Source organism: Bacillus sp. C28GYM-DRY-1, from assembly GCF_030519405.1.
GTDB classification, from domain to species: domain Bacteria; phylum Bacillota; class Bacilli; order Bacillales; family Bacillaceae; genus Bacillus; species Bacillus spizizenii_A.
The window spans coordinates 1-115,343 of the sequence record NZ_JAUMKF010000006.1 but is presented as its reverse complement, the minus strand read 5'-3'; the positions used below and the strand labels follow the sequence as shown (position 1 = coordinate 115,343).

The 115,343-nt window shown below is 43.6% G+C and carries 125 protein-coding genes, 1 tRNA gene, 2 pseudogenes, 1 riboswitch and 3 other annotated features (1 of these 132 running past the window's edge); of the genes and pseudogenes, 14 read left to right on the top strand and 114 right to left on the bottom strand.

The window, feature by feature from the left end; genetic code table 11:
* Positions 1-1,268 carry the 5' portion of an L-aspartate oxidase gene (nadB, locus tag Q3W56_RS08225; RefSeq protein ID WP_302895120.1) on the bottom strand. Its footprint begins 328 nt before the window's first position, so 1,268 of the gene's 1,596 nt are visible here — the first part of the coding sequence; it begins with the start codon at positions 1,266-1,268; its stop codon lies beyond the left edge, outside the window.
* A gap of 102 nt (positions 1,269-1,370) precedes the next feature.
* Here nadB and Q3W56_RS08220 point away from each other — a divergent pair, with 102 nt between their 5' ends.
* Entirely contained in the window at positions 1,371-2,558 is a 1,188-nt protein-coding gene (locus Q3W56_RS08220) for an IscS subfamily cysteine desulfurase (RefSeq protein ID WP_302895119.1), read from the top strand.
* On the top strand, positions 2,518-3,060 hold the full coding sequence (locus Q3W56_RS08215) for a transcription repressor NadR (protein ID WP_302895118.1): 543 nt from the start codon (positions 2,518-2,520) through the stop codon (positions 3,058-3,060). The genes Q3W56_RS08220 and Q3W56_RS08215 overlap by 41 nt, the downstream gene beginning before the upstream one ends.
* Before the next feature lie 23 nt (positions 3,061-3,083).
* On the opposite strand, the gene pheA is transcribed toward Q3W56_RS08215, so the two are convergent.
* Genes pheA through spo0B form a run of 4 tightly spaced genes read right to left on the bottom strand, consistent with a single transcriptional unit; the run spans position 3,084 to position 6,354 of the window.
* A complete protein-coding gene (gene pheA / locus Q3W56_RS08210) occupies positions 3,084-3,938 on the bottom strand; it encodes a prephenate dehydratase (protein ID WP_019715248.1) in 855 nt (284 codons plus the stop codon).
* Positions 3,939-3,954: 16 nt separating this feature from the next.
* Positions 3,955-4,398, bottom strand: a complete 444-nt coding sequence (gene thrR, locus Q3W56_RS08205) for a transcriptional regulator ThrR (RefSeq protein ID WP_003222630.1) — start codon at positions 4,396-4,398, stop codon at positions 3,955-3,957.
* 57 nt (positions 4,399-4,455) lie between these two features.
* Positions 4,456-5,742, bottom strand: a complete 1,287-nt coding sequence (gene obgE, locus Q3W56_RS08200; RefSeq protein WP_019715249.1) for a GTPase ObgE — start codon at positions 5,740-5,742, stop codon at positions 4,456-4,458.
* Positions 5,743-5,775: 33 nt separating this feature from the next.
* On the bottom strand, positions 5,776-6,354 hold the full coding sequence (spo0B, locus tag Q3W56_RS08195) for a sporulation initiation phosphotransferase Sop0B (protein ID WP_302895117.1): 579 nt from the start codon (positions 6,352-6,354) through the stop codon (positions 5,776-5,778).
* 77 nt (positions 6,355-6,431) lie between these two features.
* On the opposite strand from spo0B, the gene Q3W56_RS08190 reads away from it, so the two are divergent.
* Entirely contained in the window at positions 6,432-6,554 is a 123-nt protein-coding gene (locus Q3W56_RS08190; protein ID WP_138921989.1) for a hypothetical protein, read from the top strand.
* 119 nt (positions 6,555-6,673) lie between these two features.
* On the opposite strand, the gene rpmA is transcribed toward Q3W56_RS08190, so the two are convergent.
* From rpmA to radC (Q3W56_RS08135), 11 genes and pseudogenes are all read right to left on the bottom strand, one after another.
* Entirely contained in the window at positions 6,674-6,958 is a 285-nt protein-coding gene (gene rpmA / locus Q3W56_RS08185; RefSeq protein WP_003222623.1) for a 50S ribosomal protein L27, read from the bottom strand.
* A 12-nt stretch (positions 6,959-6,970) separates the two neighbouring features.
* Positions 6,971-7,309, bottom strand: coding sequence for a ribosomal-processing cysteine protease Prp (locus Q3W56_RS08180; RefSeq protein ID WP_003229669.1), 339 nt, complete (start codon positions 7,307-7,309; stop codon positions 6,971-6,973).
* A gap of 2 nt (positions 7,310-7,311) precedes the next feature.
* Positions 7,312-7,620: a 50S ribosomal protein L21 gene (gene rplU, locus Q3W56_RS08175; protein WP_019715252.1), complete on the bottom strand. Its 309-nt coding sequence runs from the start codon at positions 7,618-7,620 to the stop codon at positions 7,312-7,314.
* 13 nt (positions 7,621-7,633) lie between these two features.
* Positions 7,634-7,709 (bottom strand) — a sequence feature (ribosomal protein L21 leader region).
* Between the two features lie 57 nt (positions 7,710-7,766).
* Positions 7,767-8,633 (bottom strand): stage IV sporulation intramembrane metalloprotease SpoIVFB, encoded by an 867-nt coding sequence (gene spoIVFB / locus Q3W56_RS08170; RefSeq protein ID WP_268397819.1) that lies wholly within the window; start codon positions 8,631-8,633, stop codon positions 7,767-7,769.
* The gene (spoIVFA, locus tag Q3W56_RS08165; protein WP_302895116.1) at positions 8,626-9,417 is read right to left on the bottom strand and encodes a stage IV sporulation protein SpoIVFA; all 792 of its coding nucleotides are present in this window, start codon (positions 9,415-9,417) and stop codon (positions 8,626-8,628) included. Before spoIVFA ends, spoIVFB begins: the two co-directional genes overlap by 8 nt.
* Before the next feature lie 143 nt (positions 9,418-9,560).
* Positions 9,561-10,367, bottom strand: coding sequence for a septum site-determining protein MinD (gene minD / locus Q3W56_RS08160; RefSeq protein ID WP_268397822.1), 807 nt, complete (start codon positions 10,365-10,367; stop codon positions 9,561-9,563).
* Between the two features lies 1 nt (position 10,368).
* The gene (gene minC, locus Q3W56_RS08155) at positions 10,369-11,049 is read right to left on the bottom strand and encodes a septum site-determining protein MinC (protein WP_019715256.1); all 681 of its coding nucleotides are present in this window, start codon (positions 11,047-11,049) and stop codon (positions 10,369-10,371) included.
* A 52-nt stretch (positions 11,050-11,101) separates the two neighbouring features.
* Positions 11,102-11,620 carry a rod shape-determining protein MreD gene (gene mreD / locus Q3W56_RS08150; protein ID WP_019715257.1) on the bottom strand — a complete coding sequence of 173 codons (519 nt, stop codon included), beginning with the start codon at positions 11,618-11,620 and terminating at the stop codon, positions 11,102-11,104.
* Positions 11,617-12,489 carry a rod shape-determining protein MreC gene (mreC, locus tag Q3W56_RS08145; protein ID WP_302895115.1) on the bottom strand — a complete coding sequence of 291 codons (873 nt, stop codon included), beginning with the start codon at positions 12,487-12,489 and terminating at the stop codon, positions 11,617-11,619. Before mreC ends, mreD begins: the two co-directional genes overlap by 4 nt.
* Positions 12,490-12,519: 30 nt before the next feature.
* Positions 12,520-13,533, bottom strand: coding sequence for a cell shape-determining protein MreB (gene mreB, locus Q3W56_RS08140; protein ID WP_019715259.1), 1,014 nt, complete (start codon positions 13,531-13,533; stop codon positions 12,520-12,522).
* A 91-nt stretch (positions 13,534-13,624) separates the two neighbouring features.
* Positions 13,625-13,927: pseudogene (gene radC / locus Q3W56_RS08135) on the bottom strand (RadC family protein); the annotation flags it as partial.
* A 131-nt stretch (positions 13,928-14,058) separates the two neighbouring features.
* Here radC (Q3W56_RS08135) and Q3W56_RS08130 point away from each other — a divergent pair.
* Positions 14,059-14,211 carry a hypothetical protein gene (locus Q3W56_RS08130; protein WP_042975112.1) on the top strand — a complete coding sequence of 51 codons (153 nt, stop codon included), beginning with the start codon at positions 14,059-14,061 and terminating at the stop codon, positions 14,209-14,211.
* Between the two features lie 391 nt (positions 14,212-14,602).
* Here the strand turns inward: Q3W56_RS08130 and Q3W56_RS08125 are convergent, their stop codons facing one another.
* The 44 genes from Q3W56_RS08125 to Q3W56_RS07910 all read right to left on the bottom strand — a co-directional run bounded on the left by Q3W56_RS08125 (position 14,603) and on the right by Q3W56_RS07910 (position 47,150).
* Positions 14,603-14,845, bottom strand: a complete 243-nt coding sequence (locus Q3W56_RS08125) for a helix-turn-helix domain-containing protein (protein ID WP_106044017.1) — start codon at positions 14,843-14,845, stop codon at positions 14,603-14,605.
* A gap of 446 nt (positions 14,846-15,291) precedes the next feature.
* Positions 15,292-16,266 (bottom strand): N-acetylmuramoyl-L-alanine amidase, encoded by a 975-nt coding sequence (locus Q3W56_RS08120; RefSeq protein ID WP_302895114.1) that lies wholly within the window; start codon positions 16,264-16,266, stop codon positions 15,292-15,294.
* 44 nt (positions 16,267-16,310) lie between these two features.
* Positions 16,311-16,733, bottom strand: a complete 423-nt coding sequence (locus Q3W56_RS08115) for a phage holin family protein (protein WP_302895113.1) — start codon at positions 16,731-16,733, stop codon at positions 16,311-16,313.
* A 50-nt stretch (positions 16,734-16,783) separates the two neighbouring features.
* Positions 16,784-16,984, bottom strand: coding sequence for an XkdX family protein (locus Q3W56_RS08110; protein ID WP_302895112.1), 201 nt, complete (start codon positions 16,982-16,984; stop codon positions 16,784-16,786).
* The gene (locus tag Q3W56_RS08105) at positions 16,985-17,350 is read right to left on the bottom strand and encodes a hypothetical protein (RefSeq protein WP_302894689.1); all 366 of its coding nucleotides are present in this window, start codon (positions 17,348-17,350) and stop codon (positions 16,985-16,987) included. It lies immediately after the preceding gene.
* Between the two features lie 11 nt (positions 17,351-17,361).
* Entirely contained in the window at positions 17,362-18,693 is a 1,332-nt protein-coding gene (locus Q3W56_RS08100) for a phage baseplate upper protein (RefSeq protein ID WP_302895111.1), read from the bottom strand.
* Between the two features lie 11 nt (positions 18,694-18,704).
* Positions 18,705-20,600, bottom strand: coding sequence for a phage baseplate protein (locus Q3W56_RS08095; protein WP_302895110.1), 1,896 nt, complete (start codon positions 20,598-20,600; stop codon positions 18,705-18,707).
* A 10-nt stretch (positions 20,601-20,610) separates the two neighbouring features.
* Entirely contained in the window at positions 20,611-22,476 is a 1,866-nt protein-coding gene (locus Q3W56_RS08090) for a phage tail protein (protein WP_302895152.1), read from the bottom strand.
* A gap of 22 nt (positions 22,477-22,498) precedes the next feature.
* The gene (locus Q3W56_RS08085; RefSeq protein ID WP_302895109.1) at positions 22,499-23,332 is read right to left on the bottom strand and encodes a phage tail domain-containing protein; all 834 of its coding nucleotides are present in this window, start codon (positions 23,330-23,332) and stop codon (positions 22,499-22,501) included.
* 12 nt (positions 23,333-23,344) lie between these two features.
* On the bottom strand, positions 23,345-27,121 hold the full coding sequence (locus Q3W56_RS08080) for a phage tail tape measure protein (RefSeq protein ID WP_302895108.1): 3,777 nt from the start codon (positions 27,119-27,121) through the stop codon (positions 23,345-23,347).
* Positions 27,122-27,183: 62 nt separating this feature from the next.
* Positions 27,184-27,330 carry a hypothetical protein gene (locus Q3W56_RS08075; protein ID WP_003237388.1) on the bottom strand — a complete coding sequence of 49 codons (147 nt, stop codon included), beginning with the start codon at positions 27,328-27,330 and terminating at the stop codon, positions 27,184-27,186.
* A 47-nt stretch (positions 27,331-27,377) separates the two neighbouring features.
* Positions 27,378-27,740, bottom strand: coding sequence for a phage tail assembly chaperone G (gene gpG / locus Q3W56_RS08070; protein ID WP_195727777.1), 363 nt, complete (start codon positions 27,738-27,740; stop codon positions 27,378-27,380).
* A gap of 57 nt (positions 27,741-27,797) precedes the next feature.
* Positions 27,798-28,379, bottom strand: a complete 582-nt coding sequence (locus Q3W56_RS08065; RefSeq protein ID WP_302895107.1) for a major tail protein — start codon at positions 28,377-28,379, stop codon at positions 27,798-27,800.
* Positions 28,372-28,791, bottom strand: coding sequence for a tail completion protein gp17 (gp17, locus tag Q3W56_RS08060; RefSeq protein WP_302895106.1), 420 nt, complete (start codon positions 28,789-28,791; stop codon positions 28,372-28,374). The genes Q3W56_RS08065 and gp17 overlap by 8 nt, the downstream gene beginning before the upstream one ends.
* Complete coding sequence (locus Q3W56_RS08055) at positions 28,788-29,171, bottom strand: HK97-gp10 family putative phage morphogenesis protein (RefSeq protein ID WP_302895105.1); 384 nt, start codon at positions 29,169-29,171, stop codon at positions 28,788-28,790. Before Q3W56_RS08055 ends, gp17 begins: the two co-directional genes overlap by 4 nt.
* Positions 29,171-29,497, bottom strand: coding sequence for a phage head closure protein (locus Q3W56_RS08050; RefSeq protein WP_014479873.1), 327 nt, complete (start codon positions 29,495-29,497; stop codon positions 29,171-29,173). The genes Q3W56_RS08055 and Q3W56_RS08050 overlap by 1 nt, the downstream gene beginning before the upstream one ends.
* Entirely contained in the window at positions 29,487-29,780 is a 294-nt protein-coding gene (locus Q3W56_RS08045) for a head-tail connector protein (RefSeq protein WP_014479872.1), read from the bottom strand. The genes Q3W56_RS08050 and Q3W56_RS08045 overlap by 11 nt, the downstream gene beginning before the upstream one ends.
* 54 nt (positions 29,781-29,834) lie before the next feature.
* A complete protein-coding gene (locus Q3W56_RS08040; protein WP_302895104.1) occupies positions 29,835-30,191 on the bottom strand; it encodes a collagen-like protein in 357 nt (118 codons plus the stop codon).
* 27 nt (positions 30,192-30,218) lie between these two features.
* The gene (locus tag Q3W56_RS08035; protein ID WP_302895103.1) at positions 30,219-31,421 is read right to left on the bottom strand and encodes a phage major capsid protein; all 1,203 of its coding nucleotides are present in this window, start codon (positions 31,419-31,421) and stop codon (positions 30,219-30,221) included.
* Positions 31,422-31,469: 48 nt separating this feature from the next.
* Positions 31,470-32,066, bottom strand: coding sequence for an HK97 family phage prohead protease (locus tag Q3W56_RS08030; protein ID WP_302895102.1), 597 nt, complete (start codon positions 32,064-32,066; stop codon positions 31,470-31,472).
* The gene (locus Q3W56_RS08025; protein ID WP_302895101.1) at positions 32,059-33,285 is read right to left on the bottom strand and encodes a phage portal protein; all 1,227 of its coding nucleotides are present in this window, start codon (positions 33,283-33,285) and stop codon (positions 32,059-32,061) included. Before Q3W56_RS08025 ends, Q3W56_RS08030 begins: the two co-directional genes overlap by 8 nt.
* A 4-nt stretch (positions 33,286-33,289) precedes the next feature.
* Positions 33,290-33,496: a hypothetical protein gene (locus Q3W56_RS08020; protein ID WP_085185852.1), complete on the bottom strand. Its 207-nt coding sequence runs from the start codon at positions 33,494-33,496 to the stop codon at positions 33,290-33,292.
* Between the two features lie 16 nt (positions 33,497-33,512).
* A complete protein-coding gene (locus Q3W56_RS08015; RefSeq protein WP_302895100.1) occupies positions 33,513-35,246 on the bottom strand; it encodes a terminase large subunit in 1,734 nt (577 codons plus the stop codon).
* Positions 35,236-35,721 carry a phage terminase small subunit P27 family gene (locus tag Q3W56_RS08010; protein ID WP_302895099.1) on the bottom strand — a complete coding sequence of 162 codons (486 nt, stop codon included), beginning with the start codon at positions 35,719-35,721 and terminating at the stop codon, positions 35,236-35,238. Before Q3W56_RS08010 ends, Q3W56_RS08015 begins: the two co-directional genes overlap by 11 nt.
* A 703-nt stretch (positions 35,722-36,424) precedes the next feature.
* On the bottom strand, positions 36,425-36,682 hold the full coding sequence (locus tag Q3W56_RS08005) for a hypothetical protein (RefSeq protein WP_046160700.1): 258 nt from the start codon (positions 36,680-36,682) through the stop codon (positions 36,425-36,427).
* 142 nt (positions 36,683-36,824) lie between these two features.
* Entirely contained in the window at positions 36,825-37,373 is a 549-nt protein-coding gene (locus tag Q3W56_RS08000) for a hypothetical protein (protein WP_268395723.1), read from the bottom strand.
* Between the two features lie 103 nt (positions 37,374-37,476).
* Positions 37,477-37,689, bottom strand: coding sequence for a MerR family transcriptional regulator (locus Q3W56_RS07995; protein ID WP_302895098.1), 213 nt, complete (start codon positions 37,687-37,689; stop codon positions 37,477-37,479).
* 235 nt (positions 37,690-37,924) lie between these two features.
* Positions 37,925-38,074 carry a hypothetical protein gene (locus Q3W56_RS07990; RefSeq protein WP_302895097.1) on the bottom strand — a complete coding sequence of 50 codons (150 nt, stop codon included), beginning with the start codon at positions 38,072-38,074 and terminating at the stop codon, positions 37,925-37,927.
* 450 nt (positions 38,075-38,524) lie between these two features.
* Entirely contained in the window at positions 38,525-38,938 is a 414-nt protein-coding gene (locus Q3W56_RS07985) for an ArpU family phage packaging/lysis transcriptional regulator (RefSeq protein WP_302895096.1), read from the bottom strand.
* 85 nt (positions 38,939-39,023) lie between these two features.
* Positions 39,024-39,227 (bottom strand): hypothetical protein, encoded by a 204-nt coding sequence (locus Q3W56_RS07980; RefSeq protein WP_069839645.1) that lies wholly within the window; start codon positions 39,225-39,227, stop codon positions 39,024-39,026.
* The gene (locus Q3W56_RS07975; RefSeq protein WP_302895095.1) at positions 39,224-39,601 is read right to left on the bottom strand and encodes a YopX family protein; all 378 of its coding nucleotides are present in this window, start codon (positions 39,599-39,601) and stop codon (positions 39,224-39,226) included. Before Q3W56_RS07975 ends, Q3W56_RS07980 begins: the two co-directional genes overlap by 4 nt.
* Positions 39,588-39,779, bottom strand: coding sequence for a hypothetical protein (locus Q3W56_RS07970; protein WP_046159989.1), 192 nt, complete (start codon positions 39,777-39,779; stop codon positions 39,588-39,590). Before Q3W56_RS07970 ends, Q3W56_RS07975 begins: the two co-directional genes overlap by 14 nt.
* The gene (locus Q3W56_RS07965; protein ID WP_302895094.1) at positions 39,780-40,295 is read right to left on the bottom strand and encodes a putative metallopeptidase; all 516 of its coding nucleotides are present in this window, start codon (positions 40,293-40,295) and stop codon (positions 39,780-39,782) included. It lies immediately after the preceding gene.
* 33 nt (positions 40,296-40,328) lie between these two features.
* Positions 40,329-40,868, bottom strand: a complete 540-nt coding sequence (locus Q3W56_RS07960) for an ERCC4 domain-containing protein (RefSeq protein WP_071579056.1) — start codon at positions 40,866-40,868, stop codon at positions 40,329-40,331.
* Positions 40,865-41,302, bottom strand: a complete 438-nt coding sequence (locus Q3W56_RS07955; protein WP_302895093.1) for a hypothetical protein — start codon at positions 41,300-41,302, stop codon at positions 40,865-40,867. Before Q3W56_RS07955 ends, Q3W56_RS07960 begins: the two co-directional genes overlap by 4 nt.
* Positions 41,303-41,562: 260 nt before the next feature.
* Entirely contained in the window at positions 41,563-43,980 is a 2,418-nt protein-coding gene (locus tag Q3W56_RS07950) for a phage/plasmid primase, P4 family (RefSeq protein WP_302895092.1), read from the bottom strand.
* Positions 43,981-44,040: 60 nt separating this feature from the next.
* Entirely contained in the window at positions 44,041-44,481 is a 441-nt protein-coding gene (locus Q3W56_RS07945; protein WP_060399198.1) for a DUF669 domain-containing protein, read from the bottom strand.
* A gap of 23 nt (positions 44,482-44,504) precedes the next feature.
* A complete protein-coding gene (locus Q3W56_RS07940; RefSeq protein ID WP_302895091.1) occupies positions 44,505-44,702 on the bottom strand; it encodes a hypothetical protein in 198 nt (65 codons plus the stop codon).
* The gene (locus tag Q3W56_RS07935; RefSeq protein ID WP_302895090.1) at positions 44,692-45,630 is read right to left on the bottom strand and encodes an AAA family ATPase; all 939 of its coding nucleotides are present in this window, start codon (positions 45,628-45,630) and stop codon (positions 44,692-44,694) included. Before Q3W56_RS07935 ends, Q3W56_RS07940 begins: the two co-directional genes overlap by 11 nt.
* Before the next feature lie 3 nt (positions 45,631-45,633).
* A complete protein-coding gene (locus Q3W56_RS07930) occupies positions 45,634-46,188 on the bottom strand; it encodes a host-nuclease inhibitor Gam family protein (protein WP_060399200.1) in 555 nt (184 codons plus the stop codon).
* A gap of 66 nt (positions 46,189-46,254) precedes the next feature.
* Positions 46,255-46,392: a hypothetical protein gene (locus tag Q3W56_RS07925; protein WP_195727763.1), complete on the bottom strand. Its 138-nt coding sequence runs from the start codon at positions 46,390-46,392 to the stop codon at positions 46,255-46,257.
* The gene (locus tag Q3W56_RS07920) at positions 46,382-46,657 is read right to left on the bottom strand and encodes a YqaH family protein (RefSeq protein WP_195727762.1); all 276 of its coding nucleotides are present in this window, start codon (positions 46,655-46,657) and stop codon (positions 46,382-46,384) included. Before Q3W56_RS07920 ends, Q3W56_RS07925 begins: the two co-directional genes overlap by 11 nt.
* Positions 46,654-46,809 (bottom strand): hypothetical protein, encoded by a 156-nt coding sequence (locus tag Q3W56_RS07915; RefSeq protein WP_302895089.1) that lies wholly within the window; start codon positions 46,807-46,809, stop codon positions 46,654-46,656. The genes Q3W56_RS07920 and Q3W56_RS07915 overlap by 4 nt, the downstream gene beginning before the upstream one ends.
* A gap of 68 nt (positions 46,810-46,877) precedes the next feature.
* A complete protein-coding gene (locus Q3W56_RS07910) occupies positions 46,878-47,150 on the bottom strand; it encodes a helix-turn-helix transcriptional regulator (RefSeq protein WP_095374955.1) in 273 nt (90 codons plus the stop codon).
* A gap of 268 nt (positions 47,151-47,418) precedes the next feature.
* Between Q3W56_RS07910 and Q3W56_RS07905 the strand changes: the two genes are divergently transcribed.
* From Q3W56_RS07905 to Q3W56_RS07895, 3 genes are read left to right on the top strand one after another with little or no spacing between them, the layout of a single operon-like run.
* Positions 47,419-47,853 carry a helix-turn-helix domain-containing protein gene (locus Q3W56_RS07905; RefSeq protein WP_302895088.1) on the top strand — a complete coding sequence of 145 codons (435 nt, stop codon included), beginning with the start codon at positions 47,419-47,421 and terminating at the stop codon, positions 47,851-47,853.
* A 13-nt stretch (positions 47,854-47,866) separates the two neighbouring features.
* Entirely contained in the window at positions 47,867-48,313 is a 447-nt protein-coding gene (locus tag Q3W56_RS07900; RefSeq protein ID WP_302895087.1) for an ImmA/IrrE family metallo-endopeptidase, read from the top strand.
* Positions 48,314-48,361: 48 nt separating this feature from the next.
* A complete protein-coding gene (locus Q3W56_RS07895) occupies positions 48,362-49,780 on the top strand; it encodes a recombinase family protein (protein ID WP_302895151.1) in 1,419 nt (472 codons plus the stop codon).
* Between the two features lie 12 nt (positions 49,781-49,792).
* On the opposite strand, the pseudogene radC (Q3W56_RS07890) reads toward Q3W56_RS07895, so the two are convergent.
* The 6 genes and pseudogenes from radC (Q3W56_RS07890) to valS all read right to left on the bottom strand — a co-directional run.
* Positions 49,793-50,200 (bottom strand): annotated as a pseudogene (gene radC / locus Q3W56_RS07890) (RadC family protein); the annotation flags it as partial.
* A gap of 36 nt (positions 50,201-50,236) precedes the next feature.
* A complete protein-coding gene (locus Q3W56_RS07885; RefSeq protein WP_019715261.1) occupies positions 50,237-50,806 on the bottom strand; it encodes a Maf family nucleotide pyrophosphatase in 570 nt (189 codons plus the stop codon).
* 150 nt (positions 50,807-50,956) lie between these two features.
* Positions 50,957-51,949 (bottom strand): SPOR domain-containing protein, encoded by a 993-nt coding sequence (locus tag Q3W56_RS07880; RefSeq protein WP_302895086.1) that lies wholly within the window; start codon positions 51,947-51,949, stop codon positions 50,957-50,959.
* A gap of 133 nt (positions 51,950-52,082) precedes the next feature.
* Positions 52,083-52,829 (bottom strand): prepilin peptidase, encoded by a 747-nt coding sequence (locus tag Q3W56_RS07875; RefSeq protein WP_302895085.1) that lies wholly within the window; start codon positions 52,827-52,829, stop codon positions 52,083-52,085.
* Positions 52,830-52,965: 136 nt separating this feature from the next.
* Positions 52,966-54,258, bottom strand: a complete 1,293-nt coding sequence (locus Q3W56_RS07870; protein WP_302895084.1) for a bifunctional folylpolyglutamate synthase/dihydrofolate synthase — start codon at positions 54,256-54,258, stop codon at positions 52,966-52,968.
* Between the two features lie 59 nt (positions 54,259-54,317).
* Positions 54,318-56,960, bottom strand: a complete 2,643-nt coding sequence (valS, locus tag Q3W56_RS07865; RefSeq protein WP_268397832.1) for a valine--tRNA ligase — start codon at positions 56,958-56,960, stop codon at positions 54,318-54,320.
* A gap of 60 nt (positions 56,961-57,020) precedes the next feature.
* Positions 57,021-57,243, bottom strand: a binding site (T-box leader).
* Between the two features lie 165 nt (positions 57,244-57,408).
* On the opposite strand from valS, the gene Q3W56_RS07860 reads away from it, so the two are divergent.
* Positions 57,409-57,600 carry a hypothetical protein gene (locus tag Q3W56_RS07860; protein WP_024122364.1) on the top strand — a complete coding sequence of 64 codons (192 nt, stop codon included), beginning with the start codon at positions 57,409-57,411 and terminating at the stop codon, positions 57,598-57,600.
* Positions 57,601-57,618: 18 nt separating this feature from the next.
* On the opposite strand, the gene cotN is transcribed toward Q3W56_RS07860, so the two are convergent.
* The 8 genes from cotN to hemA all read right to left on the bottom strand — a co-directional run bounded on the left by cotN (position 57,619) and on the right by hemA (position 66,994).
* Positions 57,619-58,644: a spore coat protein CotN gene (gene cotN, locus Q3W56_RS07855; RefSeq protein ID WP_302895082.1), complete on the bottom strand. Its 1,026-nt coding sequence runs from the start codon at positions 58,642-58,644 to the stop codon at positions 57,619-57,621.
* A gap of 32 nt (positions 58,645-58,676) precedes the next feature.
* Positions 58,677-60,605 (bottom strand): LysM peptidoglycan-binding domain-containing protein, encoded by a 1,929-nt coding sequence (locus Q3W56_RS07850; protein WP_302895081.1) that lies wholly within the window; start codon positions 60,603-60,605, stop codon positions 58,677-58,679.
* A 134-nt stretch (positions 60,606-60,739) separates the two neighbouring features.
* The gene (gene hemL / locus Q3W56_RS07845; RefSeq protein WP_019715269.1) at positions 60,740-62,032 is read right to left on the bottom strand and encodes a glutamate-1-semialdehyde 2,1-aminomutase; all 1,293 of its coding nucleotides are present in this window, start codon (positions 62,030-62,032) and stop codon (positions 60,740-60,742) included.
* 29 nt (positions 62,033-62,061) lie between these two features.
* Positions 62,062-63,036: a porphobilinogen synthase gene (gene hemB / locus Q3W56_RS07840; RefSeq protein WP_019715270.1), complete on the bottom strand. Its 975-nt coding sequence runs from the start codon at positions 63,034-63,036 to the stop codon at positions 62,062-62,064.
* Positions 63,033-63,821: a uroporphyrinogen-III synthase gene (gene hemD / locus Q3W56_RS07835; protein ID WP_302895080.1), complete on the bottom strand. Its 789-nt coding sequence runs from the start codon at positions 63,819-63,821 to the stop codon at positions 63,033-63,035. Before hemD ends, hemB begins: the two co-directional genes overlap by 4 nt.
* Complete coding sequence (hemC, locus tag Q3W56_RS07830) at positions 63,811-64,752, bottom strand: hydroxymethylbilane synthase (RefSeq protein WP_019715272.1); 942 nt, start codon at positions 64,750-64,752, stop codon at positions 63,811-63,813. The genes hemD and hemC overlap by 11 nt, the downstream gene beginning before the upstream one ends.
* Positions 64,753-64,788: 36 nt before the next feature.
* The gene (locus tag Q3W56_RS07825; RefSeq protein WP_019715273.1) at positions 64,789-65,619 is read right to left on the bottom strand and encodes a cytochrome c biogenesis protein; all 831 of its coding nucleotides are present in this window, start codon (positions 65,617-65,619) and stop codon (positions 64,789-64,791) included.
* 7 nt (positions 65,620-65,626) lie between these two features.
* Positions 65,627-66,994 (bottom strand): glutamyl-tRNA reductase, encoded by a 1,368-nt coding sequence (gene hemA, locus Q3W56_RS07820; RefSeq protein WP_302895079.1) that lies wholly within the window; start codon positions 66,992-66,994, stop codon positions 65,627-65,629.
* Between the two features lie 229 nt (positions 66,995-67,223).
* Here hemA and Q3W56_RS07815 point away from each other — a divergent pair, with 229 nt between their 5' ends.
* On the top strand, positions 67,224-67,721 hold the full coding sequence (locus Q3W56_RS07815; protein WP_302895078.1) for a hypothetical protein: 498 nt from the start codon (positions 67,224-67,226) through the stop codon (positions 67,719-67,721).
* A gap of 23 nt (positions 67,722-67,744) precedes the next feature.
* Here the strand turns inward: Q3W56_RS07815 and yihA are convergent, their stop codons facing one another.
* The 13 genes from yihA to ilvB form a co-directional block, all read right to left on the bottom strand.
* Positions 67,745-68,332, bottom strand: coding sequence for a ribosome biogenesis GTP-binding protein YihA/YsxC (gene yihA / locus Q3W56_RS07810; RefSeq protein ID WP_019715276.1), 588 nt, complete (start codon positions 68,330-68,332; stop codon positions 67,745-67,747).
* On the bottom strand, positions 68,329-70,653 hold the full coding sequence (lon, locus tag Q3W56_RS07805; RefSeq protein ID WP_019715277.1) for an endopeptidase La: 2,325 nt from the start codon (positions 70,651-70,653) through the stop codon (positions 68,329-68,331). Before lon ends, yihA begins: the two co-directional genes overlap by 4 nt.
* Positions 70,654-70,832: 179 nt before the next feature.
* Positions 70,833-72,491 carry an ATP-dependent protease LonB gene (lonB, locus tag Q3W56_RS07800; protein WP_302895077.1) on the bottom strand — a complete coding sequence of 553 codons (1,659 nt, stop codon included), beginning with the start codon at positions 72,489-72,491 and terminating at the stop codon, positions 70,833-70,835.
* A 155-nt stretch (positions 72,492-72,646) separates the two neighbouring features.
* Positions 72,647-73,909 (bottom strand): ATP-dependent protease ATP-binding subunit ClpX, encoded by a 1,263-nt coding sequence (gene clpX / locus Q3W56_RS07795; RefSeq protein WP_302895076.1) that lies wholly within the window; start codon positions 73,907-73,909, stop codon positions 72,647-72,649.
* 271 nt (positions 73,910-74,180) lie between these two features.
* The gene (gene tig, locus Q3W56_RS07790) at positions 74,181-75,455 is read right to left on the bottom strand and encodes a trigger factor (protein WP_268397855.1); all 1,275 of its coding nucleotides are present in this window, start codon (positions 75,453-75,455) and stop codon (positions 74,181-74,183) included.
* A gap of 227 nt (positions 75,456-75,682) precedes the next feature.
* Positions 75,683-76,687 carry a DNA damage checkpoint antagonist DdcA gene (gene ddcA, locus Q3W56_RS07785; RefSeq protein WP_302895074.1) on the bottom strand — a complete coding sequence of 335 codons (1,005 nt, stop codon included), beginning with the start codon at positions 76,685-76,687 and terminating at the stop codon, positions 75,683-75,685.
* Positions 76,688-76,804: 117 nt separating this feature from the next.
* Positions 76,805-77,404, bottom strand: coding sequence for a 3-isopropylmalate dehydratase small subunit (gene leuD / locus Q3W56_RS07780; protein ID WP_014114679.1), 600 nt, complete (start codon positions 77,402-77,404; stop codon positions 76,805-76,807).
* Between the two features lie 12 nt (positions 77,405-77,416).
* Positions 77,417-78,835, bottom strand: a complete 1,419-nt coding sequence (gene leuC, locus Q3W56_RS07775; protein WP_302895073.1) for a 3-isopropylmalate dehydratase large subunit — start codon at positions 78,833-78,835, stop codon at positions 77,417-77,419.
* Between the two features lie 49 nt (positions 78,836-78,884).
* A complete protein-coding gene (gene leuB, locus Q3W56_RS07770; protein ID WP_302895072.1) occupies positions 78,885-79,982 on the bottom strand; it encodes a 3-isopropylmalate dehydrogenase in 1,098 nt (365 codons plus the stop codon).
* 20 nt (positions 79,983-80,002) lie between these two features.
* Positions 80,003-81,559, bottom strand: a complete 1,557-nt coding sequence (locus tag Q3W56_RS07765; protein WP_302895071.1) for a 2-isopropylmalate synthase — start codon at positions 81,557-81,559, stop codon at positions 80,003-80,005.
* The gene (gene ilvC, locus Q3W56_RS07760) at positions 81,546-82,574 is read right to left on the bottom strand and encodes a ketol-acid reductoisomerase (RefSeq protein ID WP_015384289.1); all 1,029 of its coding nucleotides are present in this window, start codon (positions 82,572-82,574) and stop codon (positions 81,546-81,548) included. Before ilvC ends, Q3W56_RS07765 begins: the two co-directional genes overlap by 14 nt.
* A gap of 23 nt (positions 82,575-82,597) precedes the next feature.
* Positions 82,598-83,116 carry an acetolactate synthase small subunit gene (gene ilvN / locus Q3W56_RS07755; RefSeq protein ID WP_019715285.1) on the bottom strand — a complete coding sequence of 173 codons (519 nt, stop codon included), beginning with the start codon at positions 83,114-83,116 and terminating at the stop codon, positions 82,598-82,600.
* The gene (gene ilvB, locus Q3W56_RS07750) at positions 83,113-84,837 is read right to left on the bottom strand and encodes an acetolactate synthase large subunit (RefSeq protein WP_302895070.1); all 1,725 of its coding nucleotides are present in this window, start codon (positions 84,835-84,837) and stop codon (positions 83,113-83,115) included. Before ilvB ends, ilvN begins: the two co-directional genes overlap by 4 nt.
* Positions 84,838-84,956: 119 nt before the next feature.
* Positions 84,957-85,205: a binding site (T-box leader), on the bottom strand.
* Positions 85,206-85,651: 446 nt separating this feature from the next.
* Between ilvB and Q3W56_RS07745 the strand changes: the two genes are divergently transcribed.
* From Q3W56_RS07745 to Q3W56_RS07735, 3 genes are all read left to right on the top strand, one after another.
* Entirely contained in the window at positions 85,652-85,978 is a 327-nt protein-coding gene (locus tag Q3W56_RS07745; protein ID WP_302895069.1) for a hypothetical protein, read from the top strand.
* A gap of 190 nt (positions 85,979-86,168) precedes the next feature.
* A complete protein-coding gene (locus Q3W56_RS07740) occupies positions 86,169-86,624 on the top strand; it encodes a GNAT family N-acetyltransferase (protein ID WP_041905757.1) in 456 nt (151 codons plus the stop codon).
* A gap of 186 nt (positions 86,625-86,810) precedes the next feature.
* On the top strand, positions 86,811-87,635 hold the full coding sequence (locus Q3W56_RS07735; protein WP_302895067.1) for a YsnF/AvaK domain-containing protein: 825 nt from the start codon (positions 86,811-86,813) through the stop codon (positions 87,633-87,635).
* A 58-nt stretch (positions 87,636-87,693) separates the two neighbouring features.
* Here Q3W56_RS07735 and Q3W56_RS07730 read toward each other — a convergent pair.
* From Q3W56_RS07730 to sdhC, 12 genes are all read right to left on the bottom strand, one after another.
* A tRNA-Arg gene (locus Q3W56_RS07730) sits at positions 87,694-87,767 on the bottom strand.
* Between the two features lie 129 nt (positions 87,768-87,896).
* Entirely contained in the window at positions 87,897-88,406 is a 510-nt protein-coding gene (locus tag Q3W56_RS07725) for a metallophosphoesterase (protein ID WP_302895066.1), read from the bottom strand.
* A 15-nt stretch (positions 88,407-88,421) separates the two neighbouring features.
* Positions 88,422-89,018, bottom strand: coding sequence for an XTP/dITP diphosphatase (locus Q3W56_RS07720; RefSeq protein WP_302895065.1), 597 nt, complete (start codon positions 89,016-89,018; stop codon positions 88,422-88,424).
* Positions 89,019-89,030: 12 nt separating this feature from the next.
* Complete coding sequence (gene rph, locus Q3W56_RS07715; protein WP_268397883.1) at positions 89,031-89,768, bottom strand: ribonuclease PH; 738 nt, start codon at positions 89,766-89,768, stop codon at positions 89,031-89,033.
* Positions 89,769-89,878: 110 nt separating this feature from the next.
* Complete coding sequence (gerM, locus tag Q3W56_RS07710) at positions 89,879-90,973, bottom strand: spore germination protein GerM (protein WP_302895064.1); 1,095 nt, start codon at positions 90,971-90,973, stop codon at positions 89,879-89,881.
* A 113-nt stretch (positions 90,974-91,086) separates the two neighbouring features.
* Positions 91,087-91,905, bottom strand: coding sequence for a glutamate racemase (racE, locus tag Q3W56_RS07705; protein WP_302895063.1), 819 nt, complete (start codon positions 91,903-91,905; stop codon positions 91,087-91,089).
* Positions 91,906-91,912: 7 nt separating this feature from the next.
* Positions 91,913-92,353, bottom strand: coding sequence for a MarR family winged helix-turn-helix transcriptional regulator (locus Q3W56_RS07700; protein ID WP_302895062.1), 441 nt, complete (start codon positions 92,351-92,353; stop codon positions 91,913-91,915).
* 234 nt (positions 92,354-92,587) lie between these two features.
* Complete coding sequence (gerE, locus tag Q3W56_RS07695) at positions 92,588-92,812, bottom strand: spore germination transcription factor GerE (protein ID WP_003184172.1); 225 nt, start codon at positions 92,810-92,812, stop codon at positions 92,588-92,590.
* A 115-nt stretch (positions 92,813-92,927) separates the two neighbouring features.
* A complete protein-coding gene (locus tag Q3W56_RS07690) occupies positions 92,928-93,371 on the bottom strand; it encodes an acyl-CoA thioesterase (protein WP_302895061.1) in 444 nt (147 codons plus the stop codon).
* Positions 93,372-93,430: 59 nt separating this feature from the next.
* Positions 93,431-94,192, bottom strand: coding sequence for a succinate dehydrogenase iron-sulfur subunit (gene sdhB / locus Q3W56_RS07685; protein WP_019715296.1), 762 nt, complete (start codon positions 94,190-94,192; stop codon positions 93,431-93,433).
* A gap of 2 nt (positions 94,193-94,194) precedes the next feature.
* Positions 94,195-95,955 carry a succinate dehydrogenase flavoprotein subunit gene (gene sdhA, locus Q3W56_RS07680; protein ID WP_019715297.1) on the bottom strand — a complete coding sequence of 587 codons (1,761 nt, stop codon included), beginning with the start codon at positions 95,953-95,955 and terminating at the stop codon, positions 94,195-94,197.
* 33 nt (positions 95,956-95,988) lie between these two features.
* On the bottom strand, positions 95,989-96,597 hold the full coding sequence (gene sdhC / locus Q3W56_RS07675) for a succinate dehydrogenase cytochrome B558 (RefSeq protein WP_003222512.1): 609 nt from the start codon (positions 96,595-96,597) through the stop codon (positions 95,989-95,991).
* Between the two features lie 291 nt (positions 96,598-96,888).
* Between sdhC and Q3W56_RS07670 the strand changes: the two genes are divergently transcribed.
* Positions 96,889-97,335, top strand: coding sequence for a YslB family protein (locus Q3W56_RS07670; RefSeq protein ID WP_019715298.1), 447 nt, complete (start codon positions 96,889-96,891; stop codon positions 97,333-97,335).
* A 43-nt stretch (positions 97,336-97,378) separates the two neighbouring features.
* Here the strand turns inward: Q3W56_RS07670 and Q3W56_RS07665 are convergent, their stop codons facing one another.
* The 14 genes from Q3W56_RS07665 to zapA form a co-directional block, all read right to left on the bottom strand.
* Entirely contained in the window at positions 97,379-98,608 is a 1,230-nt protein-coding gene (locus Q3W56_RS07665; protein WP_268397889.1) for an aspartate kinase, read from the bottom strand.
* A 125-nt stretch (positions 98,609-98,733) separates the two neighbouring features.
* Positions 98,734-98,913, bottom strand: a riboswitch (Lysine riboswitch).
* 64 nt (positions 98,914-98,977) lie between these two features.
* Positions 98,978-100,750: an excinuclease ABC subunit UvrC gene (gene uvrC / locus Q3W56_RS07660; protein WP_019715300.1), complete on the bottom strand. Its 1,773-nt coding sequence runs from the start codon at positions 100,748-100,750 to the stop codon at positions 98,978-98,980.
* A 135-nt stretch (positions 100,751-100,885) separates the two neighbouring features.
* Positions 100,886-101,200, bottom strand: a complete 315-nt coding sequence (gene trxA / locus Q3W56_RS07655; protein WP_003222500.1) for a thioredoxin — start codon at positions 101,198-101,200, stop codon at positions 100,886-100,888.
* A 326-nt stretch (positions 101,201-101,526) separates the two neighbouring features.
* A complete protein-coding gene (gene abfB, locus Q3W56_RS07650) occupies positions 101,527-103,014 on the bottom strand; it encodes an alpha-L-arabinofuranosidase AbfB (RefSeq protein ID WP_302895058.1) in 1,488 nt (495 codons plus the stop codon).
* A 213-nt stretch (positions 103,015-103,227) separates the two neighbouring features.
* The gene (etfA, locus tag Q3W56_RS07645; protein WP_302895057.1) at positions 103,228-104,205 is read right to left on the bottom strand and encodes an electron transfer flavoprotein subunit alpha; all 978 of its coding nucleotides are present in this window, start codon (positions 104,203-104,205) and stop codon (positions 103,228-103,230) included.
* A 35-nt stretch (positions 104,206-104,240) separates the two neighbouring features.
* A complete protein-coding gene (gene etfB / locus Q3W56_RS07640; RefSeq protein ID WP_302895056.1) occupies positions 104,241-105,014 on the bottom strand; it encodes an electron transfer flavoprotein subunit beta in 774 nt (257 codons plus the stop codon).
* Positions 105,015-105,028: 14 nt separating this feature from the next.
* On the bottom strand, positions 105,029-105,805 hold the full coding sequence (locus tag Q3W56_RS07635) for an enoyl-CoA hydratase (protein ID WP_302895055.1): 777 nt from the start codon (positions 105,803-105,805) through the stop codon (positions 105,029-105,031).
* A 14-nt stretch (positions 105,806-105,819) separates the two neighbouring features.
* Positions 105,820-106,404 (bottom strand): fatty acid metabolism transcriptional regulator FadR, encoded by a 585-nt coding sequence (gene fadR / locus Q3W56_RS07630; RefSeq protein WP_003222489.1) that lies wholly within the window; start codon positions 106,402-106,404, stop codon positions 105,820-105,822.
* A gap of 117 nt (positions 106,405-106,521) precedes the next feature.
* Positions 106,522-108,204 (bottom strand): long-chain-fatty-acid--CoA ligase LcfA, encoded by a 1,683-nt coding sequence (lcfA, locus tag Q3W56_RS07625; protein WP_302895054.1) that lies wholly within the window; start codon positions 108,202-108,204, stop codon positions 106,522-106,524.
* Positions 108,205-108,392: 188 nt separating this feature from the next.
* Entirely contained in the window at positions 108,393-108,797 is a 405-nt protein-coding gene (locus Q3W56_RS07620) for a DUF350 domain-containing protein (RefSeq protein WP_003222485.1), read from the bottom strand.
* 14 nt (positions 108,798-108,811) lie between these two features.
* A complete protein-coding gene (locus Q3W56_RS07615; protein ID WP_302895053.1) occupies positions 108,812-111,169 on the bottom strand; it encodes an endonuclease MutS2 in 2,358 nt (785 codons plus the stop codon).
* A 20-nt stretch (positions 111,170-111,189) separates the two neighbouring features.
* Positions 111,190-112,902, bottom strand: a complete 1,713-nt coding sequence (gene polX, locus Q3W56_RS07610; RefSeq protein ID WP_302895052.1) for a DNA polymerase/3'-5' exonuclease PolX — start codon at positions 112,900-112,902, stop codon at positions 111,190-111,192.
* Between the two features lie 71 nt (positions 112,903-112,973).
* On the bottom strand, positions 112,974-113,507 hold the full coding sequence (locus tag Q3W56_RS07605; RefSeq protein WP_302895051.1) for a CvpA family protein: 534 nt from the start codon (positions 113,505-113,507) through the stop codon (positions 112,974-112,976).
* A 6-nt stretch (positions 113,508-113,513) separates the two neighbouring features.
* Positions 113,514-113,771: a cell division protein ZapA gene (zapA, locus tag Q3W56_RS07600; protein ID WP_003229534.1), complete on the bottom strand. Its 258-nt coding sequence runs from the start codon at positions 113,769-113,771 to the stop codon at positions 113,514-113,516.
* A 133-nt stretch (positions 113,772-113,904) separates the two neighbouring features.
* Here zapA and rnhC point away from each other — a divergent pair, with 133 nt between their 5' ends.
* Positions 113,905-114,846 (top strand): ribonuclease HIII, encoded by a 942-nt coding sequence (rnhC, locus tag Q3W56_RS07595; protein WP_302895050.1) that lies wholly within the window; start codon positions 113,905-113,907, stop codon positions 114,844-114,846.
* Here rnhC and Q3W56_RS07590 read toward each other — a convergent pair.
* The coding region (locus Q3W56_RS07590; RefSeq protein WP_302895049.1) for a transposase at positions 114,841-115,343 on the bottom strand (503 nt) is incomplete at its 5' end. The genes rnhC and Q3W56_RS07590 overlap by 6 nt on opposite strands.

Sequence of the window (115,343 nt, the reverse complement as noted above, 5' to 3'; positions counted from 1 at the left end):
GACATGTGGCTTGTCATTCTGCTTTGCAATTCATACACCTCTATATTCGGCACCTTGTAGACTACGCTGATGTCTGATGATGATTGATATTGCCTGTTATAAACCGGTTTTTGCATAATATGCTTTGCTGCTCTTTTTCCAAACACCAGCGCCTCCAACAAAGAATTGCTCGCAAGCCGGTTGGCTCCATGCAAACCGGTACATGCGGTCTCTCCAATCGCATAAAGCCCCGGCACTGTCGTTTCCCCCCAGCAATTAACTGAAACCCCTCCCATCAAGAAGTGCATTCCCGGAGCAACAGGTATTTTTCCACTTTGAATATCAACCCCTGCTTTATCACAAATAGCGGTGATGGTAGGGAAACGTGCTTCGAAATCAGAAATCGCACTGCAGTCGATGTAAACGCGGTTTCCTTTTGCCAGTTCTTCATGAATAACCCGTGAGACGATGTCCCTTGGAGCCAAGTCACCTAAAGGATGTCGTCCAGCCATAACGCGGCGGCCATTTTCGTCAACTAAACATCCACCTTCCCCTCTGACTGCTTCTGAAACAAGCCCATAAGAAACACCATTTTTCACAAGCAGTGTCGGGTGAAACTGGGTAAACTCTAAATCAGTTAATTCCGCTCCGGCACGGTAAGCTAAAGAAAGGCCGTCACCTGTGACAGATGAATCGTTCGTATGGTGAAGAAACAGGCTCCCGCATCCGCCAGCCGCCAGCACAACTTCATCCGCATGTCTTACCTTGATCTGCCCCTGACTGTCTTTTGTCATGACGCCGATACAGCGTCCATTTTCAACAAGCAAATCTGCCGCTGTTTCATGCTCGATTAAATCGATTTTGCTTTCGATCTGTTTCAGCAAATAATCAACAAGCAGTCTGCCTGTTGCGTCTCCGCCCGAATGAAAAATACGGTTGTATGTGTGGGCTCCTTCTCTACCAAGACAAACATCGCCTTGTTCATTGCGGTCGAATGGAAATTCACTCTCCAATAGACTTTGAATCATGTTTTTTCCATCATGTAAAACGTCTGCTGCAATTGCAAGGTCGTTATGTCCGCATCCTGCATATAACGTATCCCTCAAATGGGCTTGAATCGAGTCACCTTTCGCATAAGCCGCAGCAATGCCGCCTTGCGCATAGACAGAGTTGCTACTTTTGACACTTTTTTTAGTGATAACAGTCACTTCATATGAAGGCGGGAGAGCTGACGCTAAAGAAAGTGCCGCCGCCCCTGAACCGATGACTGCAATCGTCTTTTTAGACATATGCCACCCTCCTGTTGTTTACACCTGTCTTGACACCTATATTTACACAAGGATAAAATAAACTCAAGAGTTTTTTATGGAGAACGGATGGAGGAAGACCGGATGATTTATTTAGACTATGCAGCGACAACGCCTATTTGTAAGGAAGCCCTTAACGTATATCAGAAGCTCAGCATGGATATGTACGGAAATGCCAGCAGCCTGCATGATGCGGGTGGAAAAGCAAAGCACATACTGGAGTACTGCCGCGAAAAAATCGCCAATATTATTGGCGGAGAAGCTAGCGGCATTTATTTTACAAGCGGCGGCTCTGAATCCAATTTTCTGTCCATTCAATCATTGCTAAACGGCCTGCCAAAAACAAAAAGACATTTCATTACGACTGCCATGGAGCATCAGTCCATTCATAGCTGTGCTGCTTTTCTGGAACAGCATGGATTTGATGTAACAATCATTGAACCGGATGAATACGGGCTTATTACCGAGGAAATATTGGCTGCTCATATCCGTCCGGAAACGGGCCTGGTATCTATTCAGCATGCAAATTCTGAAACCGGAATTATTCAGCCCATTCAACGGCTGTCTTCATACCTGCACAAAAAGGGTATTCTTCTTCATTGTGACGCTGTTCAAACGTTTGGAAAGATCCCGATCAATACAGAAGATTTGGGAATAGATGCACTCTCAGTGTCCAGCCATAAAATCCACGGCCCTAAAGGAGTGGGCGCGGTCTATATTCGGCCCAATGTCCCTTGGAAACCCGTTTATCCTCTCGTCACTCACGAACATGGATTCAGAGCCGGCACCGTGAATGTCCCCGGAATCGGAGCCTTTACTGCCGCTGCGGAGCTAATCATAAGCGAAATGGATAAACAGTTATCCCGCAATAAGACATTAAGAGCCTACTTTTTAGATCAAATCAGTATTCGTTCTCTCCCTGTAACTCTTGCGGCAGACGATGCACAAACGGAATGTCTTCCGCATATTGTTGGGTGTTTTTTTCACTCATTTGAAGGACAATATGTTATGTTAGAATGTAATCGGAGTAATATTTGCATTTCAACGGGCAGTGCTTGTTCTGCTGGTTATCACGGTCCGTCTGCAACGATGAAAGCATTAAGAAAAACAGAACAAGAAGCCCTGCAATTTATCCGCATCTCTTTTGGAAGGCATACAACGGCTGAACAGCTGGATAAGTTATTACATACGTTTACAGCGCTTTGGAAACAAAAGAAAGGAGAATTCGATATTGACCGAAGAGATAAAGCTTATGGGCGCCAACAGGCGTGACCAGCTTCTTCTGTGGCTGAGGGAATCCACATCACCGCTTACAGGAGGGGAACTCGCAAAAAAAGCGAACGTGTCAAGACAGGTTATTGTACAGGACATATCGCTCTTGAAAGCGAAAAATGAACCGATTATCGCCACAAGCCAAGGATATGTATACATGGATGCAGCCGCTCAGCAGCACCAGCAGGCCGAAAGAATCATAGCTTGTCTGCACAGTCCTGAACGGACAGAAGAGGAATTGCAGCTCGTCGTGGACGAAGGCGTTACAGTAAAAGACGTAAAAATCGAGCATCCCGTATACGGGGATTTAACTGCAGCCATCCAAGTAGGCACCCGGAAGGAAGTTAGCAATTTCATTGAAAAAATCAATTCAACGAATGCCGCCTATTTATCACAGCTGACTGACGGTGTGCATCTCCACACTCTGACAGCACCCGATGAACACCGCATCGACCAAGCCTGTCAAGCACTCGAGGAAGCAGGTATTTTAATTAAAGACTAAAAAAAAGCCCTTATTGGGCTTTTTTATAATTGGTAGGACTGATATGCACCTAGAAGCTTTACTTTGCAGCCAAGAGCTTCGAGCTCCTGCATGGCACCCGGAATCAATACCTCATCAAACGCTTTCTCAATATCAATAATAAAGAAATAATGGCCTAATCCGGTTTTAGTCGGACGTGACTCAATTTTTGACAAGTTTAAGTTTCTCCACGAAAAAGCAGACAGCACTCTGTGCAGCGCCCCTGGTTCATCCTGCGGAAGCATTACCATCAGAGTCGTTTTGGGCCGTGAACTCAATTTTGAATTCACTTCAAATGAAATGTTTTCATCAGGAGACAGGATAACAAATCTCGTATGATTATCCCTATAATCCTGTATATCTCGTTTCACAATTTTTAATTCGTATGTAGAAGCTGCCATGTCATTGGCAATGACCCCGATATTCAGCTCGGGATGGTCACTGACAAATTTTGCTGCCGCCCCGGTTGAATTGGCGTATTCATATGGAACAGAAGGAAATTGATGATGGAGAAATTTATGGCATTGCGCAATCGCGTGTGAGTGCGAGTAAATTTTGTCAAGCTCTTTCCATGCACTCTCTCTCGAAGGATGGACGAGCAAGTGCTGATGAATCGGCAATGTCATTTCACCCACGATTGGCATTGGCTGTTCATGTATTAAATAGTCTATCGTTAAATTTACTGATCCTTCTAAGGCATTCTCTAAAGGAACAAAAGCGAAATCAACTTCGCCTGCAACTGCCGCATCTATACACTCCGGTATGGTTCGGTAAGCAACATGTTCGGCGCCGTTTTGAAAACAAGAACTGACTGCTAGATGTGTGAATGTAGCTGCTGGACCTAAGTAACCGACTTTCATGACGATATTCTCTCCCTTATGCACCTGAGCCTAATATTTCAACCTTTTCTACAAAGTCAAACTTCCTAAGCTTATTCATTAACGTATGAATGTCCTCTTCCATGGCAGACGTACTGATAGACAGTGTCACATTTGCTCTCCCTTGAAGCGGAATGGTCTGGTGAATGGAAAGAACGTTGCTTCCAGAATCCGCTACAGCCTGCAAAAGCTGAGATAACGCACCTGACCTATCCTCCAAATGAAAGAAAAGTGTGATAATTTGCTCTTTAACCATAGTGTAGAATGGAAAAACAGCATCTCTGTATTTATAAAACGCACTTCTGCTTAAATCAACCTTTTGAACGGCATCTGCCACTGAATCTGCTTTTTTTCGATCAAGCAGCTTTTTGACCTCCAATGTTTTTCTCATCGCATCGGGCAATACATCTTCACGGACAAGGTAAAATGTCTCCTCTTTCATTTGCATCCCCCCTTTAAAATAGAGAGCCTGACATCCAGGCTCTCCTTTCTGCCATCATTAATCAATAAATTCAAATTCGAACTCCAGGAGCCTGATAATATCTCCATCCTTGGCTCCGCGTTCTCTGAGTGCTTCATCAACACCCATTCCGCGCATTTGTCTTGCAAACCGTTTAACCGATTCATCACGTGAGAAATCAGTCATCTTGAATAACCGCTCAAGGCTGTCTCCGGAAAGCACAAATACACCGTCTGGATCGCGTGTAATGTTAAATGGCACTTCTTCATTTTCAATCGTGTACATGACACGGTTTTGTGTAAGCTCTTCCTCGTCATACAGCGGGAATTCCGGTGTCTTCTCCAGCTGATTGGCGACTTCAAACAGAAGCTCACGAAGTCCTTCTCTTGTCACCGCACTGACCGGGAATACCGGGTAATCATCCGTCAACTTGTCTTTAAAGGCTTCAAGATTTTCCGCAGCCTGCGGCATGTCCATTTTATTTGCAACGATAATTTGCGGACGTTCAGTGAGACGCAGGTTGTACTCGCTCAGCTCCTGGTTAATCGTTACATAATCCTCATACGGATCACGGCCTTCTAAGCCCGACATGTCAATGACGTGAACGATAACCCGTGTCCGTTCGATATGACGCAAAAACTGGTGGCCAAGCCCTACGCCTTGGTGTGCGCCTTCAATCAGTCCCGGTAAATCGGCCATAACAAAGCTGCGTCCGTCATCCGTTTCAACCATGCCGAGATTTGGGACAAGCGTTGTAAAGTGGTAGTCCGCAATTTTCGGTTTTGCAGATGAGACAACAGACAGTAATGTGGATTTTCCAACACTCGGGAATCCGACAAGTCCGACATCCGCAAGCACTTTTAATTCAAGAACAACGTAGCGTTCTTTTCCCGGCTCGCCGTTTTCTGAAAGCTGAGGCGCAGGATTAGCCGGTGTAGCAAAGCGGGAATTACCTCTTCCGCCTCGTCCGCCCCTTGCAATGACAGCCTGCTGTCCATGCTCTGTTAAATCAGCGATGACCTGCTTTGTATCATCGTCTGTCACAACGGTGCCCGGCGGGACTTTAATAACCATATCATCAGCATTTCGCCCGTGCTGGTTTTTGGACATGCCATGCTCGCCGCGAATCGCTTTAAAATGCTTTTTGTATCTAAAATCCATCAGGGTACGGAGACCTTCATCCACTTCAAAAACGACGTCTCCTCCCTTTCCTCCGTCACCGCCGGCAGGGCCGCCTTTTGGCACATATTTTTCACGGCGAAACGCAACCATCCCGTTGCCGCCGTCGCCGCCTTTTACATATACTTTGACCTGATCTACAAACATAATGTCCTCCGTTCTAAACCGTTAAAAACTCCGCTAGTCCAACCCAATTTCGATCAGACATTCGTGACTTGTGATCTCAAAACGCATGATATCAACGTCCTCATATCCATTCTGCCGAATATTATCAAAAACAGATGGATCGGCAAAGGCGCCGTGAAAATCAAGGTACAGAATCAGCTGTCTATCAGGATGATCCGTTTGCAGCGAAACGGTTAAATGATTTTCGCTCTCTCTGCTGACTGCTTGATCAAACAGATAAAACAGTTTTCTCATCAGTTTCGCCAGCTTTTGATCATAAGCCGACAAATCCTTGATTTCTCCAAGAACTTCATATTCAAGCGTCATATAATGGGTTTTCCAATTAAACGTTAGAAAATCAAACGCCAAATGCGGTGTTTTCAGGTTTGAGAGCTTTGATTCGTGCTTTGCGTCTATAACCATTTCATCAATCATTTCAAAGACGCGGTCATACTTCTGCAAGCTTAAGTTTCCTTTAATCAGCTGCAGCTTATTCATCCAGTCATGCCGGGAATGGCCGAGCAGATGAATCAGTTCGTTTGTTAATGCCGTGTCGCTTATATTTTCTTCTTGATTTTGTGAAACATCCTTCATTTTCGCACTCCCAATCATTTAATTTCTTATTTAGGAGTCTGTATAAGTGTGTATTATGAATTATAACAGAGAAGGCTTTGTTAGAAAAACAATTGTTTTTCCCAGAAATATCATGTTCCTTTTTTCTGACTATGGTTGATTTGCAGCCAGGCAGAACATTTTATGTATTACTGCTTGGGGAACATATCCAGTGGGTTTGAGATGTTTATTCTCATTCTTGGCGGGGTCTGCTCGCACATACTCTGCATTTCATTCTTGATGTTTACTCCGCATATTGCAAAAAAAACTCCAGTCATCATCGACCGGAGTTTTTGAATCATTATTGAGCTACAGGATATACGCTCACTTTTTTGCGGTCACGACCAAAACGTTCGAATTTAACAGTTCCGTCGATTTTCGCAAATAGAGTGTCATCTCCGCCGCGGCCCACGTTTTCACCTGGGTAAATTTTTGTTCCGCGTTGACGGTAAAGGATAGAACCGCCTGTTACGAATTGACCGTCAGCACGTTTAGCACCTAAACGTTTAGCCTCAGAGTCACGTCCGTTCTTTGTAGAACCTACTCCTTTTTTAGAAGCGAAAAACTGAAGATCTAATCTAAGCATGTAGCTCACCTCCTATATTATGTTTGTGGTCACACGCAAGTTATCTTTGTAATCCCGTTCAATTGTCTCCAGCGAAACAATCATGCCTTCAATCAGCAGCTGAGCTTTTTGACGCGCCTCCGGATCAAGAGATTCAGGAAATTCGAAGTAAAAATAACCTCCGTCCTCCCCTATATCAAGAAGCGGCTCGAAGCCTGCGAGCACAATAACGGCGTTAACGGCTCCAAACACAACGGCTGTCACTCCGGCACAAACAAGATCTTGTCCATGTTCAGCAAAATTCGCATGGCCCGTCATTTCAAAAGACAATATGCCTTTATCATGAGACCTTCTGATTGTTGCCTGAATCATGCTTACGCGTTGATTTTTTCGATCGTCACTTTAGTGTAAGGCTGACGATGACCTTGTTTTTTATGAACGTTTTTCTTTGCTTTGTATCTGAAAACAGTGATTTTTTTCGCGCGGCCTTGTTTTTCAACTTTAGCCGTTACTGTTGCGCCTTCAACTGTAGGGTTGCCGACTTTCACGTTGTCTCCGCCAACAAACAAAACGTCTTCAAAAGTAACTGTTTCACCTGCTTCAGCAGCAAGTTTTTCGATGAAAACAGTTTGGCCTTCTTCAACTTTGATTTGTTTACCGCCTGTTTTAATGATTGCGTACATTCTCTGCACCTCCTATTAGACTAAGACTCGCCAGATACCAGGGGGCTGTAAAAGCTCTTAACACCTGTACTGAGCGGTTGTAGCAATGGTGCTACATCCATAACATTAAAAAATATATCAGAATACAAGGCGTTTGTCAATCGATTTTAATAAGGAAGCAGCAACTCCTCCATGGAGGAATTCGTCCGCTTATCGGCAAAGTAAGCATGGAGCACTTCATTCTCGTCAAGCTGGCTGAGCTTTTCGCCTGATTTCTCTATAATAATCGGGTGTTTGCAGCCGCGTTTGAACTCGGCCATCACATGATAGACTTTATCCTCTGCCTTTACTGTCAACGGCAGCAGTTCTTCAAGTTCACGGTTTTTTCCGTAATACCTTTCAAGGAGAAATCTCACATGAATATAATGTCTTTGCCTGTATTCCTCAAACAAAGAAACAGCCAGAAAGACAAACAAAACCCATGCGCTGATTTGCAGAGGAATTACAAATAGAACCCAGCACCCGAGCAGCATGCAGAAGCAGAGCGACGTTTTTAAATTCAGCCGGTGAGCCTTTTGAAAAGGCAACTGCTTGGAAAACAGCAAAAACAACAGTTTTCCGCCATCAAGCGGCCAGATCGGCAGCAGATTCACAAATAAAATAGAGAGATTATAAAAGGTGAAGAGTTCAAAGGTGTGCTGATGAATCACTGAGAGTTCTGCTAGCATCCAGGCAGCAAGCTGAAGCCAGATGTGCTGAAGAGGGCCGGCAATAATCACCGCAAACTCTTCCTTTAACGGCCGATTCCCGTGTTCTTCCACTTCCACCGTTCCGCCAAACGGAAGCAAAAAAACACGCTTGATTCTCCAGGAAAAAAACACGGCCAGAGCAGCATGCCCCAGCTCATGGACCAGTACAATCAGGAGCAGACATAATAATGCTTTTATATGGCCTGTGAGCAGCCCGAGCGCGGCGATAATCCAAAGAAAAGGATGCACATGAATCTTCAAGATAAGGTCAAGCCATTTATTCAAATGAAATCACCTGAATCGGATCAATATATTTATCGCCGTCTTTCATGGCAAAATAATAGACCCCTTTATTATGATCATCAAGTTTAATTGAGCCGAGCTTTTTTCCTTTATCTACAAAATCATATAAAGCAACATCCACATCTCTAAGCTCGCCATAAATACTGTACGTATTGTCAGCATGCTGCACCTTAACTGTCAATCCCGTCTGGCTGTCTTTGCTGACTTCAACTACATAGCCTTCTTTTATGCTATCAATTGTATCGCTGCTTGTTTCAACTTTAATCCCTTCCCCGTTGTCTTGAAAATCCTGCTGCACTTTCCCGGATGCAGGCGCGACCAGGTCTTGGCCCACTTCAACCTGCTTTTCCTTATTTTTATGTTCAGGAGCCAGAAAAGCGAGCGGATTGCCAAATTTCGTTTCAAACCAATGGCTTGCTGAGGCAAATTGAAATTCAGTTTCGAGGGTTTTGGCAACAACGGGTTTTATCTGGCTGACAGGCCCAATGTTTGTTTTATAGGCTATGGCGGAAACAAGAACAAGGCAGGCCGACAGAAGACATTTCAGGATAATTGAATCTGTTTTAACCAAGGGGTGTTTTCCGTTGAATGTTGGAATGTTATCTTCATAGACCGGAAGAGTTCCGTGCTTTTCCTGGTCCGTTACCATTACCCAAGACGGGGGTTTCTGCTTTTCAGAAACCGTCTGAGAGTAACGTTTTGAGCCGGAAAGCTGTTTTCTTCTTTTCTCTAATCGTTTTCTGATTTCATCTGCTCTGTGACTCATTGCCATCATCCTTTGCATTCGTTGGGTTTGTACATCATATGTCTTGTCCATGGCAAATATTCGATTTAGTCAGGAACAAAGCAGACAAAAAAACCTGACACAGCAATTGCTTTGTCAGATTCTTCTCTTTGATTCTATCAACATTAAGACCTTACTCCAAAAAATGATTTAATCTTAGCCATCATTCCTTTGTTTTGCTCTTCAAGCAATTGTAAAGGGACCGATTCACCTAAGATGCGGCGGGCAATATTGCGATATGCGATGGAAGCGCGGTTTTTCGGGTCCATTGCAATCGGTTCGCCATGGTTTGAAGCTTTAATGACTTCATCATCGTCAGCCACGATTCCGAGCAAATCAATCGACAAATGCTGTACAATTTCGTCGATATCCATCGTGTCACCGTTTTTCATCAGGTGATTTCTGATTCTGTTTACAACGAGCCGCGGCGGTTCAATATTTTCCTCTTGCTCCAGCAGTCCTATAATACGGTCAGCATCACGAACAGCAGAGATTTCAGGCGTTGTGACCACAATCGCTTTATCAGCTCCGGAAACGGCATTTTTGTATCCTTGCTCAATTCCTGCAGGGCAGTCTATGATGACATAGTCAAATTCCTGTTTGAGCTCTTGGACCATATTTTTAATTTGTTCAGGAACAACGGCTGTCTTATCACTCGTTTGAGCAGCGGGCATTAAATAGAGCAGATCGTCGAAACGTTTGTCTTTTACGAGCGCCTGATGCATTTTGCATCTTCCCTCTACAACGTCTACAAGATCGTAAATAATTCTATTTTCAAGACCCATTACTACATCAAGGTTGCGCAGTCCTATATCAGTATCTAATAAACATACACGCTTCCCTAAAATGGCTAAGGCGGTACCGAGGTTAGCAGATGTTGTCGTTTTACCTACTCCGCCTTTTCCCGAAGTTATTACGATAGCCTCACCCAATTCACATTCCTCCCTCAAGCCTTGTTAGATCAGGTCTTAAATGAGCCAATTGTTGAAGGCGTTCAATGACCATATTTCCATCTGTATCTAAATAAGCACATTCCATTTCGTTCCCTTTTTGAATGTGGTCTGGGGAGCGATTTAACACGTGATTGATTCTCAATTGTGTCGGCAGCATTTCAGAGGCGGCGATAACCGCTTGATTATTTCCGTTGAATCCGGCGTGCGCGATTCCTTTCAGTGAGCCCAGAACAAAAATGTTCCCTCCGGCCATGACTGTTCCGCCGGGATTCACGTCACCGATCAGGAGCAAGTCGCCTTTCACCTGCAGCACTTGGCCTGAACGGACAATTTTTGAAACAGAAATAATTTCAGCTTCCTCTTTCATACGCTGTGCTTCTTTTTTAGTAATGACTTCACTGTCAATAGAATGAACAAACAAATCTTTCTTTGACGCAATCAATTCGGTCAGCTGTTCCTCTTGCTCCTTATATAAAAAGCGATTTCCCAGTTTAACATGAACGCTGATTTTCTGGCCTTTGCCATCCGTATATTGTTCGATTGACAGCATATTCTGAAGACCATCGAGAAGCTCATCAAAAGAACACGCATCATCCAGATGCAATGTTAATCCATTCTTTGTTCCTTTTATTGTTACATATTGCTGCTTTTTGGTCTTCACAATATTCACCTCAACAACATACTCATTTCGTCAAAAAAAGATAAAATCCTTTTTACTCATCTCTCAATTCTTTCTTTAGACTCATAAAAAACAATCTAAATGGCAGAACCAGAATAAGAGCGGCTACAATATTTAATAAAATTGTCGGTATAAACCGGTCAAGCACAAACCCGTTAAACGTCATGATATCTTTATGGATCAACGACTGAATGCCGAATACGTAAAATTCGAGCACGCTGACAGCGAGAACTGCTATTAATATCACCACAAATGCGTTTGTATGCAGCACTTTAAACGCTTTTGAAGCCAAATAGCATAAGCCTGCAAAACCAAACATATAAACGCCTAATAGACTTGTATAGTTCATGTCATATAGAAAACCAAAAATAAATCCGTAAATCATCGCGTGTTTTTGGTTGATGAAAGCCGACATAAATATCAAAACAAGCATCAGAAAACGCGGGGCAAGCACCTGATCATCAGTAACGAACGGAAAATGCACCAGATCCGTAAAAATGCTTTCCGCAGAAAAAACAAGCATCATAACGAAAGGGAGAAGGAAACGCTTCACGATCCTTCCTCCTCTGTATCGACAGTCGGCATATCACGGTTAACAACAATCACATTATTTAAATCGGTAAGGTCAGCAGCGGGTTTTACATACGCAACTTTCGTTAACCCATAGGAATCCGACTCGATATCAGTCACTTCACCGATTGTCAGCCCCTCTGGGAAAACACCGCCTGTGCCTGATGTTTCAATAAGATCGCCTTTTTTCACGTCTTGTTTATCCTTGCGCTCAATAATTGACATCTTAAGGCGTTTTTTGTCTCTGTCATAGCCTTCGATCAATCCGTAGCCTTTGCTGCCTTTTTTTCCGGAAATTTTTGTCGCGACTCTGTTATTGCGGTCAGTATCACTTAAAAGTTGTACAGTAGACGTAAAATTATTAAGTCCGGAACTTTTAATCTTGCCGATTAATGCGCCTTTTTCGTTTGTTACAGCCATATCTTTCGCTACATTTTGCTGTGTTCCCTTATTGATCTTGACCTGTTTCGCCCAATGATCTGGGCTTCTGGCAATGACTGTCGCTAAAATCGGCTTGTAATCTTTAATCGATTTGACATGACCAAGCTCGTCACGCAAGGATTTGTTTTCTTCTTCAAGTTCTTGAAGCTTGGCTTCATATTGTGTCTGTCCGTCAAGCTTTTCTCTCAGACGCTCGTTTTCTTTATATGTGTTTTTTAAATCATTCATGTTCTCAAATATGCCTGCAAAAAATTCGGCAGGCGTATGAAAAATATTTTGAAATACTCCCGTCGTATCGCCGATCACTTTCTCAGGCCAGGTGGTATTGCGGCCGCCCTTCAGCGAAAATCCAATCATAGCCACCAATATGATAATACACAGAAGTAATAGCATTAACCGTTTATTCGGCATCGTGTTACACCTCTTCTATTGAACTCCCGATTATCTAGTTTTCCCTTTGAAAAGATGGATGTGCTCCAGTGCTTTCCCTGTTCCGATCGCTACACAATCAAGCGGGTCTTCGGCGATAAGGACCGGCATTTTCGTTTCTTCACTGATGACTTTATCCAAATTGCGAAGAAGCGCGCCGCCGCCGGTTAACACAATACCTCTGTCCATAATATCAGCTGCAAGCTCAGGCGGTGTTTTTTCAAGTGTGCTCTTCACTGCTTCGACAATTGTAGATACAGTGTCGCGCAGAGCGTTAGAAATTTCTTTTCCTGTAATTTCGATTGTTTTCGGCAGACCTGTCAGTAAATCACGTCCGCGGATTTCCATTTTATCAGCTTCTTCAGGAGCTTCTGCAGATCCGATCTCCATTTTAATCGCTTCAGCCGTACGGTCACCAATCATCAGATTGTACGTTTTTCTGATGTAGTTGATAATCGCATCATCCATCTCATCACCAGCCACACGGATTGATTGAGATGTTACAATGCCTCCGAGGGAAATAATCGCAACCTCTGTCGTACCGCCTCCGATATCAACAACCATGCTTCCAGTCGGTTCCCAAACTGGCAGATTGGCTCCAATTGCTGCGGCAAATGGCTCTTCAATCGGATACGCGTCACGCGCCCCTGCCTGTCTTGTCGCATCAATGACAGCGCGTTCCTCAACAGCCGTAATGCCTGAAGGCACACAAACCATCACATATGGTTTTCTGGCAAACATGCCTTTATTTTTAATGGCCTGATTGATGTAATATTTCATCATCGTCGCCGTTGTTTCATAATCAGCGATAACGCCGTCTTTCATCGGGCGAAGTGCCACTACGTTGCCCGGTGTCCGTCCGATCATATTTTTCGCATCATTTCCGACAGCAACAATCGACTTCGTATCCGTTTGCAAAGCGACAACTGACGGCTCTCTCACAACAATTCCTTTTCCTTTTACAAAAACAAGCGTATTCGCAGTTCCAAGATCTATACCAAGGTCTCTTGCACCAATTCCAAACATATGTATGTATCTTCCTTTCTTAAAGCAAAAATACCCTAAAGGGAAAAACTCATAAACTCTATTATAGCTTAATTCGACGAAAAAAAAAGTGTTACAAATATCCTTTTTCCTTTAAACTCACAAATTTTTTGTCCCCGATCACCAAATGGTCAAGCAGCTCGATGCCAATCAGGTTTCCGCATTCAAACAGCCGTCTTGTCACTTCAATATCTTCCCTGCTCGGCGTCGGATCTCCAGAAGGATGATTATGAACACAGATAAAGGAAGCGGCAGATCGTTTAAACGCTTCTTTAAACACCTCTCGCGGATGGACAATAGATGAATTCAGACTTCCGATAAATACGGTGCGTTTATGGATGACTTGGTTTTTTGTATTTAAGTATAAACATGTGAAATAGACATAAATACAGAAAATATCTAAGGATACGTATGTTAGACGCACAGCTGCACGAAATGTTTCAAAAAATTTTTTCTGTTTTTAAAAAAAGGTTTATAATTTAAGTAGAAAGAACCAGGGGGGCACTTATGAACATTAATAAAATAAGATCAGCGCTCTACAAGTCGGCTAAAATTTTAGGGGATGTTAATGCTGCTAAGAACGGCACACTTGGGAAACGTATTGCCCGCCGTGCAGCCGGCAAAGCAACAAATAAACTGTTACGGAATCTATTTAAATAATAAAAAGGCCTCTCTTCTAGCGAAAGGCCTTTTATCTATTGATGGACTCGGCAGCCACACTCACAATGAAAATGGACATGCCTGTTACCGTACCAATCGCAAACATAATTAGTCGATTCTTTACGGCATGATGGACAAGTGATAGCCGGCTTTTCTGCTGGCTCTCCTTCGTGCTGTTCGTATATCTCTATAACTTCATTAATTAGGAAGGTAGTTCTTTCAAGTTCTTCAAGTAGCTCTTTTGGCAGCTCTTTCATACCTATCACCTCAAAAAGAAGATACCAGAACATTTGTTCTTAAACAATTAAAAAACCCTCAGTTCGAGATAAAGGGGAGAAAAGTACCATGTGATTCCTAAATAAGTAAAAAAGCCCTGCTCATATGAGTGGGCTCAATTATTATGGGGGCGATATTTTTTATTTGCTTCAAGTTCTTCTTTTAAAGCCTCCGCATCCTGGCGTAAAAACAAACTTGTATTCCCTATCTTTTTTACAGCTTCAATGCGTTTGTCACTTATCAACTTACTCATGCGCTGCTTATTTACCCCTAAAATCCCGGCAACTTCGGAAGTGCTGAGGACCTCAGTTTTTACGAAGCCCTCAACCTCCTGGCGCCCTCTTAAATGAAATTCCATGTTATTTTCTCCTTAAAGCCATATCTTTGAGAACAGCATAAATTGTCAATGCTACAATTATAGCCATTACAGACGTTGTAAATGCGTTTGTCCAAAAGGAGCGCACGCCTATCGCTGCCGCACTCAAAAGAATTAATGAAAAGATGAACTTTTGATTTTTCTTCATTTTTTATGCTAGACTGATTATAATGTTATTGAGAAGCGAGCTCCCACTCGCTTCCCTGCAATCAGGTTAATCCTTCTTATTATCTTTCTTGTTACTATCGTGGGACTGCTGAAAAATCCAACCGATAGAAACAACATAGAAGATAATTTGAAGGACTTTTAACATATTGTCTAGCATTTCCTCACCTCCTTATATATTTATTATAGCATATGTATGGACGTACGTCTACACATATATTAAAAAATTTTCCCTCCCTTGGTAAAAAGAGAGGGATTTTCTATTATAGTAGGGCTTCTAATTTTGCTTTTGTTTTCGGTCCGTAGATACCATCTGCAGAAAGCCCGTGCATCAACTGGAACCGTTCGACCGCATTTGCTGTTTTTGGTCCATACACGCCGTCGATGCCGTTATTCTTCGCCCCTTTGTCCGGGTAGAAACAAAGAGACGCCAGAGCATTTTGAATCCGCCTTACGTCATCCCCTTTTCGCATAGGGTTTGTTACTTTAAAGATGCCAGAAGGCAGCGCATATGACGTTTTTTTACTGCTTGGTTTAGTGCTGGAAGTGCTTGATCCTGTGAGCTTTAATACTTGGCCGACCTTGATCAAGTTCGGGTTTTTGATACCGTTCAAGCTTTGCAGGGTTGCCACACTCACCCCGTGCTCTTTTGCAATTGCGGAAAGAGTATCGCCTTTTTTGACTGTGTAAGTGCCCCCAGAAGCTTTAGGCGCAGATGATGACGGTTTAGAAGTTGGCTTTCCTCCCAGCGCCTTCAATTCTGCTTCAATGGCAGCTTTAACCTCGTCCCATCTTCCCTCTGACAAAATACGATGCGGGCAATACTTGCCGTTCCAGTCTTGGTGCTTGCGGACTCGATCAATTCCCCAGCCTCGCTCTTTAAGCAGCTGCGCCACAAACTTGATTGCCAGCTTTTCTGCTGCCTCGTATTTAGCGCCTCCTGACTTGCTGTAGCAGATTTCAACACCAATAGACTTACGGTTCCCTGTGCCGTTTGTGCCGTCTCCTGTGTGCCATGCGTTACGATTTAACGGTAGCCCTTGAATAACCTCTTTGTCATCAACGGCAAAATGAAAGCTTGTCGAGCTAGTATTTCCGATCATATAGCTGATCTCATTGGCAGCTGACGCGTCATTCGCTGTATTGTGGATGGTGATGTATTCAGCGTCCATGTGATTAGGGCATTTTAAAGCGTATTTAGCTTCTGATACAAGATTCTTTTTCACTGTGATTGTCATATTCATTCTCTCCTTTATTTTTGATATAGAAAAAAGCCGCCGGGTTACCCAGCAGCCTGTTCATCCTTTTCATTTGTTTGATCATTATCATTTTCGATTACGTGAAGCCGGTCAGTGATGGCAGCCGGAATCTTCACGCCAATCTGTGCTAGGTTCTCCGTAATGGAAAGCCCTTCATTGGCGATATAAAAAAGAACGGTTCCAAATGTCAGGACCCCGTTCAGATTAAGAATTGTATCTATGATGTTTGCCACGATGACCACTAGAAAACTGAGCATCTTACGCACATAACCGAACCATGCGCTGCGGCTGCGAAGCTCCTTAAACTTCCACGCCTTCACTACACCGGTAAGGATATCAATAATGTTTAGCACCAGCATTAAATCAAGATATTTTACACCCCCAAACAGATAAACTCTCGCTAAATCCAATGTTTCAAAATTAATAAACACCGTTGTCTCCTCCATTTCTTGTTATCACCTCCTTAGAGGCAAAATAAAAAACGCCTATTAAGCGTTTATCCTTCTTTATTCAATTCAACCCCAGCAGGCTCGTCAGTCTCCCCAGAAGGGACGTCGCTGGGAGAAGGGTAATCCTTTCCGGTAATTTCTTTGTATTGAATATCTGTTATCTTGCCTAGTTCCACATATTTAGCAACATCTTCATCATTGTAAGCCTTCCAGCTGTAGCAGTATTGAATACATTTAAACCATTCCATTTACAACACTCCTTTTTCAGTCAAAGACATTAATAGGCTCGCTATCGTTTCGGCTTGCTCTTGCGATTGTTTTTGCGTTTCTGCCAGTTGCATGAGCAGCAATGCATTTTGTTCTTTTAATTGACTTACCGGCGACACTTCGGATACCCCAGCGCTTAGAATTTCGTCAATCTCTTCCTGAGTAGCTGTCTCCGTCCATTCTTGATTCTCTGTATCGAACTTTGGTTTGAATAATGAAGGAGAATCCGGCAGCTCTACGGTCGTGCAATCTGCAGGAATGATATAATCACCTTTTTCGTCTATTTCAGTGACTAATATGGGTTCAATAAACATATAATTTTCATCATATTTATAGACCTGTAACATTCTTAACCTCCTTAGTTTAAAGCGACAACGGCATCCATGTAGTAACCCGTCACATTGCTGTCATTATTTGAGTGAATACCAGTTAGCTTCATATCTCCACTGGCATTAATAAATAACTTACTATACCCTGTAGTACCAGAAACCGGAACCATCACGGCCACGCCGTTTGCCGGCAGTCTGTCAGATGGAATTGTCCCGCATACAACTTCACGAGTTGCCGTTATATGGCCACGCAACAGAAGGAGTTTGCCCCATTTCGCATATTGAAACGTTCTGTCCCCAGTAGCTGCCCCATTTTTAAGCGTGACGTCATGCCAGACCACTGATTCCAAATCTACGTTTGTTACAAGACGTTTCCACCCCTGCCAGCCTCTTTTTTTGTCCAGATAGTTACTAAAAACGTTATTATTCCAGTCAGTAGCAATTATATATCCGTAAGTAGCTTTCCCATTGTCATCCAATGAGGTAAAGTGAAAAATACCTCTAGTTGATACTGAAGAAGGTGCATTCTTGGCATTCCCAGTCGAATAAAATGTTCCAAACGTTTTTCCGTTTGCTATGATTCTTTCGTAGAAATCATCTGAATCACTGATACTTATTAAAGGGGCTCCTATATCGGACGTAATTTTCATTAACTGTGCACCATTCCACTTATCTTTATCGGCCTGAACGACGTGTCTCACGCTGTTGTAGTTATGCGCATTGAATTCCGCCAAAGAAGCCTGCTGCACGTTATCAACTTTATCCAGTCCGACTTGTGCTTTCGTAACAGCATGCGGGTTTGATTTATTACCCGCGTGTGTATCCAGATTGGCTTGAACCGCGTCAGCTTTCGCTTGTGCACCGGCTTTAGTTTCAACGTTATCAAAATTTGAGAATTTCTCCTGAAGCTCCGCGACGATCGTTTCGACCGTTTCTTTTAGGTCTTCGAACTGCTCGATATAATACTCCGCTGAAGGTGCGATATTTGAATCGATTAGATCCCGCGTAATATCGAAGGTAAATCGCACCACTGCTAGAGACTGATCGTTGTGGTAATAAAGATTGAGCACAGCCTTTACGTTGCCATAGTGTTTAATTTCATCGCGAGTTAATACGTATTCAGCATGACCGGCAAGCTTATCGACAATCGTAACGTCTTTTACGAATCGGCTACCGTCCGCCATCGCCATAACGAGTTTTCCAGTCACGGCAGACAAAGGTAAAGGGACGCCGTCCTTGAACAAATAAAAGCTCAATTTCGCCGTCCCTACGTCTTGTGTGCTGAATCGTATATTCGTTGTTTTGTAATCGCCTAGATTTGTAGTTACCGAGGCGCTTATTTCCGCGTCTTTATAGACCACCGTATCCCTCCTTAATTTAATGGAACCGTTAAATGCACGTATGTGTATGTGACGGCGTCTAGGTCGTTTACCGCAAATCCCCACGCGACTATTTCGCCGTTACTTCGGACGTCTATCTTGCGGTCACCTGTCGTTCCAGCAACTTGGCAGCCCTGATACCACGCCTTTTGTGGCCGGGCGCCCGACGGTAACTGCGCGAATACAACCGCATCTGTAGTCGGTATTTTTACTCTGCCGCGAATATGAAGTAAGCCGCCGTTTATTGTGTACTGAAGCTTATCATCTGGATCCGGATTGGATGCGCCGTTCTTTAGGGGTACATTCGTCCAGGAACCTCTTTGACTCGTCATAACCTCGATCCAGTTTCCTGCAACTCCGGCGCCTGTCACTACTCTCGTATAAATTTTAGTGTCTCGGTCGGTGGAGTTTCTAGTGAGTCTCTGAATAACAGTTCCGGTAGGATCGGCCGGCATAACGTCGAGCCACCAACCGGCATCGCCTGGACTCGGGTGATCCGTAATTGTTACGGTGTCCGTTGTGTACATATAGTAATAACCAATCTTCCTTAACGCCTTCAAACTGGTGAGTCCGTCAGGTAACTGTTTGGCGTATCCATTGTTTTTGGTCAATGGATAGCCTTGAAACCCTTGTGATAAGTCTGTGGCAAATGTAGCCGCATTATCTTTGGAATGATACGCATAGACTTTTGCCAGGCGCTTTCCCACTGTACCGGTTGCAATTCCTGCGAATAACGATTTCTTCCCGGTCTTCGGGTCCTTGTAAAGAAAAATGGATTCCGGCTCCCGAAAATCCCCCTCGTATTTTCCATCAGGGCCCCGGCCAAAATCACATGTAATTCGTTTCTTGAGCTTTCCATCTTTGAAGCTGAACAAAGACAATTCAGCAGGATAGGTGACGCTGTTAGTGTCTCCTGTGTACCAATACAAGTCGTATCCGTCTATAGTGAAGCCCTGCAGGTAATGCAAATCGTTTGGAACTGTCACTTCTCCCAGCAGGTTATCAATACCGTTTTTCACATCATTCAATTTACGCAGCTGCACAACACTGTCATCGTTGCTGTCTTTTAAACGCAAGGCAATCAAACCGTTTTGCTGATCAATAACTGGAATCGCATATAGATCAGTGAATTTATTAAACCGTTTGATGCCGCCATTTCCTCCGTTAATCGTTGCACCGGCTGTGTAAGGAAACCGAACTAGATCATGACCGATTGAGCTACCATGTGAATCAACTACCTCATAATTTGACCAGATATACATTCTGTCGTTTTCTCGTTCAAGCCCGATTGTGGTGCCGTGCCCGCCGTGAACGACTGTCATGCTATCAAGCATTACGCCGTTTTTATTCATCCGGGTAATGACATAGTTTTGACTTTGATCTGTGTTGCCACTTCCCACCTGCGTCGCGTATATATCGCCTGTTTTTTCGTCGATTACGAAACACTGCAGCACCGTTTTATCTGCAAGGTTCAAACTCGTATGATAAACGGGTCGGATTGTCGTGTAATCGAACCCATATTCTTTTTGAACAGAGGCATCAAGGTCAGAGAGTGATTTTTCAATCTCCACAACACGCTCATTTGCCGTGTCGAATTCTCTACCTTCTCGGTTTATACGGAGGTCCAGAACCTCTTTTACATTTGTGCCGTCTGCTTTGGTAATCACGTTGGCGAAACGCTTTTTCATCGTTTCTAATTCTGTAGAAACAGAGAGACCGCCGTGATCAATTTGACTTGATTTATGGGCGGTCTGTGAGCTTTCATGATATTTAAATTTATTGTTTAGCAGATTGACTTCCGTTTCGGTTGCCTTGGCGTTATCGTCCAGCTGAGTGAACAGTTTGGCATTCGGTGCATCCCCATGCCTCTTATTAAGATAAAGCGTCATGTTTTCACCTCTATTTCTGTCCTACTATGAGGATTTTTACCTTTGAACCTTCTGGAACACCCAGAGGATCACTTATTTTTCCGTCTTTATAAAGGGTTATATTAATGATGTTTGTGTCCACATCTTCCGCGTACAACGTATAGCCCGCCTCTTTCATAATGGAATTGGCATCGCCGGTCACATACTGGATTGCATAATCATCATCCGTATTCAAAGAGAGGATGCTCGCTGCTAAGGAAGCAAAACCATCGCCAGAAGATACAGACCATTCACCATTTAAAAATTGCAAAGAAAACGTATATGTGGTCTGTTGTGAGGCCTGCGTATTCGCCAGACTTTGCTTTATTTGATTGATCTCAGCAAGCCCAGAAGCCAATTGATTTTGATAATTTTTAATGGCCTGCTCCTGATTCTTCGCACGCTTTTTCTCTTCAATTTCCATGTCTACACGGCTTTTTCGTTTCCCGTCAATTGTCAGGTCAGAAGGCTGTTCTGGTTTCAAAGGGTTATATGAAGCCCCAGTTACTCTCAGCTTCCCATCAAAAGTGATTCCATTTAAAGGCGTATCAGCATATACACGAATGGTGTCCCCTGCCATAACCGGCTCTTCTATATCAGCCAGGGCCTGATCTAACAATTCCACATAGTCGGCATCATAGGACACCTCTGCATAAGGATTGACTTTAGTCTTAAGCAGCTTAATCATATCCTCTTTTTTGGTGATAGAATCATCTGTTACCGGTTCCGCCCAGGATGGCTGCCCGTTGATTAGAAACTTTTTTTCTTCTGGGTGAACATAGGTGACCGGAGGAAAGACATACTTTTCATCCTCATTCTTGAAAGTTCTGTACACCCCGATAATGTTGCCGCGTAGGAGATACATGACCGGGTCAGCTTTCTTTGTGCCTTTGGTATTTGGATTATTGCTGTCCCTGCCTTTAAAGGTAGCTACTACTTTATAAGTCTTACTGTCCAGGCCGCGAATGATATCAAACTCTTTTTCTGTCGGGGCTGAATCTTTATAGACAGATATGGTTTTCGTCTGATCGCCTATCTTAAATTCCCATTTACCGCCCAGCTTCGACACAAGTGTTTTAAATTTAAAGCCTGTCCCTGTGAAAGAAAAAGAAAACGTGGCTCCTATTTTCTTCGTATAATCTGCTTTTAGTGAACTATCATACGCCCAGGTGCCTGTTTTGGAATCGTAGGGAATGGACTGATCACCCAGGATGTCTTTATCTTCCTTGAGCTTTCCGTATCCTTTCACCCGTGTTGTCGTGTTATCTTCCGTTGTTGTGATCTGTAAAGACGTTAGATTTGAAAGGTTATCCAGCCTTTTTACAATCTCTTTGCCAGCTTTTTTGTAGATGTATAAATGTGTGTTATCCGGGATGATTTCAACCCCAAAGGTAGAAATGATTTCGTCCATCAGCTCAGAGGTCTTTTTATTGCCGAAACCCTCCAGCTTTTTGGCTCCAATTCCCTTCGCGTCCGGCATAATTGTAAATGTGATTTCGCTGCCTTTTACTGCGTGCTTAAGTGCTTCATTGAGAGTTTTTGTACCTTCTATCGTCTCGTGAACAACATGCTTGATCGCCCTAAAGGAATAGATGTGCGTGGCTGTTATGTCTTTAGTTAGCAAGGCCCCTTCCTGTTTGATCGTGGGCGTGTTAATGAAATAATGCTGCTTTTTATACCGCACCTCGTCGATAATAATAAAATTTCTTCCGATTAAAGCATTGAAAGGGATCTGATTGTATTCAGTCAAGGTAATCGAAAAAGACAAATCCTTTTTCCCCGTAACGTCATCATTCACTTTGGGCTCAACGTGAATTAGCTCATGTTTTTGACCCGTTTTAATGTCATGAACAAACATCTGATTCAAAGAGCATCACCCCCTATTTATAATAAAAATGTGTAATGAATCGGATATCGCTGTAGGTAGCACCTGCAACCCTAATTTGATTCTGGCCGGCTGCAAGAGTCGGGAATCGCCCACTCCTATCGGAAATAGGCGTAGAGTTCTTCAAAATGTGATGCTTCAATAGCGTTATCTTATCCGTTTTTGAAAATTTCCCGTTCAACGTCAGGGTTTCGTTTGTTGTGATATTAGTGATTGAAATATCAGTACCCTGCAGATACATTTCGACGTTGTAATTGTAGTTAATCGGGTCTAGTTTTACGTCCCCTATGTTATCCACTACAAAAGAGTTTTTATTTTGAAAGTGAAACACCGGGGTTGAGTCCCGACGGATATTCATACCCAAGTGAAACAATTCGTCCTTCAATTCCATAGATGCAGTGCTGTCATTTAAAGACTCAGCAAGTCCCTGAATGGCCGTTAATGTAATATCCACTTCCTGATACTTTTTGCCGTTTTCTTGATAGATGGAAAATGCGTCATCACACGTAACAAGCCATCGTTTATAAGGCTGCTGCGTATTGATCACATAGTAGGGGTCCTCCCTTACAAAAAGATTGTAGACAGCATCCCTTTTGATCTGGAACTGAAAAGAGCTATTTGCCTCCACAAGCACTTTTATGTTGATTTTCCTTTCTGTGTAACGCCCAGTGTTCCCCCGCTTAAGCATCATCGTCCCATTAATGAGCGCGTTTGTTCCTGCCGTCTGCCTTTCGAACACTGGCGCCTCTGGCCTAAATGAAGAAAGCGAGACACCTGGAAGAGTCTCGCTTAAATACTTGCCGTCTATTATTAGATCATAGTTTATCAACCTACCACTCTCCTAAGAGAAGCTTACATTATTCAGCAATCCCTTTTGGTTTCTTTCCTTGTTGTATGCTTCGTCTTGAATTTTATTTAATTCCTGGACGCTTAGTATTACATTCGGGTCTTTCGCCACAAGCTGCGTTAATAGTCTTACCGTTTGGCTTAACAGATTAATTTCAGCTTGCTGATTGCTGTTTTGTTGCTGCAGCAAAGTCACCATGGTTTTCAATGCGTTTGCATTGGTTGAGTTTGACCGGCTTTCCGGCTCATATCCAACCATTTTACCCGCCTGGCTGAGAACCTTATGAGCTTGGCTGCGCCTAAATTGACGCAACGGCAGCAACATTTCTCCTTTATGCACCTCAGCCAAATGATCACGCGTAATCAATCCGCCTGTATCGTAACCGATGTAACGGCCGCCACGTGCCATAGACTTCAAGCCTGGATGATTCAGAATGCCCCCATATCGACTATTGAGATAGTTGATTGAAGCTAGAATTTGGTGTACAGGGTTTTTGATATTCCCATATCCTGGTTCTTTGTTAGCTTCGAAGGTGCTTGGGATGAACTGCATAAGCCCCTGGGAAGGGTGCCCCGCTTTCCAGTTTGAATCCCATCTGTTTACGACATTCGGATTTCCGCCTGATTCCTTCATCGCTATTGTCTCAAGTGCTGAGGCATATTCTGAACCCAGCCCTTTTATCTTTAAGGCTTGAGCAACCCACTTTTTGACGGCTTCCGTGCCGCCCTCACCAAAGTTGCTTGATTCTCCAAACTTATCTTTGATGAAATTAACAAAATTCTTTTTGATAAGGGAGAAAGAACCCTTTAGGACATCGCCGGTAATGCCATTTACTTTAGGCAGTTTTAACCCCAGCTTTTCAATAACCTTTTTGATAAGTTTTGATGGGTTGCTGATATAGTCAAATACATCTAAGGCAAGGTCCTTCACTTTTCCAACGGCTGCCTTTGCTCCATTCCACATTTTAGAAATGAAACCTTCTTTCTTCTTTGTTCCGTTCGCATAAGCTGGAATTCCAGAAAGAAAAGCTCTCGTGTCAATTGCTGACAAGACTTGTGTTCCTTTGGGAAGGTTCATAAGTGTATCAGTCGCCGGACTGAGTCCCATGTGACCCGAAGGGGTGATAAAAGCCTCTGGTCCTGCATTTGAACCTCTACCATCACCGAGAATTGCCGGGCCTCCTGGATGCCCACCAGTACCATTTGCATACTGCGGAACTTCCCATTTAGGGATTTTAGTATCAACCCCGATTTTTCCTAAAATCCAGTTGATACCCTGCTGAGTAAAGCCGTTGATGATTTTACCGAATCCCCGGAGCGTTCTGTTTCCAAACGCTTTTATTCCGTCCCAGGCTTTGCCTGCCATGCTCTTAATTCCGTCACCCATTTTTTTAGGCAATGACTTGGCAGCATCGACAATATCCCAGAATTTCTTAACAATGCCGTCTTTCATATCACCGACAATTTTAAACGCTTTGTCTTTAAGGTATGTGAACATTTTTCCCGCATTTGAGGCTCCATCTTTAAATAAACTTTTGATCCTCCCCCACATTTTTGGAAAAATGCCCTTTAAGCCAGCGCCGAGAGCCTTGGCACCGCCGAGAATCTTGCCGAAAAATGAAAGTTGGATTGCATTCCAGACAACTTTTATCGCGCCAGAAAATATTTTCTTAATTCCTTCCCACATTTTTGAAAAATTCCCGGTTAGTAACCCAGAAAAAACGAGGATAACGCCCTGGATAATTGAAATCGCGCCAGTGATGACGCCCTTTATATTCCCCCAAACAGAACGTATGATCGCAAGTATGGCCGGCATGACAAACTGGACAATCGACCACACATTTTGGAGGGCTTGAGTGATCACGGAACCGTTTTGCTGCCAGAAAGACTTCCACTGCCCAGTGAGTTGACCAATGAAAGACATCACGCCGCCCAGTGCCTGTTTGACCAGAGGGCCAAGGGTTCCAAAAACTTGGGATGCAATAGTGCCAAGAGTCGAAAAAGTCGGCTTCATCGCGTCAAAGCTTGCTTTCATGTTGGATATGATGGGCTGCGCCTGCTGCTTAAAGCCGGAAAAAGCAGTTTTGATATTGTTTATCCCGTCGATGATGGTTTGGACCGTTAACACCGGGAAAAAGTCCATCAGCTTATCGGCACCCTTTGACGTATCACCATTGAAAACATCCATAACGCCAGAGAAAATAGTCTTTAGATTCTTTCCGGCATTCGCGATATTGTTAAAAGTCGGTTCAAGGCCTTTCATGCCAGACTCTAAGCCAGACATGACCGGCTCAAGTAAGCTTAGGACCCCATTTCCAATAGGCTCTAACGATGCAAGGGCAGAACGGCCAATCTTTTTAAGCCTTGTCCCAAAATTATCTTGTAGGGCCTGGCCTGCTTTTTTGGTTGCTCCGCTTGTATTTGAAAAGCTATTCTCTATGTTAGCCAGGGCAGAGACGCCTTTTTGTCCTAAATCCTCGAACTGCGTACCCATAATTTGCTGCCCTATCTTATAGGCATCGCTTTTGTTTTTCATACCGTCAATATCTTTCATAACGGCAGAGAAAACCAGGTCACCGCCTTTCCCAGTCTTTTTAAACTGAGCGTATAAATCTTGGGTGTGTTTTGATAGTGACTGCATGGCTTCGTCTGCTGTTCCGTCTGATAAACGAATGTTCATTTCTTTGATTAGATCGCCAACCTTATCCAGCTGGAACGCCCCTGATTCAGCACCCGCCTGAAAGACCGAAAACATTCTTTGTGTGGAGAAGCCTGCAGCTGCAAACTGATTGGAATATTCGTTAATCGAATCTAAGAACTCTCCGGAATAATCAAGGCCTTTCTGAAAACCACTGGTGATCATGTCCATTGCTGCATCAGTGGAAAGTCCATCAAATGAATTTTGCATTGCGTTGATTGACTTTGTAATGTCATTCCCGTCTTGGTCAAAAGCTTTAGCGATGGTCATGGTGCCCTTCGTGACTTCTTTTACCGTGTCATCGGTTGCACCTTTTAGCAATTTCACGTTTTGTTTTACGTTGACGAGTGCGTTTTTAGCCTCCCCAACGCTGTCACCGAAACCATCAGCCCACAAGCTTTTTGCTGAACTTGCAACCTTCTGAGCCTCTTTTTCCGTAAGCCCTAATTGAGCCCGAATTTCTCCCTGGGCCGCCTGCGTATCCAGTGCCATTTTGGCACCAAGCCCGCCGATTGCAGCTGTTAGGGCACCGACACTGGCAACGCCTGCAGTCAACGCACCGACCAGGCCGACTTTTATAAAAGAACTGAATTTGGATACTTTCCCGCCGGCGTCACCACTTGCGTCACCGATCTCTCTTTGGCTGTCCGTCAACTCATCAGCGCTTTCACTTGCTTGGCTTTGGGCTTGTTCCAGCCGTTGGTATTGCATCTGTGCGCGCCGCAGAGACCCTTCTAGAGAATGATACGATTGAATCTGCGTATTGAGCCGCTGGGCGTATTTCTGGGCCTGCTGTGAGCCTTCGCCGTATAGCTCAACCTGTTTCTCGTAAGATTTCCGGTATTCTTCCACAATCCTCTCTTGAATGGAAAGCTCATTTGATAAACCTTCAACCTGCTTTTTGCTGGCCGTGAGTTCATCACCCATCGCTTTAAACTCTTGAACAGTCGCTTTTGTGGCTGTCCGTGCTGTTTTGAGGTTATTTCTAAGACCAGTTATCCCTCTGTTTACGCCGGCATCGTTTAGCGTGGTATTAATGACTAAATTTCCTATTGGTCTGCCTTCTGTCGCCAAATAGTTACCTCCCTTCTATCGTTTTTTAGAAACACAAAAAGAGCGCCATTACCGACACCCTTTTACAAAGTTGCACCGAATATTTGATAAGCAGGGACAAGTTTGTTTTCTTCCTCATGCTTGTAAGTTGCAAGATCAAAAAAGCGTTGTACATCCATGTCATCTATTTCATGAAGCTTGTAACCATTTTCCATCAAGTCAAGATACATTTGCTTCATCCTGTTAAGATAGTCCCTGTAGGTCATTGGCTTCCCTGTTATTTTTGAGCTTTCTCGGCCTTCTTCTTCAATTGAGCCTTTTTTTTATCTTTAATCATAACCTGATCAATAATATCTCTGAGCCAGTCAAATAAATCATCAGATTGAACACCGTCTAGAATATCATCAAATGTAAATTGATTTTTGAATATGTCCAAAACAAGAGTCATCATGTCATCCATTACATCATGCTCTGTCATTCCAGATTCTTCATCCATTGCATTTGCATGTATTTCTAAAGCTCTATACGTATATCTTGCTGTAACAATTGGCTGAACAAATGTTTTTTCTGGAACAGATACAATTTCGCCGTTTTCATCTACTTCAGCTAGGGCATAATCTCTTAAAACTGCTTTAACCATTGTGAAACCCACCTTTTAATTTTTATAGAAAAAGCAGCCGTCATCCGGCTGCCAGTTTTATTTTCCTAAGTCTGCACTTACTTCTTCTGTTGTCATGCCGTCTGGCAGCATCCCATAAGCACGTTGATAGAATTTCTCTAATGTAAATCCATCGTTTTGATCGTAACCAATCAGGAACACAAGCCCATCCGCTTTACGCGGCAAGAATTGCCCTTCGATCGTATCTGTTTGATAGTCCACTTTATCTTCTTTCGTTTTTCCTTCCACAGAAGGGATGCCAAATTTCCCTTTTAACAAGGCATAATACACATAGCCTTTCTCATGGTGTTTTTGACGCCATGTGATGCACACGTAAGGCGGCTCCATATCTTTATGATACTCTTCAATACCATCAACAACTGGCACACCTAAAAGAGTCCTTTTCATTTCTGTGGTAAGGTCTGCGACGTTTAATTCCAGTTTTGTTTCACTGACTCCTGAACTCTTAACCGCATAAATGCCATCATCTGCATAAAGGGGCGTTAGTTCAGAAGAAACGTCCAGCTTCGCTTCAATTGCCCCCGGCATATCTACGATAACAGAGGCCTTTTCATCAACAAGCTCAGCATATTTAATGCCGCTTAGTCCCGTCTTAGCCATTCATATCATCCTTTTCTATGTTTATTTTTTGAACATCAATTAATTTCGTCGCTCTGTATCTACGGGCGTACCGATACAGAGCAATATCTGGGTCACGGTCAAAGGCTGACGCATATTGCTTGTAGTCGTTCTCTGCCATGATCTGATCAATCACAGGCTGAATAGCCCGGGCGTCCTTTATTGTTTTGGTCCATAAATCTATTTGAATATCAACCTCAAACGTTAGGGCCCTATCATCCGCATAGTCTTTTCTGTGGCTCTCAAGCTCGTTAATACGAATCATTGGGGCCTTTTCTATGTCCTGATCTTCTTCCGGAACAAAGACCAAGAATATCCGGTCACTGCCCACAAGAGAAGTAAGGGTTTTATTTTCACTTAAAAGCTTTTCAACTTCCTGGATGGGAAGCATCATAGTCCCAGCTCCCTCATGTAAACTTGCTGTACAATCTGCAAAACTGTTTGCTCCATCTCGTTTGATGTTCTCTCAATGAAGTGCTGCGGGGGCTGCTTGATCGTTCCAAAGTTAGAGAAGTGCAGACGGGATGCTGTTTCTTTCCCATAACCCACACTTGCATATATCTCCCCGTCTTCCTTGGCCTTTGAATACACCACATTATCTTTCATGTGCATCTTGTGGCTGCTCTCTCTGCCTGGGGGTGTGTTACGTTCCAGAGCCTCAGCAAAAACCTGAGCGCCTGCCTGGACGGCTGCTTTGGCTGCCCTGGTATTTTTTCTTGCAAGCTTATAAAGCTCTTTTTCTATACCGCTGATACCGTCATCTTGTCGGGCCATCAGCTCACCTTCTCCGCAAACACATTGATCAGGTTTTTATCCTGAGAGTTTGGGAGGATGTCTTTTATTTCATAAAGCTCATCATCATGAAGAACGTGCATGTTATTTGTTGCCTTCTTAACTTGCTGATAGCGAATAATGAACGTAATGCTGTTCTCTAAGAAGGTGCCAGCTGTCGTGAGCTTTTCTCTTAACTTCTGTTCTCTTATCTCAGCCCAGCAAGAAAATAAGGGCTCATTTACCTCAATATTCTCCCTGGTTTCCGGGTCCTTCCCGTTCTTTCGTGTAACAAAAGTGATGCGTGTATTGAGCCGGCTAAATTCCATCTGTATACGCCCCTCTGAATTGCTGAATAAAGTTTGTTACGCCGAAAGGTATTTCTTGCAACGCTTTGTCCATTGAGGATACGCGCTGTTCATACCAGGCACCGACCAGGAACATGACAGCTGTATCAAATTTAGGGTTGTTTTGAAAGAAAGCATCCCTGTTTGGTGAAAGCGTGACGGCATCCTTGATATAATCTTCCGCAGTATCTTTCAGCCGCTGGATAAACCCATCATCAAAATTGTGATCTATACGCATCGCAAGCTTTAATTCTTCAAGCGTCATTCCAACACTCCTTTACAAACAAAAAGGGACGCCGGTATGCGTCCCATTACGCCATTATTTTGCTTGTACTGCTTGTTCCAGGGCTTCAATACGTTTAACAAGTTCATTGTATTGCTCTTCCGTCCCAAAGCCGTCTTTACCAGGATCGCCCTTGTCTCCTTTAGGACCTTGAGGGCCAGCTTCCCCCTGCGGACCCTGGGCGCCGGTCTTTCCTTGAGGGCCTTGTGGGCCTGTGTCCCCTTTCGGTCCCTGTTCGCCAGGATCGCCTTTAGGGCCCTGCATCCCCTTGATAAACAGAGGATTTTCTTCACTGTTTCCGCCAAGATAAACCCGTGTTATCGGCTTTCCGTCCGTGTCCTTTTCCGATGCTGTCCATACACTTCCACTTTTATTTAGAAATTCTTCCGCCATTTTCAATCATCCTTCCCAATTATTTTTTTATTGTCCCACGTCTACTGCTGACTGATCTTCTGTGCTAGTTGTCGGTTGATTGATTGTTACAAAATAGCCGGCTTTGTCATCAGCTTTCTTAACGTCGAAACGAATCGCCAGGGAAAGGACCTGTCCATAAAGATCATTTTCCACCCATTTCGCTGTAGCTTTTAATCGATTCGCAAAAAGAACCGCCCTTTTTAAATCCCCGATAAACATAACCGCGTCGCCATCTTTTTCACCTAAGACAGGATCATCTACAACTGTGTTCGGTCTTCCAAACAATACTTTTCCAGATGGGGATGAAATATTTTGCTGTAAAATGTATTGCCCGTTTTTATCTTTGAGCGTATCTAAGAATTGGAACGCCGAAGAAGTTGCGACAATATCACGCTTATAAGCCTGTTTTAAATACACATTGAAAATCTTTTTAAGCTCGTCAGTTCCTGATACTGTCATCGTTGTGAATGTACGTAGAACTGCAGCAATTCTAGAATTTCGTGTATTGCGTTCAATCTGTTGCAAATAATTTGCTACAAGAGCCGTTAAGTCAACGCCTGAATCGTCAATGGCCTCTTGAGAAATTGGCAATTGACCGCGGTATGTTACAACCTTCCACTCCACTTTCTTAAACTTTGGTTTCGCTAACTCTGGATTTTTCTCTAGTTCTTCCACAGAGTTTAGTTGAGTACTAGCGTTTTCCAGGACTGGATAAGTGCCAGATGAAGTTGTAACGGAAACGTTATTTACCATTGTGCCAAGGTCAACAACGTCTTCCAGTTCCTGTTGTGGCTTAGTAATTACATCAATAGGAATTAGCACTTCTGCGCCATCAGATTTCAACCCGTCGCGTTTTTCCCCTTTTGATCGCAGAAACTCTTCAAAAGCTCTTACCTCTTCTGTCTTACCTGGTTTTATGATTGTACGGATGCCACCGCCAGGCATTGATCTTTTCTCCTCATCGTCTTCTTTAGCACCAGCTGGTGCAGGGTTCTCCGGCTTAAGTCCGGCTAACTCTTCATATTCCGCAAGCTTTTTCTGCAGGCCGTCAAGCTCTTCTTTCATGGAGGTAATTTCACCTTTCAGAGCTGTAGCTTCGTCCAACTTGTCTTCCTCTGCTCGTTTTTGGGCATCTGTGATTTTTGTATTAATAGCCGTTTGTTTTTGAGTAATCTGTGATCTTAGTTCCTTAATTTTTTCAGATAACATGTGTTTGCTCCTTTTCAAATAAAATAAGCACCCGATTTTCGAGTGCTTTTACAATCCTATTTTTAATAAATCCAGCTGCAGCAGCAGCTTTTCTTTTTCCGGATTCCGGTTTCTTTCCTCGTACTGCTGTAAATTCCGTTTGGCAATTGTTACGTCAGTGTCTTCATAAGCCGGATAAGTAACGACTGACACATCTGTAAGCTTTGAAATGTTTCTCAAGCTCCGCAACGGCAGGCCGGTTTCCTGGTCACGAGTAAAACTGTCTCCATCCTTCCCCAGCATGAAGCCGAAAGAACAATTTGAGATATTACCAACCCGCAGATTTTCGTATAAATCTGTTGCGTACTGTGTATTCGGTAAATTAACATCGAATCTTAAGCCGATGTCATCAACTTCAAGCTTAAGCGTGCCGGCAGACGTACGCCCGAGAATCTTGGACGGGTCATGATCAATTAATGCCCGTACATCGCTCATGTCTGTCTGATCCAGAGCCCTTTTATCAATCATTTCAATAAAGCCGCCCAAATTGTGGCTGCGGGTGCCGAACTTTAAAGCATAACCACTAATCACTTTTGGACCGTCATCGTCTGAATGAGCTTTTAAGGTCCCTTCCTGCGACGTTCTAATCTCTACTTCCTTAGACATTCCCCTCACCTCCTTCACCTGCTGACGAGATCGGCAGGCTCTTTGCCTTTGCTTTCTGAATCTCGTCCATCAAATCAATGTTCACATAGTTCAAACTCATGTAGCGTTTGTCCCCGTTTGATATTGGCTCGTAACCATACTCAGCCAGCGCATTGTTGAGAGAGAAAATACCGTTTTGTAGCAAGGCAATGACATTTTCACGCTTCGTTTTTGCGTCCGTTTCCCTAAACCTCCGCGTATCGAACTGAAATTTCCGTTGCAGGTTTAAAGGGTACGGCAGCATCTTGAAATTAAGCTCTGAGGCAATGGCCGCAAAATAGTTGGATAGTGTATTTGTCAGATAGTCCAGATTAGCTTGTTCAAGTGAGGTGTTGACCTGCTCAATGCCCAGCTTGTGCGCCGGCAGACCGAACACTTTGGCTATCTGTTTCGTTGAATGCGTGTAGTTATTCACGACCTCAAGCACTTTCGTGTTGATTTCTAACTGGCTAAACTCCATATTTTCATCAAGTACAACAACCCGCTGCTGATTCTTTATGCCAGAGTTTGCTTTTTCAAATTCATTACGGATTTTGTCCTTTGCCTCAGAAGACAAATGGCCTTTTTTCATGTTTACAATACCGCTTAAGTTGACCCCTCTTCTGAAAAAGTCTGTGACAAGGCGTTTCCCAGCCTCCTGGCTTTCAATTTCGTGCTTAAGACTAGAAAGAGGACTCATACCCGTTATCCCGTCCATGCTAAAAAATTTAATGTGCAGTACATTTTCCGGCTTCAAGACTCTTTCTTTGCCGCCAGACGGATAATACCGGTACAGAATTTCGTTTCGGTCCTGCAGCTGCTCGGCATAGACTTCACTGTTCAATAAATGAATCAGCTCTAAAGGCGTCCCCTCTTTGTCCCGGACTATTTCCGCGTAAGACTGGCCGTTCATTAAAGCGTTGGCCACAAGAATGAACTTAAAAAAGTACCCTGAATAATAATCATTGGGTTTCTCATTCAGTAACCTGAACAGGTCGGAATCCTTTTCCTCAACGCCATTTTGGTGGACCATAATTGGCGACGCTGCAATATCAGAGGCTAGGGTAAGAACTGCCGTGAACACATCGCTATTTTTAATCGCACTGACAGACGTGTAAGACAGTCCGTCCAATCCGAGAATGATTTCATTGAACTCTCGTGCTCCTGGGCTCTGCTTATCTAACGATCGAAAGAATGCCACTTAATCACCCCCCTCCCTCTTCTTTTGGATTCAGTAAGAAGGCAATAAGAACGAGAAAAAGACCTGCCACAATAAAGCCGGCTACTGGATGGAGAAAGAAAACCCCATAGTCGATAACAAACAAGCCGGCCAAAAATAAAAGAGTATGCAAGTTCAACTTAATAAACTGACATACTCCCAACAAAAAGGTATTTATTTTTCCGATTTTCATGGCGCCCCCTCCTTCCCTAAAGAGTGAATTCTTCGCTTTCGTAATAAGAGTTCCAATCAAATTCCTCTTGTTTGTAATGGTACATAGCTCCCGTGTGTGCGTTGATCATTGCCGCTGCAGGGTCAATCTTTTCCCTGTATAGCGCTTTGTCAATTTGAATCGTATCATTCACTTTTTTCAGCATTGCATTGTGCATCGCCGTATCAAGTAATGGATTCTTGCTGTGTATGATTTTTCCGTCGAATACATTCAAACGAAAATCTTTTGTTGGTTCAGATAATGTGCGAGGACCTTGACGAACTTCAATCAGCACATCTTCATAGCCATATTTCTCAATTTCATTTAAGAATAAAGAGATATTGTAAGGGTCAAAGAAGATTCCCTTTACTTGTAAATCAAATTCTTTAATATGATTGATCATATAATCCACAACCTGCTGCAGATTAATGATTCCGGATTTTTTGTCCGTAATTGTGCAGTATCCGGCTTTCGCGAGAGTACGATAGTCCAGTTTGTCACGCTCAATTTTATTATCCAGTCCACCTTTTGTTCCAACAAACGAGTGGCTGTCCACATAAAATGTCTCATTTTCATCCTCTAATGGATAAATGAAGCCAAGGGATGATAAATCATCTGTTCGTGATAAGTCAATCCCTATGTAAACCGGCTTCCCTGTAATGTCAGGCGCACCATCCACACCGCGCTTTTTCCAATCGTTCCCGTTGATAAAGCTTTCAGAGGAAGCAGACTGCCATATATTAAAGTTTTTTACGAGTGTACCGTTTAGATCATCTTTATCAAGAGCCTCCTTCAATTTCTTGCGGAGGTTTTTCAAGATTTTCTTTTGTAGCCCCTCCACCTCAAGTAGTGGATTGCTTTTTATCCAAGTGCTTTCGTCGTAAATTTCCTCTTCGTCATCCTGTTCATAGACAATCGCAAAATAGTTTTCGTTTTCCTTACGACCACTTAGAATATCGTCAACATAAGGATACTCTTGCGAATACATGGGGCCGTTCAGCTTAAAGCCGGCTGTACTAATGATTAAGATAAGGCCCTGGTCCTGCTGACCTTGGGAAGACTCAAGGACTTCCATCATTTTCGTGTTGGACGCTGTGTGGTACTCGTCGAGAATTCCAATAAGAACGTTCAAGCTGTCCAAGTTATCGGTATCCCTCGATAAAGGCATAATGACGCAGTCATCTTTCAGGTACCGGATTTCATTTTGTATAATCTTTGTCCATTTCCTCATGAATTTCGATTTACTTCGTATCTTTTTAAGCTGCATCGAAATCATTTTAAAGACGGTTTTCGCCTGGCCTCTTGAATTAGCTGTCGCATAAATTTGCCTGTCAAACTTAGGTGCTTCGCCGTAAATCAACTCGTATAGTGATAGACCCGCAACGAGTACAGATTTACCGCCCTTTCTCGCCATGCTTATATACGCTTTGGTGAATCGCCGGAAGCCGGTCTCTTTATTCCTCCAAGCATAGAGCATGTACACAATGAACTTTTGAAACAAAGCCAGCTTTGTGGGCTTTCCCGTTGATATATCTGGCAGCATCTCAAGAAACTTAATGACCTTTTTTGCTTTTTCGGGTCTGTATTCATATTCATAAGACGGGTCAGCTACTCTTTCCAAATCTCTCAGGTGACGCTGACAGGCTTTTATGACTTTCTTGCATGCCGTTATTTCTCCGCTGACAACCTTTTTCGCGTAAAGCGTGCCGGGGTCAAGATGTTCAATCGTCATCTATCGCCATTGCTCCAAACTCATCATCTTCCTCGCTGTCGCTGTCGAGGCCGACGATTCGCAGACGTGAATCCAGAGACAGACCAAGCTGGCCGGCAATGCCCCGGATCTCTTTAGACATGCTGTTCATTATATCCACAGATGGATTTTTCTTTTTAACCGTCTCGCCCCGGCTGTTTTTTTCAAACATGACTTGGCCGTCTTTGGCTATATCGGCCATCGCTTCCCGATACTGCGCATAGCTGTTGCAATAGATCGCAAGCAATGCCGAATCTAATTCAGAGATTGGCAAATTGATAATGTGCGGGTAGATACGCCGCCATTCATTCTTCGCCATAGTGGACAGCCAGTATGGTGGCTTTTCTTGCAAGGGCGAAAAATCTTTGAGTTTTTCTTCCTGCTGCAGACGCTCTTCCCGCTCTTCGTTGGTAATTTGTCCTTTTAACGTTTCCGTTAATTGTTTTCGTCTCGCCAATCAAAACCACCACCTTTCGTCCAAAATACATCACATAAATTTCGGTAAAATCAGCGAACGACAAAAACGCCGATCAACTCATACGAGATAAGGGATCGCGCGTAATATTTCAGTATTCAAAATCCGGCTAAAATAGCAAATCTCAAAATTTCATTTCAACATTTTTTACAAAGTTGAGGGGGCGCCGATGCCCAGGAAAATTTTTTTGGTACCCGGTTAAAGTTCGGGGGGACTTAAAGTGACAAAATTAATGCTGTAGTGGAAATAATCACGCTGATACCACTCGCAATAATTCCGATCAAATGAAACGTTCTGTTGCTCATCTAATTACCTTCTCCTTCTCCAAACGTGACTTGGTTATGATGATACTGACACAGTACCTCAAGATTATTTAAATCAGTACGTGCCTGATCATCGTTTAAAACGTCTCTAAGCTCTTTAAACTTGTGATGGACTACTAACCTATGAGACTTATTTAAACGTCCCTGTGAGGCACAGACGGCACAATGATAGTTACTTTCTCTTAGCTTCTGTTCTCGAAGAAGCTTCCACTCTCTTGAATGGTAATAGGAATAGAGTTCATTGTTCTCCCTGTTGTACCTCACCTCTTTGTTGTACTGCTTGTCAGCATAGCCCTTGTGCTTCTCACAATAGCGCTGTGTCCAGTCCACATAGTTACGGCAGGCTGGCGCGTTACATCTTTTTAACGGCACCTAACAGCCCTCATTTGAACCTCAATAATTCCCTTTGCTGTATCTATAATTTCTCTCTGTTCAGATGTGAAATTGTAAATCGGCAAGTCATTCAAAGCGTTTAAAATGTCACCATACGTGTAGCAATTCTTTTTTAACTCTTCAATAAGTTCATCAGCAGCTTTATTTCGGGCAGCTACAAATTCATCTGGCTCTACCACACTCATAATACTTTTCAAAAACTCATGCTTTTTCTTTGCCTCGCTCATGCTATCCCTCCTTCATATTCTTTCTAAACTGCCACCGTACTCAAGCCGTTAACCGCCAATAGTTCTCCCTGAGATTTACCGGAAGCAGTTTACAGAGAATATAAAAAACGCCTTGATGTAACAAGACGTTTCATTTTGCACTTTATAAAATGATTTCAATTTTCACTTTGTCATAGTCTTCTATACACTCTTTAAGTAAAGTGTAAGCAACATAATTTTTATCTATTTTTTTAGTAGTTCTTCTGAAAAAAAATATCCACCATAAAATTATAACTACAAAAGGTGCTGTAACTGCAAATATAGCCGATTTAAAAATAGGTGTCATATCTAGGGAATTTATCATTTGTATTAACTGATCTTTTGTTATTTCTTTATCACCTATGTATTTATCTAAAAGGCCATTAAATAGATCCAATGAAGCTGTCACCAGTCCCACTGTAACTGAACTGAAAGCTGTTAATAACACCATAAAAAAAGAAAAAGGCTGAACAGTAAGGCTTTGGCTATCCTTAGCGATATTTATAGATCCTTCTATTCTGTTAAGCATTCTACGAATATCCTCTTTTTTGTGATCTTGAATGATTCTGCTCTGTAAAGCTTTTTCTGCATCCACAGTTAGATTATAAAATTTACCATATTTTTTTTTAAGATAGGTTAGTATTATTTTTGATTCGCCTAAATTTTTGGTCAATGTTATCACCCAATTTAGATTATCGACCAATTTATAGGAAATTTAATTCTTGAAGAAATTGTCGAACGATTATACAAAAAAGCACCCTTAGCTGCGGGTGCAATCAACGTTTCTTCTTATAGCCCTCAATATCTTTTCTCAAGAACAGGCGATCTCTATTTGTTGTTTTAATCGGCGTTAGTGTACCGTAGTCAACCAGCTGCTTAAGGTTCTGCCTGCTGCATCCAATAATCTGAATGGCTTCAGATGTCGTTATAACTTCTTTGTCCATGAAATCCCTTAGCTCGTCGATATTCTCAAAAACAAACTTAGTCATTCCGCAGGTTCCTCCATTTAAGGATAATATTAATGATGGTCAGTACCAGCCATATCAAAGCAAATACCATTGTTATAATGTCTAGGGTGTCTAAATTGCTGTAATCCTTATCCACAAATACGATCACAAACAGAATGAAAAATATAATTGTTGAGCCATCTACTAGTTTTTTCATATGCTTGAGCATGGAACACAAAGTGTTATAATAAGGCAAGGGGAATAATCCCCTCTGTGCTTATGTACGACGTTTCTTCTTGGCGGGAGAACGTCGTTTTTTGTTTTTGCTTTCCTTCAATTCCTTGATATTCTTGATCATGGTTGTGATTCCTGTAAGGATTGCAACCAGCCAAGCCAAGTCCCGAAGGATAAGCTCAACCATTTCCATGCTCTCTCAACACCTCCTTTCTATACTTTTATTATAACATTTATATTTACCACCGTCAATACAAAATTTGGTTTTATTTTCTTATTTTCGCTCCTTATGCTAATTGCTTTTTAAGATTGATCTCACACATACTCCGAGAGGAAGCCAAGTATAGCAAGATCGCACAATGAAATACGATAATACTATTCTCCCGATACGGACGCCTCAGACTAGCTGCTATCCAGGCTCAGAATGTTCCTCTCGTTTTGGCTTCATTCCTCAACACCTTTGTTCCGTATCCGAATTCGTCTTGATAAGGGAAAGACGCTTCTCCCGTATATTTCGATAAGTTTTATTTATCGTATTTCGTTGATAGGTTAAGTTTATCGAGATTTCAAACATAAATAGTCCCCCTTTTTGTCCCCTAAAATGTCCCCTGTTTTATCGGAAATTTGTCGACAAAAAAAGCACTCAGATAATTCCGAGTGCTGTGGCAATACGTAGAATGGCACGCTGTTTTATCTCATAATAGGTGTCCTTCTTCATGCCAAGTTCCATATAGATATGAATGTCTTTTGTTTGGCTGGCTGTTAAGTATTTTTTCTCAATGATCATCCGTTCTTCATCGTCCAGGCTGTTTTCTAACGCCCTTTCCATCTGTTTGACCTTCAATTCATTTAACATGAAAGAATCTCTGATAGAAGGAAACGGACTGATGCCAGCGTCAACCGATTCCTTTTTATTCTCAAGTTGTACTTTCAAAGCTCGATAATCTTTGAGTTCTTTGATCACGATTTTACGGACTGCCTTCAAATCCACAGGATGAAGGAATGAAAGTTGTTCTGTCACACCCGTCCTCCTTTCCTCTATTTTTCTTGTTCCCATTTTTGTATTCGGCTTTCCGTGAAGCAAACCCATATGAGAAGTGCAACTGAATTAAACATGAAGAGAGCAGCTAAAATATAGATGATCACTCTGCGCCCTCAACTTTTTTAGTAGTCGTAAAATAAAACATGCTAGTAAAATCCACATTGAAATCCTTTTTGCATTTCTCACAATCCATATCGAAATTACCTGACATATACCCTACATCGATCAAGTCCTCATATCCCATCAAATAATGGCAGTGAGGGCATTTTATGATGTCCACTGTCTCTGTCTCTTTTTTACTCACTCCGCACCCTCCAAAAGCTGAGGATCTTCATAAATGTTGCCAATGACTTCCACATAACCGTTAAAAAGTAAATCGCCCAGACCATTTTCTATTTTTGAAACGTTCCAAAATCCCCATTTAGTTAACCATTCAACTTTTCCTATACCGGTATCAACTCCGCCTAACTCTTCCGCGCCGTTAGTGACTTTCACAATATCTCCCTCATAAATTTCTCGATCGTTCTTGTCCTTAAATCCAGTGTATTGCATGATATTATAAGGTCTTTGATCCGGAGTAGATATAAATAACTCGTTAAAAGGAGCGTCCCACAAATCTTCATGTGTAAGCATCTTTTTCCAAACGATATCCCAGACCCGAAATTTAATTTCTCGCATTCTCCGTTTTCCTCCCACCATTATTTTTCTTTAATCCACATTCCAACGCATACAACATGGCTTTAAACTTGCTGTTCTCATAAGGACCGTATATTTTATTTTTCATAATCAATACAAACTCACGTTCGGTTTCAATGCATGCAAAATCCCCTAATATAAAGTTTCTGACTACACCCATTTATTTCACCCTCGATAGACGCTGCACGTCTGAAATGGTCATTTGGTGATCAGCTTCACGTACTGCCTCGGCAAATGTTTCAATGCCGGTATCCCATAAACCATGGCGCTCGATAATCTCAGAGAATTCCTCAACGTCATGCTCACGGATGCCCCAGCTGTCTGGATCAGTGGCAGCGCCGTATACAGTCACCCATTTACTTTGATCTTTCGGATCAGTCTCTTCCCATTCTTCTCGAGTAAAATGGCAAAGCTCATGATCTACCAGGGCAGCGCGCTGTTCCTCCGGCATCGTCTTCCATGCAGTCTTATTGATAAACACGAAAAGCATGTAATCCGTCATATGACGTTCGAATGCCGTACATTTTTTTGCTTTTCCTGCCCATTTGCTGTTACCCTCACGGAGATAAAAACCTATTTGCTGTTTAGCGTCTTTTAAATGTGGGTGGTGTTCATCAATTATGCTTTCAGCCAGCTGCCGTACTTCCTTCGATTCCTCAAAACCTACAAATGCCATGTTACTTCCTCCCTTTGATTGTTCTATTCAGATTTACACAAGTCCGCCTTTTAGCAATTCCCGAGCCATATAATGAAAGTGATGATAAATGTAATTGCCCGTAGCGTTAGGGCTAAGAAAAACAGTAGAAAAGCCGTAACGAACCTCAAATGTTTTTAAGCTGCCCAGCAGCGCTTTCGGTTCATACTTTGAACGATATTTTCCGTTCAGTATTTTTTGGTACCCTTCCAGGTCTTCCACAAGAAGAGTGAACGGATGCCTGGACGCCCGGATCAATTCATTTTCAAAACGAGAACGGTCTTTAATCGACTGCACCAACTCGTCCACTCCATTTTTCCGTTCAATGGCTGCATTCAAATACATATCACGACTGATTCCAAGTTCATCATTCTTAGGAATCATGGCCGAGTAATCGCCAGTTTTCATTCCTTTGAATTTAATTGCCACTTTCTTTTTACGGAGATAATCAAGAACATGCTGATTCTTTTGCTCTCTCGTATCCACAATAATGATCATGCTGTCCAGAATCTCTTTTAACTCAGTTTCCGAATAGTTATAGTGAATAATTGTCATGCTTTCTTCCCCTTAAAATACGACATGGCCCGATCATAGATTTCTACGGAAAGCTGGTCCGTTTCCTCGTTTTCATAATTTGAAACGGATTCCTTTAGCTCCCTCCAGCCGTTCTCCCAAAAGAGAACAAGCAATTTCATCACCTTCATAACTGATTCATAATCATGATTGAACCAGTCATCTATTTTTTTATTAATATCTTGATCAATGCCCATGAAATAATTAATGATTTTATCTATGGTCTGTTTCACATTATGTTCATGATCCGAGTATTCGCCTTTCAAATACCGGATAATTCGCTTTTTATATGATTGGACAAACGCCTCAAGCTCCGGATAGACTTTATCAGGATTCTCAATATAAAGATCGTTTCCATCCAGTATTAAAGGTGATCCCAAAAACGCCATATCAGAGCATATTTTTTTTGGATGCAAATTTTTCACCTCTAAGGGTTACTAAAGGGTTATCGAATTGAAATTTCAGTAACCCCTTAAAAACCCAGTCATATCAAGGGTTTGAACCCTATAGGGGTTATTGGGTTATCGAAGGTTACCTATTTTTCTATTAAACTCTATATACTTATATATATATTATTTTTTATATTTATTTTTCATGAGAACGGAACATAGAAATTCAGTAACCCTCAGTAACCCCTATAAATTACCAAAATCCAAAAACCCTTATATATCAACGTTTAGAGCCTCTTTCTGTTGATTGAAGTAACGTTATTTGGGTTACTTTTGTTATGAGATTCAGTAACCCTTTCAGTAACCCGCCATTCTTCAAAACTTCCACCGGCATACTTGTTCAATGTCAAACCGTGAATAAATGTTTTGTTTTTTGCGCCTTTTTCTTTTTTAAATCCCCTAATTTCTAATTGGCGATAAAAGGCTCGATTTTTTAATTCAACATCGTCATTCTCATAACACCAATCTTTGTACTCTTTATACAGTTCCTTTGCTTCAATCTTGGCTGCCTGATGAATGACACACTTTTCAGCAAGAAACGGAGCTAAGATGTCCATATCCTCCCGGTAACCTTCCGTTGCTTTTCGGATCACTTCTGGTTCCTTAAGTCCATCCTTCTGCCACTTCAAGCAGCCCTCTACTGCCCACCGGAGAATGCCAGGCATTTCTGCAGCAAGTTTCTGCGGAAGCTTTTTGTCCACTTTCTCTTTCGGAATGGTGACAGTGAACGGGACAAGCCGGATACGACGCCATATACCTTCATCGCTGCCCTTTACAATTGGTTTATGGTTTGTCGTAAAGAACACTTTAAATTCTGGTGTAAATTCAAAATACTCCTGGCGCAAGAAACGCGCGGACATCTTTTCGCCCCCGGTGATCTGCTTCACCAACGACTCAGAAAGCTGTTGACCTTCTTCACTCTCTACAGCCGACACAAAACGCGCCCCGTCGAGTCGGGCTATGTCATTGTTGATGCTGCTATCATTTTTCTTTTTTATGAATGTGTCGCTGTTCGTCTGCCGGCCATAATCGCCCAGCAGCTGCTGAACTGTATTGATAAACGTTGATTTACCGTTACGGCCATTACCAAACAGAAAGAACATGACTTGTTCCGTAGTATCCCCAGTCAATGAATAGCCAATTGCTTTCTGCATAAAATCAATAATTTCATTGTTTGGCTGCCCTTGTTCATCTATAAAAATGCTTTCTAAGAATGCCTTCCAATTTGGGCAGTCGGCATCCTTTTGATAAGCCACTGATGAAATTTTAGTGAATAGAAAATCACGATCATGTGGCAGCAGTTCCCCAGTCTTTAAGTCGATCACACCATTCTCACAATTAAACAGATATTTATGAGAGTCGAGCTCTTGTTTTCTTACAGCAACCATCGGCCGTGTATCCAATATAGTGTTCATTCGGATATTACGACGCTCACATTTTTTAGCCCAATCGTTAAGCAGCTTTTTTCTATAGCCGTCTTCTGTGGCCTTCGCTTCCCCGTAAATGGCCCGTAGAGTTTGGGCAGTTAATGCCTCAATCTGCCTCTTGCTGTCTTCCTCCCACATCTTCCCGTTCCAGATTAACCAGTCGAGCTCGTTACAGTATCTGATATTCTTGCCATGATAATATACAAGCCTTTCAGCGTTCCCTAGCTCAGTCAGATGAAAAACCGGTGGCGTGTCTATGATTTCCTCTGTGTCAGCAACATGTGAGGCCTGCGGCTGCGAGAAATACACTTCATACGGCTGCTCTTGCTGTCCCATCAAGTCTGATATTGTGGGACCAGTCGAGTAGATAGCTGCAGCAATAGTCATTTCTCCATATGTAGCCCCGTCGGCTGAGTGCTGCCGATCCCACTTTTCACGGAATAAATCTGATTCACGAAACATAGAATCCATTTTTGATGCGTCCTTGTCAGTCCAGAATGCCAAGTGATTACATAAAGCCATATCTGTGGAAGAATGATCGCCATTAATCAGCTGGCCGTTAAACAGGTCCTGAATGCTTTTTCCGTTTTTACTATTGAACATTCTTTCCCAAATTTCTTTATTTGAAAGGTTACTTATATCACTTGCTGATTGTGTTCGGTTGCTGGCCGGTTTTGCTTCTTCCTTCTCCGTCAGGTACTTATCAAAGATAGTTTTGATTTCTTCTGATCGTTCCTGAACAGGTCCCACCTCAAGACTGTTTCCAGTGAATGTGAAATATCGGCCATGCCTGTATACTTCCAGACCTTTATCTATATTTTTTCTCCCTGTGCCCGGTCCGCGTAATGGGAGCTTACCTTTCGCGATAATATGAACACCCTCACCACTTGGGGAGTATTCAGTATAGCTGCTGACCGTCTGGATGATTTCCTGAGCGAAAGGAGATAGAACACCGTCATTTACACAGTGATCTATATCTATTCCGATGAACGGATCATCTTTAGAAAACATGAAGCCGATGCCGTCATACTCCTGTTCATTGAAAAACTTCATGATAGTTGCAAAGGTGGACCAGGTTCTCTTATTGCTTGATTGAGCCATGCTGCCGTCAATCTGATATGGCACTTTCGTTTTTTTGCCGTTACGCTCTTCCGAACGCCATAGAATCCACTGAGGGGCGTTTTTTAGCTCTTGCGGTATATTTTTAAAATCGTACATGTATTAACTCCCCTTTAAAAACGAGGGAGCTATACACTCCCTCAAATGTATTTCTTGCGATCAAAATGGTACATCGTCATCGCTCACTGTAATTGAGCCGGTATCCGGCGCCGGCGCTTCTGACGGCTTAAACGCTTTGACTTCTGGATATTTTTTGCCGTTATGCTCTCTTTCTCCGACAACTAGGCGGATCGGTTTATTGAGGAAAGCATTGGCCCATTCAATATGATCCTTAAATTTCATTCCGTTCGGGAAGCCCGCGGCCTTTGATGCTTGATGAAATCTCCACATTGCATTCTCTGTAACAGTGAAATTGTCGTATAGGATTTTCTGGCCCTGGCATGCCTGCTCAACGTCAGAACGGATTTCATAGTCCACGACAAGTCGCTTATTTCCGGATGAAGCTGCTGTTTTTTCCTCAAAATTAATAACCGTTGCCTCATATTCTCCTGGTTTAATTGGTTCAAAAGCTTCGCCTTTGCTGTGGTCTACTGTGAACATATTTAATTCCTCCAATTTTTGTTTTATTTGCCGTTTAGTACAGCTACAAGATTTTGAGTAATTGAATCCACTACATGCGGATCGGTGATGTCTTCATTTCGCAAATCATAAATTACACTGTCTATGCCACTATTCAATCTATCAATCTCTGAAATTAACCAGGGCACATCAGATATGGTCGCATGCCCCCGAATCTCTTCGAGTTTTGAATTATTTTTCACTTGGCTCACCTCCAAGTACGCTGTTTAATCTATCAATAGCAGCATTAGCAAGTTTAATATTCCATTGTTCAAGCTTCTGATTCGCTTTGATCTGGAACTCCTCAATCATTTGCGCAGCCTTTTCGTTGCCTTCAATCATCATTTTGATGTGAGTAATCAAGCCGATGCGTTCTGTTTCTTCCTCCGCCTTTACGTCAATGCCAAGCTCAAGCCACTGATAAAGTTTGCGGCCGACTTCCGGATTTAGTTTGATTGAAGATCCCTCAAACATCCGCGTATTGTCTTTTGACGTCTCAGCCATATGATCAATATCAATATTGAAGTTGAGCATAAACTCGTATTCCATTTCATCTTTCTGTACAGGTTTTGTTCCAACCTTACGCGGAGCCATTTTGCCGTTATTATCAGGCTCCACTACATACTCCGTTTTTGTTCTCAATGTCGCCAAGATGTGAACGTCATTTTGTGTTAACGTCTTAATGAGTTTGGTTGTTTCCGGCGCAAGTTTGCCCCAGTTTTGAAACGAGTTGCCGGACATGCTGCCATGTGTTTCAACTATTCCGCCTTCACCCTGCCAGTTGTGTGAGAGTGAATCAATTACGACAACTTCGGCACCGGCGTTCTTAATTGCTTCGACTGCCATTTGATATCGTTCTGTCGTATACGGCGGTGTAAAATCAATATGCTTAAAGCTACCGATGCGAATTTCATCAAACTGTAAATTAGCGTACAGTTTTGCGCGTCGGTGCTCAGTATCGACAACGCCGATCTTTGACCAGATTTCCTCGTCGTTTGCTTCTGGATATGCCTCACGCATCATTCCGTAAGCTACCAGAAGGGCGCCGGCCGTCTTACCGGAACCACTCGGACCGATAAAACCCACAATTGCTTTTTCCTTTTCACGCTGCGCGTCTGTTACTTGAAACATCCCTTACACCTCCACTTTGAAGCTGACTGTTTCCGGCTGCACTTCTACGCCCGGGACAGCTTGCCCATTTGAATCTATTACTATTGGTTTACCTTCAAGCTCGGTGACAGTGAGTGTCTTTTTAAGATCCCCCCATGCCACAGACTCTTTTATAAACTCTTCCATACCGGCATCCTTCACATGCTGCAGAAGTTTTTCCTTGTCCACTTCTTTAGGTGCTGCCTTTGTTGTCCGGCTTTTAGATTTCCCATAAGGTGTGGAAAGTGTTTTTGCCTTCGGGTCTTCCTGAAGCTGCTTTGTATGATAGACACTCACCAGGTTTTCAAAGAATGAAAGACTGTCTGCTAAAGGCTTAAGCTCTTGCCTTTCCCATTCTTCAATACGTTGCTTTTCTGTAGCTGCCAGTGCTTTGATTTCCTTTTCCTGCGACTTTAGTGCAGCAATTTTCCGGAAAGCCCAGTTCAGGCTGTTCATATCAGTGATTTCAAACTGTGGACGGTTCCCCGGCAGTTCGCCATTGTTAATTTCATTTAATTCAAAATCCTGCAATGGATTCATATGAGACACCTTCCTCTATTTGATTTTGTTGAGAGTTCCATTTAAAATGAAGTTGCTTGTTTGTTTTTAGTCCACATTGCCGTGTGGGCTTTTTTTATTTATTTCTTCATCGGCATCCTCTTCCCGATCCCGGTCATACTGCAGATACTCTTTTGGATAGCCGTAACGGTTAATTTCTGTTATGATTGGATGCTCAAGATTCATATACTGGCCTCTTTACGATTGAGACATCAAGACCTTTACTAAGAAATTGAGTTGCAATTTCATGTAGCTGAACGACTTGTTCAGGATGATGCATCCGTTTGATTTCCTTGAACATTTCAGCAGCTGACAAACAGAGATCAATACATTCATCGAAATTGTTGTCCTCTATTTCATCTGGAAGCAATTCGTTCAGCAGAAACTGTGCGGATGCCAATTTACGTTTAGCTTTTTCCTTATCTGATTTAAGAAATTGATTTAGATTCATGCTTTTACTCCCTTCATTTCTAAATAGACATGACAACATTTGACCATTTGTTTGTTAGAGAAATGAGCAATTTTAAATCTGTTCTTTTTGATCATCTTTTGCTCAAATTCAGCGAAGAAGGCTGCAAGTTCAATTGCCTTTTCCCTCTGCATTTGAATCCCCTCCTTTCTCCAAGGCTTCTTTTTCAAGCAACCTTGGAACTGATAGCTTCATAAAAAACTCATAAAGCTTGTCTTCTACATGTGCCGGAAGCTCTTTCATATCCACCCTCCTTAACTACTTGTATTTCCGTCATTTTTAACACATTTAAATCCAGATTTATAAAAATCGCTATTCTGGAAAGTGTCTTTGTGCTCGGCAGATATCTTCCGTTTTCGATGTCAGAAAGGTAAGTCCTAGACAGGCCCAGCGCCTTCGCCATTTCTGTCTGCTTCAAGTGCCTTTCTTTCCTTTTATGCTTGATTAAAGCTCCAAGCTTTTTCCCATCCAGCATGTTTATCACCTCCCGTTAAGGTATGGCTAAATTGTATGGTATTCACGACATTTTGTAAAAGTCGAAAAATGACGAAATTCAAGCATTTTAAAGATTCAGAGAGCATTCAGCTTGTATTTCCGTCATTTTGCTAAAAAATACTTGTATTTCCGTCATTTTTAGTATTGTATTTCCGACATTTGGGTACTATAATTGTGTCATACTAAACGACACGCGACACAATGGGAGCTTTTTAGGCCTTACTGTGTTGTAAAGGAGATAATTATAAATGACTGTAGGGCAGAGAATTAAAGCTATTAGGAAGGAACGGAAGTTAACTCAAGTACAACTGGCTGACAAGGCAAATCTTTCTCGTTCATACCTTGCAGATATTGAAAGAGATAGATACAACCCCAGCCTTTCCACGTTGGAATCTGTAGCAGGAGCACTTGGTGTGCAGGTCTCTGCAATTGTTGGTGAAGAAAACCTCCTAAAAGAAGAGACTGAACAATATAACGCTAAAGATGAAATGGACATTGCAAAGCGTATGGAGGAAATAAGAAGAGATTTAGAGAACTCGGACGGACTAAGCTTCTCTGGCGAGCCTATGAGTCCCGAAGCCGTTGAGTCTCTCATGGAAGCAATGGAGCACATCGTTCGTCAAACACAAAGAATCAATAAGAAATACACACCAAAGAAATACAGAAAAGACGATCAAGAATAGGGGGCCTTATACTTTGATAAAAGCAGCTGTGCAAAAACTAATTAAAAAGTATAAAACCAGTAATCCTTATGAACTTGCATCATACCTAAATATTAATGTCATTCAATGGGACTTACACCATGAAATAATGGGGTTTTATAAATACGACAAAAGAAACAAATACATCGTTATCAATTCAAACTTAAGCCAAGGTAAAAAAATATTTGTCTGCGGTCATGAACTTGGGCACGCACAATTACACCCTCGTGCTAATACCCCATTCATGAAAGAGCATACACTTTTTTCAGTTGAAAAAGTGGAAGTTGAGGCAAATACATTTGCAGTTGAACTTCTTCTTCCTGATTGGGTTATAAGCCAGTACAAAAATACAAATTTTACCCTAAAAGACGTTGCTGTGATGAATGGGGTGCCTGCAGAGCTAGCGCATTTAAAGGATTTATCTGAGTTTAAAAATTTTTAACCTCAAAACAGAACATATGTTTCTAGAAAGGAGCTTCACTTGAATCTAATGGAGGAAAGCAACCAAAAGAGTGTCGGGATATACGTTAGGGTTTCGACAGAAGAGCAAGCAAAGGAAGGCTATTCAATAGCTGCCCAAAAGGAAAAACTAAAAGCCTATTGCGTTTCCCAGGGATGGGCAAACTATAAATTTTATATAGACGAAGGAAAATCAGCTAAAGATATACATAGACCGTCACTGGAATTAATGCTCAGACATATAGAACAAGGCATAATTAACACAGTTCTAGTCTATAGGCTCGACAGGCTGACTCGGTCTGTTCGTGACCTCTACTCTCTTTTAGACTACTTTGACAAGTATAATGCCGTTTTCAGGTCCGCCACTGAGGTCTATGATACGGGGTCAGCAACTGGCCGTCTTTTTATAACGTTAGTTGCTGCCATGGCTCAATGGGAAAGAGAGAATTTAGGGGAACGGGTGAAAATGGGCCAAGTCGAAAAGGCTCGACAGGGACAATATAGTGCTCCTGCCCCTTTTGGTTTCACAAAAGAAGGCGAGTACCTGGTCAAGAATCCTCAAGAGGGGGAAATACTCTTAGATATGATTGATAAGATCAAAAAAGGTTATTCACTTAGAGAATTGGCAGACTATCTCGACGAATCTGATGCTATGCCTAGAAGGGGATATAAATGGCATATAGCCTCTATACTCGTAATGTTGAAAAATCCGGTACTGTACGGCGCTTTTCGGTGGGGTGAGGAAATAATTGAAGATGCTTTTGAGGGCTATATCTCTAAAGAGGAATTTGATCAGCTACAAAAAATATTACACGACCGGCAAAATTTTAAGAAAAGAGAAACCTACTCAATTTTCTTATTCCAAACAAAAATAATCTGCCCAAATTGCGGAAATCGGCTTACAAGTGAGCGCTCTAAGTATTTCAGGAAAAGAGACAGTAAACACGTTGAAAGTAATCATTATAGGTGCCAAGCTTGTCTTTTGAATAAACGCCCCACTATTGGGGGCAGTGAAAAAAAATTTGAAAAAGCTTTAATTGAGTATATGCAGAATTTAAAACTTAAGCGTGTACCGAAAATACCGGAAGAGAAACAAAAGGACTATGAAAAGCTTCATCAAAAAATAATCAGTATTGAAAAACAAAGAAAAAAATATCAAAAAGCTTGGTCTATGGATTTAATGACAGACCAAGAGTTCGAACAGTTGATGTCAGAAACTAAAGAAGCTCTACAAAAAGCAAATGCTGAACTCGAAAAAGAGCAGATTTCCCACCCCCCTAAAAAGCCTATTGATATTGAACGAGCTAAAGAGCTAGTAAGGATGTTTAAAGAAAACTGGTCTGTCCTTACTAGTGAAGAGAAAAGACAATTTGTCCAAGAAATGATAAAACAAATTGAATTCGAGAAGAAAGACGGTAAAATCAAGGTTTTAGACATTCAATTTTATTAGTATTTATGTAAAGTATGAGCAGACAAAATGCTCCTGGGTTAAAAAGCGCATATCTTCCATGACAAGATTTGCGCCGTCTTCCGGGGAGCGAATGACGAAATGTTCTTCGTTGGCTAAATTATGAATACGGCTTCCAAGCTCAACTGCCGCCAGTATTTGGACCGCTTTTACCATACCGATTCCCCGGATGCTTGACAGCTCTTCAACCGATGCTTCTTTCAGCAATCGAAGTCCGTCAAAAGAGCGCAGCAACCGGTTTGACAGATCCATAACAGATTCGTGTTTCGTTCCTGTCCGTAACAATATAGCCAATAGTTCATGAGTCGCTAAGTTCTCGGCTCCGACTTTCAGGAGCCTTTCTCTTGGCTTTTCTTTCGATGGGAAATCTCTGAGTTTTAATGGCAGATGATGTATGATCAAGCACTCCTTTTCTTTCCCTTCCCGTTTATAGAACCGTCATGCCTTTATATTAAAATGGCGAAGAACTCTCATCGTTTTTGATATAGGAAGGCCCATGACTGAATAATAATCTCCGTCTATTTTCTTTACAAAAAGCGCGCCTCTTCCTTGGATGCCGTATGCACCTGCTTTATCCATCGGCTCTTTTGTTTCTATATAAGTCCAAATCTCTTCTTCATTGAGGGGCCAAAACGTAACTTCGGTCTTATCATAAAAAGTCTCGCTGTGATTTTCGGCTTGTATGCTGACCGCGGTAACCACTGAATGACTTCGGCCTGAAAGCCTCCGCAGCATAGAAGCAGCTTCTTCTTGATCTTTCGGTTTGCCAAGGCATTCTCCGTCCAGGCATACCATTGTATCAGCGCCGATAACGATTGCATGCGGGTGGAGATCAGCTACAGCCTTAGCTTTTTGTTTTGCCAACCATTGGACGTTTTCTTCAGGTGAAAAGTTTCGATTTAATTTTTCCTCTACTTCACTGACAATAATAGAGTAGGGCAGCTGGAGAAGATCGAGGAGTTCTTTCCTGCGCGGAGATTGTGATGCAAGTATTAGTGGTTTAGTCATGTTCGTCATCCTTTCAGGGTTTGCTTAAGAAAAAAAGATACTCGTTTATCCTACCAAATCAAGAGGCTTGTCACAATTTCAGAAAAATAACTTTTTCATGACAAATTGAAAAAAGCCTGTCACTAAAGGACAAGGCTCAGGCACTTCCTCTTATTTAATGACAGCTAACAGCTGCTGCTGAGCCTTCCATCCGGCTTCAGCATTTGGGTTCTCTAATTCCTTTAATGCCTGCAAAATCGCTTTTTTCTCTCCTGATGCTTCTGTTTTACCAAGCGACTTTTCTATTTTCTCTACACTCGCTTTTGTAATATCTTCGCCGAGAATCGCCTTTGCTGCAAGCTCCGCTGTTTCCTTGAAGGAATCTGTCATATCTGACTCTATTGATAAGGAAAGCTCCTTGCCACCCCAGGCTTCAAAATCGCTGTCGATTAAAAGCTGCCCTAGCTGCTGTGACACGTCCTTATCACTGGCTAAGCCTGCGATGACATACGTATACCCGTCATCCTTTGACAGTGACACGGCGGAATAACCTTTTTTGGCCAGTTGTTCTGTTAATGTTTCGGCACCCTTTTCATTTGAGAATTTTCCGGCTTGTACAGCGTACGTTTTGTATGTACCTTGAGCTGGTGCCGCCTGTTTTTCTGCGCCTGAGCTTTGTTTATCAGCAGAAGTATCTCCGGCTTTTGCCGTTTGGCTGCCCAGGGATTCATCTAAAGAGGCTGGTGCAGATGCTTCTTTATTGCCCGAGATGTTCAACGCGAATAAGCCTAATCCGGTGCCTATGACAGCTGCAAAGGCAATCGTCGCCGCCACTCTTTTTACCGGCTTGGCCGCCCCGGCCTTTCCTTTTGCATACAGCTTTGTTTTTTTCTTTTGATAAGGCGGAACGACTTTTGGATCCTCTTTAAACACCTTGTCCTCTTCTGAATCCCAGTTAAATTCATCTTCATCGGGATGTTCTTGGGATGCTGCGACCTCCTGTTCTACCTTTCTCTTTTCCTCCCAATTTGAAAATGTCATATTTTTATCCGTTTCAGTCTCAGGCGTTTCTTGTTCGTAAACCGTCTCTTCTTTTCCATTAATCGTCACCTTGAGGGCTTTTTCTGCGGCTTTACTGTTTTTTTTATTCTTCCTTTTTTTCAATTCCGCTTCCTCCCTTCATTTGCTTGACCGTTCTTGTCAGCTTTTCATGCTACACACTTTAGCACAGGCGAAAAAAAAAAGAACAAGACTTTTGTCGTCTTGTCCAAAAACCGTTCGTCAAATTTTTCAGCGGTCAGACCAATGCCATTTTCATATAAAAAGAAATAATAGAGTCACCGTATAAATATGCTAACATGCTCCCAGCCGCAATTGCGGGGGCAAAGGGAAGCGGCTGCCTTTTGGCGAGTCTTCCAGTCAGAACAGCTGCCGCTCCATACAATGCACCTATCAAAACAGAAAAGAAAAAGGCAGCTGCCAGCATTTTCACACCAAGCATATAGCCAATCACTGCAAATAGTTTAATATCTCCTCCCCCTATTCCTCCATGGGTGATTGCGGCAATTAAGGCTAGGAAAAGAAATCCGGCAACTGCACCTAACAGACTGGCATACCAGGAATCAAGCGGAGAAATCAATCTTGCTGCCGCCAAAAAGGGAAGAAAGAAAATCAAGATTCGATTTGGAATCAGCATAAAATGAATATCTGTCACTGCAACAATGATGAGAAGAGAAATAAACACCACAGCAGGAAATAGTTCCGGAGATGAGCCAAAGCGTATTCCTGCAGCGGCAAATAAACAAGCTGTCACAAGCTCGGCCGCGGGATACATAAAAGAAATTCTATGTCCGCAGCTTTTACATTTGCCCTTTTGGAAAAGGAATGACAGGATGGGAATTAATTCTGCCACGGTTAATGTCCGCTGGCAAAACGAACATGCCGAACGGGGCTTTATAATGGATATATGTACGGGGATACGGCACCCGGCCGTATAATAAAATGAACCAAGGATCAGCCCGAGGAGAAAAAGAATGAAAAGCATAGACAACACACCTTTACAAGATACTGGTATGGATTGTAGCAAAGTGAGCGGGCTGAACTCTAATTGGGAATATTCAATTTTACACATAAAAACCCCGGCAGAATTTCATTTTCGATACTGCCGGGGTTTGACGCGTTTATTTCAACCTTTTACGAATGTCAGAGATAAAATAAAGTGATCCAGTAATCAGCACAATTTCATTTGAGTCCTTTTTGTTTTCTATGAATTCGAGCACATCACCCGGATCTTCACTCCAGCTTTTATTGCTGATTTCACTTGCATCATATAGATCTTTTGCGAGAGAAGCACGCGGGAAATCAAAAGAAGCAAAATGAATCGCATGGGCTATGGTTTCCAATCTTTTTATCATATCGTGAAACGGTTTGTCCTTTAACGCGCTAAACACCACAGAAATGCGGGAATCAGGAAAACGCTGCTTCATCGTTTCCACCAGCTTTTCAACGCCTTCTTCGTTATGCGCACCATCTAAGTATACCGGCGGATGTTCCTGAACAAGCTCTAACCGCCCCGGCCAAGCAGCCTTTACAAGCCCGCTTCTTAACGCCTCATCATTGATACGTGCAATGTTCTCTCTATTAAGCCACTCAGCAGCCAAAATGGACAAAGCCGCATTTTGCCTTTGATGTGTGCCAATCAGAGAGAGCCGAATATCTTCATAACACTTCTCAGCCGTTTTGAATGAAAACTGTTCTCCCGCAGGCAGAGCCTCTTCATTGAAAATAACACATGTATCATGTAATGACTGGAACGGCGCAGCATGTCGTTCAGCTTCATGACGAATAACCTGTAAGGCTTCCGGCTGAGTAACAGCTGTAACCATCGGTATACCTTCTTTAATAATTCCGGCCTTTTCCCCAGCAATTTCTTCAATGGTGTTTCCCAAAATGTTCATATGGTCGTGTCCGATGCTTGTGATTACAGTTAAAAGCGGTTCAACTACATTCGTAGAGTCAAATCTCCCCCCCAGACCTGTTTCAAAAATAACAAAGTCAACCTTATGAAACTCTGCAAAATATAAAAATGCACATGCCGTCATAATTTCAAATTCTGTCGGCTGTCCGTATTCCGTTTGATCAAGCGCTTCAACGTGCGGTTTAATCTGATTGACGAGTGCTGTCCATTCCTCATCTGAAATCGGTGTCCCGTTAACGCTGATCCGTTCATTAAACGTAATGATATAAGGTGATGTAAACGTTCCAACCGTATATCCGGCTTCTTGCACCATAGAACGGATAAAAGCGACAGTTGATCCTTTACCGTTTGTTCCTGCGACGTGGAACGCACGGATTTTCTTTTCAGGATGCCCTAACCGCGCCATCAGCTGCTCCATTCGGCCGAGTCCGGGCTTGACTCCGAATTTCAGCCGCCCGTGAATCCAGCTGCGCGCTTCTTCATATGCAGTAAACAATGATAATCCCCTCTTTTATAAGACAAGGCGGTTTCTCTGGAAACCGCCCCGGCTTTTCATTAGCCCTTTAGCTCAGCCATTCGTTTTTGAACAGCGTCACGCTTTGCCACATAATCTTTTTCTTTTTCACGTTCTTCATCAATTACGTGCGCAGGCGCTTTTTTCATAAATCCTTCATTTCCAAGTTTCTTTTGGACGCGCTCGACTTCTTTCGTCAGCTTATCGAATTCTTTTTGCAGGCGGGCAATTTCTTCATCAATATTAATTAAGCCTTCAAGCGGAAGAATAACCTCTGCCCCTGAGACAACAGCCGTCATCGCTTTATCAACAGCCTCGATACCCGTGCCGATTTTTAGCACGCTCGGATTCGTAAAGCGTTCAACATATGAGCGGTTCGCTTCGAGACGGTCTGCTATTTCGTCTGTGCTTGTTTTAATATACAGTTCAACCTGCTTGCTCATTGGCGTATTGACTTCACTGCGGATATTACGCACAGAACGGATCAGCTCAACAAGAAGCTTCATGTCAGCTGCCGCTTCAGTATCGTTATGCTCCGGTACTACAACAGGCCATTGGCTTACTGTAATCGATTCCCCTTGATGAGGAAGGTGCTGCCAAATTTCCTCCGTTAAGAATGGCATAAACGGATGAAGCAGGCGCATCGTTTGATCCAGTACGTAAGCAAGGATGGAACGGGTTGTTTTCTTAGCCGCTTCGTCTTCTCCGTAAAGCGGAAGCTTCGCCATTTCAATATACCAGTCACAGAAATCATCCCAAATAAAGTTATATAAATGACGTCCGACTTCACCAAATTCATATCGATCAGCAAGCTGAGTCACATGCTCAATCGTTTCATTTAATCGCGTTAAAATCCACTTGTCAGCTACTGATTTTTCGCCTGACAGATCAAGCTCATCGTATGTCATGCCGTCCATGTTCATTAATGCAAAACGGGAGGCATTCCAAATTTTATTGGCGAAATTCCAAGTCGATTCCACTTTTTCATAGCTGAAGCGCAGATCTTGGCCAGGAGAGCTTCCAGTCGCAAGGAAATAACGCAGAGAATCAGCTCCGTACTTGTCAATGACATCCATCGGATCAACACCGTTTCCAAGAGATTTACTCATTTTTCGGCCTTGCTCGTCACGGATTAAGCCATGGATTAAAACATCTTTGAACGGGCGCTCGCCTGTAAATTCAATGCCTTGGAAAATCATGCGTGACACCCAGAAGAAAATGATGTCGTACCCTGTCACGAGAACGTCTGTCGGATAGTAGCGTTTAAAGTCTTCAGCCGTTACATCAGGCCAGCCCATAGTGGAGAAAGGCCAGAGCGCAGAACTGAACCATGTATCCAGTACATCTGTATCCTGCTCCCAATTTTCGCTGTCCTCAGGCGCTTCAAGCCCGACATATAGCTCACCTGTTTCTTTATGATACCAAGCAGGAATACGGTGGCCCCACCACAACTGACGTGAAATACACCAGTCGCGGATGTTTTCCATCCAGTGTAAATACGTTTTTTCAAAACGGTCAGGCACAAAGTTGACTTTTTCTTCTTTCTTTTGCAACTCAATCGCTTCATCAGCAAGCGGCTGCATGCGCACAAACCATTGGGTAGAAAGATAAGGCTCAACTACAGCCCCGCTTCGTTCACTATGCCCGACAGAATGCATATGATCCTCGATTTTGAAGAGAACACCTGCTTCCTGTAGATCTTTAACAAGCTTTTTGCGGCATTCAAAGCGATCCATGCCTTGATATTGCAGTGCATTTTCGTTCATTGTGCCATCTTCATTCATGACAAGAATGCGTTCTAAGTTATGGCGGTTGCCAAGTTCAAAGTCGTTTGGATCATGAGCAGGCGTAATTTTCACCGCACCTGAACCAAATTCCATATCAACGTAGTCATCACCGACAATCGGAATTTCACGATTTACAATCGGCAGGATCACCGTTTTTCCGATAAGATGCTTGTAGCGCTCATCTTCAGGATGAACGGCAACCGCTGTATCACCGAGCATCGTTTCAGGACGTGTCGTTGCAATTTCAATTGAACCTGAACCGTCAGCGAGCGGATAGCTCATATGATAGAACGCGCCTTGAACATCCTTGTAAATGACCTCAATGTCGGATAGAGCTGTTTTTGTCGCAGGGTCCCAGTTAATAATATATTCCCCTCTGTAAATCAGGCCTTTTTCATAAAGCTTAACGAATACTTCGCGAACCGCTTTGCTTAAGCCCTCATCCAGCGTAAAACGTTCACGGGAATAATCAAGGCCAAGCCCTAATTTCGCCCACTGGCTGCGAATAAAGTCAGCATACTCTTCCTTCCACTTCCACGTTTCTTCGAGGAATTTCTCGCGGCCAAGATCATAGCGGGATTTGCCTTCTTCACGAAGTTTCGCTTCCACTTTAGCCTGTGTCGCAATGCCGGCGTGGTCCATACCCGGAAGCCACAGCACATCATAGCCCTGCATGCGTTTCATTCTTGTTACAATGTCTTGCAGCGTTGTGTCCCACGCGTGTCCAAGGTGAAGTCTTCCTGTTACGTTTGGCGGCGGAATAACAACAGAATACGGCTCTTTTGTCTGGTCATTGCCCGCTTCAAAAAATTTGCCTTTTAGCCAAAAATCATATCGGTCTTTCTCAACAGCTGCCGGATCGTATTTCGTCGGCATTGTTTGTTCATTCGTCTCCATCATAACCCTCCAACATGTTTTAAAAATGGCTGAGAACGAAAAAAGAGCTCTTCATCCCTGTAAAAGGACGAAAAGCTCTTTCGCGGTACCACCTTTTTTCATGAACTTTATCAGTTCATGCACTTATAACGGATAACGGGTGTTTCCCGAATTTCTCTACTCTTCTTTCAAGAAATTATGCTCCCGGGCGACCTTCCAATCAGACAACATAAGAAGCCTTTCAGCAAACGGCTTCTCTCTCTGCATGCGTCTTTTTTGTACTCTTCCCGTTCTAAGCAGGTGTATTTATCAGCTCATTATATACTTTATTTATGTTCTTTATTATAGTAAAAGTGTTTTTGATTCGTCAATCATCTTTTCCAAAAACGCCACTTTCTATACTGATAGGCAGGCACCTATTGCCCAAGTTTACATATGATGCTTGTAAATGCGCAGAGGAGGATGCACCGTGAAGAAACGTTTCAGCTCTTATTCGCTACCGCCGTGGGTTAGGCAAATTCGGCTTGTATCCGCACAAGTGATTATTCCCATTACAATTTTCCAAGGAATTAGAACCATTTTCTTCCCAACAACCTTTGATGTTTTGCTGCTCGCAATCCTAATCTTATTGGCTTGCGCTCTTCATTTAGAATGGATATAAACAAACAAGTCCGCGCCATTAAGACGTGGACTCGTTTTCAGCCTGGAATTTTTTCTCTTGTTCAGTCTGATGAATTTTCATCACAAACGGCTCTATATTTTTCATTTGCCAATAGGCCTTTAATAATTGCGTACATTCATTTTTTTCATGCTGTCTTACCCCGTTTTGATAACGGTTCAGCACCTTGTACATGGCTGCCGGAAACGCCATATAGCTGAGAAAAAGACTGACTTCCGCTTCACGTAAAGGGAATAATTTCGTGTATGCATAAAACCATTCAACGCATTCCGGACAAGCTTTCGGAATGCCTCTGAACATTTTTGTATAAAAGCCGAGTAAGTCGTTTTGCGGCGGACCGACAGACGCTCTTTCGAAGTTTGTGAAATACCCGGTCCCTGTATCATTATACAGAAAATGGTGAATGGACAGGCTGCCGTGGTTCATCACAACCCTTGAGTCATTCTTCTCTTTTGCTGACTCATACCAATCCTCCAACCGCTCCAGCGCAAAATTCACCGCCGAAATGGTTTCTGAAAAATAGGTTACGGCCTGAAGTTCAAAAGGGGAAAGGTACCATTCCTTCTCCGCTCTGTCTACAAACTGTTCATAAAAAATTTTATCATGTTCCCACTTTTTTTTCGTTTGTCCGAAATAACGTTCAATATCATCACGTCTGATCTTTATTTCCTGCGCGGTTCTCTCATGTAGGCGGGCTGTTTCTCTAAATAAATAAGCATGTTTCTGATCCTGTTCTTCCTCCTGGTCAAATTGAAGCCAAGGCATTAAATAATAGGAATCTCCGGATTGTATACCTTCTGAGAAAAACTCACCGCTATTTGTTCTGTAAACAGGAACAAATGAACGAAAACCTTTTTCCTCAATCGCCACCATATGGTCTGTAAACTGTTTGCTGCGAGCTGATTTCAATTTTTTCAGGGCAAATGCGCCATAGTCTGTATACACTTTCCACACACGAGGACTGACAGGCTCAATAAACTGAGCAGTCAGTCCGTATTTCTGAAGAACCGATTGGGTATCTTCCATTCCATTCACCACATTTTCCGATCAATTACGGCTTATGCATGGCTGTTGTTATATTGAGGAATATAGAGGATCTGTCCTGCTTTCAGTTCATCGTCTATGGCTAAAGAATTCATTCTGATCAGCTGCTGGGATGTGATTTCATACCGTTCGCATAAACGTTCGATCGTATCTTCCTGCTGGACAATGCATATTTTCATTCTCGAAAACTCATCCTCTTCTCTCGTAAAAAGTTTTGTTAAATAAAGAGAATTATCACTTTCCTTTGTTTGAGGTTCCTTCGTTTCAGCAGCAGGAGCAACCCTAGGAACAGCATTCGCTTCCTTCCTTTCAGTCTCTGAGTTATCAGGCAGCTGGAAGGATTGAAGAGCTGTTTCTTCCTCAGGCTCTTCAGCCGGTGGTATTTTTCTCACTTCAATTTCAAAGCTTTCTTCCTCTTTTTCTTCCTCTTCCAGCAGCTTAGGCGCTGAATAAAAAGAATCCTCCTCTTCATGTTCGGGCAGGAAGGTGCGATATGCCGGTGCAGACTCTTCTTGAGGTGCCTCTTCCGAGCTTGCTTTTTGCTTGAAATGAAGCTGTAAAGCGGTTTCGCCATTCTCCATATATGGAGCTGAGGCTGTTTTCTTCTCTTTGCTTTCTTCTATGGAGAGGTCAGCCTGAGATTCAGCCTCGAGAGCTTCTTTCGCTGCTTGACGAAGCGCGGTTTCAGCATGTTCTGGTTGAGCTGTTACTTTCTCTTCATGACGTAGTGCAGGCTCAGCATGCTCCGGTTGAGGCGCTTCTTCCACCTCTTGACGGAATTCATGATCAGCGTGCTCCGGTTGAGCCTTTTCTTCCTCTTCTTGACAGAGTGCGGGCTCAGAGTACTCCGGCTGAGCTGCTTCTTTCTCTTTTTGACGGTATTCAGGCTTCGCTCGTTCCGGTTGAGCCGCTTCCTCATTTGGAACCTCTTGGCGGAACGCAGATTCAAGAATAGGAGACCCAGGAGTTTCTACTTCTTCCTTTGATATCACAGTCTCTGCATATGGTTCAGCTTCCAAAGCAGGCGATCCTTCTGCTCCAGAATCTTTACGAAGATTATCCTCCGCTGGAGGGTCCGCTTCTTTACGAACATCTGCTATTGCAGATACTGGCTCTGGCGTTTCATTTTCTGCTTTAACGATCTCTTGAATTCCTATTTCTGAAGCATAAGCTTCTGGCTCAGCTTCTTCTGTTTCCGATTCTTCACGACTCTTTGCTTCCTGCACCAGTAGCTCTGGCGGCTCGGTTTCCTCTTTCACATCTTTTCGCGCCTTCGATCCTGAAGCGACTGATTCCGGCGGCACAGATTCTTCTTTTTCTATTTCCATTTCTTCACGGAGCCCCGCTTTCGATACAAAAAGTTCTGGCGGTTGGGCTGGCGTTTCATCCTGCAAAACTGCTTCCGCTCCCGAAGGTGAACCCGTTTCTACTGCACTTTGTATCGGCGGCTCTGAAATCTCTTCCCCTTCCCCTATGAATGCCGCAGGAGACTCATATAAAGGAATCTCTGGCTCTTTGTCTGCCGTATCATCTAAAAGCCCTTCGATCGCTAAATCAGCTTGAATCGTTAAAATGCGAGAATCCGTTAATTGATAGTCAAATGCGTCAATAAAGACGAAGACATCCTGTAAATGGCTCACTTTATTTTTCGGAATGGTAATATCCACAGGAAAACAGTGAGTCAGTTCTGCGCTTCCATCCTCTCTCTTTCTGACTTCTTCAACAAACCGCTTATCAGTATAAAACTCATCGGTATGTTTGTTTTGATCTATGTTGTACTCACCTGTTAGTTCAAGCGATCCTCTGATTGATACATAATCATTTACTTCCTGAACCCTAATGTCAGGATCTAATGAAATAGAAAGCAGTTCAGAAACTTCCTGTCCTTTTTGGAAACAGATCGATTCTTCTACAGAAAATTGCAATCGATGATTTTGCGGCAAGTTCATATCCTCCTTTCATCTAATCCTTAAAATTAGATGTCACTAAAGGTGTATGTATGAATTGGGGAAAATATGAGTGGGCGAGCACAGAAAAAAAACCGGTACAAGGATGTCCTTGATACCGGTTTTCACTCTTATCCGCGGCTGATCTCAGCAAATACTTTCTCAGCTGCTTGAATTGTTTTTTCAATATCTTCCTCAGTGTGGGCCGTTGAAAGAAAAAGGCCTTCGAATTGAGATGGCGGAAGGAATACACCTTCATTTGCCATGCCTTTATAATAGTTAGCAAACAGCTTCAAATCAGATGCTTTGGCTGTTTCATAATTGATGACAGGTTCGTTTGTAAAGAAGAAGCCGATCATTGAACCTGCGCGGTTAAAGGTATGAGGAATGCCATGAGCCTCGGCGGCCTTTGAAATGCCTTCTTCCAGCCTGTCGCCTTTTTTGATGAAATTCTTGTAGGATTCAGGTGTCAGCTGCTTCAATGTTTCTAAGCCAGCGGTCATCGCAAGCGGATTGCCCGACAATGTGCCAGCCTGATAAATTGGACCGCTCGGAGCGATTCGCTCCATGATTTCAGCCTTACCGCCATAAGCACCGACAGGAAGTCCGCCCCCGATCACTTTTCCTAAACAAGTCAGATCAGGTGTTACGCCGAAGTACCCTTGAGCACAATTATAATCGACCCGGAAGCCTGTCATTACTTCATCAAAAATCAGCAGGGAACCGTATTGCCCAGTGATATCACGCAGCCCTTGCAGAAAGCCTTCTTGCGGCGGGACAACTCCCATATTTCCGGCAACCGGCTCTACAATAACTCCCGCAATGTCTTCACCGAACTGTTGGAAAGCAAGCTTTACACTTTCTAAATCATTGTACGGAACGGTAATCGTGTTTTTCGCAATGCCTTCAGGAACACCAGGGCTGTCAGGCAGACCGAGAGTGGCCACTCCTGAACCCGCTTTAATCAAGAGGGAATCGCCGTGCCCATGATAACAGCCCTCAAATTTTAAAATCTTGTTGCGGCCTGTATAGCCTCTTGCCAAACGGAGGGCACTCATAGTAGCCTCTGTTCCGGAGCTGACCATTCGTACAATTTCTACAGATGGCACACGATCAATAACGAGCTTTGCCAGTTCATTTTCTACTTCAGTAGAAGCACCGAAGCTTGTCCCATATTCAGCCACTTTTTTGAGGCTCTCTACGACGCGTTCATTTGTATGCCCTAAAATTAAAGGCCCCCATGACAAGACGTAGTCAATATATTCATTCCCATCAATATCAAAGATTTTTGAGCCTTTTCCGCGCTCCATAAAAATCGGGTCCATGTCTACCGATTTAAATGCGCGAACGGGACTGTTTACACCGCCCGGCATGAGTTTTTGCGCTTCTTTAAAAGCCGCTTTTGATTTTTCATAGCTTCTCATCTGCCTCAACTCCTGTCAACTGAATATAATTACTCTGCAAGCCATTTCGCTGCGTCTTTTGCATGATACGTAATAATCAGGTCGGCGCCTGCACGCTTCATGCTTGTCAAAATTTCTAACACAATTTCTTTTTCTTTGATCCAGCCGTTCTGCGCTGCAGCCTTTACCATTGAATACTCTCCGCTTACATTATAAGCGACGAGCGGCAAAGCAAACTCATTTTTTACGTCACGCATGATATCCATATATGAAAGCGAAGGTTTGACAATCAAAAAGTCCGCGCCTTCCTCGACATCTGATTGTGCTTCGCGGAGTGCTTCCATACGGTTGGCAGGGTCCATCTGATATGTTTTGCGGTCCCCGAATTGCGGCGTGCTGTTTGCTGCATCACGGAACGGACCGTAAAACTCACTTGAATATTTCACAGCGTAAGACATGATTGGAATATTGACGAACCCTTCTTTATCAAGCGCTTTTCTGATCACTGTAACAAATCCGTCCATCATGTTTGAAGGTGCAATGACATCGGCACCTGCTTTCGCTTGGCTGACAGCTGTCTGCGCTAAAAGCTCCAGCGATTCATCATTGAGGATGACGCCGTCTTTGACTAGTCCGCAATGGCCGTGATCTGTATATTCGCATAGGCATGTATCAGCGACAACAACCATCTCAGGGAAGTGTTTTTTTATTTCTGTGATGGCTTTTTGAACGATGCCGTGATCATGATACGCTTGCGTTCCGCAATCATCTTTTTCTTCCGGGATGCCAAACACGATGACAGATTGAATGCCCAGTTTAACCAGCTCTGCCACTTCATCCTTCAATAGATCTAATGATACATGGTAAACATCAGGCATTGACGGAACAGCTTTTTTGCCTTCCAGCCCTTCAACGACAAAAATCGGATATATAAAATCAGATGGGTGCAAACGCGTTTCCTTTACCATCTCTCTCATTGCTTTTGATGACCGCAGACGGCGGTGTCTGTTAAAAGATTGACTCATATTCTCTCTTCCTCTCTTGACATGCTGCACATTAAGTCAAGCATGCCATCTATTGTAAATGTATGAGGCATATGCGATGTAATGTCATAAGCCAGCAGAGCGTCCCTTGTTAAAGGTCCAATGCTGATACATGCCGCTCTGTTCGCCTGCCACTTTTTCAATTCTTCTCCCAAGACATGCATAAACGTATGTACGGTTGATGAACTCGTAAATGTCACATAATCAAATGAATATTGACTCGCGGCCTCTATCAGTGCCTCGATGCCTTCTTCATCCGGAATCGTTTCGTAGACAACCCATTCCTTCACTTCAAAACCGAGCGGTACAAGCTCTTGTTTTATCACATCACGCGACAAATTGCCTTTAACCAAGCTAATTCGTTCCGCCGGTTCAGCATGCTGCTTAAGAGCCTCTGCCAACTTTTCAGCAATATAGTCCTTAGGCATCACATCAACCGATACGTTATACGTTTCCAAACGGCGAGCCGTTTTTTCACCGACAGCCGCAATTTTTTTATGCGCTGGAAAAATGAGCTGATTTTCCTTTAGATAAGAAAAAAAGAAGTCTACTCCGTTCACACTTGTAAAAACTAGCCAGCCGGGCGCGGCAAGATCCTCTTTCACCTGTTTTGCAAGATCATTCGCCAAAGCGCGGCGAAACGTAATCAAAGAGGTCAAAACCGCTTTTCCACCAAGGGCCTCCACTTTTTGCTGAAACGATTTTGCCTGCGCCTTATTCCGGGTGACAAGCACTGTTTTTCCTTTCAGCGGAAAATCATTTTCCATCCTCATCAAGCTCCCGTTTGACACGATCAATTAATTCTTTGGCTCCTTTGTCAGTCATAAGAGCGGCACAGCGCTTTCCGACTTCCTCCGGATCGTTTCCGGTAACAGTTTCTTTAAAAATGATCTTGCCGTCAGGAGAAGTGACAAGCCCTGTCAATTCAATTTCATCCTGTTCGTTTAACACTGAGTAGCCTGCGATCGGAACCTGGCATCCGCCCTCCATCGCGTTTAAATAAGCACGTTCCGCCAGCACAGTCCGTTTTGTATACTCATCCGTAAACTGAGAAAACAACGCCATTAGCTCCTCATCCGATTCTCTGCATTCAATCGCCAGTGCTCCTTGGCCCACAGCAGGCAAACAGCGCTCAGGCTCTAGGAATTCGGTTACTACATCTTGCTTCCAGCCCATTCTCGAAAGTCCGGCAGCAGCTAAAATAATCGCGTCATAATCCTCAGTTTCCAGCTTTTGAAGCCTCGTATCTATATTACCTCTAATCCATTTAATTGTAATGTCAGGGCGCTCAATCAAAAGCTGTGCACTTCTTCTTAAACTGCTTGTGCCGATGACAGCGCCTTCCTTCATTTCTGAAAGCTTTACGCGATTCTTTGAAATAAGGGCATCACGTGGGTCTTCTCGTTCAGGAATACAGCCGATCACAAGGCCTTCAGGCAAAACAGCAGGCATATCCTTCATGCTGTGCACCGCCATATCAATGTCTTCGTTCAAAAGCGCTTGTTCAATCTCTTTGACAAACAGCCCTTTTCCACCCACTTTTGAGAGCGTAACATCGACGATCCGGTCTCCCTTTGTCACGATTTCTTTGATTTCAAAGGCAAATGAAGGATTGATTTCCTTCAGTTTTTGAATCACCCATTTTGTTTGAGTCATAGCGAGTTTGCTCCGTCTGGAACCTACTTTTATTGTTCTCATCGTTTTCTTTCCTCCCGAATCTGCTTGGGACATCATTTAACTAAACCAATGAAATTGCGACAGGCTTCCAAGCAGGAAATAATTGATCATCAGCACGAGAAAACAAGCCGTATTCCACAATGCTGCGACCTTTCCTTGCAGCTCTTTAATCAGCCTGATATAAAGATAATAGCTGTACAGCAGCAAGACGACAAACGAACCAAGCACTTTGGCGTCGAACCAATACAGCGTTTCTAGTGAGACATACGCCCAAATGACGCCGAGAATCAAACTCAGCAACAGCATCGGGACTCCGATGACATTCAGAACATATGCCATATAATCAAGCTTAGACAAATCTTCAATTCTCAACAGCCATTTACCCCACTTTTTCTTTTTCAGCAAATGATATTGAAAAATATACAGGACAGAAAAAACAAAAGAAAGGGAAAAAGCGCCGTATGAAAGAATCGCCATTGTAATATGAATCACCAAAAGCTCAGATACAAGCTGCCCGGAAAAAGCGGCAGACTGCTGCTCTGTCGGTGAAAATGTATGAATGGCGATCATAGAAAACCCTATTACATTTGTAAAAAACACAATAAAGTCAACTCGTAAAAGCTTTGTCAGAACAAGTGACAGCGTGACAAGCACCCAGGCATAAAAATAAAGCGCCTCCGTCACATTTAATACCGGAAACCGCCCCGTCACCCACATAAAATAGGCCAAATACACGGTTTGCAGAGTCCAGACAATAGAAAGCAACCAGAAGGCCATTTTTCCAGCCTTCCGGTTGTGTTGAAGAAAATCTATAAAATAAAAGAGTACACTTAATGCGTAAATGACGATTGTCCCCTCATTAAGTCTTGCCATTGCAGTATCAATCATTCAGCTTTCACTCACTTACAAGTGGGGCAAAGCCCGCTTTTGATTCAGCCTTCTTAAAAGAATGGACCTTTTGGCTGCTTTCAACAGTTTTCATCATTTGACGGCCAGCCGCTTCTTCAATATCAAAAATCTGCATAAACAAGGCCAGCTTTTCTTCAGAATCAGCGTCTGCCGCAAGCTCTTTCACCTTTAAGATCGGATCACGCAGCATTTGATTAATGATACTTTTGGTGTGTTTGTTTAACAGTTTTTTCTCTCTTGTGCTTAAATGAGGCAGCTTCCGCTCGATGCTGTCCATCGTTTCTGACTGGATCGCAAGCGCCTTTTCGCGCAATGCGGAAATAACCGGCACAACACCAAGTGTATTCAGCCATTGTTTGAACTCCACAATGGTTTCTTCAATTAACAGTTCAACTTTTTCAGCGGTTTCTCTCCGCTCTTTCATGTTCGCTTCTACAATGCCTTCGAGATCGTCGATATCATAAAGGAAAACACCTTCAAGATCATTCAGCGCAGGATCAAGATCTCTAGGCACAGCAATGTCCACCATAAACAGCGGACGTCCCTTGCGAAGCTTATTCGCGTTTTCCATCATCTCTTTGGACACGACAAAATCACTTGCACCGGTTGAACTGATTAGGATATCAGCCTCCGCAAGCGCGCTTTCAAGCTGATTTAAGCTTCTCGCTTCACCAGAGAAACGGTCTGCAAGCTCCTTCGCTTTCAAGTATGTTCGGTTAATGACAGTGACCTTGCCGATTCCCTGTCCGTGCAGGTTTTCCGCAGCAAGCTCGCCCATTTTTCCCGCACCGAGAATCAATATGTGCTTGCTTGAAAGATTTCCGAAGATTTTTTTAGCAAGTTCAACTGCTGCATAGCTTACTGACACTGCATTTGAGCCAATGTCTGTTTCAGCATGAGTCCGTTTGCCCACTGTAACGGCCTGCTTAAACAGCTCATTAAAAATAGTCCCGATCGTATTTTCTTGCTGAGCTGTTTTAAAGCTGTCGCGCACCTGGCCGAGAATCTGGGTTTCACCAATCACCATAGAATCAAGTCCGCAGGCTACACGGAATAAATGCTCAACAGCCGCATCGCTTTCGTAAAATGTTAAAAACGGCGACAGTTCTTCTTTGCTTAATTGAAACCAATCAGCTAAAAACTTCTTTATATAATAACGGCCTGTATGGAGCTGATCGACTACCGCATAAATTTCAGTGCGATTGCATGTGGAAACGATGATGTTTTCAAGAATGCTTTTCTCTTCCTTCAGCTGCACCATCGCTTCTGCCAGCTCATTCGGCTGAAAACTTACTTTTTCACGTATCTCAATAGGGGCGGATTTATAATCTACTCCCACAACAAGTATATGCATCGCCTTAATTACACCCCCAACACCCAATCTTTATTTATAATCATTCTAACATAGAACTCATTATTTATAATAATTATAACATAGTTTCTTTCCCAAATTGTGAACAGATTTTAAAATTCCTATGCTATATTAGAAAAAGCTTCTCAGAATAGAAGCATTCCTATTGACAATACCAAAAACAGCAGAAATTTACTACACATCAGCTCTAAAAAACAAGAAGGTGATATGCATGAAACAAAAATCAATTTTATTCCCTTGTCTGCTGCTTGCTGCTTCTGTATATGCATGGCTTGAAAGCGGCCAAGCCGAACTGTTTTCAGGGCAGGATCAATGGCCTGTTCTCCTCATGCTGTTAGGCGCAGCCTTTGTGTATCAAGGGAAAAAAGAAGCCGTTACACCACACTTCTTTATCGGTTCGGTTCTTTTCGGGATCGGCTTGCACTTTTTCGCCAAGCCGAAATGGCCATGGTGGCCGGATGATTTTGAAATGCTCGTATTTATAATCGGCTTCTCGCTTTTGGTGTCAACCGTACAGAAAAAAGAATATGTATATGAGGCTTTATCGATGATTTGTTTTTCCCTGTTTTTGTACTTTTTCAAACAAATTATGGCATGGCTAGAATCTGCGCATATTCCGACAGCGCTTCTTAAAGAGTATTGGCCGTTTGTCTTTATTGGAATCAGTTTATTGTTATTATTGATAAAACGGAAAAAATCTATACGATAAATAAAACCGGCAGAGAGTTTTCTCTACCGGTTTATCATTTTTTTGATCGCTCCCCAAGCTTCGTCTTTCCCCTTTTTCGTTTCTGAGGAGAAGAGAATTAGCTCGTCTTCCGGATCAATATTTAGAGTCTGTCGGACAACCTTCGCGTGTTTGTCCCACTTTCCTTTCGGGATCTTATCTGCCTTTGTAGCGATAATAATAACAGGAATGCCATAATACTTTAAGAATTCATACATCTGCACATCATCATTAGACGGCGCATGCCGCAAATCAACGATCTGTACCACTGCCTTCAATTCCTGGCGTGTCGTGATGTAGGTTTCAATCATTCTGCCCCAAGCTTCACGCTCGGATTTTGACACTTTGGCAAAGCCGTAACCCGGCACATCCACAAAATGCAGCTCATCATTGATAATGTAGAAATTGAGTGTTTGTGTTTTTCCCGGTTTAGATGATGTTCTCGCAAGATTTTTGCGATTGATTAATGAATTGATAAAAGACGATTTTCCCACGTTCGATCTTCCAGCCAGTGCAATTTCCGGAAGCCTGCCCTCAGGATATTGTTCCGGCTTAACTGCACTGATCACGATTTCTGACTTTGTGACTTTCATTTTTTCTCTCCTACTAAGGCATGTTCCAAAACTTCGTCTAAGTGGGACGCCAATATAAATGTGAGCCCCTCTCTGACGCTTTCAGGAATATCCTCTATATCTTTTTCATTCTCTTTAGGCGCAATAATGGTCGTTAATCCCGCTCTATGTGCGCCAAGCGCTTTTTCCTTCAAGCCGCCTATCGGCAGCACGCGCCCGCGAAGCGTAATTTCCCCAGTCATGCCAACTTCACGCGAAACGGCACGTCCAGTTAAAGCAGAAACAAGCGCTGTCGCCATCGTAATACCGGCTGACGGACCATCTTTAGGCACCGCACCCTCAGGTACATGTATATGAATATCATACTTCTCATGAAAGTCAGGTTCAATGCCAAGTTCTTCTGTTTTTGATCGCACATAGCTAAAAGCAGCCTGAGCTGACTCTCTCATGACATCTCCAAGCTTTCCTGTCAGGATCAATTTCCCTTTCCCCGGAGAAAGCGATACTTCAATCGACAGCGTATCTCCGCCGACGGTTGTATAGGCTAGCCCTGTAACTACACCAACTTGATCTTCTGTTTCAGCTTGTCCGTACCTGAAAATGCGTTTTCCGATAAAGTCCTGAAGATTCTTCTCAGTGACCGTAATCCGTTTTCGCTCTTCAGCAACAATGGCTCTTGCAGCCTTACGGCAAATCGCCGCAAGCTGGCGTTCAAGGCTTCTCACACCCGCTTCTCTCGTATAGTAGCGGATAATATCAAGAATCGCCTGGTCACGCAGCTGCAGGTTGCTTTTCTTCAGCCCGTGCTCCTTGATCTGCTTAGGAAGCAGGTGGTCTTTCACAATTTCGAGTTTTTCTACTTCTGTGTAGCCCGCAATATTAATAATTTCCATTCTGTCTCTGAGCGGACCCGGGATTGTGGCCAAATTGTTAGCCGTTGCAATAAACAGCACTTTTGATAAATCAAAGGTTTCTTCAATATAGTGATCACTGAAGGTGCTGTTTTGCTCTGGATCAAGCACTTCAAGCATCGCAGATGACGGGTCGCCTCTGAAATCGGATGACATTTTATCAATTTCATCTAATAAGAAGACAGGATTCAGCTTGCCGGCTTTTTTCATCCCTTGAATAATGCGTCCAGGCATTGCTCCAACATAGGTCCGTCTGTGTCCGCGGATCTCTGATTCGTCTCGCACTCCGCCGAGTGAGATTCTGACGAATTCCCGGCCCATACTTTTTGCAATTGATTTGGCTAAAGACGTTTTTCCGACACCTGGAGGTCCTGCCAAGCAGAGGATCGGGCCTTTCAGGGATTTTGTCAGCTTTTGGACAGCCAGATATTCTAAGATACGTTCTTTCACTTTTTCAAGTCCGTGATGCTCGTCATTTAAGAGACGGCCTGCCTCTTTCAAATCAAGCTTATCATCTGTCTCATCCGTCCACGGGAGAGCGATCAGCCAGTCGATATAGTTACGTATCACAGAGCTTTCCGCAGAACTTGACGGAATTTTCTCGTATCTGTTCAATTCCTTAAGCGCGGTTTCCTTTACATGGTCAGGCATGCCTGCTTCTTCAATTTTTTCCGTGAGTGTCTGAACTTCGCCTGTTTTACCTTCTTTATCGCCAAGCTCTTTTTGAATCGCCTTCATTTGTTCACGCAAGTAATATTCCTTCTGCGTACGCTCCATCGAACGTTTGACACGCTGGCCTATTTTTTTCTCGATCTCCAGCACTTCTTTTTCATTATTGATAAAATCAATGACCTTGTTCAGTCTGTCTTTGACGTCAGCTGTTTCTAAGATATCCTGCTTATCTTTTAGCTTAAGGGGCAGGTGAGAAGCAACGATGTCTGCCATTCTCCCTGGCTCTTCGATATCAGTAACCGCAGCATACGTTTCAGCCGAAATTTTTTTAGAAATTTTTATGTACTGATCAAAGTGGTCTAACAAAGTCCGCATCAATGCTTCGTCTTCTGTATCTTTTGAATCATCTTCATGAATCAGCTGAATGTCGACCGACGTGTAATCCTCATGCTCATTGTATTTGACGATTTGGGCACGCTTGAGGCCCTCAACCAACACACGAATCGTACCGTTCGGAAGCTTCAGCATTTGCTTAATTTTTGTATAAGTGCCGACAGTAAAAATCTCGTCTTCACCTGGTTCGTCTATCGAAATATCCTGCTGAGTGGCTAAAAATATCATATGGTCATGCATCATTGCCTGTTCAAGAGCCTGAACCGACTTGTCACGTCCTACATCTAAGTGCAGAACCATCGTCGGGTACACTAATAAACCTCTTAAAGGGAGGAGCGGGATGCTGCGTTTTAATTCTTCTGCCATGTGACTGACACCTCCGTGACTTTAGTATGAACCATTATAATACAACTTTTTCATCCTTGTACAATAAACGGCATGGTTCCATTTTCTATAAAACAGTCTCCTCGTAGTATACCCTTTCTTTCTGATATGAAAAAGGAAAAGATGTCCTTCATGAAAAAAACCCTATTATAAAAATAGGGTTAAACGGATTCTTTATTGATTTCAATATGGAATGGTTTTTGTTCTGTTGGCGGATTTACTAAAATTTCATCAAGCACTTCCTGGAACGTCTTCACCGCAATAATCGTGATTCCGTCAATCTGCTTTAAGATCGCCTGCTGATTTTCATATGGGATAATCACTTTTTTCGCACCGGACTGCTTGGCCGCTTTTATTTTCGGAATGACGCCTCCAATGGGCTTTACAAGACCGTTCAGGCTGATTTCGCCCGTCATGGCAACGGTATTGTCTATTGGGATTTTGTGAATCGCCGAGAAAATTCCCGCTGCCATCGCAATGCCTGCCGACGGTCCGTCAATCGGGATCCCACCTGGAAAATTGATGTGAATATCATAATCAGACGGTTTCATTCCCATTGTCCGGAGCACCGTTAACACGTTTTCAACCGAACCCTTCGCCATGCTTTTTCGCCGGATTGATTTTGATTGGCTTCCGATGCTTTCTTCCTCAGCTATTCCTGTAATGTTAATTGATCCTTTATCGTGAGCCGCGGTTACACTTACTTCGATTTCCAGAAGCGATCCGCTGTTAGGTCCATATACGGCAAGCCCATTTACAATGCCGACTTGCGGTTCGGCACCGATTTTCTGCTCGTGCTTCGGAGTAAGCTGGCTGGAATGGATAACCCATTCAATATCTTCAATCGTAATGTCTTTCCGATTCTCCGTCACTGCCATTCCTGCAGCGATTTGAATCATGTTAACGGCTTCGCGTCCGTTCCGCGTATAGCTGGTCAGCAAGTCCAGACTCTCATCAGAAATGTTTTTTTCAATTTTATCCGCTGCTGTTTTAGCAACTGTTTTCAGCTCATCCTTTTCAAGCTCGCGGAAAAACACCTCTAAACAGCGGGATCGGATAGCTGGCGGAATTTCATTCGGCATTCTTGTCGTCGCGCCAATCAGACGAAAATCTGCCGGCAGCCCATTTTGAAAAATATCGTGAATATGATTCGGGATTTGTGTGTTTTCCTCACTGTAATACGCACTGTCTAAAAAGACTTTTCTGTCCTCAAGGACCTTCAGCATTTTATTCATTTGAATGGGATGCAGTTCCCCTATTTCATCAATAAACAGCACACCCCCGTGGGCATGGGTAACAGCTCCCTGCTTCGGCTGCGGAATTCCCGCCTGCCCCATCGCTCCGGCTCCTTGGTATATGGGGTCATGGACAGAGCCGATGAGCGGATCGGCAATCCCTCTTTCATCAAAACGTGCTGTCGTCGCATCAAGTTCCACAAAAACAGCCTGCTCTTTAAACGGAGATTGTTTATGTTTTTTTGCTTCTTCTAACACAAGGCGTGCAGCAGCTGTTTTTCCGACACCCGGAGGCCCATAGACAATGACATGCTGAGGATTCGGCCCGCATAAAGCCGCCTTTAGAGCTTTAATGCCATCTTCCTGTCCGACAATATCTTGAAAGCTTTTGGGGCGGACCTTTTCAGATAATGGCTCGGACAAGCTGATAGCTCGCATTTTCCGAAGCTGCTCCATTTCCTTCTTTGATTCCTTATCTATCGTGACCTTTTGTGTCCTTTGATTTTTAAGCAAATTCCAAAAATACAAACCAATGATGATCCCAAAAAACAGCTGAATAAATAACGCGATCCCTGTCCAACTCATGATGGTCCCTCCTGAAAAACAATTTATGTATCCACTTCATTCTTCTGATTGCTAGTATCTCCCACAGAAGGCGGGAATAAACGTTTTTCCGGAAGAGATTCGCATAACAAAAAAACCTCCTGAATGTCACCATTCAGGAGGTTTCGTCCTTATCTTTATGCAGATGTTTTATCTTGGCTTACCTCAGTGCCGTCTTTTAGTAAGAGGCGAGGTCGCTCTCCGTGTGTCACAGTTGCCCCAGTAATCACACATTTTTCAATGTCATCACGAGAAGGCAGCTCAAACATCACATCAAGCATGATACCTTCAATGATAGAGCGGAGTCCACGCGCTCCAGTCTTGCGTTCAATTGCTTTTTTAGCAATTTCAGAAAGCGCTTCTTCTTCAAACTCAAGCTCTACATTGTCAAGCTCAAGCATTTTCTTGAATTGCTTAACAAGAGCATTTTTCGGTTTTGTTAAGATCGCAACCAACGCTTCTTCATCGAGCTTTTCAAGACTTGCAATAACCGGAAGACGTCCGATAAATTCAGGAATTAACCCGAAGCGGAGCAAGTCTTCAGGAAGCACTTTTGAAAGAAGATCTTCTTTCTCAAGATCAGCAGCTTTATTGTCTCCACCGAATCCAATCACTTTTTGGCCTAAACGGCGTTTGATGATTTGTTCGATACCATCGAAAGCACCGCCGCAAATGAACAAAATATTTGTTGTGTCAATTTGAATGAATTCTTGATGAGGATGCTTACGTCCTCCTTGAGGCGGCACGCTTGCCACTGTACCCTCAAGAATTTTAAGCAATGCCTGCTGTACACCTTCACCTGACACGTCACGGGTAATGGACGGGTTTTCTGATTTTCTTGCCACTTTATCGATTTCATCGATATAGATAATGCCTTTTTCTGCTTTTTCCACATCATAATCAGCAGCTTGAATGAGCTTCAAGAGAATATTCTCTACATCTTCACCAACGTATCCAGCTTCAGTCAAAGACGTAGCGTCTGCTATCGCAAACGGCACATTTAGGATACGAGCCAATGTTTGAGCCAGAAGGGTTTTACCGCTTCCTGTAGGGCCGATTAATGAAATATTACTTTTCGAAAGCTCAACATCATCAACCTTGCTGTTGGAGTTAATGCGCTTATAGTGGTTATACACAGCAACAGCGAGTGATTTCTTCGCTTGATCCTGGCCGATGACATATTCATTCAGAATTTCGCGGATTTCCTGAGGCTTCGGTACGTCTTTAAATTCTACTTCTTCTTCTGTTCCGAGTTCTTCCTCTACAATTTCAGTGCAGAGTTCGATACATTCGTCACATATATATACACCAGGTCCAGCTACAAGCTTACGAACCTGATCTTGTGTTTTTCCACAGAACGAGCATTTTAACTGTCCTTTTTCCTCGTTAAATTTAAACATTCTTTCACCCCTTAATCTTGTCTCACTTTTTCTTTTACCGGCAGAGCAAAAGAAAATGATTCTTGAAACGAACGAGTATGTATTGCATTTTACCATACTTTCCAAAAAGACGGTAACAATGTGTTTCTGACTTGCACATTCTATATGTATGACAAAAAACAGCCCTGCATTAACTATCTTGCCCCAAGAAAAAGAGATAAATCATAATTGTACAAAACAAGGCACGAATCATTCGCGCCCTGTTTTATTATTACTATTATTATGCACCATATTAACGGTTTTCTACAAGAAAATCAATTGCTTTGCGAACTTTTAAATCTTCTTTCATCGCGTCAGTAGAACCGATGGCTTGTTTAATATTTTCAACAGGCATGTTGTACGCTTCAGCCATTTTAGTAAGCTCAGCTTCAACTTCCTCATCTGATACTTCAAGGTTTTCCGCTTTCGCGATCGCTTCAAGAGTCAGGTTAGATTTCACGCGTTTTTCAGCATCTTCTTTCATTTGCTCTTTTAACGCAGCTTCATCTTGGCCTGAGAATTGAGTGTAAAGCTCAAGGTTCATGCCTTGCATTTGCAGACGCTGTTCGAATTCTTTCAGCATGCGGTCAAGCTCAGTGTCAACCATTGCTTGAGGCACATCGATTTCAGCATTTTCAGAAGCTTTCAGAACAAGCTCTTCACGCAATTTAGCGTCAGCTTCGTTTTCTTTTGCTTCTTCTAAACGTTTCTTTGTTTTTTCAGTTAGTTCAGCAAGTGTTTCCACTTCTTCATCGATATCTTTTGCGAATTCATCGTCAAGCTCAGGAAGCTCTTTCGCTTTGATTTCGTGAATTTTCACTTTGAACACAGCCGGTTTGCCTGCAAGCTCTTCAGCGTGATACTCTTCAGGGAATGTCACTTCAACATCCTTCTCAGCACCTGCTTCAAGGCCGACTAACTGATCTTCGAAGCCAGGGATGAATGAACCAGAACCTACTTCTAAAGAGTAGTTCTCAGCTTTTCCGCCTTCGAATGCTTCACCGTCAACAAATCCTTCGAAATCAAGAACAACTGTGTTTCCTTCTTCAACAGCGCCTTCTTCTTTTACTACAAGCTCAGCTTGACGTTCTTGAAGTGCTTTGAGTTCGTTTTGAACATCTTCGTCAGTTACAGCTGTGTCGTCTTTTTCAACGCCTAGGCCTTTGTAGTCGCCAAGCTTCACTTCAGGTTTTACTGTTACTTTCGCAGTGAAGATTAAGCTTTCGCCTTTTTCGATTTTTTCAACATCGATTTCAGGACGGTCTACAGGCTCGATTCCAGCTTCTTCAACGGCTTTAGGGTATTCTACAGGAAGAAGAATATCCAAAGCATCTTGGTAAAGAGCTTCTACGCCAAAGCGCTGTTCGAATAATCCGCGAGGAATTTTACCTTTACGGAATCCAGGAATTGAAACTTGTTTTACTACTTTTTTAAATGCATCATCAAGTGCTGTTTTAAACGTTTCAGCATCAACTTCAACCGTTAAAACGCCTTCGTTGCCTTCTTGTTTTTCCCATTTTACAGACATGTGTTTCCCTCCAAAAATCTATTCAGGTTGTGTCGGTCTTCCATTCTAAAGCAATCATTCGGCTTCGTCCAACAAAAACAAAGCTGCCAAAGATCAGAATCATTATGTATAGATGTTAATAATGAACTGCAAAGCCTGTCCAACCGTATTTCTTATAACCCGTTATACACAAATACAACCATTATATTATAACATAACACATAGCGCTTTCAACTATATGGCGCGATTTACAAATAAGAAATTTCTTCAATATCTTTTATCATTGTGCACGCTTCATCGAGTTCTCTGTCTATAAACTCATACATCATATGAAGTTCTTCCTTTTCAATTTCAATTCCGTGCATCTCGTAACCGACTTTATGCAGGGCAGCCGCCCAAAGATCGGCCGACAGCAATTTCGGCTGAAACGGATATAAAACGTACAAATGTCTCCTCCACAATTCTTCTACTGCCGCATATAATGTTGGATTTTCATTTCCAAGCGTCTCATCCAGTACACGGAGAACACGGTGTAAAATCGGTGCGGCATCAGGCGGGACAGTCTCAGACGGTTCAATAGTCAAAGACTCGCCAAATTTCGTAATGTGCACGGGTTTGCTGTACTCGTGCTCAGCCAATAGCATAACAATCATCGTTTTGATAATCGGGTGAGCTGAGGGGTCTTGAAGAATTGTTTTGAGCAGACCTGTATATTTCGCTATATTGCGGTCTTTTAGGGAATGAATTAAATTCATTTGCTCCTCAGGGCTTGCCAGCACTTTCTCCGTATCAGTTGTATCCTCATATTCCTCGGCCCAAGCCTCGTCCTCACGTTCCGGATCGGTCATTTTCCGGCTGAAATCAAGCAGTTTATAAAATTGCTCGGCACTTTCCGGAGGAAGCTGATTTTCTTCCAAAACGGCTTCAATGGTACTTTTGACTTCTTCGTATTTTTTGAGTTGAACGAGAATGGTCATGTACACCTGCAAAACCGTAAAATAATGGCCATAGCCTTCTTTTAGCATCTTCTCGCAGACGCTTTTTGCCTCTTCCAACTCGCCCAGCTCTAAAAAGCAGATGGCCATCCCTAAGTGAAGATCGGATTCAGTATCATCATATTTCATCGCCTCCGAAAACAGCTCAAGTGCTTCTTGATACTTTTTTTCCTTTAGTGATGCCATCCCTTTTTCCACAAGACGGTCTTTCAGATGAGGAAAAGGAATAATTTTTGCGTTCTTTTTGTCATGCGTCATACCTATATTCCTTTCAGGCATTTATTTTGTTCAAGTGTATCAACACCTGTGAACAAACACAAGAAATGAAAGGTTTCACCAGGCAAAAAAAGCCGCCGGACAAATGCCGGCTGCTTTTTAGGCTTGAAGCCAAGAGCTTCTTTGTGATTCAAATTGCTTGATTTCATCTTCAAGCAAAAGCGTTAACGAAATTTCATCATAGCCGTTGATGAGCATCTCTTTCCAATGCGGATCAACTTCGAATGAAATTTGATTGCCTTCACTATCATGAATTAGCTGATTTTCAAGGTCAACAGTCATTTGCAAGGACTGGTTTTCATACTGGCCGACAAGCTTTTTCCAATTGTCATATGGCATGCGAATTGGCAGCATACCGTTTTTAAAGCAGTTCTGATGGAAAATATCAGCAAATGATGGTGCAATGATAATTTTAAACCCATAATCATCAAGCGCCCACGGAGCGTGTTCACGCGATGACCCGCAGCCGAAATTTTCTCCGGCTATTAAAATGGAAGCGCCTTGATAAGCAGGCTGGTTCAATTCAAATTCAGGGTTCGGTTCACCTTTCTCATCATATCTCCAGTCAAAGAATGCAAAACGGCCGTAGCCTGTTCTTTCAATCCTCTTTAAAAATTGTTTAGGAATAATCTGGTCTGTGTCAACATTGATTCGATTTAATACGGCTGCTTTCCCCGTATGTGTTTTCAAAGGTTCCATCTCGCGCACTCCTTACACAACTGTTTTTTCCTGATAAAACTTTCTGACATCAACGAAGTGTCCGTGAATGGCAGCCATCGCAGCCATTGCCGGGCTGACGAGATGTGTTCTTGCACCTTTCCCTTGTCTGCCCTCGAAGTTGCGGTTAGAGGTTGACGCACAGCGCTCTCCCTCAGGAACAACATCATTATTCATGCTCAAACACATGCTGCAGCCTGACTCTCTCCATTCAAATCCAGCTTCCAAAAAGATCTGGTCAAGCCCTTCTTTTTCAGCCTGAAGCTTCACGCTTTGAGATCCCGGAACGACAATGGCTCTTACGCTATCAGCCACCTTCTTTCCTTTAATCATATCAGCAGCTTGGCGAAGGTCAGTCATGCGGGAATTTGTGCAGGAACCGATAAATACATGCTCCACTTTAATGTCTTCAATTTTCTGATAAGGGGTCAATCCCATATATTCATAAGCTCTAATCGCTTCTTTTTTGTCATCTTCTGTGGAAAAACTTTCCGGCGCAGGAACTGCTGAATCGACAGGAAGAACCATTCCCGGGTTGATGCCCCATGTCACCATTGGAGAAATTTCGTTGCCGTCAAGGACGATAGATTTATCGTAAACAGCGCCCGGATCTGTGCGCAGCGCCTTCCATTCCTCTACAGACTTGTCAAATTCTTCACCTTTTGGCGTATACTTGCGGTTTTTGCAATATTCAAATGTCATCTCGTCAGGTGCAATCAAACCAGCTCTTGCCCCTGCTTCAATTGACATGTTACAAACGGTCATTCGTTCATCCATCGTCATATTTCTGAATACTTCCCCAGTGTATTCAATGACGTAGCCAGTGCCAAATTTCACCCCGTATTTGCCGATGACAGCAAGAATGACATCCTTTGCCGTTACCCCTTTTTGAAGTGTTCCGTCTACTCGCACTTCAAGTGTTTTCGGACGTTGCTGCCATAGTGTCTGTGTGGAAAGGACATGTTCAACTTCACTCGTCCCGATTCCGAATGCAAGAGCGCCGAATGCGCCATGGGTTGAAGTATGGCTGTCGCCGCATACAATCGTTTTCCCTGGAAGCGTTAAGCCCAGTTCAGGACCGACGACATGGACAATCCCTTGATCCACACTGTGAAGATCGGCAAGGCGTACGCCAAATTCTTCACAGTTTCGTTCAAGCGCCGTCACTTGGCGTTTCGCCACTTCATCCTTTATCTCAAAACGATTGACGGTCGGGATGTTGTGGTCCATTGTCGCAAACGTGTTCTGGGGTCTTCTGACCTTTCTACCCTTTTGTCTCAACCCTTCAAATGCCTGAGGAGACGTCACCTCATGAATAAGATGCAAATCAATATAGAGAAGATCCGGTTTTCCCTCACCATGTTTTACAATATGCTGATCCCAAATCTTTTCGATGATTGTTCGAGGCATCATCTTTTATTTCCTCCCTCTACCTATGAACTAAGACAGCTTACGTAAGCTGTCACATATTAGAAATTGTATTTTCGCTCATTATTGCTGCCTTGACTTCCTCTGTAATGGCCTGGGTGCTGCTGAACTCTTCGCCTCGCGCCAAGTCTCTTGTTCTTTTTCCGGAAGTTAAGACTTTGTTAACTGCATCTTCTACAGCTTTCGCTTCCTCTTCAAGCCCGAAAGATGTTCTCAAAAGCATTGCCGCTGACAATATGGCCGCAAACGGATTTGCCATCTCTTTACCGGCTATGTCGGGCGCGGAACCATGAACAGGCTCAAACAGATGAAGACCTGAACTTGATAGACTTGCTGACGGGAGCATTCCGAGTGAGCCTGTAAGCATGGACGCTTCGTCGCTTAAAATATCACCGAACATGTTTTCAGTCACCACGACATCAAATTGATTCGGTGCATAAATCAGCTGCATAGCCGCGTTATCCACAAGCATGTGCTCTAGCTTTACATCAGGAAAGTCTTGTGCAACGTCCTCAGCCACTTCACGCCACAGTCTGCTTGATTCAAGAACGTTCGCTTTGTCAACAGAGGTTACCTTGCCTTTTCTGGCTGCCGCCATTTTAAAGCCCTCTCTGATCACGCGTTCAATTTCCGTCCGCTTATAAAACAGTGTGTCTACTGCTTCTTGCTCACCTTCAGTGTTTACATAGCGTTTACTCGGCTGGCCGAAATATAAGCCGCCTGTCAGCTCACGGACGATAACGAAATCAACGTTATCTATATATTCTTTTTTCAAAGGTGATGCGTCAGATAGGCTTTCAAACACCTTCACAGGCCGCAGATTCGCAAACAAATCAAGCTGTTTTCTGATGCTGAGCAGACCTTTTTCCGGTCTCAGCTCCGAAGGATTTTGATCCCATTTCGGTCCGCCGACAGCGCCAAGCAATATAGCGTCGGCACTTTTACAAGCGGCAACGGTTTCCTCTGGGAGGGGGTTGTTATGTTCATCAATCGCCGCCCCTCCAATCAGGCCATATTCAAATTCAAATTCATGATGAAAGCGTTCGGCAACACTTTTCAGTACGTCTGTCGCTGATTCTAATACTTCAGGGCCGATCCCGTCTCCGGGCAATAGAGCAATACGTTTCTTCAAGTTATCCGTTCTCCTTTCTTTTATGATCCGACAGCTGTATGGTTTTTAAGCCCGCTCATATTCGACTGAAAAACCAATTGACGGTTGACTGCGTTCAAATAGGCTTTCGCTGATGCTTCTAATACGTCTTGCGCTATGCCCCGCCCTGCTGATTCTTTTCCATTCACCAAAACCCTTACATATACCTGGGCAAATGCGTCTTCTCCTTTTCTATTGGACTGAATGCGGTAGTCTAATAACGCCACGTCTTTATCGATGCAGCGCTCAAGCGTGTTGTAGATCGCTTCCACGCTTCCGGCTCCAGTTGCCGCTTCTTGAATAAGCTCTGCGTTTTCTTGGTTTTTCAAAGAAAGTGTAGCCGTTGGAACCTGACTTGTTCCGTATTGCACTTGCAGAGAAAGAAATTCATACCCAATCTTGCGGTCTGTTACTTTTTCTTCTAAAATAAGAGAAATAAGATCCTCATCAGTAATTTCTTTTTTCTTCTCAGTCAACTCTTTAAACATCGTAAAGAATTTATTAATCTCGTCACTATCAAATTGGAATCCTAAAGCAGTCAGCCGGTCTTTAAATGCGTGGCGTCCTGAATGTTTCCCTAGGACAAGCGCATCTGCTGTTACACCGACAAGCTCCGGTGAAATAATCTCATAAGTGGACTTTTCTTTTAAGAAGCCGTCCTGGTGAATGCCCGATTCATGAGCAAAGGCATTATCGCCTACAACCGCTTTATTCCGCGGAACAGCCATGCCTGTCAGCTTGCTGACTAAATCGCTCGTTCGCTTAATCTCATTCAATGTAATGCCTGTTTCAACTTGATAGAAATCTTTTCTGATATGAAGGGCGACGGCAATTTCCTCTAATGCCGCATTTCCAGCTCTTTCACCGATTCCGTTCACAGCACATTCGATTTGATCAGCACCATTTTCAATGGCAGCAAGAGAGTTTGCGACTGCCATTCCCAAATCATCGTGACAGTGGGCCGAAAGCTTTGCTTTGTGAATGTTCGGAACGTTTTCTTTCATATATTTAAAGATATTTCCGTATTCCGCTGGTGCCAGGTAGCCCACCGTATCTGGAAGATTGATAACACTGGCACCTGCGTCAATGACTTTCTCGACGATTTCCGCTAAAAACGGCAGTTCAGTCCTGCAGGCATCTTCAGCTGACCATTGCACAACCGGAAAGCGCTCTTTTGCGTATTTCACCATTTCAACTGCTCTCGCAATCACTTGGTCACGAGTCATTTTCAGCTTGTGTTTCAAATGAATGTCCGACGTGGCGATAAATACGTGAATTCTCGGGTGAGCACCGTCCTTTAACGCTTCCCAAGCAGCATCAATATCACCTTTTACGCAACGGGCAAGGCCAGTCACTGAACAATTTTTAATGGTTCTTGCAATTTCCTGAACAGCTAAAAAGTCACCTCGGGACGAAGCGGGAAATCCCGCTTCAATGATATCTGCCCCGAGTCTTTCGAGCTGCTTTGCTATGGCAAGTTTCTCCTGAGTATTTAAGTTCACGCCAGGGGACTGTTCACCATCACGAAGCGTCGTGTCGAAAAAATTAATTTTGCGCAACGGAGACCACCGCTTCCTTCTTCTTGCCTTGTTTCACAAATGGCATCATTTCACGAAGCTTTCTCCCAACAACTTCGATTTGATGTTCGTTCTCGCTCGCATTGATGGCGTTGAAACGAGGACGGTTTACTTGGTTTTCGACGATCCACTCTTTTGCGAATGTGCCGTTTTGGATATCTTTTAATACTTCTTTCATAGATTCTTTTACTTTAGCATCAACAACGCGAGGTCCTGATACGAAATCTCCCCACTGTGCTGTGTCAGAGATTGAATATCTCATTCCTGCCAAGCCTTCTTCATACATGAGGTCTACGATTAATTTCAGCTCGTGAAGACACTCAAAGTATGCAAGTTCAGGCTGATAACCTGCTTCAGTTAATGTTTCAAATCCAGCTTTCACTAGCGCGCTCAAGCCGCCGCAAAGAACTGCTTGCTCACCGAACAGATCTGTTTCTGTTTCTTCTTTAAATGTCGTTTCCAAAACGCCTGCTCTTGCGCCGCCGATTCCTTTTGCATATGCAAGGGCTTTATCTCTTGCTTCTCCAGTCACATCTTGATAAATCGCGAACAATGCCGGTACGCCAGCTCCTTGCTCATATGTTCTTCTTACCAAGTGTCCCGGACCCTTAGGCGCTACCAAGAATACATCTACATCTGCAGGAGGAACAATTTGATGGAAATGAACGTTAAATCCGTGAGCGAACACCAATGATTTTCCAGCTGTCAATTCATCTTTGATCTCAGCTTCGTATACTTTTTGCTGCTGTTCATCCGGAAGCAGAACCATGATGATTTCGGCTTGAGCTGCCGCTTCTTTTACTGAAAATACTTTATGTCCATCTTCTTGTGCTTGAGTGAAAGATTTTCCTTGTCTAACCCCAACGATTACGTCAACTCCGCTTTCTTTAAGGTTCAGGGCATGTGCGTGACCTTGCGAGCCGTATCCGATAACTGCTACTGTTTTTCCAGTCAACACGTTCTCTTTGATATCACCGTTATAATATACTTTTACCATTTCAATCTCTCCCTTGTTATGTTTTATACAATAGATATTGTTTTATTGGATGACGCCTTTTGCTGGGTTCCCCTCGCAAAAGCCGTTGTACCTGTTCTCGCGATTTCTTTAATGCCATAAGGTTTTAACAATTCAATAAGCGCTTCAATTTTGTTAGATTCGCCTGTCACCTGAACAACGATGCTGTCTCTGCTGACATCAACGACAGAGGCTCTGAATGGTTCTATGATTCCATTAATCTCTGATCTCGTTGGCGGTGCAGATACGACCTTGATCAAGGCCAGCTCCCTCTGGACAATTGATTGATTAGTGATGTCCGTGACTTTTAGCACATCAATCTGTTTGTTGAGCTGTTTCGTCAGTTGTTCAACATCATTTTCTCCTTCAACATGAACGACAAAGGTGATTCTGGAAACGCCTGTTGTTTCTGTGTGTCCAACTGTAATGCTTTCAATGTTGTAATGTCTTTTAGTGAATAAACCGGTGATCCGGTTTAATACGCCGGAACGGTTCACCACAGTCAATGTGATAATTCTTTTCAAGGTTTCACCCCCACCATTTCATGCAGCCCTTTCCCCGGAGCCACCATCGGAAATACTTTTTCTTCGCTGGCAACCCGCACGTCAATGACAACCGGTTCTTTTGATGTTAATGCCTCTTCTAGCTTTTCTTTCGCTTCTGCTTCGGATGAAATTCTAATGCCTTTAATGCTGTATGCTTCGGACAATTTAACGAAGTCAGGCTGAGAAGCAAATTTTGATTCTGAATAGCGTTCTTCATAGAAAATTTCCTGCCACTGTCTGACCATTCCGAGACAAGCGTTATTTAGAATCACGACTTTGACCGGAAGATTCAATTCGCGAATGACATCGAGTTCTTGAAGCGTCATTTGAAAACCGCCATCTCCGAGAACCGCCACAACAGTAGCATTTTTATCAGCTAGCTGTGCGCCGATCGCTGCCGGAAGGCCGAATCCCATTGTTCCAAGTCCGCCTGATGTGACCCATTTATCTGCTTTTTTGAATGGATAAAACTGTGCTGACCACATTTGATGCTGGCCGACATCCGTTGCGACAATGGCCTCGCCTTTTGTAAATTGGTGAATATATTCAATCAATTTCTGAGGTTTAAAGCCTTCTTCTTCATTATCTACATACCAGAGCGGGTACTCTTCTTTCCATTCCGCAAGCTGTTTTTTCCAGTCGTTTGAATCGCTTTGTTTGCCGTCTTGTTTGATCAGCTCCTGCAGGACAATTTTGCAGTCTCCAACTACAGGAATCTGTGTTTTCATGATTTTTCCGATTTCAGCCGGATCAATATCAATGTGGGCAATCTTTGCGTTTCTTGCAAAGTGCTTCAGGTTTCCTGTGACGCGGTCATCAAAACGGGCGCCGATACTGATTAAAAGATCACAGTCATGAAGGGCCATGTTCGCCGTATAAGTGCCATGCATTCCCGCCATCCCCAGGAAAAGCGGATGGTCAGCCGGGAAGCCTCCCAGCCCCAAAAGCGTGTGTGCCACAGGGATTTGCTGCTGTTCTACATAATTTTTTAATTCTTCTGACGCTTTTGCATGCAGCACGCCCGCACCCGCCAGAATAACCGGTTTCTTTGCGCTGCTTACAGCTTCCACAAGCTTGCGAATCTGCAAATAATTCGGCTCTGTTGTCGGCTGGTATCCCGGAAGATTCATCTCATGATCATAGCTGAATTCCCCTTCAATTGTTGCTACATCTTTCGGAATATCAATCAATACAGGTCCGGGTCTTCCAGTAGTTGCAATATGGAACGCTTCTTTAATGATGCGCGGCAGATCTTCCGGCCGGCGAACCTGGTAGCTGTGTTTTGTCACCGGCATCGTAATCCCTAAAATGTCCGCTTCCTGAAATGCATCGCTCCCGATAACAGAAGTTGCTACCTGCCCGGTAAACACAACTAAAGGCAATGAATCAATCATGGCATCCGCAAGGCCTGTAACAAGGTTTGTCGCTCCCGGGCCTGATGTCGCAATAACGACCCCTGGTTTTCCAGAAACTCTCGCGTATCCTTCCGCCGCATGAATGGCACCTTGCTCGTGTCGGGGAAGGATATGTACCATCCCTGAATTGTAGAGCTTATCGTAAATCGGAAGCACCGCACCGCCCGGATAACCGAATATCATTTCTACTTTTTCTTTCTTTAATGATTCAATCAGCATTAACGCTCCGCTCATCGTCTTTGTACATTTGGCAGATGCTGAATCCACCTGTACATTAGTCCCCATTTTAGTTCCTCCTTTTGGATTTTCATCCTCTAAAGATCCTTTTTATTAGCTTGATAGCTGATTATTCAATAAAAAAAACCCTTCCGCCCACAATCAGCCGCGCAGTGAATGCGATAGCTAAAAGGGGCGAAAAGGCTCTTCTTTCCGCGGTACCACCCTTGTTTACGGCCTGTTAAATCGGCCGTCTCATGGATATTTCTATCCGCTTTAATAACGAGTGAATCAAGTTCACCCGGCCAAGTCCTACTATTGTTTCAGACTGGCACTCTGAGGCGAGTTCACCTTGTAAAGTTTCGCCGGTTCTCAGCTAACCCGGTTCTCTGTGGAAAGCTTTATTCAAGGCTACTTATCCTCATCTGCGCTTTTGATATTCAGTCTCCGGAACAGCTTTGGGCTGTTCAAGGAGGTCGTTTGTTTTTTCATTTTTCGGAATTATATTGCGGTCACTTTTGCTTGTGAAGCTTGCGTTTATCATTTGTTGAACTCATATTACGCCGCTTTGGACGCAGTGTCAACAGCATTTTTTAAAATTATTAGACAATTTTGATTAATCAATCTATATTGTATACGCTTTCATTATTGGTACGTAAGCAATTGTAAATGTTAAAAGTTTTTATAATTTTTTTATTAATCTATCAATAATACACCGGAATTTTTCAATTTGATATAAACATGGCATATTTTATAACACACTATCATTCACATATCCATTGCAGCCTAACAGATCATCTTGCAAAACCATTTCAATGCGGATAGGCACTTCCATTAGTCCCCTGCATACATTGATGATATCTTGCAAAGAAAAGGTGATACAATGAATAAATCATTAGCAGATATGCAAGGATCCCCCGCAGGCTTTCCCGGCTTTCCGCAACCGTATTATCCTACTGCCCCTGCCTTTTACCAGCAAAGCCATCAGCCATTTGGTGGACATGGATACGGGCAGCCGTACAGCCAGGCATACAGCCCGATTAGCACTCCCTCTGCTATGTACTCCTCCTATCCATATGCTTCAGGATTTTACGGGCAGCAGTTTGCAGGTGCCGGCTATGGCAGCCATGGCGGAGGTTTCAGCATCCCGGCGACGCACGCCGCCGGATTCAGCGGAGCACCAGGCGTACATGGAGGCTATAGATATTAAAGAAGACCAAGGGCCGAACATCTTTTTTGGCCCTTTTTTGCTTTGAAACGTCTTTCACAAATTATTCATTCCAAAGAATGATCTATACTGTCAGATTTTCTGTCTTTATATTTGGAAACAGGATGGAATATGATTAAGATGAAATGAAAATACGTTCTGCAAATCTGTAAGTTTTTGAGGAGGAATAGAATTGTATATAAAAATAGATGATGTAACTGGACATCAGGTGATTTCACTTGTGAATGAGCATTTACATAGCATGACACTCATGTCCCCGCCAGAAAGCATCCACGCCTTAGGTTTAGAAAGCCTTAGAGCGCCTGAAATAACATTTTGGAGCGCCTGGGAGAGTGATGAACTAGCCGGCTGCGGAGCGCTTAAAGAACTGGACAGCCGGCACGGAGAAATCAAATCAATGCGCACGTCTGCATCCCATTTAAGAAAAGGCGTTGCCAAACAAGTGCTTCAGCACATCATAGAAGAGGCTGCAAAGCGAGGCTATGAGCGGCTAAGCTTAGAAACGGGTTCAATGGCTTCATTTGAGCCGGCAAGAAAATTGTATGAAAGCTTCGGTTTTCAGTACTGTGAACCGTTTGCAGACTATGTTGAAGATCCGAACAGTGTGTTTATGACGAAGAAGCTGTGAGGCATTTATATGGGGTAGATAAGTACAGAAAGCGTTCTGTCTTGTCTATCCTTTTTTAGTTTCACACATCTAATTCGTGTGCATGGAACACACCCGGTGTTTTCAATTTTGTTTAATTTAAAGAGCAGCGGGAATTAAAAACGACATGAACGATAAAATGCAAAATTGATTAAGGAGGACATTAATATGAAAAGTATAGTTGGTGTATACGAAACTCCGCAAGAAACCATTGCAGCGATTGAAGGCTTATTAACAAAGGGCTATGATTCTGACGACATCTCTGTTGTGACAAGCCGGCGAGATACAGATTATCTTGAAACACGCACAGGAACAGAAGTCAATCAGGCCATTGATGCACGCGAGGGCGAATCTGAATCTTTTTTCGATAAACTGAAAGATTATTTCACAATGGATGATACCGCCACACATAGCAAAGCATTATCCGATTTGGATATCACGACTAACGAAATAGACAAGTACCAAGAGGATTTGGATGACGGCAAACTCCTTGTGGCCGTTGAGACAGATGCAGATGTAAATGCTCCTATCGATAACGGCAATGCCCTTTCAGGCGGCTTTTCAAGCACAAATGAGATGGCGGATTATACAACAAAAGAAGAAAAAACAATGCCGCTGCGAGAAGAACAGTTGAAAGTCGATAAGGAAGACGTTCAAACTGGAGAAGTAGAGATAGGAAAAGAAGTCAAAACAGAACAAAGAGATATGGACATCCCGGTGAGACACGATGAAATTTACGTTGAACGCCGTCCGGTGGATGAAAACACGGCAGACGCTTCTCCCGTAAATGACTCAGAAACGGTCAGAGTTCCTATCGTTGAGGAAAAACTTGAAGTGACCAAAAAACCCGTTGTTACGGATGAAGTGGTTATCGGGAAACGGACTGTCGAAGAAAATGAGCATATTTCTGAAACTGTGAAAAAAGAAGAACCTCGTCTGAATAAAGAAGGAACTGTCCGCGACCTGGATGATGATACGTTAAATAACAAATAATAATTATCATAAACAAAAAACCTCAAATCCTTAAAGGATTTGAGGTTTTTTCTTGGTACGTCCCAGGAGAGATTCGAACTCCCGACCGACGGCTTAGAAGGCCGTTGCTCTATCCAGCTGAGCTACTGGGACACGTTTTATTTTTTGTTTTTCGCTTTAACTATCAGCGACAAGATTTATTATATATGGGATGCAACAATAAGTCAACGGTTTTTTAGAATTTTTTTCATGAGGAAGAAAATTTTCTTCCTCATGACTTTTTTATAGTTTGACCTGGTTTTGCAGATCCTCAATTACACGGCCTGTTTTGTCGTAAAAACGCACTGTCGCGGTATCATTTTCTAATGTTAGTATAGCATAGCTTTCAGTCCTGCGCACCCTCGGAAGCCGGATGCTGCCTGGATTAATCATCAGTTTTCCGCGCAGCACTTCACTTCCCGCGATGTGCGAATGCCCGAAACATATAATATCTGCTCCGAGCTCCTCTGCACGATAGTATACGTTTAACAAGGTCTGTTTTATACCGTGAAGGTGACCGTGCGTGGCCAGTATTTTTCTTGAGCCGGCAGTCAGAAGAAGCTCGTCCTTAAAGTCGCCCGTAAAATCACAATTGCCTTTTACTACCGCATAAGGATTCAATGCCGGATGCCCAGTTTCAAGCTCAGAGTCTCCGCAATGAATCATGAAATCAACTTCTGCTTCATGCCGTTTCGCAATGGTTTGGAGTTCTTCTTCAAGCCCATGGCTGTCACTGATAATCAGCACGTTCATGTACAAGCTTCCTCCTTATGCCTCCAAAAGCTTAGACAGCTTTTTAAGCGCGTCAGCCCTATGGCTGATTTTATTTTTTTCATCACTTGTCAGTTCGGCCATTGTCTTGTCTTTATCTTTCACAATAAAGATCGGGTCATAGCCAAAGCCGTATTGTCCTCTCGGTTCTTCAGCAATATACCCTTCCACATGGCCTTCGACTGTTTTTGTTTCCTCACCAGGGATACTCACAGCCAGCGCGCACCGGAAACGGGCCGTGCGCTGTTCTTTTTCGAATCCTTTCAGCTCGCTGAGCACTTTGTTGATATTTGCCTCGTCGTCTTTCTGCTCCCCTGCATAGCGGGCGGAATAAACGCCTGGTCTGCCTCCAAGATTATCGATGGACAGACCGGAGTCGTCCGCAATCACCATTTTGTTCACTGCTTTGGCAACAGCTTCAGCTTTCAAAATGGCATTTTCTTCAAACGTATGGCCTGTTTCCTCAATTTCTTCTGTGAATCCAATTTCAGCTAAAGATTTGACATCATAGCCTTTTGGCTCAAGGATTTCTTTGAATTCCTTCACTTTTCCTGGATTATGTGTCGCAATAATTGCTTCTTTCATGATGATCAAGCCTTTCTGTCTTTATTTCAGTTCTGGCAGAGAATCACCCAGCACTTCTTTTTGCTTGTCAATCAGTTCCTGAATGCCTTTTTCTGCAAGACCGAGAAGACCGTTCAGATCCTCCCTTGAAAAAGTCGCCTCTTCCCCGGTTCCCTGCAGCTCTACAAAACGGCCGCTGCCAGTCATAATGACATTCATGTCAACTTCAGCGGAGGAATCTTCTTCATAATTTAAATCTAACAAAATCCCCTGTTCCTTATCAATTCCGACAGAGATCGCAGCAAGAAAATCAGTGATCGGATTTGCCTTGATCGTTCCCGCTTTGATCAGCTTGCCAATCGCAATTGCCATAGCAAGAAATGCACCTGTAATGGAAGCGGTTCTTGTCCCGCCATCAGCCTGAATGACATCACAGTCAATCCAAATTGTCCGTTCACCGAGCTTTTCCAAATCAACGACTGCCCGAAGCGCGCGGCCGATCAGGCGTTGAATCTCCATTGTTCTGCCGGAGATTTTCCCCTTAGAAGATTCTCTGATTGTTCTTTGGTTTGTTGCCCGCGGCAGCATGCTGTATTCAGCTGTAATCCAGCCTTTTCCTCCCCCTCGTAAAAATGGCGGCACGCGGTCCTCAACCGACGCGTTGCAGATTACTTTTGTATTTCCTGCTGTTATTAGAACAGAACCTTCCGGATGGCTGATAAAATCCAAATCGAATGTGATTGGACGCAGCTCATCATGTTGTCTTCCGTCATGTCTCATGTTTTACCTCCGATTATATGTACATAAACCATTTTTGTCCCGGAATTGAATAAAGAAAGAGGCAGCCGGAACGCTAACCTCTTTCTTTCTAGTATATCAAAAATTCCAATTTAAAAACTACCCGTATTCACTTGAGAAGGTCTGGAGACCGGTTCTGTGAGCTTTTCACCCTTTTCATTTACAAGCTCTGATTTCCCGTTTACTTTAACAGAGACACTTTTTACGTCCGGTTGCTCCGTTAACGTCAGCACAATGCTATTCAGCACTTCTGAAGAAATCATTTTCGTCTTTTCGTCGGCGCTGCCGAATATAGATTGATTAAAATCTAACGTTACCCGTCCGTCTTTGATTTTCGGTTTGCTGACCAGCTTTACATCTTCACTGAAGTCTGTTAACAGCCCGCTCACCTTGCTTGGGCCTTTAGCCAATTCATTGATCGCTGCTGTGATGTCGTCTTTTTCTGAATTGTCGATCCGTTTTGTCACCGGCACGTAGTACTCACTGTCTTCGTTTTCCGCCAAATAATAAACTGTGAGCGGATGTGTTGCAGTGAGATCATTCACCCCAGATGTTTCCATGTTAATCCCGTCTTTACGGCTTAAATCATCTGTAATCGGCGTGCCGCCTACAGGCATCTCCTTCAGTTCATGGCCGTTTATTCTGAGCTTCACTTTATCTATTGAACTGAATTGCGTAAGTGTCCATGTCACAGACTGAACGATTTTCTGTTCGTCTTCCTTCTTATAATTTTTAAATTCACTAGAGAAATCAGCTATTGCTGTCCCATCTTTTTTGATGTCAACATTAACGGTTGTGTCAGCCGGCAATACGGCTCTGAAGCCATTCGGAAGAATTTCTGACACAGGTCCGCCCTGAACGAGGTATTCAAGCGCCTGTTTGGCCGTGCCTTCACTTTTCGGAAGGGGCAGCGTTTGTGCTACGACATACCCGTTTTTATCAATGAGATAAAGCTCCCTCATGACTGTAGATGAGACTTGATCCGTTGTATCATTTGTTTTGCTTTCTGTTTTTTCGGTTACTGTTGTATTTGAATTGGCCCCCGCTTCATCGTTCACGTATGTAACGTCTTGAGGCGGATCAATTTCCTCGGCTGCCTTATCAGATTGAAACAAACCGCAACCGGTTAAAAGCAAGGCAGAGGTGAGACAAGTGGCACCAATGACTGCAGGTCCTTTTTTCAGCATACTTTTCCCTCCTAAGACTGTTTGTACTATCATGTATACGAGCCTTATTAGGAAATAGACCGAAGAATTCAGGCAAAACAGAAAAAAACCGCAACATGCCGTTGCGGGAATAATTATCTTCTAATCGGTTCTAGCAGTGAGATGCATTCCACATAGCCCACCTCATGGCCAAACCAGTCATCTGCAATCTTTGCAAACTGATCACGCGCTCCTGTTGTCAGGAACTGATGATCCGGAACAACCGGAGACTGGTTCAGCAGCCCTTTATATGAGAGAATCGTGCTGACTTCCCTTGCTGTTTCATCGCCGGACGAAATAATGTTTACGTGCTCTCCCATATATCTCTGAATGGATTCTTTTAAAATAGGATAGTGGGTGCAGCCTAAAATCAGCGAATCAATCGATGTGTCTTTTAAAGGATACAGCGATGCTTTGACAATCTCGTCTGCTGTTTTGTCAAGAAACTTCCCGCTTTCCACAAAAGGCACAAGCAGAGGGCAGGCTAGGTTCTCAACCTTCAGATCAGGATTTAATGCCAAAAGCGCCTCTTCGTACGCATTGCTCTTAATCGTGTTCTCAGTACCGATAACACCGATATGCTGATTTTCCGTTACTTTTATCGCTGCTCTCGCACCCGGCTGAATCACTCCGACCACAGGTATATCGACACTGCGCTGGATATCTTCCAATGCGATCGCTGTTGCTGTGTTGCAGGCGATCACAAGCATTTTGATATGGTGGTTTTTGAGTAAATAGTTCGTCAGCTCCCACGTATATTGAAGAACTTCTTCTTCAAGGCGCGGTCCGTATGGACACCGTTTCGTATCCCCGACGTAGATAATATTTTCTTTTGGTAACTGTCTCATGATTTCCTTTGCAACGGTTAAACCGCCAACCCCGGAATCAATGACTCCTATTGGTTGTTCCAACAAAATCGCCTCATTTTCTCTTCATTTCATGCTGCAGTTTCATCAATGACTTTTCGAAGATGGCTATTTCTTCATCTGTAAACGTTTCGAACATATCACGCAGATATTCCTGCCTTTTGGTAATGACCTCTTGGATAATCCGTTCTCCTTCAGGCAGCAAATGTATCCTAACGACGCGTCTGTCGGCCGGGTCCTTGACCCGTTCAACAAGCTCATTTTTTTGCATGCGGTCAATTAAGTCCGTTGTCGTACTGCATGCTAAATACATTTTGCCCGATAATTCGCCGATTGTCATATCTCCTAATTCATAAAGCCATTGCAGTCCGACAAATTGCGGCGGTGTAATCGCATATTGGTTAAGGATTTCTCGTCCTTTTTGCTTAATGATCGCGGCAATGTGGCGGAGTGACTTTTCAATATCCGCAACATGCTCCGAAGGTTTTGATGTCATTTGTCCATCCCTCACTCAAGGATCTCTTACGCACAAAGCGTTCCGTGTCTATTTTCCTTCTTTTTTGAAGAAAATGCAAGACTCGCTGGAGAGAAATAGAGGACTCTAGGCAAACAACATCAAATAAAAAAATTGGTTTTACGCCCTTGCCATCCATTCCAAATATGGTTTCGAACATTCCAAACAAACAGCAATAACCGGCTCCTTCCTGAAAAGAAGGAATACCGGCAAGGATTAAAGCTCTAGCTCACCCATTCTAAGAAGCTCAACAACGGCTTGCGAACGCCCTTTCACACCCAATTTCTGCATGGCATTTGAAATATGGTTTCGAACGGTTTTCTCACTGATAAATAGCTCGCTTGCAATCTCCTTTGTTGTCTTATCTTGAACGAGCAATTCGAACACTTCTCTTTCTCTTTTCGTTAGCAGCGGCTTCGATTGAAATTCTTTCTCCTTCAAGTATTGTAACCCTCCTTGCTAAGGTGAGAGCGAATCAGAAACGAATGGGTTTTGATATAGTCGAGATATCATATGTAAGAAGGGCACAGGAGGTGACGTTTACAAGAGAATTAGTTTATGGTGTATGGAGAAGGGTTTGTTTTTCCTCATCCGTCCAGCTGACAGCCTTGCCGCTATCCTTTGAGACTTGAACCATCACAACTGCTCCGGTGAAGCAGGGTTCACCTTCGCGGTTCTCTCCGAAATAGTGCAGGGTAAGAGATGAGCTACCGACAGCACTTGTTTTCACATAGATGCGCAGCTCTTCATAAGGCATAACTTGGCGCAAATAATCGCATTGCTGGCTTGCCACGACCGTCATGGTCTGTTTGTTTTCATTCATCATATTCAGCTTTTTAAAATAAAAAATCCGTGCCTCCTCAAAATATATAAAAGGCGTTACATTATTCATATGTCCAAACATGTCCGTCTCGGAAAACCGCACGGATACTTCATTAAAAAAAGAAAAGGATGTTTTCCATTCTTGGAACGGCATATCAATATAAGCGGGTAGCTTCATCTTTATTCATCTCCTTATTGTTAAAAAAACCTCTCCCATGCGGAAGAGGTTTTTTCTTCTTATACTCTGTCGCTTCCGAAGAAATTGCGGAACGCTTGTAAGTTTGTATCTCTGTTCAAGGCTGCAATAGATGTAGTAAGCGGGATGCCTTTCGGACAGGATTGAACACAGTTTTGCGAGTTGCCGCAATCTGCAAGGCCGCCTTCATCCATCAGTGCTTCTAATCGGTCAGATTTATTCATGGCACCTGTCGGATGTGCGTTAAACAGGCGGACCTGAGACATCGGTGCCGGCCCCATGAACTTCGATTTGCTGTTCACATTCGGGCAGGCTTCGAGGCAGACGCCGCACGTCATGCATTTTGATAATTCATATGCCCATTGACGGCGTTTTTCCGGCATTCTCGGTCCCGGTCCTAAATCGTGCGTACCGTCAATCGGTATCCACGCTTTTACCTTTTTCAATGAATCAAACATTCTGCTCCGGTCAACCTGCAAATCACGCACGACTGGGAATGTTTTCATTGGTTTTAAGCGGATCGGCTGTTCAAGCTGGTCGATAAGTGCCGTACAAGACTGGCGGGGCTTTCCGTTTATGACCATTGAACATGCGCCGCATACTTCTTCAAGACAGTTCATATCCCAAGTGACAGGGGTTGTCTTTTCACCTTTCACGTTAACCGGATTCCGGCGAATTTCCATCAAAGCGGAAATGACGTTCAGGTTCGGGCGGTATGGAACCTCAAATTCTTCATCATAAGGCGTGCTGTCAGCTGTATCTTGACGTGTGATAATAAATCGTATGGTTTTTTGTTCACTCATGATTATTTCGCCACCTTCTTCTTCGAGTAATCCCGTTTCCGAGGCGTTATCAGTGAGACATCGACATCCTGATACTCAAATTCCGGCGCTTCATACGGGCTTACATGTTTAGCCATTGTTGTTTTGAGCCATTCATCATCATTACGTTCAGGATAATCCGGTTTATAATGGGCGCCCCGGCTTTCATTGCGGTTGTATGCGCCAAGGGTAATCACCCTTGCAAGCTGAAGCATGTTCGAGAATTGGCGTGTGAACATTGCCCCCTGGTTGCTCCATTTTGTTGTGTCATTGATGTTGATCTTTTTAAACCGCTCCATTAATTCCTGAATTTTGTCATCCGTTTTCAATAACTTGTCGTTATGGCGGACAACTGTGACGTTCGCCGTCATCCACTCCCCAAGCTCTTTGTGAAGAACATAGGCATTTTCGGTTCCGTCCATATTCATAATCTCAGCCCATTTTTCTTCTTCTTTTTTAACGTGAGCGTCGAATAAAGATGAAGACATGTCTTCTGCTGAAGATTCTAAGCCGTTTACATATTTCACCGCATTCGGCCCGGCCACCATTCCTCCGTAAATTGCGGAGAGCAGGGAGTTTGCCCCCAAGCGGTTGCCGCCGTGCATGGAGTAATCACATTCCCCCGCTGCAAAGAGTCCCGGGATGTTTGTCATTTGATCGTAATCCACCCATAAACCGCCCATTGAATAATGGACCGCCGGGAAGATTTTCATCGGAAGCTTCCGCGGGTCGTCTCCCATGAATTTCTCATAAATCTCAATGATGCCGCCAAGCTTGATATCAAGCTCTTTCGGATCTTTATGAGACAAATCGAGATACACCATGTTTTCGCCGTTAATGCCGAGCTTCTGGTTGACGCACACATCAAATATTTCGCGTGTCGCAATATCACGCGGCACCAGGTTTCCATAAGCCGGATATTTCTCCTCTAAGAAATACCATGGCTTACCGTCTTTATATGTCCACACGCGTCCGCCTTCACCGCGCGCTGATTCACTCATCAGTCTTAGTTTGTCATCGCCCGGTATGGCTGTCGGGTGGATTTGAATAAATTCTCCGTTTGCATAATACGCTCCCTGCTGATAAACGATTGACGCAGCAGACCCTGTGTTAATCATGGAGTTCGTCGATTTTCCAAAAATAATTCCCGGTCCGCCCGTTGCCATGATGACAGCGTCTGAACGGAAGGATTCAATTTGCATGCTTGTCAGGTTTTGCGCAACAATTCCGCGGCAGGTTCTGTCATCATCTAATACAGCGCCAAGGAATTCCCAGCCTTCGTATTTTGTAACCAGACCCGCAACTTCGTATCTGCGCACTTGCTCGTCCAGTGCGTAAAGCAGCTGCTGTCCCGTCGTCGCACCCGCATAAGCTGTTCTGTGGTGCTGTGTACCCCCGAATCGGCGGAAATCAAGCAGTCCTTCAGGCGTCCGGTTAAACATGACGCCCATCCGGTCTAATAAGTGGATGATAGAAGGCGCCGCTTCACACATCGCTTTAACCGGCGGCTGGTTTGCAAGAAAGTCTCCTCCGTATACAGTGTCATCAAAATGTTCCCACGGAGAGTCACCTTCCCCTTTTGTATTGACCGCTCCGTTTATGCCGCCTTGCGCACAAACTGAATGAGAACGTTTGACAGGAACGATGGAAAACAGCTTAACCGCCATTCCTGATTCCGCTGCTTTAATTGTCGCCATGAGGCCGGCAAGACCCCCGCCGACTACGATAATGCTTGATTGACTCATGATAGCCCCTCTCCCTCTAGTAATCTAGTACTCTTATACAAATGCAAAAATCGCTTTTAAGCCTACGTAAGACAGTGCAACAAAAATAATCAGCGTAACGTATGTCGAAATTCTTTGAGAACGAGGCGTTACCGTGATGCCCCATGTAACAGCGAAAGACCATAAACCGTTCGAGAAGTGGAAAATTGTTGATAAAACACCAACAATGTAAAAGCCAAGCATAGCCGGAGAGCTCAAGATATTCGCCATCATGTCGAAATTGACCTCAGCGCCCATTTGTGCGGCAATACGGGTTTCCCACACGTGCCAGCTCACGAAAATGAGGGTGATGATACCGGTTACACGCTGCAGGACGAAGAGCCAGTTTCTCATATAGCTGTATTGGCCTGCGTTATTTTTTGCAGTAAACGCTATGTACACACCATAAACTGCATGATAAATTAATGGTAAGAAGATTATAAAAATTTCCAAGGCATACCTGAAAGGCAGACTATCCATAAAATGAGCAGCACTATTGAATGCTTCAGCGCCCCTTGCGGCAAACTGGTTGACGACTAAATGCTGAATGAGAAAGATGCCGACCGGTATGACGCCAAGCAAGGAATGCAATCTTCGAAAATAAAACTCTCTGTTCCCAGACATTACTTTACCCCCTGTTTGATAAGTGCGAAATGTGCTAAATCTCTTCCCCCACTTCTTTCAATTGTAAGCACTTTATTAAGATTTATTGACAATTTCATTTTACTCCTCCCTCAAAAGGGCGTCAAGAAAACGCGTACATAAATTATAATTTTCCGAATTGAATAGTTGATTTAAAAATTTTATTTTATCAATATATGTTTCTGTTTAATTTTTCATAAGAATTATAGGATCATTCTGTAATCCTCCCCCCTGTTTGGGCTATAATATACCAAGGAGAGAGGGGAGACAGATATGAAGTCTAAATTTGAAGCATCTATTGACAACCTAAAAGAAATTGAAATGAATGCCTATGCCTACGAACTAATACGAGAGATCGTTCTCCCAGATATGCTTGGCCAAGATTACTCTTCCATGATGTATTGGGCAGGGAAACATCTCGCCCGTAAGTTTCCTCTTGAATCATGGGAGGAATTTCCGGCCTTCTTTGAAGAAGCGGGCTGGGGAACCCTCACCAACGTAAGTTCTAAAAAACAGGAGCTTGAATTTGAACTTGAAGGGCCGATTATTTCCAACCGGCTTAAACATCAGAAAGAGCCATGCTTTCAGCTGGAAGCAGGTTTTATTGCTGAACAAATTCAATTGATGAATGACCAGATTGCTGAATCATATGAACAAGTGAAAAAGAGAGCCGATAAGGTGGTTCTGACTGTGAAATGGGATATGAAAGACCCTGTGTAATCAAAAAGGCGGTGACTGCATAGTCCCGCCTTTTTGATTGTCATTACACAGCTGAAGGATGTTTTGAAAGCTCAAATGCATCGTGCAGCGCTTCGACCGCTTTCACCATGTCATTTTCGCTTACGACTGTTGAAACTTTGATTTCAGATGTGCTGACCATTTTGATTAATATGTTTTTTTCCGCCAGTACAGCAAACATTTCAGCCGCTACACCAGGATTTGAGACCATGCCGGATCCGACAATGGATACTTTGGCCAATTTGCTTTCTGTCTCGATTTTCTCGAATTCAAGCGCGTCTTTATACTCTTCAAGCACCTCAACGGTTTGGTCTGCGTCTTCTGTTTTAACAGAGAAGGAAATTCCAGTCTGATTGTCTCCAGCCTGCGTTTGGATAATGATATCGACGTTAATGTTTCTTTTGGCAAGTGTTGTAAAAATGGTAGATAGGGTTGTCAGGCCGCCAGTCAGCCCGTAAATGGTTACCCTTGTAATTTGATCTTCAAACGCAATCCCTCTGACAATTAAATTTTGCTCCATGGATGATTCCTCCTCAATTAATGTTCCCGCTTCTGTTTCTGTACTTGAACGCACTTCTAAAGGCACTTGGTAATTTTTCGCGAACTCAACGGCTCTCGGATGAAGAACGCCGGCGCCCAAATTGGCAAGCTCAAGCATTTCATCGTATGAGATGCCGGCAAGTTTTCTCGCTGATTTCACATAGCGCGGATCGGTAGTAAACACGCCGGGCACGTCCGTGTATATATCACATTTATCCGCTTGTAATGCGGCAGCCAAAGCAACTGCAGTTGTGTCTGAACCGCCCCGGCCCAATGTCGTGATTTCGCAATCCTCTGTCATGCCTTGGAATCCTGCGACAATAACAATTTTTCCTTGCTCAAGCTGGTCTGCTAAAACCGAAGTGTCAATATCTGTGATTCTGGCGTTTCCGTGAACGGCTTCCGTGCGGATTCCCGCCTGCCAGCCGGTATAGGACACAGCGTCATAGCCTTTTTCCTGCAGCGCCATTGAAAGCAAGGAAATGGTGACCTGCTCGCCCGTCGCCAGCAGCATATCCATTTCTCGTTTGCTCGGCTGGTCAGAAATTGCTTTTGCAAGACCGACCAATTCGTCAGTGGATTTTCCCATAGCTGAAACGACAACAACGACTTGATGGCCCTTCTGTTTTTCTGAAATCGCGCGGTTTGCCGCATTTTGAATTTTTTCGACTGAGCCGACAGAAGTACCTCCGAATTTTTGTACAATAAGACCCATGTATAACCACCCTTTACATTTTGGTTCGTGCGGGTGAGGAGAAAGAGTGCTTTGTCCACAATAAAAAAAGCAACGAGAGGAATTTCTCTCATTGCTTACATTTAATCATCATGAATGATTATGAACAACGAGATAGCCCTCCAAGAAAATGATTTCTTGACAGCCTTACATTTATTCAATGCACGGCCAGCAAATAATACCGATGGGGTTTTATTTGCTTCGGCGACGCTCCCCTTTCAGCCTTTTTCACAGAATCCATCTTTCTCCAAAGGCTTACTCTTGAAGTTCGCACCTCTATCTTCACCATATAACACGATCTAACTATGAAATTAGTTCACATTTTATCAGATCTTTTTTAAAAGGACAACATTATTTTTGCAATTTATCGTAAAGCAGCTGAGCAACCGCTGCGGGTACACCTGCTTTTTTGATGTCCTCAAGGCTTGCTTCCTTCATTTTTTTAACCGAACCGAAATGCTTTAACAGCATTTTCTTTCTTTTCTCTCCGATACCCGGGATGTCGTCCAATACGGATTGAAACGCGCTTTTTCCGCGGATTTGCCTGTGAAAGCTGATTACAAAACGGTGCACCTCGTCCTGAATGCGCTGCAGGAGGTAAAATTCTTGACTGTTCCGTTCCAGATACACCGTCTCCAGCGGATCGCCAATTAATAAATTTGAAGTTCTGTGTTTTTCGTCTTTGGCTAAACCGGCGATCGGGATATCCAAGCCAAGTTCATTTTCAATAACATCCCTTGCAGCGTTGATCTGCCCTTTTCCTCCGTCAATGATGATCAAATCAGGCAGAGGCAGATTTTCGCGAAGCACTCTCGTATAGCGTCTTCTGACGACCTCTCTCATTGAGCCGTAATCATCCGGTCCCGTAACGGTTTTGATTTTATATTTGCGGTATTCCTTTTTGTTCGGCTTGCCGTCGATAAACACGATCATCGCGGAAACCGGGTTTGTCCCCTGTATGTTTGAGTTATCAAACGCTTCAATTCTGTGCGGAGTATAAATATTCAGTGCCTCACCGAGTTTATGCACAGCCCCGATTGAGCGCTCCTCGTCCCGTTCAATTAAGGAGAATTTTTCTTTCAGCGCGATTTTCGCGTTTTTATGGGCCAGCATAAGCAGTTCTTTTTTCGAGCCTTTTTTTGGCTGGTGGACGTTTGTTTCCAGCAGCTGCTCGATCATGGATTGATCAACGCTGTCCGGAACTAAAATTTCCTTTGGAAGGAAGTGGTTGTTTTTTGAATAGAACTGCCCGATGAATGTCAGAAACTCTTCATCTGCTTCCTGATAGAGCGGGAACATGCTGACATCGCGTTCAATGAGCTTTCCTTGGCGGATAAAAAAGACCTGTACGCACATCCAGCCCTTATCATATGCGTACGCGAATACGTCACGGTCGACTAGATCGTTCATCGTCATTTTTTGTTTTTCCATCGTTGATTCAATATGGGCGATTTGGTCGCGAAGCTCTTTTGCCCGTTCAAACTCTAGATTCTCAGCAGCTTCATGCATTTTCCCTTCAAGCTCTTTTTTGACCTCATTATAGCCGCCCTTTAAGAAACGGGTAATGCTTTCAACCAGTTCTCTGTTGGTCTCTTCGGAAATGTCCTTTACGCACGGAGCGAGACATTGGCCCAGATGATAGTAGAGGCACACTCTGTCCGGCAGCTTGGAGCATTTTCTGAGAGGGTACAGACGATCAAGCAGTTTTTTTGTTTCCCTTGCGGCCTGAACATTCGGGTACGGCCCGAAATAGCGCCCTTTGTCTTTTTTGACATTGCGGGTGACAATCAGCCTTGGGTGGCGTTCATGGGTGAGTTTTATGAAAGGATAGGTTTTGTCGTCTTTCAGCATGACGTTGTATTTCGGATCATGCTTTTTGATCAGATTCATTTCTAAAATAAGCGCTTCTAGATTGGAGGACGTCACGATATATTCAAAATCCTCGATTTCCGTCACAAGCCTTTGTGTTTTCGCATCATGAGAACCTGTGAAGTAGGAGCGCACTCTGTTTTTCAGCACTTTTGCTTTTCCTACGTAGATCACAGTCTGCTGCCGGTCTTTCATGAGATAACACCCGGGCTGATCGGGAAGGAGGGCGAGTTTTTCTTTCAGTTGTTTGTTCATATATTACCCTTCCTTAAGTTTATTCCTTTGTTTCCAGTTTAACACGAACGTTTGTTTTTCTCTATGCTTCACGATTGGTGAATAAAAAAAGCGATCCCTCAATCGGAATCGCTCTGGCATGTCGGCAGCCGAAAATTAAAGATGTTTGTTTACAAGCTCTTGAAGCGCTTCTTTCGGTTTGAAGCCGACAGATGTTTCAACAACTTCTCCATCTTTTAAGACAAGAAGTGTCGGGATGCTCATAACGCCGTATTTGCCGGCTGTTTCTTGGTTCTCGTCTACATCGATTTTTACGATTTTCAGTTTGTCTCCCATTTCTTGATCTAGTTCTTCAAGAACAGGTGCAATCATTTTACAAGGTCCGCACCAAGGAGCCCAGAAGTCAGCCAGTACGACGCCTTCGCTTGTTTCAGCTGAGAAAGATTGATCAGTTGCTTTTACGATAGCCATTATTGTATTCCTCCAATTGTGAAATGATGATTTTTAGTATAGCATCTCCCATTCGTTCACGCTATTTTAATGCTTACAAATTATTTTTTCCTGATCACAATCGCTTTACTCATGTTTATCTGGATTGAATGGGTTATGTCACTTTTCATTAAAACACGAATCTGATAATGGCCCCAATGACTACAATCGCCCCAATGATCATTAGAATGGTACGAAGCATAGAATAACATCTCCTCTTCACTGTCATGTACCTTTACCATGCCCTGCCGGAGCTGTTTTAAAACATGAAAAGAGCGCCGGCATGAAGCTCCGGCGCTCTCGCTCGATCAAGAATCAGCACGCAACGTGAGTAAGACGACTGACATTGGCGGGAGTTTTACCTTCAGTTTGTTTTTGTTGAGCGTGTATTGGCTGAAAGATTCCGGTTTGACGTGATGAGGATTCTCAAACGTGTTATGTGCATTCATTTTGTCAGCTGTCAGAATGACACCGGAATGGTCCGCTGCCTTGTGAAGACCCCTTAGCTCGATCTCAGCCTCCGCTTTGTTTTGGTGATCGATGTTGCAGATTGTGATATTGATATCGCCTTCTGCATGTTTCGAGGCTGAAATACTGATTTGCGGCAGCGTTTCGCCCTTCCATTCATAGTCAGCAGACGTTGTTTCAGTGTCTAAAAGAGAAGCGTCCTGGTGTACCTTAAACATATCAAATACATGGTACGTCGGTGTCAAAAGCATCTGCTCTCCCTCAGTCAAAATCATTGCTTGAAGAACGTTTACTGTTTGGGCGATGTTGGTCATTTGCACTCGGCGGCAATGCTGATGGAAAATGTGGAAATGAGAAGCCGCCACCAGTGCATCACGAATGGTGTTTTGCTGATACAGGAATCCAGGGTTCGTGCCTGGCTCAGGATCAAACCACGTGCCCCATTCATCAATAATCAGCCCGACCCGCTGCTCCGGATCGTACCGGTCCATAATCGTGCCGTGTTTTTGAATCAATTCATCGATGTATTTGGCTTTTTTCATCGTAATGAACCATTCATCCTCCGTGAATTCTGTAGCTGATCCTTTGCCTTTCCAGAAATCACCCGGAATCGTGTAATAATGAAGACTCAATCCGTCCATCAGGCCAGCGGCTTTTTTCATGAGTACGTCCGTCCAATGAAAATCGTCCACATTTGCGCCGCCTGCAATTTTGTATATTTCATTTCCGCTGTAATTGCGGACATAGGTTTGAAAACGCCGGTACAGATCTGCGTAGTATTCAGGATGCATGTTGCCGCCGCAGCCCCAGTTTTCATTGCCTACGCCGAAATATTTCAGCCGCCAAGGCTCCTCTCTTCCATTTTGTTTTCTCCAGTCTGACATTGGCGTGCCTTCTTCAAACGTCATATACTCAATCCATTCCGCCATTTCCTGAACCGTTCCGCTTCCGACATTGCCGCAAATATAAGGCTCGCATTCAAGCAGCTCGCAAAGCATCATAAATTCATGCGTTCCGAATTCATTTGATTCGACTGTACCGCCCCAATGCGTATTAAGCATCGACTTACGGTCACCGACACCGTTTGCCCAATGATATTCGTCCGCAAAACACCCGCCCGGCCACCTAAGGACAGGAATATTCAGCTGTTTGAGCGCTTCCAGCACATCCTTTCGTATTCCGTTTATGTTGGGAATGTTCGAGTCCGTTCCGACCCAAATCCCCTCATAAATCCCTCTACCTAAATGTTCGGCAAAATGACCGTATATGTTTTTGTTAATGGTTCCTTTTACAATATCTGTTTGGATCACTGCTTGATGTTCAGACATGCATGATCATTCCTTTCATACGAATATGAAAAGCACCACAGTCAAATATGAGTTCTGTCTTTTGCCTGAGGAGTCAGCATGAATGTAAGCGCTTTTAAAGTAACCATATTATATATGTTCGTACATGTCAACGAAATATTTTATAAAATTTATATTTGTACGTATGTATTTAAAGATATCAAAGCCCCGAACTTCAGCAGTCCGGGGTTTTCTTTACGAGTGTATATTTAATTGTTTGAATTCCTCCGTTAATAACGGGACGACTTCAAATAAATCGCCTACAATGCCGTAATCCGCTATTTTAAAGATATCCGCTTCGGGATCTTTATTGATGGCGACTATCACCTTGCTGTTTGACATGCCGGCCAAATGCTGGATGGCCCCGGAAATGCCACAGGCAATGTACAAATCCGGGGTAACGACTTTCCCGGTCTGCCCGATTTGGAGAGCGTAATCGCAATAATCAGCGTCACACGCCCCGCGAGATGCCCCGACTGCAGCTCCCAGCACCTTGGCAAGCTCTTGCAGCGGCTGAAATCCTTCCTTGCTTTTAACTCCGCGGCCGCCTGCAACGATAATTTTGGCTTCGGATAGATCAACCCCGTCCGCGGTTTTTTTCATGACTTCTTGAATTACGGTGCGGAGGTCAGTAAGAGAAACATCAATGCTTTCAATACTCCCTGACCTGCTGGCGTCTTTTTCTGAAGCTTGAATATTATTAGGTCGAATCGTTGCAAAAATCAGCGGGTCGGTTGAAATGACGCGTTCAAATGCTTTCCCCGAGTAAATTGGCCGCGTGAACACGACATTCTCGCCGGTAACGCTTACATCTGTAGCATCAGAAATTAAGCCTGTTTGCAGCCGGGCCGCGAGTTTCGGTGAAAAATCTTTGCCCATTGCCGTGTGCCCGCATATGACTGAATCGGGTTTTTCTTGGTCAATAATGACCCTCATGACCTGGCTGTATCCGTCTGCCGTGTATGCTTTCAGCTTCGGATCCTCGGCAGTGAGAACTTTATCGGCTCCGTAATGGATAAGCTCTTGTGCAACGCTTTGTACATTTTCTCCGATGAGAACCCCGACGACTTCTCCATCGCCTGAAATGGTTCTTCCTGCAGCTAATGCTTCAAAGGTGACATTCCGCAATTCTCCATCGCGAATTTCTCCGAGTACGATCACTTTTTTTCCCATTCTAACATCCCCCTGTTTCTTTGAATGTCCAAGCTTTAAATGACTTTAGCTTCGCTGCGGAGCAATGAGACGAGCTCTTTTGCCTGTTCGGCAGGCTCACCTTGGAGAACCTTCCCGGCTTCTTTTTTCGGCGGCAGAAAACGTTCAATGGTTTTCATCTTAGATTCGGCATCCTCTTCGTCCAGATCAAGATCATCAAGTTCTAGCTCTTCAAGCGGTTTTTTCTTGGCCTTCATAATACCCGGAAGCGATGGATAGCGTGGTTCATTCAAGCCCTGCTGAGCTGTGACAAGCAATGGAAGTGTTGTTTTGATTTTTTCAACATCACCTTCGACGTCCCTTTCTGCTTCTGCATCAGTGCCGCTGATTTCGAGTTTGGTGATTGTTGTGATGCACGGAATGTCCAGCAGCTCGGCAAGCCGAGGCGCTACTTGTCCGGAACCTCCGTCAATGGCAACATTTCCGCCGAGAATCAAATCAAACTCCTGATCCTTCATATAGTGGTATAAAACTTGAGAAATGGAATATTGGTCGGGCTCCTCGAGATCATCTTCTATGTTGATTAAAACGGCTTGGTCACATCCCATGGCAAGCGCAGTGCGCAATTCTTTCTCCGCTTCTTCGCCGCCGACAGTGACGGCGGTGATCGTGCCCCCGTGCTTTTCCTTCAGCTGGATGGCTTCTTCTATCGCGTATTCATCGTATGGATTAATAATCCATTCCGCTCCGTCGTCCTGAATCTTTCCTGCTTCAATGACGATTTTTTCTTCTGTGTCAAACGTCCGTTTCATCAGTACAAATAGATTCATGATCATATCCCCTTTTATTCACCTTTGAACTGAGGCTTTCTTTTTTCGAGAAATGCCTGGATGCCTTCTTTGGCGTCCTCTGACTCAAATGCTTCTCCAAACCGTTTTGCTTCAAGCTTTAAGCTGCCTTCATAGGAATACACCTTATTGGAATAAAGAAGCTCAAGCAGGGATGCCAGCGTTTGCGGGCTTTTTTCAGCAAACTTAGCGGCAAGTGCCTTTGCTTTTTCAAGCACTTCTGCTTCATCTTTTGCTCCAATTGACACAAGTCCGAGATCAAGCGCTTCTTTTCCGGATATCGGTTCTCCTGATCCGATGAGCTCTAGTGCTTTGGCTGTACCGACATATCTCGGAAGACGCTGTGTTCCCGCAAAACCCGGTATAATACCAAGGTTAAGTTCCGGGAGCCCCAGCTTGGCGTCTCCTGCCGCAATTCTAATATGACAAGCCATCGCAAGCTCCAGCCCGCCTCCAAGAGCAGCACCGTGAATTGCCGCGATAATCGGTTTTGGGAAGCCTTCAATTCTTTCCATTAGCTGCTGGCCGCGCTCGGCCAGCAGTGAGGAATCCTCATTGTCTTTAAGCGATGTAAATTCTTTAATATCAGCACCGGCTGAGAAAAATCTTCCTTCACCATGAATGATAATGCTTCGCACGCCTGCATCTGTCTCACATTGATCTAGACAGGAGGACAGCTCTTCTAATATCCGGCTGGAAAGCGCATTTGCCGGCGGATTGTGAATCGTTAAGAATGCCACAAATTGATCAACCGCAAGTGAAATTGCATTCATAGGACAGAACCCCTTTACTTATTGTGAATTCCGGACACCAGCAATTCTAAAACGCTGTCTGACAAGGCAGCGAGATCGTACTTTTGGTCATTCATCACCCAAGTTGTCACGGTCTCGTCAATCGTTCCAAAAATCATCTGCCGGGCGAGGCGGACATCGAGGCCTTCTTTTAATTCGCCTGATTGTATGCCTTCCATCAAAATGCTATCCAAAATATTTAAGTAGCCTTTTAATATTTCATTGATTTTCTGCCGCAGCTCCAAGTTTGACTGGCGGAGCTCAAGCTGAGTGACAATCGCGAGATTATGGTCATCCGCTAAAAGGGAAAAATGCTTTGAAATCACAAGCGCCAGTTTCTCTTTCGCTGTTGTCTTTTCTTTTATGTCCTCTTCCATCCGCTCAATAAATTGACCCATTTTTTCTTTAAAAAGAGAAATTAAAATGTCTTCTTTGTTTTTGAAATACAAGTAGATGGTGCCGTCCGCCACTCCGGCTTGTTTGGCAATCTTGGATACCTGTGACTGGTGGTAGCCGTTTTCCGCAATAACTTCTACTGCTGCATCAATAATCTGCATATACTTTGGCCGTTTTTGCTTCAATGTTCATCGTTCCTTCCTATAGAAATGAATGACTATTCATTCATAATTTCATGATAAAAAGGATTTGCGGCTTTGTCAAGTTTATTCGCAGGTATTCTCTTTTTCTTATGTCATTTGTTATTTGACATGATGATTTTCGGCTTCTTCTTCAAGTAAACGCCTTCTTAAAATTTTTCCGACTGCCGTTTTCGGCAGCTCTTTTCTGAACTCGTAGGCTTTTGGCACTTTGTAGGGAGCGAGGCGGGATCTCGCAAAAGTGTCCAGTTCTTCTGCATCGGCTTTTGCGCCTTTCTTCAACACGACAAACGCTTTTACTGTTTCTCCTCTATAGGAATCAGGCACACCGGTAACGACAATTTCCTGGATGGCCTCATGTTCATAAAGTGCTTCTTCTACTTCACGCGGATAAATATTGTAGCCGCCGGCGATGATGATATCCTTCTTCCTGTCGGCAATATAGAAAAAGCCCTCTTCATCCATGTAGCCCATGTCTCCGGTGAACAGCCAGCCGTCTCTCAATACAGCGGCAGTTTCCTCCGGTTTGTTCCAATATCCTTTCATGACTTGCGGACCTTTTACAATGATTTCTCCATGCTCATATGGAGCGGCATGCTCACCCGTCTCTTCCGAATAGATCGCTGCGTCAGTACTCGGCCAAGGACAGCCAATACTGCCTGGCTTGTTTTTCCCCCAGATAAAATTGGCATGTGTCACTGGGGATGCCTCAGACAAGCCGTAGCCTTCCACAAGGTTTCCGCCAGTCACCTTTTCAAATTTCTGCTTTACCTCCACAGGGAGTGCGGCTGATCCGCTAAGACAGCTTTTAATGGATGACAGATCATAATGCTGCAATTCGGGGTGATGCAAAAGGCCAATGTAAATTGTCGGTGCGCCAGGAAAGAGCGTCGGTTTTTGCTTGTCGATGATTTTGAGCGTTTCGAGCGGATCAAACTTAGGAAGAAGAATCATTTCGAAGCCTAGTTTAATTGAATAATTCATCACTGCCGTCAGTCCGTAGACGTGAAAAAACGGGACGATCCCAAGCACTTTTTCAGCCCCTTCCTTCACATCGTACATCCAAGCGGAGCACATTTCTGTATTGGCCAAAATGTTTTGGTGCGTGAGCATGACTCCTTTTGGTGCCCCCGTTGTTCCTCCAGTATATTGGAGGACAGCGATATCATGTTCAGGGTCGATCTTTGGGATTGTCAAGAGCTCAGTTTTTTCCTCTTTCATACTTGAGGCGAATGTGTGAATGTTAGCTTTTTTGTCATAATCGACATGCACTTTCTGTTTTTGCGTCAGCATGTAAAGAATATTCTTCGGAAAAGGCAAATAATCTTTTACGCTGGTAATCAATATCTGACCCACTATTGATAACGTTTTCATTTTTATTGCCTTCGGGAAAAGTAAATCTAAGGTGATGATCACGCTTGCCTCAGCATCTCTCAGCTGGTATTCAAGCTCGTGCTCGGTATAAAGCGGATTCGTCTGCACCACAATGCCACCGGCAAGCAAAACGCCATAATAAGAAATCACTGTTTGCGGGCAATTGGGCAGCATGACAGCCACTCTGTCTCCTTTTTGCAGGCCATTGCCCTGCAAAAAAGCTGCGAGTTTAAGAGCATCCGTCATAATGTCATGAAATGTGAGTTTTTTTCCATAAAAAGATATTGCGGTTTTGTCAGGGAATCGTGTGGCGGAGTCTGTCAGGATGGATTGCAGGGTTTTGTTTGGCAACGGAAGCTCGTGCGGGATATCGTCGGGATACTCGGCAAGCCATGGCTTTTGAGACTGCATAAAACCTCCCCTTTCGGTTTTAGAGTTCCACCCTATCATTATAGCAGATGGACGGCAAAAAAAAGAAAAAGAAAGGTAAATCTTTCTTTTTCTCATCATACGAACAGATATATAAGACCAATGAACAAAAAGATTCCCGCCGCGGCGAGCAGTACTTTTGCAAGCTTTTCCATCTATTCTCCGTCCCCTTATATACCGGCTGCCACCACAAATGAAAGCCCGACAGAAATGACAAATGAAATAAAGCCGACAGCCCGGTTATCATTCTCAATTTCCTTATCAATTTTAAAGCGCGGAGTCAAAAACTCAAAAATAAAGTAGCTTAGCAGAAGCATAACAAATCCATAAACGCCCCAGCCGATCATCTGCAGCAGAGAATTGTGCTGGGAGATGGAATGCTGAAATACGTTTGCGATTCCTAAAATTTTTCCGCCGGTCGCCATTGCCACCGCAAGATTTCCTTTTTGAATCTCTTCCCAGTTTTTATAAGCCGTCACTAGCTCAAACACAGTCAAAAAGAGGACGAGGCAGAGAACCGCGACACTGTAATACGCCGCGATTTCCACAAGCTCGTTTTCCCAAAAATCACTCATGGCCATACTCCCTTTTATTTTAGTTCAACAACCGTAACGCCTGATCCTCCCTCACCTGCTTCACCGAAACGGGAGCTTTTGACGCTGCGGTGGTTTTTCAGAAGATCCTGCACGCCTTTTCTTAAAGCGCCGGTTCCTTTTCCGTGGATGATTGACACTCTTGGATATCCGGCTAACACTGCATCGTCCAAGTATTTCTCAACACGGCTCAGGGCATTTTCATAGCGTTCGCCGCGAAGATCAAGTTCAAGCGATACGTGATAATCCTTTCCCTTAACCGCCGTAATGATTTTTTCTTTTTTTGGTTCCGGAGCTGATTTGATAAACTCCAGGTCTTTTTCTTTTACTTTCATTTTTAATATGCCGATTTGAACATTCCACTCATTGCCGCCGGTTTTTTCAAGCAGTGTTCCTTTTTGCCCGAAGGTAAGGACTTTCACCTCATCACCTGGCTTGAAGTCACGTTTTTGCGTTTTTGTTTTTTCCGGTTTTTTGGACTTTTCAAAGGTAGGAACTGCGCCTTCTAACCGTTTCTTCGCGTTGATCAGCTCGTGATCCTTGAAGGATTTGTGTTCTTCTTTTATTGAGCGCAATTCATGAATGATGTCTTCGGCTTCTTTCATTGCCGCTTTTACTTTTTCAGCCGCTTGCTGTTCAGCCTCCTCGAGCATTTTGTCTTTTTTGCTGTTGAGCTCGATGATCTGCTGCTGCAGCTCTTTATGCAGTTTTTCTGCTTCTTTTCTAATTGATTCTGTTTCAGAAAGCTCTTCTTCCGCACGTTTTTTGCTTTGTTCCAGCGACGCAATCATCGTATCGACTTCGTTATGCTCGGCTGTCATTTCTGATTTCGCCTGCCCGATGATATGGTTCGGGAGCCCAAGACGTTTTGAGATTTCGAAGGCGTTGCTTCGTCCCGGCACACCAATTAAAAGTTTATAGGTCGGCGACAGCGTTTCAATGTCAAATTCCACGCTGGCATTCATGACGCCTTCTCTGTTATAGCCGTACGCCTTCAATTCCGGATAATGCGTCGTGGCCAACACTCTTGCATGAGTGCGATGTACGTCATCCAAGATGCTCATAGCGAGGGCCGCCCCTTCTTGCGGGTCTGTCCCTGCGCCCAGTTCATCGAAGAGCACTAGGCTGTTTTCATTGACCTGTTCTAAAATGCCGACAATGTTCACCATATGGGATGAGAACGTACTTAAGCTTTGTTCAATCGACTGTTCATCGCCGATATCAGCGAATACATGCTCAAATACCGCGGCTTCTGATCCTTCATCTGCGGGAATATGAAGACCGGATTGCGCCATCAAGGTTAACAGGCCTAACGTTTTAAGGGTGACTGTTTTCCCCCCGGTGTTTGGTCCTGTAATGACAATGGTAGAAAAATCGCCGCCAAGCTCGATGTCATTGGCAACCACCTGATCAGGCGGAAGCAATGGATGGCGGGCTTTTTTCAAACGGACAAAGCCATTGTCGTTCATGACCGGTTTTGTCGCTTTGACCGCTTTTGCGTACCTTGCTTTTGCAAAGATAAAGTCAAGTGTCTGCAGGACGCGCAGATCTTGAAAAAGCTCTTCTGTGTGTTCAGCCGTTTGCTCTGTCAGCACGCGCAAAATGCGCTCAATTTCTTGTTTTTCTTTCACTTTCGCCTGCTGAAGCGAGTTGTTCATATCTACAATTGCCTGTGGTTCTATGAACAGTGTCGCGCCTGAGGAAGAAGTGTCGTGCACAATTCCTCCGTAGCTTGATCTGTACTCTTGTTTGACCGGGATCACAAAGCGGTCATTCCGAATCGTAACAATCGTATCAGACAGCATTTTTGAGGCGGAAGAGGAGCGCAGCATTGACTCTAACCGGTCTCTGATTCTCGATTCAAGTGTTCTGAGCTGTGTGCGGATTCCTCTTAATGTTTCCGACGCGTGATCAAGCACTTCTCCGTGATCATCGATGCAGGAATTAATGTCCCGCTCTAAATCGGACAGCGTGATAAGCTGTTCAGCATGCTGATGGATTAGCGGAATGTCGACGCCATCTTCAGCCATTTGGCTGATAAAATGTTTCATTTGTTTAACTGCATAAAGCAGGCCTGAGATTTCAGTGAATTCTGAGGGACTGAGTACGCTGCCGATTTCCGCCCGTCTTAACGCTCCTCTGATATCAGTAAGGCCGCCAAATGGCGCCTGGCCTCTCAGCCTGATAATGGCAGAAGCTTCGTCTACTTCATCCAGCTGTTTTTTAATTTCGTCAATAGAAGCAGAAGGCTTAAGCTCGAGAAGCATTTCTTTTCCGAGCGATGAAGCGGCATGCTCAATAACCTGTTCTTTCACTTTATGAAATTCAAGAGCTGATAATACTTTTTGCTGCACGATTGTGTGAGCCTCCTTACTTAATCGTTGCGCTTCAGAAATGCCTCTACCTCTTCAAGCGATCGGGCATTCAGAACGTTTTTCGTTTCCGTCCATCCTTTGCGCGCGGCAGTAACGCCGGTTTTCATATCGTCTAACATCTCAATATTATGGGCATCAGTATTAATCACCAATGTAACGCCTTGTTCGTTTGCTTTGATTAAATGTTCTGTGCGCAGATCGAGACGCGCAGGGTTGGCGTTGAGTTCAAGCGCCGTATTTGTTTTCTTCGCAAGCTCAATCAGCTTGTCAATATCAATGTCGTAACCTGCCCGTCTGCCGATCAGGCGTCCGGTCGGATGTGCGATAATGTCAACATGCTTGTTGGTCAGCGCCGTCTCAAGCCGTTTCATAATGACGTGTTCCGGCTGATTAAAGCTGGAATGAATCGATGCAATGACGATATCCATTTCCGCCAGCACGTCGTCATCATAATCAAGCGTGCCATCAGGCAGAATATCCATCTCGACACCTTTCAAGATACGGAAATTCTTGAATTCCGCATTGAGCGCGTCAATTTCTTTTGCCTGCTGCTTTAGTCTTTCTGCAGTCAGCCCGTTGGCAACCTTTAAATATTGCGAGTGATCGGTAATCGCCATATATTGATAGCCTTTATTCATGCATGCTTCAGCCATCTCTCTAATCGAAAAGGCACCATCGCTCCACGTTGAGTGCATGTGGAGATCTCCTTTGATTTGCCCCGGCTCTATGAGTTCAATGCTGTCGCTGTAGGTTTCCACTTCTTGCCCGCTTTCACGGAGCTCCGGCGGAATCAGCGGCAGGCCGAAGTGCGCATAAAATTCACGTTCACTCGGAAATGTTTTGATGTCTCCGGTTTCAACTGTCTCGACGCCGTATTCACTGATCCGCTCGCCGCGTTCTTTCGCGATTTGGCGCATCTTAATATTGTGATCCTTTGATCCCGTAAAATGATGAAGTGTTGTTGGAAACTGCTCTTCCGTCACAAGACGGAAATCGACGCTTGTTTCATATTCAAAGGAAAGGATTACAGATACCTTCGTATCTCCGCTCGCGATCACGCTTTTGATGTTTGGCAATGCAAGAAGCTGCTCTCTTACTTCAGCCGGGTGATCTGTGGCAATGATATAATCCAGATCCTTCACCGTTTCCCGCGCTCTGCGGAGACTCCCGGCACGAGAAAATTTGATGATATCCGTAAATTGAGAAAGGTGCTCTTCAATGTCCCGGGCGATCCGGAGGGCGTAGCCGATCGGGAACCGTTCAGGCTGTTTTCCGGCTTCTCCGAGCGCCTGTAATATTTTTTCTTCTGATTTTTTGCCGAAACCCGCAAGACCTTGTACCTTTTGCTGTTCACAGGCTTCCTTCAGAGATTCTGCATCATGTACACCGAGCTCTTTATACAGCTTTGCGATTTTTTTGCCGCCGAGCCCCGGCAGCTTTAATAAAGGCACGAGCCCTTCCGGCACTTCTTTCTGCAGCGATTCGAGCGTGCTTGACTTTCCTTCATCTATATACTCTTTAATGACGCTGTACGTTCCTTTCCCAATGCCTGACAGCGACATCATATCGTCGATTTCTGATAAGCTGCGGTCGTCCTGTTCCAGGGCTGCCGCTGCTTTTCGGAAGGCGGATACTTTAAACGGGTTGTCCCCTTTGAGTTCCATGTAGACTGCAATGGTTTCAAGCAGCCGGATAATGTCTTTTTTATGCATACAATAACCCCCAGACGTTCACATATGTTTTCATCATACTCGAAAAAAACTTCTCCGGACAAGAGAAGTTTTTATGCTCCGTACTGTGTCCACAGCTCTTCTAAAAGCCCTGACAAATACGGTGTATGGTTAATGATCACATTTGCGAGAGACGATTGCCCCATCATTTGCTGCAAACCATCTACCGGAAGCACGGATGCGACATACAGCAGCACAAATGTAAATAAATAGACTTCTAGAAAACCGAGAACAGCGCCCAGCAACTGGTTAATTTGTTTGATCACCGGAATGCCGGCGACAATACTCAGGAAAGAGCCGATGATTCTCAGTAAAATTTTAGCGATGATGAATAAAACGATAAACGCGATCGCATTATAGTAGGCCGCTTCCAAATTTCCCGTGAAAAAAGAAAGAGCCGGCTGTCCCGCTGAAAAGTCTGGTGCGGGAATCCACTTTAAATGCGGCGCCACATTTTTATAAAATAAAGCCGCAATGGCGATCGATAAAATAAAGCTCGTCAAGCGGATAAACTGCAGGATGAAACCGCGTTTCAACCCCAGTAAAGTCCCCATCAGGAGCAAGATTAAGATGATGATATCTAGCATAGTTGTTCAATCCTTTTCTTTAAGCTGACGCTCCAATTTCTCACATTTCTCTTGTAATTTGACATAATCGTGCACCACATTTACCGCTGTCAGCACTGCAAGTTTATTTATATCAAGATATGGATTTTTTTCATTGATTTCTCTCATTTTATCATCAACAATTCCGGCGACATACCTCATATGGGCTCTGCTTTCTTCACCGACAATCGTGAAGTGCTGGCCGTAAATGTCAACGGTTGTTTTTGTTTTTTTGCCGTCAGACAACGTTTCTCCTCCATTCCGCGAGAATCCTAGTTCTTATCATAACATGTTTATTAAATGAATGGAAAGACGAGCCCCCCGCTGTTATGATACACTGGTATATACAGCGAATAGTGTAAAAAAAGGAGATTATTACGTGTCCCATTCTGTGATAAAAGTATCGTTGTCTGCTATTGACCAAATGAAAACGACATACAGCGGTTCGCTTACTGCCTCTGTTCCGCAGGGAGCCGTTTTTCAGGCGAAACCGCCAGGCTGTACCATTACAGCATATAAATCCGGCAAGGTCCTGTTTCAAGGCAAAAACGCAGCGGCAGAATCCGCGCGCTGGGGAACAGCAGAGCCGCAGGAAAAGAAGAAAACGGCCAAAAAGCTGGCTGATCCCCGTTATGCCCCTCCGGCAGATATCGCCAGCATGTCTGTTATCGGCTCTGACGAGGTTGGAACCGGAGATTACTTTGGCCCGATGACAGTTGTATGCGCGTACGTCGACAAAACGATGCTTCCCTTAATGAAGGAACTAGGTGTTAAGGACTCTAAAGACTTAAAGGATCCGCAAATCATCGAGATTGCCCGAAACCTGATCAAAACCATTCCATACAGCTTGTTGGTTTTAAAGAATGAAAAGTACAACAGCATGCAGGAAATAGGCATGAGCCAAGGGAAAATGAAAGCTTTGCTGCACAATCAAGCCATCACCCATTTGTTAAGAAAAATGGATGGGGTAAAGCCTGAGGCCATTTTGATTGATCAATTCGCTGAGCCAGGCGTCTACTTCAATCATTTAAAGGGCAGAGACATTGTGAGGGAGCGGACCTACTTCAGCACAAAGGCTGAAGGCATTCACTTGTCAGTCGCTGCTGCTTCAATCATTGCAAGATATTCGTTTTTAATGGAAATGGATAAACTGTCGCGCGAGGCAGGAATGACACTTCCGAAAGGGGCCGGCCCGCACGTGGATGAAGCGGCTGCAAAGCTGATCCTCAAAAAAGGGGCATCCGCTCTCAGAACCTTTACAAAACTCCATTTTGCCAATACGCAGAAAGCGCAGCGCCTTGCTGATAAAAAACGCTCATAGAAAAAGCTTGCAGAGAAATCTGCAAGCTTCAGACTGTTGACAAAATAGTCGGATCTTTATGATCCGACCTATTTTTGTCCAATTTATTCTGTTTTTCGGTCGAATAGGCTGGCGAGTTGGTCCTTTCCAAGTCCAATTCGCCAGTTTTTTTAGATTCATGGCAGCGAAAACAAGCATCGCCTGCATGGACAATTTTTTCTTTCCCCTTAGGGTTGTCCAGCGCAGGCCATGCTTGTGCTTTAAATCCGCAAAAACCCGTTCAATCGTTTCTTTGCGTTTGGCATAGATTTGCCTATTCTCGTCCGTATGCCGCAAATGATCGACCTCATCTAAATGATCCTGCCATAGATGCCGATGGATTACTTTTTGATGATTTCGGCTTTCCGTACATTGACTCAGTAATGGGCAATGTTCACATCGTTTTGGATCTGACGCATAAACCCGGTAGCCCTCTCTGTTAGTTGTGCGATAAGTCAGAACGTGGTTTTCAGGACAAA

Excerpts from the sequence above, each read along its gene's own strand:
- Q3W56_RS08220 (WP_302895119.1), top strand. The coding sequence starts at position 1,371 with ATGATTTATTTAGACTATGCAGCGACAACGCCTATTTGTAAGGAAGCC.
- pheA (WP_019715248.1), bottom strand. The coding sequence starts at position 3,938 with ATGAAAGTCGGTTACTTAGGTCCAGCAGCTACATTCACACATCTAGCA.
- thrR (WP_003222630.1), bottom strand. The coding sequence starts at position 4,398 with ATGAAAGAGGAGACATTTTACCTTGTCCGTGAAGATGTATTGCCCGAT.
- obgE (WP_019715249.1), bottom strand. The coding sequence starts at position 5,742 with ATGTTTGTAGATCAGGTCAAAGTATATGTAAAAGGCGGCGACGGCGGC.
- spo0B (WP_302895117.1), bottom strand. The coding sequence starts at position 6,354 with ATGAAGGATGTTTCACAAAATCAAGAAGAAAATATAAGCGACACGGCA.
- rpmA (WP_003222623.1), bottom strand. The coding sequence starts at position 6,958 with ATGCTTAGATTAGATCTTCAGTTTTTCGCTTCTAAAAAAGGAGTAGGT.
- Q3W56_RS08180 (WP_003229669.1), bottom strand. The coding sequence starts at position 7,309 with ATGATTCAGGCAACAATCAGAAGGTCTCATGATAAAGGCATATTGTCT.
- rplU (WP_019715252.1), bottom strand. The coding sequence starts at position 7,620 with ATGTACGCAATCATTAAAACAGGCGGTAAACAAATCAAAGTTGAAGAA.
- spoIVFA (WP_302895116.1), bottom strand. The coding sequence starts at position 9,417 with ATGAGTCACAGAGCAGATGAAATCAGAAAACGATTAGAGAAAAGAAGA.
- mreC (WP_302895115.1), bottom strand. The coding sequence starts at position 12,489 with ATGCCGAATAAACGGTTAATGCTATTACTTCTGTGTATTATCATATTG.
- mreB (WP_019715259.1), bottom strand. The coding sequence starts at position 13,533 with ATGTTTGGAATTGGTGCAAGAGACCTTGGTATAGATCTTGGAACTGCG.
- Q3W56_RS08130 (WP_042975112.1), top strand. The coding sequence starts at position 14,059 with ATGAACATTAATAAAATAAGATCAGCGCTCTACAAGTCGGCTAAAATT.
- Q3W56_RS08125 (WP_106044017.1), bottom strand. The coding sequence starts at position 14,845 with ATGGAATTTCATTTAAGAGGGCGCCAGGAGGTTGAGGGCTTCGTAAAA.
- Q3W56_RS08120 (WP_302895114.1), bottom strand. The coding sequence starts at position 16,266 with ATGACAATCACAGTGAAAAAGAATCTTGTATCAGAAGCTAAATACGCT.
- Q3W56_RS08115 (WP_302895113.1), bottom strand. The coding sequence starts at position 16,733 with ATGGAGGAGACAACGGTGTTTATTAATTTTGAAACATTGGATTTAGCG.
- Q3W56_RS08110 (WP_302895112.1), bottom strand. The coding sequence starts at position 16,984 with ATGGAATGGTTTAAATGTATTCAATACTGCTACAGCTGGAAGGCTTAC.
- Q3W56_RS08105 (WP_302894689.1), bottom strand. The coding sequence starts at position 17,350 with ATGTTACAGGTCTATAAATATGATGAAAATTATATGTTTATTGAACCC.
- Q3W56_RS08095 (WP_302895110.1), bottom strand. The coding sequence starts at position 20,600 with ATGACGCTTTATCTTAATAAGAGGCATGGGGATGCACCGAATGCCAAA.
- Q3W56_RS08090 (WP_302895152.1), bottom strand. The coding sequence starts at position 22,476 with ATGTTTGTTCATGACATTAAAACGGGTCAAAAACATGAGCTAATTCAC.
- Q3W56_RS08075 (WP_003237388.1), bottom strand. The coding sequence starts at position 27,330 with ATGTATCTTGACTTGATGGAAAATGGTTACAAGCTTCATGAAATAGAT.
- gpG (WP_195727777.1), bottom strand. The coding sequence starts at position 27,740 with ATGGTTAAAGCAGTTTTAAGAGATTATGCCCTAGCTGAAGTAGATGAA.
- Q3W56_RS08065 (WP_302895107.1), bottom strand. The coding sequence starts at position 28,379 with ATGGCTAAGACGGGACTAAGCGGCATTAAATATGCTGAGCTTGTTGAT.
- gp17 (WP_302895106.1), bottom strand. The coding sequence starts at position 28,791 with ATGATGCTTCCCATCCAGGAAGTTGAAAAGCTTTTAAGTGAAAATAAA.
- Q3W56_RS08055 (WP_302895105.1), bottom strand. The coding sequence starts at position 29,171 with ATGGCCCGACAAGATGACGGTATCAGCGGTATAGAAAAAGAGCTTTAT.
- Q3W56_RS08050 (WP_014479873.1), bottom strand. The coding sequence starts at position 29,497 with ATGGAATTTAGCCGGCTCAATACACGCATCACTTTTGTTACACGAAAG.
- Q3W56_RS08045 (WP_014479872.1), bottom strand. The coding sequence starts at position 29,780 with ATGACGCTTGAAGAATTAAAGCTTGCGATGCGTATAGATCACAATTTT.
- Q3W56_RS08040 (WP_302895104.1), bottom strand. The coding sequence starts at position 30,191 with ATGGCGGAAGAATTTCTAAATAAAAGTGGAAGTGTATGGACAGCATCG.
- Q3W56_RS08035 (WP_302895103.1), bottom strand. The coding sequence starts at position 31,421 with ATGTTATCTGAAAAAATTAAGGAACTAAGATCACAGATTACTCAAAAA.
- Q3W56_RS08030 (WP_302895102.1), bottom strand. The coding sequence starts at position 32,066 with ATGTCTAAGGAAGTAGAGATTAGAACGTCGCAGGAAGGGACCTTAAAA.
- Q3W56_RS08020 (WP_085185852.1), bottom strand. The coding sequence starts at position 33,496 with ATGAAAATCGGAAAAATAAATACCTTTTTGTTGGGAGTATGTCAGTTT.
- Q3W56_RS08015 (WP_302895100.1), bottom strand. The coding sequence starts at position 35,246 with ATGACGATTGAACATCTTGACCCCGGCACGCTTTACGCGAAAAAGGTT.
- Q3W56_RS08005 (WP_046160700.1), bottom strand. The coding sequence starts at position 36,682 with ATGAGCGAGGCAAAGAAAAAGCATGAGTTTTTGAAAAGTATTATGAGT.
- Q3W56_RS07995 (WP_302895098.1), bottom strand. The coding sequence starts at position 37,689 with ATGACTAAGTTTGTTTTTGAGAATATCGACGAGCTAAGGGATTTCATG.
- Q3W56_RS07990 (WP_302895097.1), bottom strand. The coding sequence starts at position 38,074 with ATGGAAATGGTTGAGCTTATCCTTCGGGACTTGGCTTGGCTGGTTGCA.
- Q3W56_RS07985 (WP_302895096.1), bottom strand. The coding sequence starts at position 38,938 with ATGGGAACAAGAAAAATAGAGGAAAGGAGGACGGGTGTGACAGAACAA.
- Q3W56_RS07975 (WP_302895095.1), bottom strand. The coding sequence starts at position 39,601 with ATGCGAGAAATTAAATTTCGGGTCTGGGATATCGTTTGGAAAAAGATG.
- Q3W56_RS07970 (WP_046159989.1), bottom strand. The coding sequence starts at position 39,779 with ATGGGTGTAGTCAGAAACTTTATATTAGGGGATTTTGCATGCATTGAA.
- Q3W56_RS07965 (WP_302895094.1), bottom strand. The coding sequence starts at position 40,295 with ATGGCATTTGTAGGTTTTGAGGAATCGAAGGAAGTACGGCAGCTGGCT.
- Q3W56_RS07960 (WP_071579056.1), bottom strand. The coding sequence starts at position 40,868 with ATGACAATTATTCACTATAACTATTCGGAAACTGAGTTAAAAGAGATT.
- Q3W56_RS07950 (WP_302895092.1), bottom strand. The coding sequence starts at position 43,980 with ATGTACGATTTTAAAAATATACCGCAAGAGCTAAAAAACGCCCCTCAG.
- Q3W56_RS07945 (WP_060399198.1), bottom strand. The coding sequence starts at position 44,481 with ATGTTCACAGTAGACCACAGCAAAGGCGAAGCTTTTGAACCAATTAAA.
- Q3W56_RS07935 (WP_302895090.1), bottom strand. The coding sequence starts at position 45,630 with ATGTTTCAAGTAACAGACGCGCAGCGTGAAAAGGAAAAAGCAATTGTG.
- Q3W56_RS07930 (WP_060399200.1), bottom strand. The coding sequence starts at position 46,188 with ATGAATCCATTGCAGGATTTTGAATTAAATGAAATTAACAATGGCGAA.
- Q3W56_RS07925 (WP_195727763.1), bottom strand. The coding sequence starts at position 46,392 with ATGAATCTTGAGCATCCAATCATAACAGAAATTAACCGTTACGGCTAT.
- Q3W56_RS07920 (WP_195727762.1), bottom strand. The coding sequence starts at position 46,657 with ATGAATCTAAATCAATTTCTTAAATCAGATAAGGAAAAAGCTAAACGT.
- Q3W56_RS07915 (WP_302895089.1), bottom strand. The coding sequence starts at position 46,809 with ATGCAGAGGGAAAAGGCAATTGAACTTGCAGCCTTCTTCGCTGAATTT.
- Q3W56_RS07910 (WP_095374955.1), bottom strand. The coding sequence starts at position 47,150 with ATGCTGGATGGGAAAAAGCTTGGAGCTTTAATCAAGCATAAAAGGAAA.
- Q3W56_RS07905 (WP_302895088.1), top strand. The coding sequence starts at position 47,419 with ATGACTGTAGGGCAGAGAATTAAAGCTATTAGGAAGGAACGGAAGTTA.
- Q3W56_RS07895 (WP_302895151.1), top strand. The coding sequence starts at position 48,362 with ATGGAGGAAAGCAACCAAAAGAGTGTCGGGATATACGTTAGGGTTTCG.
- Q3W56_RS07885 (WP_019715261.1), bottom strand. The coding sequence starts at position 50,806 with ATGACTAAACCACTAATACTTGCATCACAATCTCCGCGCAGGAAAGAA.
- Q3W56_RS07875 (WP_302895085.1), bottom strand. The coding sequence starts at position 52,829 with ATGCTTTTCATTCTTTTTCTCCTCGGGCTGATCCTTGGTTCATTTTAT.
- valS (WP_268397832.1), bottom strand. The coding sequence starts at position 56,960 with ATGGAGACGAATGAACAAACAATGCCGACGAAATACGATCCGGCAGCT.
- cotN (WP_302895082.1), bottom strand. The coding sequence starts at position 58,644 with ATGGAAGATACCCAATCGGTTCTTCAGAAATACGGACTGACTGCTCAG.
- hemL (WP_019715269.1), bottom strand. The coding sequence starts at position 62,032 with ATGAGAAGCTATGAAAAATCAAAAGCGGCTTTTAAAGAAGCGCAAAAA.
- hemB (WP_019715270.1), bottom strand. The coding sequence starts at position 63,036 with ATGAGTCAATCTTTTAACAGACACCGCCGTCTGCGGTCATCAAAAGCA.
- hemD (WP_302895080.1), bottom strand. The coding sequence starts at position 63,821 with ATGGAAAATGATTTTCCGCTGAAAGGAAAAACAGTGCTTGTCACCCGG.
- hemC (WP_019715272.1), bottom strand. The coding sequence starts at position 64,752 with ATGAGAACAATAAAAGTAGGTTCCAGACGGAGCAAACTCGCTATGACT.
- Q3W56_RS07825 (WP_019715273.1), bottom strand. The coding sequence starts at position 65,619 with ATGATTGATACTGCAATGGCAAGACTTAATGAGGGGACAATCGTCATT.
- hemA (WP_302895079.1), bottom strand. The coding sequence starts at position 66,994 with ATGCATATACTTGTTGTGGGAGTAGATTATAAATCCGCCCCTATTGAG.
- Q3W56_RS07815 (WP_302895078.1), top strand. The coding sequence starts at position 67,224 with ATGAAACAAAAATCAATTTTATTCCCTTGTCTGCTGCTTGCTGCTTCT.
- yihA (WP_019715276.1), bottom strand. The coding sequence starts at position 68,332 with ATGAAAGTCACAAAGTCAGAAATCGTGATCAGTGCAGTTAAGCCGGAA.
- lon (WP_019715277.1), bottom strand. The coding sequence starts at position 70,653 with ATGGCAGAAGAATTAAAACGCAGCATCCCGCTCCTCCCTTTAAGAGGT.
- lonB (WP_302895077.1), bottom strand. The coding sequence starts at position 72,491 with ATGAGTTGGACAGGGATCGCGTTATTTATTCAGCTGTTTTTTGGGATC.
- clpX (WP_302895076.1), bottom strand. The coding sequence starts at position 73,909 with ATGTTTAAATTTAACGAGGAAAAAGGACAGTTAAAATGCTCGTTCTGT.
- tig (WP_268397855.1), bottom strand. The coding sequence starts at position 75,455 with ATGTCTGTAAAATGGGAAAAACAAGAAGGCAACGAAGGCGTTTTAACG.
- ddcA (WP_302895074.1), bottom strand. The coding sequence starts at position 76,687 with ATGACGCATGACAAAAAGAACGCAAAAATTATTCCTTTTCCTCATCTG.
- leuD (WP_014114679.1), bottom strand. The coding sequence starts at position 77,404 with ATGGAACCTTTGAAAACACATACGGGGAAAGCAGCCGTATTAAATCGA.
- leuC (WP_302895073.1), bottom strand. The coding sequence starts at position 78,835 with ATGATGCCTCGAACAATCATCGAAAAGATTTGGGATCAGCATATTGTA.
- ilvC (WP_015384289.1), bottom strand. The coding sequence starts at position 82,574 with ATGGTAAAAGTATATTATAACGGTGATATCAAAGAGAACGTGTTGACT.
- ilvB (WP_302895070.1), bottom strand. The coding sequence starts at position 84,837 with ATGGGGACTAATGTACAGGTGGATTCAGCATCTGCCAAATGTACAAAG.
- Q3W56_RS07745 (WP_302895069.1), top strand. The coding sequence starts at position 85,652 with ATGAATAAATCATTAGCAGATATGCAAGGATCCCCCGCAGGCTTTCCC.
- Q3W56_RS07735 (WP_302895067.1), top strand. The coding sequence starts at position 86,811 with ATGAAAAGTATAGTTGGTGTATACGAAACTCCGCAAGAAACCATTGCA.
- Q3W56_RS07725 (WP_302895066.1), bottom strand. The coding sequence starts at position 88,406 with ATGAACGTGCTGATTATCAGTGACAGCCATGGGCTTGAAGAAGAACTC.
- rph (WP_268397883.1), bottom strand. The coding sequence starts at position 89,768 with ATGAGACATGACGGAAGACAACATGATGAGCTGCGTCCAATCACATTC.
- gerM (WP_302895064.1), bottom strand. The coding sequence starts at position 90,973 with ATGCTGAAAAAAGGACCTGCAGTCATTGGTGCCACTTGTCTCACCTCT.
- Q3W56_RS07700 (WP_302895062.1), bottom strand. The coding sequence starts at position 92,353 with ATGACATCAAAACCTTCGGAGCATGTTGCGGATATTGAAAAGTCACTC.
- Q3W56_RS07690 (WP_302895061.1), bottom strand. The coding sequence starts at position 93,371 with ATGAAGCTACCCGCTTATATTGATATGCCGTTCCAAGAATGGAAAACA.
- sdhB (WP_019715296.1), bottom strand. The coding sequence starts at position 94,192 with ATGAGTGAACAAAAAACCATACGATTTATTATCACACGTCAAGATACA.
- sdhA (WP_019715297.1), bottom strand. The coding sequence starts at position 95,955 with ATGAGTCAATCAAGCATTATCGTAGTCGGCGGGGGTCTTGCCGGCCTC.
- sdhC (WP_003222512.1), bottom strand. The coding sequence starts at position 96,597 with ATGTCTGGGAACAGAGAGTTTTATTTTCGAAGATTGCATTCCTTGCTT.
- Q3W56_RS07670 (WP_019715298.1), top strand. The coding sequence starts at position 96,889 with ATGAAGTCTAAATTTGAAGCATCTATTGACAACCTAAAAGAAATTGAA.
- Q3W56_RS07665 (WP_268397889.1), bottom strand. The coding sequence starts at position 98,608 with ATGGGTCTTATTGTACAAAAATTCGGAGGTACTTCTGTCGGCTCAGTC.
- uvrC (WP_019715300.1), bottom strand. The coding sequence starts at position 100,750 with ATGAACAAACAACTGAAAGAAAAACTCGCCCTCCTTCCCGATCAGCCC.
- trxA (WP_003222500.1), bottom strand. The coding sequence starts at position 101,200 with ATGGCTATCGTAAAAGCAACTGATCAATCTTTCTCAGCTGAAACAAGC.
- abfB (WP_302895058.1), bottom strand. The coding sequence starts at position 103,014 with ATGTCTGAACATCAAGCAGTGATCCAAACAGATATTGTAAAAGGAACC.
- etfA (WP_302895057.1), bottom strand. The coding sequence starts at position 104,205 with ATGGGAAAAAAAGTGATCGTACTCGGAGAAATTCGCGATGGAGAATTG.
- etfB (WP_302895056.1), bottom strand. The coding sequence starts at position 105,014 with ATGAATCTATTTGTACTGATGAAACGGACGTTTGACACAGAAGAAAAA.
- Q3W56_RS07635 (WP_302895055.1), bottom strand. The coding sequence starts at position 105,805 with ATGAATGCAATTTCACTTGCGGTTGATCAATTTGTGGCATTCTTAACG.
- lcfA (WP_302895054.1), bottom strand. The coding sequence starts at position 108,204 with ATGCAGTCTCAAAAGCCATGGCTTGCCGAGTATCCCGACGATATCCCG.
- Q3W56_RS07620 (WP_003222485.1), bottom strand. The coding sequence starts at position 108,797 with ATGAGTGATTTTTGGGAAAACGAGCTTGTGGAAATCGCGGCGTATTAC.
- polX (WP_302895052.1), bottom strand. The coding sequence starts at position 112,902 with ATGCATAAAAAAGACATTATCCGGCTGCTTGAAACCATTGCAGTCTAC.
- Q3W56_RS07605 (WP_302895051.1), bottom strand. The coding sequence starts at position 113,507 with ATGCTAGATATCATCATCTTAATCTTGCTCCTGATGGGGACTTTACTG.